Here is a 92,331-nt window from a genome sequence, read left to right as displayed (position 1 = left end):
TTGATTGGGGGGAAAGGTGTAAACCATATTCAGGATTCAGGATTCAGGATTCAGGATTCAGGACGGGACAAAAATCACAAATAAGACAGCGGGATGCGGTTTTATTTTTTATGATGGCTTTTTATTTTTTTATAGGCGCAAGCAGGAGGCGACTCGGCATAATGAGCCCCCACAGCCTTGCAACGTTGCGGGCTGCTCGCGTCATACTCACTCTATTTAGCCCTGTTCCCAACATCGGAGTTCTCATGCGTCGATTCAATTTCATGCTCAATGGCAGCAGATTGATGATGTTCCCCTTCTACATTGGCATTCTCATCTGCGTGGTATTGCTGATGGTGAAGTTTGCCATGCAGCTCTATCAGCTTTCTGTAAACATTTTCGAGATCCCCTATCTGGATCTCATTACCGGCGTGCTGACCCTGGTGGACTTTATACTGGTGGCCCAGATGCTCATCCTGGTCGCTATCTGTGGCTATGTGCAATTTATCCAGACGGAAGAGCAGCGCGCCTCCCTTAGCAGCAACTGGCTTAGCAAGATCAACTTTGCCTCCCTCAAGCTCATCGTCATCAACTCGCTGGTGACCATCGCCGGAGTGGAGGTCCTCAAAGCCTTCCTCGAAGATGGCATCATCAATGAAGTCGATATGAAGTGGTCCGTGGTGGTGTTTCTCGCCTTCTCGCTGGCCGCGCTCATCTATGCGGTGACCGAGCGGATGGCAGAGCATAAATAGTCGAGTTTGATCACTGTGCTTGTTCAGCCTTGATTCACCAGCAATACAATTGATAACACTTTTCATTACTCTTACTGCGTTATAAACTTGCTCCCCCCGGGCTGCCCCGCCCGGGTGCTGGAGCCTTTATGACAAGCCTTTCTCTCTCACCCCGACAATTCTGGCAGTGGCTGGCCTATCACCATCAGGCCGCCGAGGGCACCCTCTATCTGATGTTCTTCTCCGGCCTGCTGCTGTGGGAGCCGCTGACCCCGCTCTGGTCGCTGGCACGCTGGAATCTGTTCTTGCATGTGATGCTCTCGCTCACCCTGTTTCCGCTGCTGTTTGGCGCCTTCTGGCTCTCCCATCGCAGCTTGTTGCACCGCAGCAACAAACCCTTTTTGCGCACCACGGGGCGGATTATCGAAGCCCTGCTGCTGCTCTGTCTGGCCAGCGGCCTGCTGCTGGTGCTGCACGGCACTCCGGGCGATGCCATGGGCAACCTCGCCAGCTGGGCCCACTGGTTGAGCGCGTTGGCGTTAACTCCTCTGGTGCTGCGCCATGCCTGGCGCTGGACCATCTTGAAATGGCGCACCTGATCCCATGTTGAAGTCATCGTTCTCTGCATATTTGTCACCCCTGCTGGCCCTCCTCCTGCTGCTGGCCAGCCCCTTTGCGTTGGCCCAGCAGATGGGCGCCGGGATGATCGCCTATGAGGAGGGAAGCGCCCCGCGCCTCGTCACCGCCAACCTGAGCGCAGGTTCCGTCACCCTGCTTGAGCGCGATAGCGGAAAACGCCTCAAAGAGGTGCCGCTGGGGGGCGATCTGCGCCAGCTGGCCCGCGCCGATGACGGCACCCTGCTGGTCACCGACTACAGCGGCGATCGCCTGCTGCTGCTGGATGATGATCTCGATCTGGAAAAGGCGATCCCCACCGGCCATAGACCCTATGGGGTCATCTTCGATGCCAAGCGGCAGTGGTTCTGGGTCACACTGTTCGAATCCGCTCGCCTGCAGGCCTACGACACCGCGGGCAACCTCCAGCTGGATGCAGAAACCGCCGAGACTCCCCGTGGACTGGCCCTGACCGACGATGATCGCCTGCTGCTCACCTACGCCATGACCGGCCAGCTCGCCATCTATGATCTCGCCAAACTCGGCAATAGCGCCAAGGGATCTTCGCTTCCCAAGCCCAAGCTCATTACCCTGGCCGAGACCCATAGCGACACGCCGAGCGACTCCCAGGGCTTGCCGCGCCTGCTCGATGGCATCGCCCTCTCCCCCGATGGCAGCGAAGCCTGGCTGCCCCATGTGCTGTGGAGTTTCGACCATCCCTTCCAGTTTCAGAGCACCGTCTTTCCGGCGGTCTCCATCATCAATCTGGATGAGGAGAAAGAGCGGGTCGATGAAAGAAAACAGCTCTTTTTGCAGATCAATCTGCCAAGCGTCGGCAACCGCAGCCAGATCGTCTCCAACCCGTTCGCAGCGCGCTTTGCCGCCGACGGCAAGCGGGTCTATCTGACCCTGGCTGGCTCGGAAGATCTGCTGGTGTTTGACCTGTCGCGCAGCGGCAAATCCAACAACAACCGCCACCGCCGCAAGAAGTTTCAGGGGGGCGCCAAGGCGACCCAGCTATTGCGTCACCTGCCGGGCCAGAATCCGCGGGATCTGCTGCTCGACGGCGACCATATTTTGGTGCACAACGCCATGGGGCAGGATCTCACCCGTCTCAATAGCGGCGGCAGCGGCCCGTTTGCCCGGGTCACCGTCGATGCGCCCCACTTCGCCAAGCTGGTGGAAACGGATCCCCGCCCCAAGTCGCTTCAGCGCGGCGAGCGGCTGTTTAACCTCGGTAACACTGCGTCCAACCCACGCTTCCCCATGGCGGGGGACAACTGGATGAGCTGCAACTCCTGCCATCTGGACGGATTCAATTTCACCAACCGCTATCTGATGGCGGCCCATCGCCAAAAGAGCGGCGACAACGCCATCAATGGACACGCCAACCTCACCAACATGGTGGCGGGGGATTTTGTCGGCGAATACCTGCGCATGACCCAGCAGACCCAGGGCGGCATGGGCCATGACACCCGCGATGGGGCCGAGGCGGTTGACCCCGCCAGGCCCCAACCGGAGGTGAAGGCGATGATGGAAGATCTGCACGCCTTCGTCACCGCCGATGGCAACCTCCCCTATCTCGCCAACTGGCTGCGACTCGATGCCCCGCGCACGGATCCCGCCAAGGCGCCGACTACCCACCCGAAGGCGTGGCTCAACTCCGCCTCCTGCCAGAACTGCCACCAACAGGCCTTCAAAGATTGGAGCGAGAGCAACCACCGGCTGATGGGCAACTCCCACCCCTACTACAAGGTGGTGCAGGCGCTGGCCCGCGAAACCGAAGGGGAAGCGTTCGGCCAGTGGTGTCAGGGCTGCCATATGCCCCAGCAGGTGATGACAGGCCAGCTGGATCTGCCCAAGGGCTCCCACATGTTCGAGCAGGGCGGCACCTCGCTGATCGCTGCACACCAGAAAGGCGAGCCCGTGGTGGAAGAAGGCACCAGCTGCGTGCTCTGCCATCGCATCACCAAGGTAGAAGACGCGGGCGGCAACAGCGCCTTTACCGTGAATTTGAAAGACCGCGAGAGCTATGTGTTCGAGGATGCCCCGGGTGGCAGCCTTAAGCACTGGCTGGCTGAGCGGCAGATCAACGCCCGCCCGGCAGCCCACAAAGCCTCCTATCAGAAAGATTTTTACCGCGACGCGGCTCTGTGCAAGTCGTGCCACAACGAGTTTGCCCCCGGCACCGGCGCCAATATCGTCAACACCTGGGACGAGTGGGAAAAGTCCAGTTTCGCCAAGGCCGAGGATCCCGCCAAACGGCGCACCTGCATCGACTGCCATATGAACCCGGAGCCGGGCAATGGCGGCGCGCCGGTGACGGGCCAGTCCACCGAAAACGGCACCATGAAGGCGCGGCTCTATCGCCACAACTTTACCGGCGCCCAGCACCAGCTGGTGGGGCTGCGAAATCCCGACCTTGAGCAGGAGAGTCTGGCGCTGCTGCGCTCCAGCGCGACCCTCTCCGCCCGTATCGAACAGGCTGCCGATAGTCAGCAGTTGGTGGTGCGGGTCGCCAATACCGGCGCGGGCCATGCCCTGCCCACCGGAGTGGCCGATTTTCGTGAATTCTGGCTGGAGCTGACCATAACGGACGCCACCGGCAAGCTGGTGCTCAAAAGCGGCCAGCCGGTGGATGGCGCCGTCCCTGAAGATGCGCGGCTGTTCAGAAAAGTGTTCGGTGATGCCGAGGGCAAGCCGGTGGGGCTCAAGTTCTGGCGTTACGCCAAGCTCTTGGAAGATACCCGCATTCCGGCCGATGGCTGGCGCGATGAAGCCTGGCCGCTGCCCGCAGATGCCAAGGGGCCCTTCAAGGCCGATATCAAACTCAATTTCCGCACCTACCCCAAGTGGGTCAATGATGCGGTGCGCGCCGCCGAGCCCAGCTTGCCGGAGCCACCCATAGTGCAGCTAAATCGGTTGCAACTTACCTTGCAGCCTCTCCCCGTCACGCCCGCTACGGAGCCTCAATCCTGATGTTTGCAAGTTTTCTCATTACCCTGCGCGAGGGGCTGGAAGCCTTCCTGCTGGTCGGCATCTGCCTCTCCTACCTCGCCAAGCTGGGGGCGAGCCGCTACAACAAGTTCATCTATCTGGGGGTGGGGCTCGGCCTTATCGCTTCCCTTGTCGTCGCCTTCCTGTTCCAGGTGGTGGTGAGCCAGTTCGAGAGCGAGCGCTACAACCACCTCTTGATGGCGGGGATCCTCATCTTCGCCACCTTGGTGCTCACATATATGGCGATCTGGATGCAAAAACAGGCCAAATCCCAGGTGGGGGCCATGACGGCGCGCATCGATGCAGCCATCGATGGCGGCAACCTGTTTGGTCTGGTGCTGCTCGCCTTCCTGGCGGTGATGCGCGAAGGGTTTGAAACCGTGCTCTTCTTCTCCGCCCTGCTCTACTCTGGGCAAGGGGTCGATCTGCAATCGGGCCTGATGGGCGCGCTGGCTGGGCTGCTGGTCTCCATCGCGCTGGTGTGGGGGCTGCTGCGCTCCACCCGCAAGGTGGCGCTGGCCCCCTTCTTCCGCTGGACCGGCCTGCTTATCATCATCATCGCCGCAGGTCTTCTATCGTCTGCCGTCAACATGTTGCAGGCGGCAGATATCATCACCTTCTGGACCACGCCGGTATTCGACATCAGCCACATTCTCGACGATCAGGGGGTATTTGGTACCTTCCTGCGCGCTCTGTTTGGCTACAATGCCTCACCCGCTGGCTTGCAGCTGCTGACCTGGGCCCTCTATCTGGCGATCTTCGTTACCCTCTGGCAGCACAGCTATCGCCCGCAGGTGAGCGCCGCATCCAGCAAGGGCTGAGCCCGCACGCCCTGTGGCAACAAGGCCACGGGGTAACAACACCATTCGGGAGCCGCGCCTTGGCGCGGTTCCCTTATCTATCAAGCAGTTTCGGAATAGGTCATGAGCGATAACAACAAGAAAAGCATTGCAGTGCTGGGCGCTGGCCCCGCCGGTTTGATGGCGGCCTGGCGCCTGCGCCGCGCCGGTTTTGCCGTCACCCTGTTCGAGCAGGAGCCGGTGGTCGGCGGCATGTGCGCCACCCAGACCTTCAAGGGGCGCGATGGGGAGTATCGCTTCGACTACGGCGGTCACCGCTTTATCACCAAAAACCCCGAGCTGCTCGCCTTTATCGACGAGCTGATGGGGGATGACCTGCTCCACGCCGAACGCAAGAGCGTGATCCGCTTTGGCGGGCGCACCTATGACTACCCCTTGAACCTGCCCAACCTGCTCAAGACGGCGCCGCTCGCCCTGATGGCCGGTGCGGTGAAAGACTTGCTGCTGTTGCCCTTTAGCAAGAAGCCGGATGATTTTGCCAAGGCGAGCTTTGCCGAGTGGATCCAGAGCCACTTCGGTCGCACCCTCTACCGTCAGTTTTTCGAGGGCTACACCGGCAAGCTGTGGGGCATCAACCCGGACAAGCTCTCCGCCGACTGGGCCGGTCAACGCATCAGCCTCATCGATCTCAAAGACGTGGCGCGCCGCCTGTTGCCAAGACGCAACGGCAGCATCTCGGTGCGCACCTATGCCCGCAAATACCGCTACCCCAAATATGGCTTCGGCCAGATCTTCACCACCCTGGGGGAGCGGCTGGTGGCAGAGGGCGTTGAGCTGAAAACCGGCGCCACCATCACCCGCCTTGAACAGGCTGATGGCCGCATCGAACGGGTTTATTGGAAACAAGATGACGTTGAGCAGAGCGAGCGCTTTGATCAGGTGATCTCCACCCTGCCGCTGCCGCTCACCTGCCAGCATCTTGGCTTGCCGTGCGATCTGCACTACCGATCCTTGCGCTTCGTCAATATGCCGCTCAAGCAGGAGAACCTGTCGGACAACACCTGGCAGTACCTCTCCGACCCCCATATTCTGGCGACCCGCCTGCAGGAGCCGCGCCGCCGCAGCCCCTTTATGGCGCCCCAGGGCCAGACCTCGGTGATGCTGGAGATCCCCTGCAATCCGGGGGATGACACCTGGCAGGCGCCGCTGGCCGATCTGCGCGGTCGGGTTACCGCCGATCTCGCCAGCCTTGGCGTCGATACCGCCAAGCTTGGCGATGAAACCTTCGAGGCCCGCAGCGAGTACGCCTATCCGCTGATGGATCTCGGCTATCAGGCACGCCGCAACGAAGCGATCAAGGCGCTGATGCCCATCACCAACCTCATCATGACCGGCCGTCAGGGGACATTCCGCTACATCTTCACCGACACCGCCATGGAGATGGGGATGATGGCGGCCGACATGGTGATCGACGGGGTGGACAGACGTCACGCCATCTTTAACCATCGCAACGAAAACACCGTGATCGAAACCCAGAGTGTGGCCTGATGGCCGCGCCATTGGCATAAGTAAGGAGAACAGGATGACCATCCGCCCGGGTTTACTCGCCCTCACCCTGCTGCTGACCCTGAGCGGGCAGGCGCAGGCTTACTCCTACGCCGCCGCCGGCAAGGAGCCACTGATCGACGCCCGCGAGGCACTGCTGGGCGCCGCCACTGGAGGCAAGGATGCCAGCGCCACCTTGAGCGAGATTGCCGACGAACTGACCTATCTGGAGCAGCACCACAAGGTGGAACTGCAAGGGCCGCTGGCCGCCGCCATCAAGGCCCAAGATGCAGCCGCCACCGCCGCCCTGCTCAATCGCGCCTACAAGGCGGAGATCGAGCGCCGCCTCGAAGGGGCCAGCCAGAATCTTGGCGACTACCAGACCGCCAAGGTGCTGGTGGTCAAGAGCAAGCGCTTCCTCGATCTGATCCTCCCCTCCCTTAGCGAGGGGGATCGCAAGGCGGCCGAACAGGCGCTCGCCAAGGTGCTGGATGCCATCGGTAACCCGGGGGTATTCGGGGTGGGCGCCAAGCCCGCCGATGCCGCCGCCTTTAGCGATGCAGAAAAAGCGCTGATGGCCGTGCTGGCGCCGCTTTGATGGCCTCTCATCGATGATGACAGCCCCCCTCATCCCCAACCCTTCTCCCGCAAGGGGAGAAGGGGGGCGTCTTCACGGCCGATTACGCTTCGCTAATCGACCCTACTTACTGCTCCTGTTACTGCTCCTGCTGCAACTGGCCTGGCTCGGCTGGCTGCTGGCCTTCCCGGTGTCCCTCGATTCCGACGATGCCCTCAATTTCGCCCACGGGGTGACGCGCTTTAGCGTGCTGGAGTTCTCCCCCCACTTTCCGGGCTACCCCGCCTTTATCTGGCTGGCGCAGCTGATCAATCTGGCGGTAGACGATCCGGCCCAGGCGGTGCAGTGGGCAAGCCTCTTGGGTAGCAGTTTGCTGGCGCCGCTCGCTGCCTTGCTGGCGGTAAAACTGTGGCAACGGCCAAGCCTGCTTGCCCCCGTCTGGCTGCTGGTATTGGCCCTGCCGCTCACCCCGACGCTCGCCCTCTCCGGCCTTTCGGATGGACCAGCGCTCGCCGCCTGGCTCGGGGCTCTCTTGGCCTTGCAGCAGCGCAGAATCGCGCTGGCAGGCCTCATGCTTGGCTTGCTGCTGGCGCTACGCCCCTCCTATTTTGTGCTGGCGTTGCTGCCACTTTGGCTGGGAATGGCGCAGCAGGGAACGCGCTTCCGGTTTGTACTCCCCATCATGCTGGTGGGGCTTATCAGCCTGATCTTTGTCTGGCAGGCCGATGGCTGGGCCTATTTCAGCGAGGGGCAGCGCTTTACCGACGGCCACTTTACCCTGTGGGGCAACACGGCGGCGGCCCATGGCGATCGGCTGCTCAGCTGGGCGAGCACCTTCAACTCTCAGCTGACCTCGCTCTGGCCCCTGTTGATGGGAGCCTTGCTGATACAGCCACTCTGGCAACGGTCAAAAGATCACAATGCGACCCCCTCCGTGCTCTGGACGATCTACTGGCTCGCCCTGCTGCTCTGGACCCTGTTTGGCCAGAATCCCGACAATCCCCGCCATATGGCCCCCATCACCCTGCTCGGTATCGTGCTGCTGGCAGGTTGGCTGCCGCGCCGTGGCGAGGGGCTGGTTACGGTGGCCGGATTGCTGCTGCTCGGCGCGACCTTCACCCTGCCCCGTCCGCCCGCCATGGTGCAGGCGGCAAAACTGGCAGAAAAAGCGTGCCCGACGCTGGTGACCCAGTGGGGGGTAAGATTGCTGCGGGAGACCACGGCACTGCCGGTGACCGATGGCTGGTACAAGGGAGATGCGGCGCTGGCGCTCTCTCAAGGAGCCTGCCGCCTCAGTCGCCGCCCCATCGCCGCGAGCGAAATGCCCACTGCGGTGCGCCAGCACTGGTTTGCCCCACGCTTTGCCGCCGAGCCCGGCCTCTGGCTCGCCATTCCCTCGCTGCAGACACCCCATAGGGAAAGTGACAAGAAGCACAGAAAAAGCACAAAAATCAGCCATGACAACTAAAAAAGAGGGGAACAACTCGGGTACACTCACTGCGCATCCATAACAGACGAGTCTCCTTATGCGTGTAACCAGAGAGTGGCTGTGGGTTTTGTCGGTGCTGACCGGGGCCTGTGCCCTCCTGTTGCTGCCATTCTGGCTGCGCGGCGGCAGTCAGGGCCATGATCTGTTTCACCACCTGCTCTCCGGTCACTTCTTTGCCGTGCAACTGTGGCAAGGTGAGCTCTATCCGCGCTGGCTGATGGAGATGAACGGCGCCTTCGGCAGCCCGGTCTTTTTCTTCTATCCCCCCCTTGCCCTACTATGTGAGCGCCCTGTTCGCCGGCCCCACCCCACTGGCCCACGAAGCGATGACGCCGCTGCTCTGGAGCAGCAGCGTGGCACTCTGGCTCTCCGGCCTGTTTGCCTATCTCTGGTTGCGTCCCTTTGCCGGCAACGGACGGGCGCTGGCAGCCAGTCTGCTCTATATGGCGCTGCCCTATCATCTGGCCATAGATATCTACGCTCGCTTTGCCCTGGCGGAGAGCTGGGCCTTCGTCTGGGCACCGCTGGCACTGCTGGCGCAGGATCGCCTCTGCCGCCGTGCCCCCTTTGCACTACTGCTGCTCGCACTGGCCGTCTCCATGCTGACGCTTTCCCATCTACCAAGCACCCTGCTCATTCTGGGCTTGCTCACCCTGCGCAGCCTGCTGCTGGTCTGGCACTACAAGAGGAGCACAACGCTTGTCAGTGTCCCTGTCACCGCCTCCCCGCTCATTGGCACCCTGCTGGGCCAGCTCTGGGGGTTGGCGATGGCCAGCCTGTTGCTGCTGCCCGCTCTGCTGGATCAGGGGGGGATCTCCATGGAGCAGATGCGCACCGGCATGTTCGAATTTCAGCGCAACTTTCTCGATCGTTTGCCCCAAAGCCGTGATGACTGGCGCTTTCGCGGCCATCTCGCCTGGCTGACGCTGCTCACCCTGGCTCTGCTGCTGGTAGCTTGGGCTGCCGCCCGCGAGCCGCGCCATCCCGAGTTACTGCTCTGGGGGGTCATTGGCACCCTGAGCTTTCTGATGATGCTGCCACCAAGCGAGCCCCTGTGGCGCCTGCTCACTCCGTTGCAACTGGTGCAATTTCCCTGGCGCCTCAATCTGCTGCTGGTCATCGCTACCGTCGCCGTGGTGGCGCTGGGTACCCCCACCTATCGCCCGTGGCAGTGGGTCTGGTGGTTACTACTTGCCCTCACCCTGCTCTCGCAGGGACTCTATGTACGCGAGGCGCCGCTCACCCAGGCTCCCGTAAAGAGTCAGCTCGACGGAGAGTTCGATAGCAAGCGCAGCGCCCGCGAATACCGACCAAAGCAGGTGCCACGCGGCATGTTTGCCCCCACCCTGCTGGCCTGGAAAGAGGAATTCCAGCCCGCCATCACCAGCGACCATCAGGGGGTGAACTGGCAGATCCAGCGCTGGCAGCCTCGTCATATCGAATTGACGGTGGATGCCCCGGTGCCCGCCAAACTGATCCTGCACCAGTTTGATTACCCGGGCTGGCAGGCAAGGCTCGACCAGCGCCTGCCGCTTAGCGTCAGCAGCACCCGCAACGGGCTGGTGCAAGTCTGGGTGCCCGCCGGACAACACAGCCTCACCTTTACCCTCACCGCCCGCTGGCCGGAGCGGCTCGGGTACGCCATCTCGTCGCTGGCCTGGCTGCTCTGGCTGGGGGGAGTGATCCGCGCAGCGCGCCCCCATGACCGCAAGTGAGCTCCCCAAGGTGCCTGAGCCGCCGGGCACCTCCCCCTTTTGAGGGGGCAGGAACGTCATGCCGAGCGGGGGCAAACCTGATAGACTCGTCCTTCTCTCTTTTTCAACCAAGGTTCACCAGCGGATACCCTATGCCCCAATCGCCAACAGCTCAGGCTGCCGCCCTCTCCCCCCGTTTTCTCTTTATCCTGCTGGGTGCGCTGGCGGGCCTGACCCCGCTCGCGGTAGATATGTATCTGCCGGCTATTCCGGCCATTGCCCGGGATCTGGCCACCAGCATCGACGGTGCCCAGCTCACCATCAGCGCCTTTCTGGGCGGCTTTGCCATCGGCCAGCTCTTTTACGGCCCGCTCGCCGACAGCTATGGCCGCAAGCCGGTGATCCTGGCGGGGCTGGTGATGTTTGCCATCGCCTCGGTCGGTTGTGCCATGGCGGACTCCCTGCCCGAATTGCTGGCCTATCGGATGCTGCAGGCGGCGGGCGGCGCCGCGGGGTCGGTCGTGGTCAATGCCCTGCTGCGCGACCTGTTTGAGAAGGATGCCTTTTCCCGCGCCATGTCATTCGTCATTCTGGTGATGACGCTGGCACCGCTGGTGGCACCCGTGGTGGGGGGTTACATCAGTGCCCATGCCAGCTGGCGGGTCATCTTCTGGCTGCTGGTGGGGATCAGCCTGCTGATCTGTCTGGTGATGCAGTGGAAAATCGAGGAGACCCTGAAACCCGAGCACCGTCAGCCGCTCAAGATCGGCCAGATCCTCAAGAACTACTGGGGTGTGCTCTCCCATCGCGGTGCCATGGGCTATGTGCTGTGCGGCTCCCTCTCAAGCTCCGGCATGTTCGCTTTCTTAAGCGGCTCCCCTTACGTCTATATCGAGTACTTCAAGGTGCCGACCGAGCACTACGGCTGGCTGTTTGGCCTCAATATTCTGCTGATGATGGTGGTCACCTTCGTCAACAGCAGACTGGTGAAAGGGGTGGGCGCCGAGCGGATGCTGCAATACGGTCTGCTGGTGCTGCCCTGCGCGGGCGCCCTGCTGGTCTACAACGCCTGGAGCCAGACCGGCGGTCTGTGGGGCATCGTCATTCCGGTGGTACTGTTTGTCGGCCATATCAGTCTGGTGGGCGCCAACGCCATGACCGGCCTGATGGGCCACTTCCCGCAATCTGCGGGCACCGCCTCGGCACTGGCGGGCACCCTGCGCTTTGGTATCGGTGCCCTGGTCGGCATTCTGGTCAACCTCAATCCGCCCCACTCGCCACTGCCCATGGCCATCGCCATCGCCTGCTGCGGCGTGGGTTCCACCCTGAGTTACTGGCTGCTGACCGACAAGCGAGGCGATTGATCCCCCTCCCCCCTGTCAGGAAAACGAAAGAGGCTTCCGTCAACGGAAGCCTCTTTTCGTAGTGGCGCCCAGAGGTTCAGAACTGGGCACTGTTGAGCCAGAGGTGCGCCCCTATGCTCACCAGATAACCGAGCAAGATGGCAGGTAGCCACTTCAGGTGGCCAAAAAAGGTATACATGCCGTGGGCCTGTCCCATCAGGGCCACCCCGGCCGCAGAGCCGATGGAGAGCAGGCTGCCGCCTACTCCGGCGGTCAGGGTCACCAGCAGCCACTGCCCCAGCGCCATATCCGGGTTCATCGACAGCACGGCAAACATCACGGGAATGTTGTCGATGACGGAGGACAAGACCCCGATGAAGATATTGGCCATGGTGGGATCCCCAGCGTCATACAGCCAGTGTGATACCAGCTCCAGATAGCCCATAAAGCCCAGCCCCCCTACACACATCACCACGCCGTAGAAGAAGAGCAGGGTATCCCACTCCGCCTTGGCCACCTTGTTGAACACGTCAAATGGCACCACAGAACCCAGACTGCGCAACCGCACCTCATCGCCATTGCGTTCATAGAGCGCACGCTTGCGGGCAAGGGATCGCGGCAGCGACTTGCGCAAATAGAAGCCGAAAAACTGCAGATAACCGAGCCCCAGCATCATGCCGAGCACAGGCGGCAGATGGAGGAAACTGTGGCATAGCACCGCCGTGATGATTGTCAGCAAGAACAGCGCGACGATGCGACGGGCCCCCCGCTTGAGATCGACCACCTCGTTATCAGCCTCCGGCACATGACGCGGCACCATCAGGCTCATCAGGATGGCAGGCACCAGAAAATTGAGCAGAGAGGGGATCAGCAGGGTGAAGAACTGACCAAATTGCACCTTGCCCGCCTGCCACACCATCAGGGTGGTGATATCGCCAAAGGGACTGAACGCCCCTCCGGCGTTGGCGGCGATCACTATGTTGATGCAGGCAAGATTGACAAAACGCCGATCACCGTTGGCCACCTTCAACACCACGGCGCACATCAAGAGCGCAGTGGTCAGGTTGTCTGCCACCGGCGAAATACAAAAAGCAAGCCCGCCGGTCAACCAGAACAGGGTGCGCAAGTGAAAGCCGGATCGCACCAGCCAGGCGCGCAGGGCATCGAACAGCCGCCGGTCCTCCATGGCGTTGATATAGGTCATCGCCACCAGCAGGAACAGCATCAGCTCGGCATATTCCAGCAGGGTATGGCGAAATGCCTGCTCGGCGACAGGGCTCATCCCCTGCTGTGCATAGGCGATACCGATCAGGATCCAGATCACCCCGGCGGCCACCAGCACGGGTTTGGACTTGCGCAGTTGCAGATACTCTTCGGCCATCACCAGGGCGTAGGCCAACACAAATAATCCGACACAAAAAAGTCCGACTGAGGAGGATGTCAACAGAACTGGGCCACTACTGGCATGGGCGGGAGGGATAAACAGGGACAGCAGCAAAATAACAGGGGTGAGCGCAGACATGGTCTCTTCCTTTTAGAACCGTCTGGCAATCATGCTAGCACCTGGATGAAAAGAAAAATTCATCCAGGTCAATTAACGCTTAATTGGTTTGCTGTCGAAACGCGGGATTATTTCTTGCCGAAACCCGACTGCTTGAGGGTATAGCCTGCGCTGTTTTGCCAGGCATCCAGACCGCTGCGGTTATTACCCGCCACCAGACTGGCGGCCAGACTCGGGCTGTTGAACAGCTGATCGGCGGTAAAGACAAAACCACCCTGACTGCGGGGCACTATAACCCCCTTCTCCAGCAGTTCGTGACGCAGCTCGATCACCGCTTCACGCAAAGAGGCGGCATCCTCGCCATTGGCGGTGGAACCGGCCAGCACCATAAAGCCCGGATTTTGCCGCTTGCCCACCGGATAACCGTGAGCTTCGGCCCCTTTGCCGTTGAAGTGGTAGAGCTCGCGTTCCCCGGGACGATTGTCGGAGAGCGCCTTTTGCAGGGTCATCAGCTCGTTGTAGATCTCGATGGGGACGACGGCCGCCTGCTTGTTCCCCTTGCTATCGATGATAAAACTGACTTGCTTGTGTAACATCCTTGCTCATCCTGTGACCCATGGAAGCCCCTATTCTAACCACCACAGGCGAGCCGGATCCAGCGAGGATCCACTGCTCTTTTGCCGCCTTGATCACTAACTGGCACTCTTGATCCGTTGTAAGTCGTGTTGATCATTGTCGGCCGTGCTAGCGTACCAAGCATGATGAAAGCCATTGACCATCAAACGGTTACCCCATGCTGACCCTGCGCAACCTCTGCAAGAGCTTCGATAACGGCAGTGAACGACTGCCGCTGTTCCACCATCTCGATCTTGCCCTCCCCGCTGGCGAGATCACCCTGCTGCTGGGCCAAAGCGGTTGCGGCAAGTCCACCCTGCTCAATCTGATCGCCGGGTTGATTGCACCGAACGAAGGGGAGATCTGGCTGGGGGAGACCCGGATCGACACCCTCTCCCCCGACCAGCGGGCACGCCTGCGGGGCCGCCATTTCGGTATCGTCTATCAGGATTTCAACCTGCTGCCGACCCTGACGGTGGCAGAGAATCTGGCACTGCCGCTGGCCATCAACGCGCTGCCACCGGATGAGGCCAGGATTGACCAGTTGCTGCATCGGCTCGATATGAGCCACAAGCGCCATGCCTGGCCGGAGCAGCTCTCCGGCGGTCAGCGTCAGCGAGTAGCGCTGGCCCGCGGCCTCATCCATCAGCCCAGGTGGCTGCTCGCCGACGAGCCCACCGGCAGCCTCGATGAGCACAATGCCGAACAGGTGATGGCGTTGATGGTGGCGGCGGTGCGGGACACAGGTGCAGGCTTGCTGCTGGTGAGCCACAACCCCTCATATGCCGAGCTGGCCGACAGAGTGCTGCGCCTCGAAGGGGGCCAACTTATCGAACTCAAGGGGCCCCGCCATGACTAAACAGCGACTGCATCTGCCGGGAGCACGCTGATGCTGCCACTCAAAGCGCTGCTGCGCCTCTATCGTAGCCACCCCTGGTTGCTGCTGATGAGTCTGGCCGGACTGGTATTGGGGGGCTCGCTGGTGGTGGCTATCGAACTGCTCAATCACAGTGCCCGCACCAACTTTGTCGCCGCCCGCAGCCAGCTGGCAGGGGAAGCCAACTACCGGCTGGCCCCCGCTGGCGGGCTGGATGAACAGCTTTACGTGCAGTTGGTGACCAGCCAGCCCGCCCTCGATGCCATGCCCCAGCTCCATGGCTGGCTCAAGGATGAAGAGGGGCGCAGCTTTCAACTGCTGGGAATGGATCTCTTCAACCCCGGCCCCCTGCGCCAGCTGTTTGGCGCCCAGCCCGCGAGCGAACCCGCCTTCACCTTAAACCAAGCCGACAGCATCTGGCTGGCGGCCCCTGAAGCGGAGCGCCTTGGCTGGCAAGCTGGCCAGAGCCGCCGCTTTGTATTGGGCGGCAGCGATGGCGCCAGCGCCAAACCCCTGACCCTGACGCTGGCGGGCACGTTTGAACCGGGCGCCGTGCCCATGGAGCGGCTGCTGATAACTGATATTGGCCTCGCCCAGCCGCTGCTAGATAAAGCGGGTCGGCTCGATCGCATCGTCTTCAAGCTAAGCGACGCCGAGGCTCGCACCCTGCAGGCCACCTTGCAAACCGATTACCCGAACCGGCCCTTGTGGCTTGAGCCCATCAGCCCGGCGCTCGATGCCAGCCAGCTTGGCGATGCGCTGGCCCTTAACCTGACGGCGCTGTCACTGCTCGCCATGGCGGTGGGATTGTTTCTGGTGTTCAACGCCCAGCGATTTGTCCAGAGCGTGCGCCGCTCCCAGCTGGCCCAGTTGATCATTCTGGGAATGGGGCCGAGTCGGGTGCTCCGCTGGCTCATCCTGGAGCTACTTATTCTCGCCACAGTCGGCACCCTGCTCGGAGTGGTGCTCGGCAGCCTGTTGGCACTGGCGCTGATGGGACAACTGACCCAGGCGCTGGCCGATCTCTATGGGCCCAACCCCATCGATCTGCTTCGCCTCTCCCCGGTGAGCCTGCTCAAGGCACTGTTGATCGGGCTGCTCGGCACACTGGCCGCCAACCTGCCCGGCTGGTGGCAACTGCTGCGCCAATCCCCCCTCGAACTGCGAGCCGGGAGCAGCCGTCCCCCCGCTCACCCGTGGCGACGACGCGTGCTGGCCATCGCCATCTTGCTGCTGTGCGCTCTGTGCCTGTGGCTGCCGCAAACGGGTCTGACCGGTGCCCTCTTTATCGCCGGCGGCTGGCTGCTGGCCATGGCGCTCTGGCTGCCCGATGCCCTGCGCGGCCTGCTTGGCTGGTTGCGACGGCGCGCGGGCGGCCCGCTCACCGCCCGGCTCGGGGTGGCCGAGACCCTCTATCATCTCGATCGCACCGCCATCGCGGTGATGGCGTTGCAGCTGGCCATCGCGGCGGCCATCGGCATCGGGGTCATGGTGTCGAGTTTTCGCTCCAGCGTCGAGATCTGGCTCGGCCAGCGTCTGGCCGCCGATCTCTACGTCACCGCCCCCAAGGGGGTGGCGGGCAACAAGGGCACCTTGAGCGACGCCACCCTTAAGACCCTGCTCGCCAATCCGCTGGTGAGCGCCGCCTCGCGCCGCTCGGTGCACCCTGCCCGCTGGCGGGGGCAGCCCATCGAGTGGGCGCAGATGGACTTTATCCCCCAGCTTAAAGCGGCCTATCCGCTGCTGGCCGGACGCTGGCCGACCCGCCCCGACGAGGTGCTGGCGAGCGAACCGTTGACGGTGCGCCTCGGGGTCAAGGTAGGCCAGAGGTTGGCGATCAGTGGCGAGCAGGGGCCACGGCAGTTCACCGTCACCGGCGTCTATCAGGATTACGGCAGCGACAAGGGGCAGCTCCTGCATGCCTTTGAGGCCGGGGCGGTGCAATCCCTCGCCCTCTTTAGCAACGACCCCGAGCTGCTGGCCGACCGCCTGCGCGAGCGCTTTGGCGAGCAGCTCAATCTGCTCTCCGCCCCCGCCATTCACAGCGCGGCCCTCAAGGTGTTTGACCAGACCTTTGTGGTGACCGAGCTATTGAAACTGCTGATCCTCGGCATCGCCTTTGTCGGCATTGGCTCGGCCTTTATGGTGCTGGGGCTGGCGCGCCGTGGCGAGTTGCAGACCTTGCAGAGTCTGGGCTTGAGCCCCCGCCACTGCCGCCATCTGCTGGTGTGGCAAGGGGCGGGATTGGGGCTGCTTACCGCCCTGCTGGCCCTGCCGGTGGGCTATGGCCTTGCCTGGGTGCTGATCGAGGTGGTTAACCCCCGCGCCTTCGGCTGGCGCCTCGCCTTCGAGGCCGCCCCCCTTCATGCGGTCACCGCCCTCTTGCTGGCGCCGGTGTGCGGGGCACTGGCCTCCTGGTATGCAGCAAGGAGAGTGGTATGAAACAGATCAAAGGGTGGCCGCTGGCGCTGGGTATGCTCTGGACGCTCTATAGCGGGGCTATCGCTGCCAGCGATCTGGGCGCCCTGCTCGGCGGCGGCAACGACAACTTTAAAAAGGTGCTGCCGGGGCAAACCATCCAATTGCCGGAGGATCACGCCGCCCACCCCGATTACCGCACCGAGTGGTGGTATCTCACCGGCAACCTCAAGGATGAACAGGGGCGTGAATATGGCATGCAGTGGACCCTGTTTCGGCAGGGTATCGAACAAGAGATCCGCTCCAGCAACCCCTGGCTAACCCCCCAGCTCTGGCTGGCCCAATTTGCCATCACGGATCTCGACCGTGGCAGCCACCAGCAAGATGAACGGGCCAGTCGGCAGGGACCGGGACTGGCGGGAGCCAGCGGCGGTCAATATTGGCTCAGGGAGTGGCGACTTGCCTCGCAAGGGGCCGCGCTGTTCCCCGCCACCCTCAAGGTGCAGAGCAAGATTGGTGAACTGAACCTCACCGTCACTGCCGCCAAGCCGCTGGTGCTGCAAGGCAAGGCCGGTTATAGCGAGAAGAGCCCGGGCAACGCCTCCTTTTACTACTCCTACCCGCGCCTCACTCTTCGTGGCTCCCTGACTCGCGATGGCGAGACCCGCATCGTCAGCGGCCAAGGGTGGTTTGATCACGAGTGGAGCAGCTCGGTATTGGCCGAGTGGCAATCGGGCTGGGACTGGTTTTCGCTGCAACTGGCTGATGGCCGCGAGCTGATGCTGTTTCGCCTGCGCACCAAGGCGGGCCGCGCTAATCCCGAAAACCAGCCAGAAAACCGTTACGGTATTTTGATTGAGCGGGATGGCAGCAGCCGGGTGCTCGCCCCCGACGCGATTCGCCTTACCCCGGGCAACACCTGGCGCGGCCCCAAGGGTCAGGATTACCCCGTCGAGTGGCAGCTAAACGCCGCCGGTATGAGCCTCACCATCAAAGCCCGTCAGCCCAATCAGGCCATGACAGGTCGCTTTGACTACTGGGAGGGCGCTGTCTCTGTTTCGGGGGATGCAAAGGGGGTCGGCTATCTGGAGATGACCGGCTACTGAACACCTTGGGCAAACGTGGCCGGTCTGCTCGATGACCCGAAACCAATAGCCCTTATAACAGGGCATAACCGTGATATTGCCCAGCCACTGCTGTCACTTGGCGCCAGTAGCCAAGGATGCCTTATCTGTTTATTTATTGAACTCCCCTTACCCACTCAACCCGGAGCCAACTTGGCTCAAGCCTGATCCTCATCAAAAAACCTTTCAAAATCCGAGCGATAACTAACTTTTTGCTCACTTAAATTGGTCGCCGTTTGATATCTTTCCATACGGCACTCAAGGTTCCGAAAGCAGCTAGGGAGAGAGTTTGGATTGGCCCGCCTTAATTGGGTTAAAAACAGCATGCCAAAGGCTGAAAATTCATGCAGAAGTAATCTTTTGGCTGATAGGAAAATATCATCACAATGTTTAACGCTATCATCTGAAATTTAAATAAACATATTCATTCATAGAATGATACTAAAAAGAGGAATCCATGGAGCAATATAAACTTCAACTATCTTCTGTCAGGCATACAGCTCCTGATGGTATTGAAATGGGAGTTATGAATGATGGAACCCCTTACCTTGGCGCAAGAGGTTTGGCTACACTTTGTGGTGTAGCTCCGAGTGTTATTATTACTCTAGTAAAAGACTGGCAAATTGACTTGCGCACTAAGCCTCGTGGCCAAGCTATAGAGAGACTAATTCTAGAGCAAGGAGGTGATCCAAATAATCTTTATGTGCCAATTACTGTTGATGGAAAAACTTACCATGCTATTAATGATACAAATTGCATGGCAATCCTTGAGTATTATGCTTTCGACTCACAAATACCTCAAGAACAAGCAAAACGTAACTACCGTAGCCTTGCGAAATTAACACTTCGCACATTTATATATGAACGCACAGGTTATAACCCTGAAGATGCAATACCACATTACTGGAAAGTATTTCATGAGAGGATAACTCTCAATGAGTTGCCATCTGGTTATTTTAGTGTGTTCTCTGAAATTGCTAACCTAATAATTTCCAGCATTAGAAACGGTATGCCGTTTGACAGCAAAACAATGCCTGACATTAGCGTTGGTATCGCATGGGGAAAGCACTGGAGTGATCATGCGCTAAACCATAAATATGGTGATAGAATAAAACACCGTCATAACTTCCCTATTGATTTCCCTCAAAAAGATCAGATGGCATGGATTTACCCTGTAGATGCTCTTGGAGAATTCCGTCGCTGGATGGACAACATTTATGTAACGCAAAAATTCGGGCCATATCTACATAAAAAGCTAAAGGATGGAAAGCTAAATAATATTGATGTTCCAGCTCTAATTGCGGCAGTGCAACCAGTCCGCCTAAATTAACTATAGCTTGTTATTAAAAACTTAAAAAACATTAAATTAATAACAAGCCAACCTAGAACCGATAATAAATTAAAGGATAAAAACATGACTGAATGGATACATGTAAATTCAACTGCAATTCGTCGCGTAGGCTACAATGCAGAGTCTATGAAAATGTTTATTGATTTCGAAGATAGCAATCCTGTATATACGTTTTATAGCGTTCCAGAACATATTTTTAGGTCTTTTGTAACTGCGCGTTCAGTTGGTCAATACTACCATCAGCATATAAAAGATAAATATAGAAATTAATTTATTTAAAGACCGTATTTTGTGAGTGCATCTGCTTAGGTTGATTATGGGCAGCACATTTATAACACTTGCCTTGATATAAACATGATTTCATAATTAAACTCAGGAGTTATTATGCCTTTCACATATAAAGTTGATACATTTATTCCTACTGTATCAGGTTGTGGTGCGAAAGATAATGGATGGGATGCTAAACGCTGTGAACAATTTCAAGCTTTCCTTAATCAATATGCCGAAAGTGGATGGCGTTTACACTCTAGTGATTTTAGAGAGGTTACCGTCGCTGGCTGTGGGGGTGGAAAAGGAGCTTGGTTAGTCTGTGTTTTCGAGAAAGAGCTATGAAGATTATTGCAATATCGGCGGTTCGATTTTATCAAAAGCATTTACGCCATCTTCATAATAGACGGTGCATTTATACTCCATCATGTTCTAACTATACCATTGCAGCTATTGAAAAATATGGTGTTATACAAGGTTGCCGATACGGTTATTTACGAATAAAACGTTGTAATGGCGCCTTGTATAAAGGTGGTGAGGACTTACCTTAAAAGTTAGTTATCTAAACGTCAAAGAATCGTGCATTCAATTGACTTCAGCATTATGAATGCCCCGGTAAAATTGTTACTCCGGGGCTTCTTTCAATTACCAAATTAAGATTATTTACTCGGCGAGTAAACACACCACATCCTAATCGATAAAAATACACCACAGAAAAAACTTTTATTAGAATATCACCGGCTCTGAGTAACGATTTGAGATAACTGATTATTTTCCCCCACCACCCAGCGATTGAATAAATGCCAGCGTACGGCGATTAAACTGCTCCGGCTGCTCCACATTGCAGACATGGCCGCACTGCTCAATGACCGCCAGCGAGGAGCTGGCATCGCGGGCCACCTGTTCGCGCACCGGAGCCAGAAACATATGATCCTCCTCCCCCATCACATAGAGGGTGGGAATGGGCAGGGAGCGTTCGCGGAAGTAACGCATCAGCGGGTTAACCTCGGTGGCAAGGCGGAACCAGCGTTTGAACTCTTTCTGGCAGAGCTTGCGGGCTTCGCGCACAAAGAGGTTGCGCGACTCCTGATGGTGCTGGCGCGGCATGATGATGAAGGCAAACAGCCGGTAGAGCCACATATAGGGCAGGAAGTGCTGGCCGAGTCGGCCCAGTTGCACCAGTACCCGCGAGCGGATATCGAGCCGCAAAATGGCGCCCCCCAGTACCATGCTCTTGACCCGCTCCGGGCAGAGCTCGGCCAGATGGCGAATAAGGATGGTGCCAAGGGAGATGCCGACAAAGTGGGCGCGGCGGATATCGAGATGATCGAGCAGCCGAACGATATCTTCGGTCACTTCCCGAAAGCTGTAGTGGCCCTTGACCACCTGTTGCAGTTGGTGGGACTGGCCGTGGCCGCGCAAGTCCAGCAACAGCACGTTGAAGTGCTCGCGATAGGCGCGCAGCTGCTTGAACCAGATGGAGGAGCTGCCACCGGCGCCGTGGACAAACACCACCCAATCCCGCTCGGGACCCAGTTCGAAAGTCTTGTGATACAACATCCAATAGGCTCCCTTGGTGATGGGGGGTATACTCGGCTGCGCGCATATTAACAGAACAGGCCCGCCGATAGATATGCGCCTGACATGACCCGGATCACCCCTTGCGCGAGAACTTTCCATGGATTTGACCCGTTTGCGCCACTTTCTGCTGACCCTGCCGGGCGCCACCGAAGATACCCCGTTTGGCCCGGAGATCCTGGTCTACCGCATCGCGGGCAAGATGTTCGCGCTGGTGGATTGGCAGGCCGAGCCGCTCACCATCAACCTCAAGTGCGAGCCCGAGCTGGCGTTGCTGCTGCGCGAGATCCACCCCGAGGTCAAACCGGGTTGGCATATGAACAAGCAACACTGGAACACAGTGACCCTGAACAGCACCTTGCCAGATGAGCTGTGGCAGGGCTGGGTGCACCACTCCTATGAGCGGGTTGTCGCGGGTCTGCCCAAAGCCAAACGGCCACAGGCGCCGCGCCCCCTCTCCCCCACTGACGACCCAACCTTATGACGCCAGCACTTAGTCCAGCACTTTGCATTGTCCCCCTTGGTGAGGCACATATCCCCTCCCTCGTGAGCCTGTTTGAGCAGGCGGTGCGACGCAGCGGCCCCGAGCACTACAGCGCCGAACAGGTGGAGCAGTGGGCCCTCGGTTCACAACATCCGGGCTTTGTCAGCCAGCTGCGCGAGCACCACGGCTGGGTAGCGGAACAGGCAAATGTGCCCCTCGGATTTGTCACCCTGAGCCCCGATGGCCACCTCAGTCTGCTCTATGTGAGCGCCGACCATCAGCGCCAGGGACTGGGCAATCTGCTCCTCACCACGGCGCTCGCGGGGGCCAGAGGACTCGGTATGACACTCATCACCACCGAGGCCAGCGCCTTCAGTTATGAGCTATTTTTACGACATGGCTTTACGTTGACCGGGCTGGAGTGCGTGGAGCGGGGCGGAGTCAGTTTTACTCGCCATCGCCTGCACTGCTGCTTGCCAAGCTAGGGCAAGCCACTAAAATACGCTTAATTTTCGTATTGTTACTGTATTGAGGCAGCAACCATGGTGGTAGAAAGTGAAGGCTATATCTCGCTGATCGAGTATCTGGTGGAGAGTTTGGGATTGTTTGAATCCCAACAGCAGAACGATGGTGAAGAGACCATCGAAGATCTGGTCAGTGGCCGTGTTGCCAGCAACCTGATGGCCATTTGCGAGCAAAACCCCCAGCTCGATCCCAAGGTGCGTTTCGCCATCATGCAAGAGGCCGACGCCGTGGTCGCCGACCTGGAAGAGGTGCTATCTGCCGTCTGGCTGCGCGCTCCGACCCCGGAACAGAAAACCTTCCTCATCGAGTTTATCGATCTCATCAAGAACCTGTTCGACAGCGCCATCGGCTGATCTGCCGTCCGGCTCTCCCGCCCAACGCAAGATTTAAAAGCAGCAGATAAGGAAAAGGGCCGCCTTGGTGGGCAGCCCTGCTTGCTATCATTTTCAACCCGCCAGTGCGTTCATTCATCAGGCGGTTATCAAGGCAAGAAATGTGTCTGGACTTTGCATCCGATCCCTGGACGCTACCTAGTTAGTCCCGACTGGTCGCAATAAGTTCCCTCCTCCGACCATTTATTTTCACTTTTATTAAGAAATCGACTACAAACCTGTTCAGCGGTTCAGGCTGGGCGGCAAACAGACTCCAATGCCACCCAATCCGCAGTAGCCATCCGGATTTTTCTCCAGATATTGCTGATGGTAATCCTCGGCGTAGTAGAAGGGCGCCAGCGGCAGAATGCGGGTGGTAATGGCACGACTGTCGCCGCTTGCCGCCATCGCCTGCTGGTAGGCCGCCATGCTCTGCTGGGCAATGATCTGCTGGCTCTCGTCGCCATAAAAGATCACCGAGCGATACTGGGTGCCGATGTCCCCGCCCTGACGCATCCCCTGCGCCGGATCGTGCTGCTCCCAGAACAGTCTGAGCAGATCTCCGTAGCTGATCACAGCCGGATCAAACACCACCTGCACCGTCTCGGCATGGCCGGTCAGGCCGCTGCACACCTCTTTGTAGGTGGGATTCTGGGTCACGCCGCCCTGATAACCTGCCGCGGTGGAGTAGACGCCCGGCTGCTGCCAGAACAGGCGCTCCACACCCCAGAAACAGCCCATACCAAACCAGGCCAGCGCCATCCCTTCCGGCCAGGGGCCCTGAGTCGGGTTGCCGTTCACCGCATGCTGCTGACCAATCACCATCGCTTCGCGTCGTCCCGGCAGGGCATCTGCCGGTGAAATAATCTGTTCCATGAATTCTGTCCTTGTATAAAACCCTGTGAAATCACACAGCTGACGAAAAGGAGCATCGAAGATAGCAGTTTATCGCGCCGGATCAACCGGCGGGCCCCTCCCCGCTCGCCCCGGCGGCAGTCTGCACCGTCCGTCACCCTTTCCCAATCCGCACGGCCAACCCGCCCCTCGTAGACCAGAAACGGCCAAAATCAATATTTAGTCTTGATTTGTGAATTAATTTTCATATATTGAGCCAATCGCTGTTTTTTTATGGAAGAAATATCAAGTGCGTGAACGCGAACCCAGTCTGGTCAATGCCTTCCGGCAATCCACCCCCTATGTCAATGTGCATCGGGGTGCCACCTTTGTGCTGATGATGGGGGGAGAAGCCATCTGCCACCCCAACTTCGCCAATATCGTCAGCGATATCGCCCTGCTGCAGACACTGGGCATACGCCTGGTGCTGGTGTTTGGTTCACGTCCGCAAAACGATGAGGCGCTGGCCCGCGCCGGTATCGAGGCCCAGTACCACAAGCGGATCCGGGTCACCGATGACGAGAGTTTCACCATCATCAAACAGGTGTGTGGCGGCCTGCAATACGACATCACCGCCCAGCTCTCCATGGGGCTCGCCAACACCCCGATGCAGGGGGCGCGGATCAGCGTGGTGAGCGGCAACTTCGTCACCGCCCAGCCGCTGGGGGTGGATGATGGCATCGACTTTTGCCATAGCGGCCGGGTGCGCCGCATCGACGTGGAGGGGATCACCCGCCAGCTCGACCAGAAAAGTCTGGTGCTCATCTCCCCCATCGGCTGCTCAGTCACCGGCGAGAGCTTTAACCTGAGCTCCGAAGAGGTGGCCCGCCGGGTGGCGGTCGATCTCAAGGCGGACAAGCTTATCTGCTTTAGCAGCACCCAGGGGGTGATGGACAGGCGCGGCGAAGCCATCTCCGAGCTCTTCCCCGAGCAGGCCGAAGAGCTGCTGGTGGAGCTGGAACAAGCGGGCGAAGAGATGTCCGGCACCGCCCGCTACTTGCGCGCAGCCATTGCCTCCTGCCGTGGCGGCGTGCCCCGTTCCCATCTGGTGAGCTATCAGGATGATGGCGCCATGTTGCAGGAGCTGTTCAGCCGTGACGGCCTCGGCACCCAGATCGTGCGGGAAAGTGCCGAGCAGGCCCGCGCCGCCACCATCGAGGATATCGGCGGCATTCTGGATCTCATTCGCCCGCTGGAGGAGGAAGGGATTCTGGTGCGCCGCTCCCGCGAGCAGCTGGAGATGGAGATCGACAAGTTCACCATCATCGAGCGCGATGGTCTCATCATCGGCTGCGCGGCACTCTACTGCTTTATGGAAGAGGCGATGGCGGAGATGGCCTGCGTCGCCATCCACCCCGATTATCGCAACTCCAACCGGGGGGATCAGCTGGTGGCCAAGGTGGCCGAGCGGGCCAAGCGGCTTGGCATTCGCCGCCTGTTCGTGCTCACCACCCGTTCCATCCACTGGTTCCGGGAGCGGGGCTTCGATCCGCTGGAAGTGGAAGATCTGCCGGTGGCGCGCCAGCGTCTCTACAACTGGCAGCGCCGTTCCAAGGTTTTGTCAAAGACCATTGCCTAAGTCATTGATCCTGCGTTGAGTTAGCCGACAATTTGAACTTTTTCACAAACTCGATTGACAGTGCAATCCAACGCAGGGTATTTCTAAATGCACTCCACCGCCCTGGTGGAGCCAGAAGAGGAGCGCTGCCCAGGCAGCCCAAGGGAGGACGCCAGCGTCCGGTGAACTTGGGTCAGGGGGAGCAGCGCCGAGACGAGTGAGGAGACTGGTAACCTCAACGTCGGCTGCGGGGGCTGAATCCCCCGGGTTGTCATCGGTAGTGATCATCCCCCACCGCGCCCTGTCAGGGGCGGTACGGGATGGGCTCTGCAGGTGGAGTGCTTCTGGCCGGGATAGCTTCGTTCATTCCTGCCATTTTCAGCCTCCTCCTCTCTTTTTTGCCCGATGGAACCGGAATCTTAAAATAAGACAGGAGTAAGCAATGAGCCCGATCAATGTCGCCAAGTTTGGCGGAACCAGTGTCGCCAACTTCCCGGCCATGAATCACTGCGCCGACATCGTGCTGGCCAATCCCGCCACCCGGGTGGTGGTGCTGAGCGCCAGCGCCGGTGTTACCAACCTGCTGGTCGCCCTGGCACAAGGGGAGCTGGACGAAGCGGGCCGCGACGAGCAGCTGGCCAAACTGGCCGGGATCCAGCAGGCCATTCTGGCCGATCTCGGCAACCCCGTTGATGTGAGCGCCCTCATTCATGGCCAGCTGGACGAAATTCGCCTCATGGCCCAGCAAGCTCACCAGCATACCGATGCGGAGCTGGCCGATCGCCTCATCGCCTGCGGCGAGCTGATGTCTACCCGCCTCTTTACCGAGCTGCTGCGCCAGCGCGGCATCAAGGCCCACTGGCAGGATGTGCGCCAGCTGATGCGCACCGACAGCCGCTTTGGCAAAGCCACCGTCGATCTGGCCACCACCCGCACTCTCTGCCAGCAGACGCTGGGCCCGCAGCTGGGCGATAGCCTTATCATCACCCAGGGCTTTATCGGCGCCGATGGCGATGGCCGCACCACCACGCTGGGGCGCGGCGGCTCTGACTACAGCGCAGCCCTGCTCGCCGAAGCACTCGATGCCGCCAGTATCGAGATCTGGACCGATGTGCCCGGCATCTACACCACGGATCCGCGCCTCGTCACCCGCGCCCGCCCCATTCCCGAAATCAGCTTTGTCGAAGCAGCCGAGATGGCCACTTTCGGCGCCAAGGTGCTGCACCCCGCCACCCTGCAACCGGCGGTGCGCCAGAATATTCCGGTGTTTGTCGGCTCCGCCAAGGACCCCGCCGCCGGTGGTACCTGGATCCGCGCCAGCACAGATTCAAGCCCGCTGTTTCGCGCCGTCGCCCTGCGCCGCCAGCAGGTGCTGGTGACCCTGCACAGCCTCAACATGTTCCACGCCTACGGTTTTCTGGCCGAAGTGTTCGGCATTCTGGCCCGTCACCGCATCTCGGTCGACCTCATCACTACCTCGGAAGTGAGCGTGTCATTGACGCTGGATCACACCGGCAGCCAGAGCAACGGCGAACCGATCCTGAGCGACAAGGTACTGGCCGAGCTGGGCCAGCTTTGCAAAGTGGAGGTGGAAACCGGTCTGGCACTGGTGGCGCTCATCGGCAACCGGATGAGCGAAGTGAACGGGGTGGGCAGTCAGGTCTTTGACGCCCTGCGCGAGCACAACATCCGGATGATCTGTTACGGCGCCAGCGCCCACAACCTCTGCTTCCTGGTCAAGGAGAGCGAGGCGGGCAATATCGTCAACCGCCTCCATCAGGAGTTGCTGGACTGACCCTCACCGCTAGGCAATTTCGAACACGCAACAGGGCGCCAGCAAGGCGCCCTGTTCATTTGTACTCCGCCAAGGTATTGGCTCAGGCAAGGCTGGTGGCAGGCAACTGACAGGCGACGGCTTCGCGGCGCAACTGCTGCAAGCGGGCCAGCAGCCCGGTCTGGCCCAGCTCCGTCTCCTGAGGCGAGAGATTGTCCACCAGCAGCGGATAGTGATCCGTTACCGCCTGCATCAGCCAATCGAGGCGACGCAGGGTGAGCGGGCCGCAACTCTGGCCGCTCAGATCATCGGCCACATCGAGCCGGTGGCTGCGATACATGTCCCGCCACCAGTTGGCGACCAGCGCCTCGTCGCTCGCCAGCGCGGCGCTCCACTCCCCTTGCAGGGCGTGCAGGCGGGCCAGCACGGGCGCGCTGGCCCCTTCGCGGATCAGGTGGTGGATCTCCCGTTTCACCCATTTCAGACAAAGCTCGCGCCAGTAGCGAAATTGCGGCAGAGGATCGGCCTCATCGAGCCAGAGTCCGGAGAGGGTACGGGTCTCCAACCGCTCCGGTACATGGAACTGCGGGTCGACCAGACCGTTGGAGTTGTATTCAAAGCGGGGATCGAAGGTCCACATATAGCCAAAGTCGAACACGCAGATCTGCTCGCCGTCATCGAGCAGGTTGCCCGGGCTCGGGTCCCAGTCAAACCAGCCCCAGCGGGCCAGCTCCCCCTGCACCTCCAGCATCTGGGCCAGATTGCGCTCGTTGAGCTGGTGGACCGGCACACCCCGCAACCAGGGGGAGACCAGCACACCGGCCCGCGCCGAGCCAAAGCTGGTGCAGACCACGTGGGAGAGGACAGTAGGATGCAACTCGCGCAGCGCCTCGATTTCGCGCCGCCGCTCCAGCTCGGTCAGAAAGGCAGTCTTGCCATCGAGGTTGGCCACCAGTGAATCCTGACGGCGCCGCTTGAGGCACCAGTGATGCCCCTCCACCTTGAGGTGAAACACCTCGGCGGTGAGACCGTGGCGATAGACCTTGACCACAGCCGGATGGCTATCCTTCAGCTTGACCAGTTGGGCCAGCGGCAACGGGCAGTCGCGCTCACGTCCGATCCGGATCTCTTCCTTGCTCTCCAGCATGCGCAGCAATCTGGCCTGACGTGCCATCACTTTGGGATTCATACATGTACCTCCAGTCGCTATCGAGAGACTAAACAGCAGATCCCTCCCAAGCCAGCGGCAAAACCCCATGATGACGCTTTCATCACATATTCCGAACAACCCCTCGATCGGGATCACAATTTGCAAGGTTGAGCTGTAACCAAATATTCATTAAGTGGTCATTAAATTGACAAGCTGAAACAAGGCCCGCACCATCGGGTCAAACTCTATGCGGATGAACGATCTCTCCCTCACTCGCTCAAAGGATGAGCTTATATGAATCGCCCCTCCTCAGGCCGCCCCCGCGTCCTGAGTCTGCCCTCTCTGCTGCTTGCCCTGCTGGGCGGATTGCTGCTGCTGACCCTGTTGTTGCCGCTGATCAATCCCGGCAGCTGGCTGGGCCGTGCCCAGCCGCTGGTGCTGGGCCCCGCCGACAATCCACTGGCCACCCTCACCCGCCACGCCCTGCTCTATAAAAGCGACAGCCGCGGCCTCTATCTGGTGGTACGGAGCCAGTGGCAGTTGCGGGGACCATTGCAAGCGGGGGACAAGGTGCGGGTGGAGCTACTCAACGACAAGGGGGAGCGGATCGACCAGCTCAGTCAAGCGGTGGATAAGCGTCAGGTGTGCCGCAATAACCGCTGCTCGCTGGATCTCAACAGCACCCTGCGCGCCCCGGACGATGCACTGGCCAGCCGTTATCAGCTGCGCATCGGGCTGCTGCTCAAAGATCGCCCCGAGAGCGGCGACTTCAGCCAGATCCTGCAAACCCTGCCGGAGCAGGGCTTCAACCTCACCTATCTGGTAGTGAGCCTGACGCTGGTGCTGGCCCTGAGCGCCGCCGTGCTCAAGACGGTGCTGCCAAAGCTGCGTCGCAGCCTGCGCTGGCGGATCATCGGCAGCCTGCTGCTCGGCAACCTCACCTTTGTGCTGCTGCACGGCTTCGTGGTGTTCAAGCTGGGGGAGTTTCTGCTCTGGTCAGGCTTTCGGCCGGAGCACTACTATCTCGCCTGGGGCAGCATGGTGCTGGGTTGGAGCCTCTGCGCGCTGGCGGGCTTCAACCTCTATATGGGGCTGGTCTTTACCGCGCTGTCAGGCATAGGTCTGCTGGCCAACTTTATGAAGATCGCCATCTACGGCGTGCCGCTCGGCGGGGACGATTTTGGCAACCTGCTGGCGCTGCTGCGGATCCTGCTCGACCAGCACCCCATCCTGCCCATCTTCACCGTGTTGCTGGCACTGTTTCTCTGCTGGCGCTTTGCCCTGTCGCGCTGGGTGTTGCGCACAGCCGCTGCCACCGTCGCCTTCTTTGCCCTCTGCGTCTTTGCCACCCAGACCGGCAACAAGCTGCTGGGGGCCAACATTCGCTACGTGGATCGCGCGGTCAACTACCACAGGGACATCATCCGCTCCGGCCCCGGCCTCTATCTGTTCAATCTGGTGGACGAGATGCTGCAAAGCGGCAGCGTGTTTCGCTACCCCTTGCAGATCAACGAGCTGGCCCCGCAGCTGAGCTATCCGCCCCAGGGCATAGCGCCGCGCTGGGATCTGGTGATCGTGCTGCAATATGAGTCGCTCTGGCTCGACTGGAAGGGGCGGATCTGCGCCCCGGCTCCCACCCTCTCCCTACCCGCCAGCGTGCAGCAGTGGCAAAAAACCATCCACTCCCCCACCACCGGCGGCATGACGGTACTGGCGGAGTTCGAGATGAACACCGGCCTGCCGGTGGGCTTGCTCAAGCAGGGTGTGGTGCCCTACTACTACCTCTCGCAGCAGGTGCCGGGGCTGGCCCAGAGCGCCAGACAGAGCGGCTACCAGACCCTGTTCGCCCACCCCTATGTGGAAAAATTCTGGGGCCGCGCCAAGGCGATCCCGGCGCTCGGCTATGAGGAGCGCTGGTTCGACACCCGCTTCACCACCCTTGAGCACAAGGGGCTCTATATCTCCGATGATGCCCTCATCGACCACCTGCTCAAGCGCAGCGAGCAGGATGACAAACCGCTGTTTGCCTATGCGGTCACCATGCAGGGGCACGGCCCCTTTGATGGCCCCCGCTATCAGGGGCAGGAGCGCAGCGGCGCCTGCCCGAACCAGAGCGAGAGTGACACCCAGCTGCTCAACACCTATTACACAGGGGTGGTGGATGCCATGGCCTCGCTGGAGCGGCTGCTCAAGACCCTCGACCAGTCGGGCAAGCGCTATCTGGTGGTGGCCTTTGGCGATCACCAGCCGTTTTTGATGTCTGCCGGCAAGGGCATTCACGGTGACAAGCCGGCACGCGATGCCACCTACCAGATCCCCATGATGGCCTTCACCCGCGCCGATGACCCCCTCAATCTGGCGACCCAGTTTGCGCCGGTACGCCAGCTCTACCAGATGGGTCAGGCCACCCGCCAGCTGCTGGCGGGGGATATCACCCCCATCGAAGAGAAACCCCTGCTCCATCCGGTGCTAGGCGAGGAGAAAGGATTCGACCCATCAAGCCTGGTGCCGCAGATCCGCGCCAGCTTCCGGCCCGATGCCCTGCCCTGATCCATCCCCACAAAAACAGACAAGGCCGCATCCGCGGCCTTGTTGTTGGACATTCATTTAGCCCTCATTCTGCTCGCCACCATGGTTCCAGTAGCGTGAGCTGCTGTTGGTCGAGATCGAGCGCTACCTCGATACCCAGCGGCAGCGTCAGCATGGGGTGGGTATGGGCGCAGTCAAACTCCGCCAGAATGGGGAAGTTTGGCTCCCCCACCACCTCCAGCAGGATATCGAGGGGGCGCTTGCCGCTCCCCTGATCGTTGAACAGCTCGTGCTTGCCGAGGATAAGGGCGCCGATCCGATCAAACACCCCGCACAGCTTGAGATGGGCAAAAGATCGCTCCAGCGTCTCGGCAGATTTCAGGCTGTCCTCCAGCAGCAGAATGTCGCCGTGCTCGATGGGCGGCATATAGGGGGAGCCCCAGATCCCCGCCATGGTGTTGAGGTTGCCGCCCATCAGCCGTCCCTCAACCCGGCCTGAGCCGACCGAGATCAGCCGATTGGGCTGGTAGCACTTGGCCCTGGTCTGGTTCTCCCAATCGAGCCGTTCATCGCTCCACTTTGCCGGGGTAGGCAGCGTGCAGGGGACGCCAGCTTCATCGGCCAATGCAATCTGTAAAAAACTGGCCAGCGTCTCATCCACCAGCGGCGGCAACTCGCCAAAGGAGGCCACCAGCGCCGGGCCATAAAAGGTAACCAGGCCAGTTTGGGCATGGATGCCGAGCAGCAGCGCCGTCACGTCTGAGTAGCCAACGATAATCTTGGGATTGCGCCTCAGCGCCTCAAAATCGAGGTAGGGCAGCAGGGAGTTGGAGTTGCTGCCGCCAATCACCGACATGATGCAGCGCACTTCTGGGTCGCGAATAAGGGCGTTGAGCTCCTCGGCCCGCGCGGCAATGGAGCCTGATCGCCAGTGATCCTGCTGGCCGGTGAGGCTGCCCGCCTTGAGCCTAAAGCCCTGCCCCTCAAGAAAGGCTTTTGCGCGGGCAAAACGGTTGGGTGCCCAGGCGGTCGCCGCGCTGGAGGGGGAGAAAAAAGCGATGGTATCGCCACGTCGGAGCAGTGGGGGAACCAATAACGTCATGACACACTCATCCTTGCCAATATCCAGCCATCACAGAGTCGTTGAGACTCCTACACAACCCCTTTGATCACAACGGGTTTATTACGGTCGTTTAGAAATACAAAACACTTGATTCATTATTAACAGATATTCTAAACACCATCCCCTTCCTAGAATGACCTCATTGCGATGGCCAACCCCGGTTGGTTGTCAGAACGGTCGGCCTGACAGCCCGGACGTTCTCTTTCCCACTTTTTCTCTCTGACTTATCAATGAGGTGCCTGTCATGAACAAAAACGCATCCCCCAGCGCATTGGTTGTAGAAGGCGGTGCCATGCGCGGCATATTTGCCAGCGGCGTGCTGGATGCGTTTATCGAGCATGACTATCGCCCCTTTGACTTCGCCATCGGCGTCTCGGCGGGGGCCACCAACTTGCTGGCTTATCTCGCCAGCCAGCATGGCCGCAGCCACGAGATCCTGACCAAACTGGCGTGCAGCCAGCAGTTTATGGATCCCCTGCGCTTTGCCAAGGGGGGCAATCTGGTGGATATCCACTGGCTGTGGAACACCAGCTGTCGCAAGTATCCCCTCGACATTCACGCCTACCGGGAGACCGGCATCCCCTTCTATGCGGTGGTGACCAATACCCTGACCGGCAAGGCGGAGTACATCCGGGTCAAGCCGGAGAACATGAACGAGGTGCTGCCCGCCAGCTGCGCCATTCCCCTCGCCTCCCACGAATACCCGGAGGTACACGGGGTACCGATGACAGATGGCGGGGTGGCCGACTCCATCCCGGTGATCGAGGCCTACCGCCGCGGTGCCCGTCACCTGACGGTGATCCTCTCCGAGCCCCTTGGCTATCGGCTCAAGCCGATGCCTTTCCCCTGGATGATCCGTACCCTGCTCAAGACCCGCCCCGCGCTGGCACAGGCGCTGGAGCAGAGGGATCGCAGCTACAACGAGGCGCTCGATTTTATCGCCAATCCGCCGGAGGACTGCCAAGTCGAGGTGATCGCCCCGGCAGACTACTTCCCCGTTTCCCGTTTTACCCGCGATATCAACAAGCTGGAGATGGGATACGTGATGGGCAAGTGCGAAGGCTATCAAGCCGCCCTGCTCAATTGACAAGGGTTTTACAGGCATGACCCGACCTGCCGCGACGCACGCGCCGCAAACACAATAACAATCGGGTCAGTTGAGCAACATGAGTCATAAAAACAGACCGTGGCGAGGCAAGCGCGGCCAGAACCGATGCCAGACATCCTGACCGGCCCGCTCCTCATCCCTATGCCAGGGCATCTCACCCTCATACAAGGTGTTTATTTATGTCGTTTCTTCTCACCCATCCCGCGCTGGCGCAGCTGTTCGAGCGGCTGCTGCCCGATTACCGCATCATGGCACCCGCGGCCGAATATCGGGGCGGCCGCTTCTCCGACACCGACAACGTCACCTATCACAGCATCCGTCATCCGGCCGATCTGGTGTGGCAGGAGAAGTCCCACTTCTCCCCGAAAGAGGTGGTGCTCCCCATCACCCAGACCCTGTTCCACTTCGACAATCTGGAGCTGCGCGAATCCAAGGTGGAGGCCAAGCCCACCCTGTTGTTCTTGCGCAGCTGCGATATCCACGCCCTGCGCAGGCTGGATCAGGTCTACCTGAAAAACGGCCAGAACAGCGACGTCTACTACGCCCGGCTGCGCAGCAAGCTCAAGCTGGTACTGCTGGAGTGCCGCGAGAGCTTCGAGAACTGCTTCTGCGTCTCCATGGGCAGCAACGAGACCCGGGACTACGCCGCCGCCATTCGTCTGAGCGATGAGGGTGCCCGTATCGAGGTGAAGGATCCCGAGCTGCTCGGCTACTTTGCCGAACTGGGTGAATCCGATGACTTCACCCCGGAATTTGTCCAGAGCAACCCGGTCAAGGTACGCACCCCGGACAGCATCTGTGACGACCCCCAGCGGATCCGCCAGATCCTCACCGCCCATCCGGTCTGGGCCGAGTACGACAGCCGCTGCATCGGCTGCGGCCGCTGTACCACCTCCTGCCCGACCTGCAGCTGCTACAGCGTGCACGACCTCACCTATGCGGAGAACCCCAAGCAGGGCGAACGCCGTCGCCAGTGGGCCAGCTGCATGGTGGATGGCTTCAGCGACATGGCCGGTGGCCACGGTTTTCGCGCCAAGCATGGCGAGCGCCTGCGTTATCGCGCCCTGCACAAGGTCAACGACTACAAGGCCCGTCAGGGAGAGGAGCACATGTGCGTCGGCTGCGGCCGCTGCGACGATCGCTGCCCTCACTACATCTCCTTTAGCAACATCATCAACAAGATGACCGATGTGGTCGAACAGACCATCGCAGCCGACAACGCGCAGGGGGCGAACTGATATGTGCCAGTGCCAGCAAACCGCAACAGCAGAACAACAGCAGGAAGCAGTCGAAAACCGCCTGCTGCCCAAGGCCTACACCATTCTGGCCATCGAGCGCCACACCGGGCTGGAGTGGAACTTTCGGGTCTCCCGCGACTTTGATGTCCACTACGGCCAGTTTGTGGAGATCTCCCTGCCCACCGTGGGCGAAGCGCCCATCTCGGTCTCCGACTATGGCGATGGCTATGTGGATCTGTTGATCCGCAAGGTCGGCAAGGTGACCGATGCGCTGTTTGCCCTCGATGTGGGCGACAAGGTGTGGATGCGCGGCGTCCACGGCAACGGCTACCCGCTGGAAACCTACCGCAACCAGCACCTCATCGTGGTGGCGGGCGGCACCGGCGTCGCGCCGGTCAAGGGGCTGCTGCGCCGCTTCAGCAAACATCCGGAAGAGGTGAAATCCCTCGACATGATCCTCGGCTTCAAGAACGAGCAGGCGGTGCTCTATCGCCACGAGATGCCGCTGTGGGCCGAGCAGCAGAACCTTATCGTCACCCTGGACGAGGGCAAGGAGAGCGAGCAGTTTCGCATCGGCCGGGTCACCGACTACATCGATCAGCTGGATCTCGCTGACAAGGAGGATATCCAGGTGATCGTGGTCGGCCCCCCCATCATGATCCGCTTCGTGGTGCTCGCCTTCCTCGAACGGGGCATCCCCAAGGATCGCATCTGGGTCGACTACGAACGCCGCATGGCCTGCGCCGTGGGCAAGTGTGGCCACTGCCGGATGGGCGACACCTATATCTGCGTGGATGGACCGGTCTTTCGTTTTGACCAGGCCCAGCATCTGATCGACTGAGGGAGAACACCATGAGTCTCGATATCGACATCATCAAGGCCCGCGCCAAGAACGAATACCGCCTCTCCAAGGTGCGCGGCGAAGCGATGATCAGCGTACGCATTCCCGGCGGGATCATGCCCGCCCACCTGCTGGCGGTGGCCCAGCAGATCGCCGAACAGTACGGCAACGGCCTGATCCACCTCACCACCCGCCAGAAGCTGGCGATGCCCGGCATCAAGTATCAGGACATGGACAAGGTCAACGCCGCCCTCGAGCCCTTTATCAAGGAGATCGAGGTGGAGACCTGCGGCATCGAGGTAGAAGACACCCAAGCCGGTTACCAGAGCATCGGCGGGCGCAACATCGTCGCCTGTCAGGGCAACACCATCTGCCAGAAGGGCAATATCGACTGCACCGGGCTGGCCCAGCGGATGGAGAAACACCTCTACCCCAACCCCTATCACCTCAAGATGGTGATAGCCGGCTGCCCCAACGACTGCGCCAAGGCCAACATGGCCGACTTCGGCATCCTCGGCATCGCCAAGATCCACTTCAATGCCGAGCGCTGCATCGGCTGCGGCGCCTGCGTCAAGGCGTGCAGCCACCACGCGGTGGATTGCCTCGCCATCAAACATGGCAAGGCGGTCAAGGAGGAGAGCAAGTGCATCGGCTGTGGCGAGTGCGTGCTGGCCTGCCCGACCCTGGCCTGGCAGCGGGATCCCAAGCAGCTCTACATGGTCAAGCTGGGGGGGCGCACCAGCAAGAAGACTCCCCGTACCGGCAAGCTTTTCCTCAACTGGGTCACCGAAGAGGTGCTGCACGCGGTGATCAAGAACCTGTTCGAGTTCGAGGCCGAGATGCTTGATGGCAAACCCATCTATCTGCACATGGGTCACCTTATCGACCGGGCCGGTTATCACAAGTTCAAGGAGCGGGTGCTGCGCGGCGTCACCCTCAACCCGGAAGCCATGGTCGCTGACCGCATCTTCTGGGCCGAAGATCAGTACGTCGCCAACATGCACGTCAAAGCGGTGCAATAGGAAAAACCTCGTTTGGGGAAGCGTGATCAAGTGGCCGACACCGGTGGGGATCTGTCGTTGGCCCGGGCGTAGATCACCCTTCCCCTTTTTTTATTCCCGTCGGGGGATCTTTCCCCCGACCATCCGGGGTGCGTCACGGCGCGCCCTGCTATCTCGCCCGGCGCGGCATTGCGAGCGGGCCAGCATCCGGAGCCTGTTATGGACTTTCTCCCTCTCTTCTGTCAGTTGCAAAACAAGCCGGTCCTGATCGTCGGCGGCGGTGAGGTGGCGGTGCGCAAGGCGCGCCTGCTGCTCGATGCCAAGGCGAAGATCACCATCAATGCCCCGCACCTGGAACCCCAGCTGATGAGCTGGGCCGAGCAGGGTCGCCTGACCGTCTGCGCCGCCGGCTTTCATCCCGAACTGCTCGATGGTAAGTGGCTGGTGATCGCCGCCACCAACCAGCAAGAGGTCAACCAGCAGGTCTTTCATGAGGCGAACCTGCGCCAGATCTTCTGCAATGTGGTGGACTCTCCGGCCCACTGCAGCGCCATCATGCCCGCGATCATTGACCGCTCGCCGCTGATGGTGGCCATCTCCAGCGCAGGCGCGGCGCCGGTTCTAAGCCGCCAGCTGCGGGAAAAATTCGAAGCCATGCTACCGCAACACCTCGGCCAGCTCGCGGCGCTGGCGGGCAAGCTGCGCGAGCGGGTCAAACTCATTCCGGACAAGCTGGCCCGCCGCCGCTTCTGGGAGCGGCTCTTTAGCCACGAGCGCCTCGCCCGCCAACTGGCCCGCGGCCAGCAGCAAGCTGCCGAGCAGAGCGTCTCCGAGCTGCTCGAGGAGCAACCGCAGAGCAAGGGAAGCGTCACCCTGGTGGGAGCAGGGCCCGGCGATGCGGGACTGCTTACCCTAAGCGGTCTGCAGCAGTTGCAGCAGGCGGATGTGGTGGTCTATGACCGACTGGTGTCGCAGGAAGTATTGGCGCTTGTTCGCCGGGATGCCGAGCGGATCTTTGTTGGCAAGGAGGCGGGCCGCCACTGTGTGCCCCAGCAGGCGATCAACCAGCTGTTGCTGGAACAAGCGCAGCTGGGCAAACAGGTGGTGCGGCTCAAGGGGGGCGATCCCTTTATCTTTGGCCGGGGTGGCGAGGAGCTGGAAACCCTGGCCGAGGCGGGCATCCCCTTCTCGGTGGTACCGGGCATCACGGCTGCATCGGGTTGCGCCGCCTACAGCGGCATTCCCCTCACCCACCGCGATCACGCCCAGCGGGTGCAGTTCATCACCGGCCACGACAAGGAGGGCAATATCGCCCAGGAGTGGTCGACGCTGGCGGCCCCACGCCAGACTCTGGTGTTCTACATGGGGCTGGCCCACGCCGCCCGCATTCAGGATGCGCTGCAAACCCACGGCATGCCCGGTCACACCCCTGTGGCGCTGGTGGAGCAAGGCACCCAGCTCAGTCAGCGGGTGGTGCGCGGAGAGCTGCAGCAGTTGGCCGAACTGGCCCGTCAGGTGAAGAGCCCGAGTCTCATCATTATCGGCACCGTGGTCACCCTGGCCGACAAGCTGGACTGGTATGGGGAAGCCAACGCCATCCACGGCATCTAACCCCGCACGGCTATCACCCAATAGAGACAACAAAACAGAGAGCGGCCATGCCGCTCTCTGTTTTTTGCATCAATGACCAAGCCGTGGCACGGCGCGTCTGTTACTCCAGTGTGATGGGGCCGGTATTCTGAACATCGCTGTCATTCCAGTCGCTCTCATCACGAATACGCGGATCCCCCTGCAAGGTGTAGAGGATGGTGCCCTGACGAAACTGCAGCGCGCCATCGGCCCGTTTCGCCTTCACCTTGACTCCGTTGACCCACACCTGCTCCTTGCCATCCACCTGAATATTGGCCACCGTGGCGCCTGTCTCGCGGTTCTTGGCGATCCACTTGCCCTGATAGGGGGAATCCCCTTTGGCCATCGGCAGTGCGGCGGCCTTGCCCGCCGACCAAGCGTGCACGGTGCAAAAGCCGTGAGCCCGGCGATCATGCTTGATGACGTAATCCAGGGTGGGTTCGCTGGCGGGCAGATCGAAGGTGATCCCGATGACCACCTTGCCGCTCGTGGCCGAATAGGCGGCGGGCGCCAGCGTTTTCAGGGTAGCTTTCTTGCCATTGATAAAGACGTTGCCCCCTTGCGACTTGACCCGGATATCGGTGGGACAAGTGGCGCTGAAGTTGGGCAGCGCCGCGAGGGCACTGCTGGCATGGGCGGTCATGGCCAACATGACAAGGGTCAGCAGAGCAGGTTTTTGATTCATAGTGATACGCCTTCAAAAGAAGAGAACCTCGTCCGTGAGCGGTGTCGTTCCTGATGGCGGCACTCTAGCTTGACCCTCTCGGGCTACCCAGTGAAAAAAAATAAAACCGGCCAGTGGAATTATTAATAAATATAAATATTTAAAATCAATGTGTTGAGTGATAACCCTGCCAGCCGCCACGCATCAGACAGGCAATAAAAAAGCCGATAACCCGGTTATCGGCTCATTGCCCATGCAGAAGCTGGTGCCCGATCAGACCACCACGGCGGTGCCACTGATGCTGACCATCAGCATGCTGCCATTTTGCCCCACCACCTCGTAGTCGATATCGATGCCGACCACTGCGTTGGCACCAAGGGCCGCGGCGCGCTCTTTTAGCTCATCGAAGGCGATCTCGCGGGCACGGGCCAGCTCTTTTTCATAGGCGCCGGAGCGGCCGCCGATGATGTCGCGGATCCCGGCAAAGAGATCCTTGAAAATATTGGCGCCGAGAATGGCTTCGCCAACCACGATGCCGCGGTATTCACGAATGGTTTTGCCTTCCAGCGTGGGGGTCGTCGAGAGGATCATCTTGAACTCCTGTGAGTAGCAGAAGGGCTCAGACTACCCCAACTGCCCGAAAATCCCAACCGGGGGGTGGCCTGTACGACGTCGACCTTAAAAATCACGGCAGCCAGATAAAAAAACACCGCGCACGGAGCGCGGTGTTTGTTTCAAAGGGCCATTGCCAACTGCAAGCCGTCACGGATTGTAAGAGACCACCGAGCCACTGAGGCCGGTCATCTGGGAGATCCGCCCCTGCATGCCCTGCAGTTTGGCCTTGGAGACATCCGGTCCGATAAAGACCCGGTTGAGCTGACCCTGCACCGGTGTGCGCGGCGAGGTGTGGGCAGAGTAGCCCGCCGCCCGCAGCTTGCTCACCAGCGCGTTGACGCTGTCGACGTTCTTGAAGGCGCCAAGCTGGAGGATCCAGCTACCCTGCGCCGGTGCCGCAGCAGGCGCGAGCGCGAGAGTGGTCGGCTGGGTCATCTTGCTTTCAATCAGATCGTCGAGGGACTTGATCTGACCCGCCTGCGGCTTGGCCGGCGCGGGCGCCTTGGCCACTTCAACCGGTTTGGCTGGCGTCGGCTTGGGTGCTGGCTTGGGCGGTTCGACCGGTTTTTTGGCCACCACTTCCGGCTTGGGCTGTGGCTTGGGTTGAGCATTCTGTTGCGGCTGAACCGGTGCCGGTGCGGCAGGGGTTGTCGCCGGCTGCGCACCGTTGCCCTGACTGGCGAGGGTCATGGGGTCAGCCACCTCTTCCACTTGCCACTGCTGTGCCGCAGAGGCCTGTTGCTGGCTGGCCAGATGATCGGCTGGCAGGCTGCTGGCTGCCGAGACCTGCAGCGCAGGCTTGGCAGGCTCCAGCTCAGGGCGCAGCGGGATCTTGGCAAAGGCCTCCTCCTTTTGTGCCAGCTTGTGACCATCCATCAAGTCCGGCAGGAAAATAACAACCAGGGCCACCAGGATGACGGTGCCCACCAGACGGTTTTGAAACTTCGAGGCCAAGTTGAATCCTACCTTTACGTAACTCAATATGCGATTTGGCTCCCCACCCGAGGGCCGGGGAGCCGGGGTGTGGCCTAGACGGCGACACCCGCCAGAATGTCGGCGACAGTGTAAAACGAACCAAACACAATGACCATATCGTCCGGACTCGATGCGGCCAACGCTGCCTGATAAGCGGCGCTGACATCATCAAACTCCCTGGCAGGGCCCTTTCCCTCCCCCAGCGCCGCAGCCAGTTGCGCAGCAGTGGCGGCGCGCGGGCCGGTGAGACTGGCCAGATACCACTCGCCGATCAGACCATCAAGTTCGGCAAGGGATCCCGCCATGTCCTTGTCTTTGAGCATGCCGACCACGGCGCGGCGCACACCCGAGCAGGGCATCTTGCGCAATTGCGCGGCCAGATAGGCTGCCGAATGGGGGTTATGGGCCACATCGACGATCACCAGCGGCGCACTTTGCAGCTGCTGCATCCGGCCAGCTAGGCGGGCATTGGCCAGCCCGTCACGAATGGCGGACTCCGGCAGCGGCAAGCCGAGGGATTCCAGCGCCGCCAGCACGGTCACCGCGTTCATCAGCGGCAGCGCCGGTTTTGGCAGATCCCGCCACTGGTTGAGGCCGTGATAATCCCAACCGCTCTCGTGCTCATCGCCACGAAAATCGATACCGACCTGACGCAGGTTGGCGCCAAGACGCGCCGCTTCGCTCGCGATAGTCGCAGGCGGATTAGGCTCACCGCTGATGGCGGGTTTACCGGCGCGATAGACCCCGGCCTTCTCCACCGCCACAGCTTCGCGGGTATCACCCAGCCAGTCGCAGTGATCGAGGGCAATGGAGGTGATCATGGCGACATCGGACTCCACCACGTTGGTGGCGTCGAGCCGACCACCCAGCCCCACTTCCAGCAGCAGCACATCGGGGGCGGCGCGGCAGAAGAGCCACAAACCGGCCAGGGTGGCGAACTCGAAGAAGGTAAGGGCAATCTCGCCGCGAGCAGCTTCCACCTCGGCAAAGGCGTCGCAGTGATCGTTGTCGGCCAGCTCTTGCCCGTTGACCCGCACCCGCTCGGTAAAGCGCAGCAGATGGGGCGAGGAGTAGACGCCGACCTTGTAGCCTGCGGCCATCAGAATGCTGGCCGCCATGGCACAGCTGGAGCCCTTGCCGTTGGTGCCCGCCACCGTGATCACCTTGAACGGCAACTGGGTGAGACCCATGCGCCGGGCAACGGCACCGACCCGATCCAGCCCCATGTCGATATTGACCGGATGGATCTGCTCCAAATAAGAAAGCCAGTCGACAAGCGACCGGCTTTGGGATTGTTGCATGTTTGAACTCATCTTCACTCTTCGATGACGTGAGTATTCAGCATTTTGGCGAGCAGGCTGGCCAGACGGTTACGCATTTCGCGGCGATCGATGATGATATCGATGGCACCCTTTTCCAGCAGGAACTCGGAGCGCTGGAAGCCTTCCGGCAGTTTCTCGCGCACGGTCTGCTCGATAACGCGCGGGCCGGCAAAGCCGATCAGCGCCTTGGGCTCGCCCACGTTGATGTCACCCAGCATCGCCAGACTGGCAGAGACGCCCCCCATGGTGGGGTCGGTCAGCACGGAGATATAGGGCAGGCCGGCTTTGGACAGACGGTCCAGCGCCGCACTGGTCTTGGCCATCTGCATCAGGGAGAACAGCGCTTCCTGCATGCGAGCACCACCAGAGGCGGAGAAGCAGACCAGACCGCGGCCTTCCTTGATGCACTCCTCGACGGCGCGCACAAAGCGGGCACCGACCACGGAGGCCATGGAGCCACCCATGAAGGAGAATTCGAATGAACAGGCGACAACCGGTACCCCTTTGAGGGTCCCTTTCATCACCACCAGCGCATCTTTCTCCGCCGTCTCTTTCTGCGCGGCAGACAAACGATCCTTGTAGCGCTTGGAATCCTTGAATTTCAGTACATCCTGCGGCTCCAGCTCGGCACCGATCTCGGTACGACCCTGCTCATCGAGGAAGCTCTCGAGACGGGCGCGGGCGCTGATGCGCATATGATGATCACACTTGGGGCACACTTCGAGGTTGCGCTCCAACTCTGCCCGGTAGAGCACCTGTTCACAAGCACTGCACTTGGTCCACACCCCTTCCGGAATGTTGTGACGACGGGGCGCAGTGATCTTGCTCTTGGGAAGAATCTTCTCAAGCCAGCTCATGGAATTCCTTAATGCTTTTGTGCCTGACAAAACGCATCGAGCCTAGATTGTTCAATGACTTAATAGCTCGATGGCAACAAATGACGGGTCATTAAACCACAATTTTTCGGGCGCAGTTACTAAAAACTGGTCGTACCCGGTGCCGAGTCCGGCAGCCACAGCGGGCCGAGCGGCAACTGCGGCAGAGCAAACTCGGCCGGGTAATCCACGTCGACCAGATAGAGGCCACCGGCCTTGGCGGTCGGTCCGGCCAGATTGCGATCCTTGGCAGCCAGCACCTCGGCAATCCACTCCACCGGTTTGAGCCCCTGCCCCACCAGCAGCAGGGAGCCGGTGATGTTGCGCACCATATGGTGCAGGAAGGCGTTGGCCTTGATGTCGAGCACGATGTAGGGGCCGGAGCGGCTGACACACAGATGGGTCACATTGCGCCACGGGGTGTTGGATTGGCAGGCGACGGCACGGAAGGTGCTGAAGTCGTGCTCCCCCAGCAGGCTCTGGCCCGCCTGGTGCATCAACTCGGCATCGATGGTCTCGTGGTAGTGGCTGACGCCACTGCCGAGGATCGCCGGCCGGTAGTTGTGGTTGTAGATGACATAGCGGTAGCGACGGGCGGTGGCGCTGAAGCGGGCGTGGAAGCTCTCGTCCACCTGCTTGACCCAGCGCACGGCGATATCCGGCGGCAGGTTGGAATTGAGCCCCAGGGTCCAGGCCCCTTCGACACGGTTCGCCTCGGTATCGAAGTGGATCACCTGACCGGTCGCATGGACACCGGCATCGGTGCGTCCGGCACACTGGATGGAGACAGGGTGGTTGGCAATCCGGCTCAGCGCCGTCTCCAGTTCAGCCTGCACGCTGATCACTTCACGCTGACGTTGCCAGCCGAAATACCGGCTGCCGTCATATTCAATACCTAGGGCAATTCGCATGGATAAACTTGTCTTGTTGTGAAAACGCAGTGAAAGAAACGGGGCGGATTATACGCGCTCAGCCTGAAAAGTCCCACCACACGCGCAATTGGCCTGGATGGTCAGCCTGCGCGGCCATGATCCTCCCATCGCAAATCGCCAAAAGAAGAGGGCAGCCTGCTGGCTGCCCCCGTTTTGCTGATCCCGTGATAGGAAATCCTTTACCCCAACCGCTTGAGTAACTTCTCGGCTTCGGCACGCTGGTGATCGCTGCCCTGCTCCGCCGCCTCTTGCAGCAGCTCGCGGGCGCTATCCTTGTCGTCAATCTCGAGGTAGGCACGGGCCAGATCCAGCTTGGCACCCACACCGCCGTCGTCGGCATCCACGTCAAACCCTGTGGATTCCGGCAGCACCTCGGGGAAGCCATCGAGCCCCACATCCAGCGAGAAGCCCTGATACGGCTCCTGCTCCGGCGCGGTGGCATCCGCTTCAGCCAGCAGCTTGTCGATCTCGACGTAGCCGCTCTCCTGTGCCTGCTCACGGGGCTGGAGATCTGCCGGATGAGATTCCACCTCGGCGAACGCATCTTCAAAATCGGAGAGCGCCAGCTCGTTGGGATCCCACTCCAGATCCAGCTCAGCTTCCTTCGCCTTGACAGGCTCAAGACCCAGCTCGGCCAGCATGGCATCCGCACTCTCGTCAGTGTCCTCTGCGGCACTGAGATCAATGGCGTTATCATCTTTGCCAGCAGCAGGCTCGTCGAGGGCACTGTCGAAATCGCCGAGATCGAAGCTCGCCAGATCGTCGTCAGCGGCGCCGACTTCGTCGATGGAGCTCAAATCGGGCTCGAGGTCGGCGGAGAGATCCGCATCCAGCTCGGCAAACAGAGCTGCCTGCAGCTCCTCTTCGCTCATGATCTCGTCAGCGGCCTTGGGCTTGGGGTTGAACTCGCTGGCCAGATCCATGGCGGGCTCGTTGGCCAGCGCAATGGGCTCATCCAGCGAGAGATCGAGATCCGGCACCAGATCCGGGTCACGACTGGCTGGCTGGGCCGCCATCCGCTCGGGCTCGAAGCCCTGCAGCTCCATCTCGCCCTCGTCGCTGAACACCAGATCGACATCCGGCTTGGCGGCCGGCTCGTCAAGCTCCATCGGCATAAAGCCATCGGGGGTGTTGAGATCCGGCACCGGGCGCACCGGCTCGTTGTCGGTCACATCGACGCTCAGCAGATCATCAAACTCGCTCTGCTCCTGATCCATCATCATGGCGGTGGATTCGGAGAGGCTCTTCTCCTGCTCTTCCAGTTCGCGGCGGGCACGGGCACGCAGCCACAGGGTCACCAGTGCCAATACCAGCAGCACCGGCAGCAGGATGATCATGGCGAGGTTGAGCGGTGAGGAGAGCAGATCCATCAACCAGTTTTTCTCAGGCTCAGGCTCGGCTGCCACCGGCGGGACCGGTTGCGCCTTGAGCTCGGCAATCTCTTTTTGCAGCGCGGTCTGATCCTGCAGCTGGGCCTTGAGGGTCTCCACCTCTTCGGTCAGGGATTGCAGACGCAGCTTGAGCCTATGGTTCATCTCGGTCACCTGGCCGAGCTGGGCATTGGCATCTTCCAGTGCCAGCGCCATCTCGGTAGCCGGTTTACCCACCGGTTTATCCAGATCGGAAGGCAGAGGCGCCGGGGTGGTGCCTTCTGCTGCGCTAGGAGCAGGTGCTACCGCCTCTTTCGGCGCAGGCTCGCTCAGCTTGGCCACTTCTTTGGTTTCAGCAGCCGGTTGCGGTGCCACCACCGGGGCGGGAATGGGGGCGGCTTTCGCCACTGGCAGCGGCGCAGGCGCAGCCTTCACCGGCTCGATCTTGGCGGCTTCAACCTTCGCGGGTTTGGCGGCAGCCGGCTTGGCGGTATGGGCCTGCTTGTCAGCCAGATATTTGGGGCTTAACCCCTTCCAGCTGGCGTTGTCGCTGCGGAACTTGGCACGGGCCTGAGCATCAGTGATGACGCTCGCCTCGGCCACGGTCGGCAGCAGAATGCGGGATCCCACCAGAATGTGGTTGATATTGCCATCGGCAAAACTGCGGGGGTTTTTCTCGTAAATCGCCACCATGGTCTGGTAGACGCTGACCCGATTGGAGGGGCGATATTTGCTCGCCAGGCTCCAGAGGGTATCGGTCGGACGAACAGGGCCATAGCTACCGGCATTGGCAGTGACCTGACGCACCACCGGCTGGGCGGTTGTACGCACCGGTTGCGCGACGGGTCTGGCGACCGGCTGCGCCAGCGGCTGGGAATTGACGGCGGGAGGTGCGGGTTCGTCAGGGCCTTTTAGCTCGACAAAAAAAGGCTCCCGCGCCGAGTCTTCAGCCTGGACGGTGCCCAGCAGACCCAATGCGAGTAGCGTTGCCAATGTTATGCGGGAATGTCCCATATTCGTTCCTTCGTATGACGGCCCTATCACATTGAAAAATCTGGATAGTTACCCCAAAACAGTCGGTTCAATATAAATCAGGCTCGCCTGGCAAGCCAGCAGTCCGACACATTTAGCACCCAACTTGACCCTGAGTGTAGGAAAAAACTTAATCAGTTGATATCGCAACAGAATCTTGAAGTGACGGAGTGCGGCATGGGTCACACCCCGGTTTGATCACAGGCCGGAAGCGCAGCACTCCCTGCTGCGCATCTGTGGCATCTGACCAGCCTTACAGATAGTCGCGAACCAGCAGCTCGGCAATCTGTACACTGTTGGTTGCCGCGCCCTTACGAACGTTATCGGCCACGATCCACATATTGATACCACTCGGGTGAGAAATATCCTGGCGTACCCGGCCCACCAGCACCTCATCCTTGCCGGTTGCGTCACGCACCGGGGTCGGATAATCCCCTTCGTCATCAAACAGGGTCACACCCGGCGCACTGCGCAGCAGATCCTTGACCTGTTCGGCATCGAGCGGCTGGTGCAGTTCGACGTGTACCGCCTCGGCATGGCCGTAGAAGACCGGCACGCGCACGCAGGTGGGGTTCACGGCAATGCTGGCATCGCCGAGGATCTTCTGGGTTTCCCATACCATCTTCATCTCTTCACGGGTGTAGCCGTTGTCAGTGAAGCTGTCGATCTGCGGGATCAGGTTAAAGGCGATCTGTTGCGGATAGAGGGTCGGTTCCACCGGACGACCGTTGAGCAGATGAGCGGTCTGACCTGCCAGCTCGCTGACCCCCTCTTTGCCGGAGCCTGATACGGATTGATAGGTGGCCACGTTGATGCGGGCAATGCCCACTTCGTCGTGCAGCGGCTTCAAAGCCACCAGCATCTGGATGGTGGAACAATTGGGGTTGGCGATGATGTTGCGATTGCGAAAATCGGCCAGCGCATCCGGGTTCACTTCCGGGATCACCAGCGGGATATCTTCGTCGTAACGGAAGCAGGAGGTGTTGTCGATGACGATGCAGCCGTGTTCGGCAGCAATCGGCGCCCACTTGGCAGAGACCTCGGCACCGGCGGAGAAGAGTGCGATCTGTACCTGGCTCCAGTCAAACGCCTCCACATCGAGGATCTCGAGGTTCTTGCCGCCAAAGCGCACGGTATCACCGGCGCTGCGGCTGGAAGCCAGCGGATAGAGGGTCGCTACCGGAAATTCGCGCTCTTCCAGGATCTCGATCATCGCCTGACCCACGGCGCCGCTGGCACCCAATACTGCTACGTTAAACTGCTGGCTCATTCTGTTCTCCTCTGATAATGCTGCAATGGCGCCGGGTGGCGCCATGGTCGGCAGGCTCCCGCACGGCGAGATGACGCAGCCTGATATGGCTGAGCCGGCGCAGTAGCATCTGCGCCAGCTCAGTAAAAAAATGGGAGCGAGGTAGGCAGTACGGCTCACCCCTTCCGGTTATCTTCCAACTCCTAGTCCCCGATTCAGGGGCGTGACAGCGCAAATCCCAGCTCGCCCAGCGCTTGGTCGGCAAACGCCCCCTCAACCTGCAGGGAGGAGAGCTCGCGGCGCTCGGGGTAGTGTTTGCGCTGCTCGTCAAAGCTGCCGGGCAAGCCGAGTCGGGCCCGGAAACGGGCATCATCGCGGCGCACATCATAAACCAGATGCACCAGCTGCTTGATCAACGCCTGATCCGGTGCGCGGCCCGGCACCACCGCCTGCACATCGGGGGCAGGCAACAGCCCACTCAAATCCTGACGAGGCTGGCGTCCCAGCTGCAGGCAGAGCGCCTGATAGAGCATCCAGGTACCACGGGCCTTCCCCTCCAGGCTGTAACCGGCGATATGGGGGGTGGCAATCTCGGTATGGGGCACCAGCGCTGCCAGTGGCTCGGGCTCGTTCTCCCACACATCCATTACCAGTCGCAACGGCTTATCGCTCAGCTGGCGTGCCAGCAGGGCCCGGTTATCCCACACCTCGCCACGGGATGCGTTGATCAGGATCTGCCCGGCAGGACGGGCGGCAATCTGTTCGGCATCGAGCAGATGGTAGGTGGCATCCGGCCCTTCACGGGTAATGGGCACGTGGAAACTGACGATATCGGCACCAAGGGCGGTCTGGTAATCGACAAAGCCCGCATCAGGATTATCCTGCGCCTTGGGCGGATCGCAGCGCAGCACTCGCATGCCGAGTGCTTGGGCCTTGGCCGCCACACACTCGCCGGTATTGCCCGCGCCAATCACCGCCAACGTCATGGCCGAGAGGTCGAGTTCGTAACGCTCCGCCAGCACCAGCAGGGCGGAGAGCACATAATCCCCCACCGAATACTTGTTGCAACCGGGGGCGCTGAAGAAGGGAATATTGCGGCTTGCCAGCAGGGCCTTGTCCACATGGTCTGTGCCTATGGTGGCGGTGCCGACAAACCCGAGTTTGGGGCTGGCCGCCAGCAAAGCGCCGTTGACGCGGGTGACCGAACGCACCAGCAGCACATCGGCATCGAGCAGATCGCAGGCCTGCATCTGCCGTCCGGGCAAGGGGATCACCTCGCCAAATTCGGCAAACAGCTCCACGGCATGGGGCATATTCTCATCAACGACTATCTTCATCGGGCTCTCTTTGGTCACAACCGCCACGGGGGCGCCATTCTAGCGCAAAGCCGCCCGAGATTTCAGCCTGTGATGCAATCCGGCGCGAAACGGGACCAGATTGCGCGGCAGCCGCTCCATGCGCCCGCTCAAACAGAGGATGTCGCCACAAATGTGTAAGCAGAGGTAACAAACCGACTGCTCGGCTTTGTCCGAGCATATCTCGGTGGCACAATGCCCCTCTTTTTCGCGATCGCCCATACCCACCATGCCGCCACACGCTCCGCCGCTCCCAGCGTCAACCGCCTCACTCACCCGCAGTCAGGTGCTTGGCTTCACAGCCCTGTTAATCCTGCCCCTGTTACTGCTCGCCACCCTGCCCTGGCAGCCTTTTCTGACCGGCTCCCTGCAATCAGGCTTGCTATGGTGGTCATACGCCCTCACCCGCATGGTCGATATTCCCGGGATCGGGGTCAGTGGCGCCCTCTTGCTGCTGCTGACCCGCTACAAACTCAAACTGGAGTGGGCCCCCTTCATTGCGCTGGGGTGTGCACTGGCGGCCCTGCTTGCCAGCGACTGGGTGATCAAGAGCCTGATCAAACACCTGACCGAAGAGCCCAGACCCTATCTGCTCTGGCTTGAGAGTCAGGCGCTGATCCCGGCCATCAAGCACTTCTACGCCAGTAGCGTCGATGTGCGCAGCGAACAGGTTCACGCCGCCAGCCAGCTGCTGGCCCTGCCAGAGTGGCTCGGGCACCACTGGCAGGCCGAGGTGAACTACGCCTTCCCCTCCGGCCACAGCATCGCAGCCATCAGCCTGGCCCAGTTCTTTGGCCTTATCTGGCTGGCCCGAGCCCCCACGGGCGTCTGGCTGCTGCCACTGTGGGCACTGGGAATTGGTCTGTCGCGCATGGTAATGGGGATGCACTGGCCGGTGGATGTGCTGGCCAGCGCCCTGCTGGGGTCGCTCACGGCGCTGATTGCCGCCCACTGGTGGCTGCACAGATATTGAATCCGGCGCCACCTTGCCGCAGCCGACTGCGTGGGATGGGGGGACAAGCCTGTGCTTTTTTGCCATAATGCCGCCTCATTTTATCCCGACCGAGATCCCATGACCGACGCAGTTCATACCCTCAAGGGCCGTTTCCGTGGTTTTTACCCCGTCGTCATCGATGTTGAAACAGCCGGGTTCAACGCCAAGACCGATGCCCTGCTCGAAATCGCAGCTTACACCCTGAAAATGGATGAGCAGGGCTGGCTCGTTCCCGATCAGGTATTCCACTTTCATGTCGAACCCTTCGAAGGGGCCAACCTGGAAAAGGCTGCGCTGGAGTTCACCGGCATCGACCCCTACAACCCGTTGCGTGGTGCTGTCTCGGAAAAAGAGGCGCTGACCGAGATCTTCAAGGGGATCCGCAAGGGGATGAAGGAGCAGGATTGCGGCCGCGCCATCATAGTGGCCCACAACGCCACCTTTGATCACGGCTTCGTGATGGCTGCCGCCGAGCGCGCTGGCCTCAAGCGCAATCCGTTCCACCCGTTTGCCACCTTCGACACCGCAGCTCTCTCCGGATTGGCGCTGGGGCAGACCGTGCTGGCCAAAGCGTGCCAGAGCGCCCGCATCCCGTTTGACAATAAAGAGGCGCACTCTGCCCTCTATGACACCGAACGCACCACAGAGCTGTTCTGTCATATCGTTAACCGCTGGAAGAGCATGGGGGGTTGGCCGCCAGCGCATCCGGATGATGACACAACCGATGCTCCTGCCGACGATGAGGGGCAAGAATAAACGGATGAAGGCTGCCACTGGCAGCCTTCGCTTTTTGGGAAGTGATTGATTGCACAGCGCACCGGAAATCGCTATCAAGGTCACTATCCACCGCTGCGCACGGGATGCACGGAGACAAACAGGTCATAACCCCTCATGTTGAGCAACCTTGTGCCACATGCTGCTGCGATATGAGGGGTTTGACTGATTTTTTACTCGACATTTGTCACATTTTTCGCAAACTAACTCCCCTTCACATGACAGACAGCAATAACAAACTATAAGGAAATCAAATGAATCCAGTTGTTATCGCAGTCGGGCTGATGCTGGTGCTCAGTCTGCTGCGGATCAATGTGGTGGTCTCGCTGGCGCTGGGGGCCATTGCTGGCGGCCTGGTCGGTGGGCTGTCGTTGACCGATACCCTCACCACCTTCAGCGGTGGCCTGGGCGGTGGCGCCGAGATTGCTCTCTCCTACGCCATGCTGGGCGCCTTTGCGGTTGCCATCTCCCGCTCCGGGATCACCGACCTGCTGGCCCGCAAGGTGATCAACCAGTTGGGCAAGGATGCCAGCTCGACCCGCATCATGTGGGTCAAAACCCTGCTGCTCTCTTCCGTGCTGGCCGTGGCGATCTCCTCCCAGAACCTGATCCCGGTTCACATCGCCTTTATTCCCATCCTGATCCCGCCGCTGCTGCATGTGATGGCGCAGATGCAGATCGACCGTCGTCAGGTGGCCTGTGTCATCACCTTTGGTCTGACCGCCACCTACATGGTGCTGCCGGTCGGCTTTGGTGGCATCTTCCTGAACAACATTCTGGCCAAGAACCTGATCGATAACGGCGTGCCCATCACCACCAGCCAGATCCCGCTGGCGATGGCCATTCCGGTCGCCGGTATGGTACTGGGCCTGCTGATTGCGGTATTCATCAGCTATCGCAAACCGCGCCAGTACGATCTGGCCAAGATCCTGGATGCCGAGCCCGAAGCGGTCGAGCTCAACCTCACCCACATCTGGGTGGCCCTGCTGGCCATTGGCGTGGCGCTGGGGCTACAACTGATGACCAACAGCATCGTACTGGGTGCGCTGGCCGGTTTTGTCATCTTCACCTGCGGCGGCGTCATCAAGTTTCGCGAAAGCCAGGATGCCTTCACTCAGGGGGTACGGATGATGTCGCTGATCGGCTTCATCATGATCTCCGCCGCCGGTTTTGCCGCCGTGATGAAGGCAACCCACGGGGTCGACTCTCTGGTCCAGGTGGTCGCCTCCGGCATCGGTCAGCACAAAGGCATCGCCGCCTTCCTGATGCTGCTGGTGGGTCTGCTCATCACCATGGGGATCGGTTCTTCCTTCTCCACCGTGCCCATCATCGCCACCATCTATGTGCCGCTCTGTCTGCAGCTTGGCTTCTCACCAATGGCGATCATCGCACTGGTCGGTACCGCAGGCGCGCTGGGGGATGCGGGTTCACCGGCCTCCGACTCGACGCTGGGCCCCACCTCAGGCCTCAACGCCGATGGTCAGCACGACCATATCTGGGACAGCGTGGTGCCCACCTTTATTCACTACAACATCCCGCTGGTGATCTTCGGCTGGATTGCCGCCATGGTGCTCTGATATGTAAAGTCAGCATCTAACTGAACTATTCATAAAAAACCGGCCAAGTGGCCGGTTTCTGTTTTTATGCGCTGGCGCTGTCTCTATTAACCCAGACGAACCCGGGCGTTGCGGAACATCCGCATCCAGGCGCCGTCCTCGCCCCAGTTGTCGGGGTGCCAGGAGTTGGCCACGGTGCGGAACACCCGCTCCGGGTGCGGCATCATGATGGTGGCGCGGCCGTCGGTGGTGGTCACGGCGGTGATACCATCCGGCGAGCCATTCGGGTTGGCCGGGTACTGCTCGGTCACGCTGCCGCGGTTGTCGACAAAGCGCAGCCCTACCAGACCGCTCTGCTGCAGTGCGCTCAGGTGAGCGGCATCGCGCACCTCGACACGCCCTTCCCCGTGGGAAACGGCAATGGGCATCACCGAGCCTGCCATGCCGGCGAAGAAGGCCGACGGGGACTCCTGTACCTGCACCAGACTGAAGCGAGCTTCGAAGCGCTCGGAGCGGTTGCGTACAAAGCGCGGCCAGAGATCGGCACCCGGGATGAGATCCCGCAGGTTGGACATCATCTGGCAACCGTTGCAGACACCCAGAGAGAGGGTATCGCCACGCTCGAAGAAGCGCTGGAACTGCTCGCGGGCGTTGTCATTGAACAGGATGGACTTGGCCCAGCCTTCACCGGCACCCAGCACGTCACCGTAGGAGAAGCCGCCACAGGCCACCAGGGTCTGGAACTCCTCCAGCTTGATGCGACCGGAGAGAATGTCGCTCATATGGACATCGACCGCCGCGAAACCGGCACGATCGAACGCCGCCGCCATCTCCACATGGGAGTTGACCCCCTGCTCGCGCAGCACCGCCAGACGGGGGGAGACCCCGCGGGCAATGTAAGGTGCAGCCACATCCTCGGACGGGTTGTAAGTCAGCTTGGCATGCAGACCCGGATCGGTGGCGTCCTGACGGGCCGCGTGCTCACTGTCGGCGCACTCGGGGTTGTCGCGCAGGCGCTGCATCTGCCAGCTGGTCTCGCCCCAAATGGTGCGAAGGGCTGTGCGGCTGGCACGATAGACCTCCTGACCGCCCCGCTGCAGGGTGATGAGATCCCCTTCGCGCACGGTGCCGAGCACATGGGAGCAGGCCGCCAGACCGTGACCGGCCAGCAGGGTCATCACCGCCTCTTTATCTTCACGACGCACCTGAATGACGGCGCCCAGCTCTTCGTTGAACAGCGCCGGCAGCAGCTCGCCGCCGATGCGATCGAGCTGGATGTCGAGGCCACAGTGACCGGCAAACGCCATCTCGGTCAGGGTGACGAACAGGCCACCGTCGGAGCGGTCGTGGTAGGCGATCAGCTTGCGATCGGCCACCAACGCCTGAATGGCGTTGAAGAAGCCTTTGAGCTGGACCGGATTGTCGAGATCCGGCGCCTTGTCACCCAGCTGGCGATAGACCTGCGCCAGCGCCGAGGCGCCGAGGCGCTGCTTGCCATTGCCAAGGTCGATGAGGATAAGGTCGGTTTCACCGAGATCGGTACGCAGCTGCGGAGTAACCGTGTTGCGCACATCCTCGACCCGGGCAAAGGCGGAGATGAGCAGGGAGAGCGGCGAGGTGACGCTGTGCTCCTTGCCATCCTGCTGCCAGCGGGTCTTCATGGACATGGAGTCCTTGCCCACCGGAATGGTGATGCCAAGGGCCGGGCAGAGCTCCTCACCTACCGCTTTGACCGCCTCATAGAGACCGGCATCTTCACCCGGATGACCGGCAGCGGCCATCCAGTTGGCGGAGAGCTTGACCCGCTTCAGCGACCCGATATGGGCCGGCGCCAGGTTGGTGAGCGCTTCCGCCACCGCCATGCGAGCGGAGGCGGCGTGGGAGAGCAGCGCCACCGGGGTACGCTCGCCCATGGACATGGCTTCGCCGTGATAGCTGTCGTAGGTGGCCGCGGTGACGGCGCAATCGGCCACCGGGATCTGCCAGGGGCCAACCATCTGGTCGCGATTGACCAAGCCAGTCACGCTGCGATCGCCGATGGTGATAAGGAAGGACTTCTCCGCCACGGTCGGCAGACGCAGAACCCGCTCGGCCGCGTCACTCAAAGTGATGCCATCGAGCTGGAGCGCTTTGCCCTGTGCTGGCAGGGTCACCACGTCACGGTGCATCTTGGGCGCCTTGCCCAGCAGCACGTCCAGCGGCAGATCGATGGGCTGATTGTCAAAGTGGCTGTCAGAGAGGGTCAGATGCTTCTCTTCGGTCGCGGTACCGATGACGGCATAGGGGGCGCGCTCACGCTCGCACAGGGCCTTGAACAGCGGCAGCTTGTCCTGCGCTACCGCCAGCACGTAACGCTCCTGGGATTCGTTGCACCAGATCTCCAGCGGGCTCATGCCCGGCTCATCGCTCTGGATGGCGCGCAGATCGAAACGACCACCGCGCTCACCGTCGTTGACCAGCTCCGGCATGGCGTTGGAGAGACCGCCCGCCCCCACATCGTGGATAAAGACGATAGGGTTGTCGTCACCCAGCTGCCAGCAGCGATCGATCACCTCCTGGCAACGGCGCTCCATCTCGGGGTTATCACGCTGCACCGAGGCAAAGTCGAGATCTTCGGCTGACTGGCCGGAGGCCATGGAGGATGCGGCACCACCACCCAGACCGATGTTCATCGCCGGGCCGCCCAGCACGATCAGCGCCGCACCGACCGGGATATCCCCTTTCTGGACATGTTCGGTGCGGATGTTGCCGATGCCGCCTGCCAACATGATGGGTTTGTGGTAGCCACGCACCTCGACGCCGTTGTGGCTCGGCACCTCCTCTTCGAAGGTACGGAAGTAGCCGAGAATGGCCGGACGGCCGAACTCGTTGTTAAACGCGGCGCCGCCGAGCGGCCCCTCTTGCATGATGTCAAAGGCGCTGACAATGCGGCTCGGCTTGCCGAAATCCTGCTCCCAGGGCTGCTCGAAGCCGGGAATGCGCAGGTTGGAGACGGAGAAACCAACCAGACCCGCCTTGGGCTTGGCACCGCGACCGGTGGCTCCCTCGTCGCGGATTTCGCCGCCGGAGCCGGTGGCTGCCCCCGGGAACGGGGAGATGGCGGTCGGGTGGTTGTGGGTCTCCACCTTCATCAGGATGTCGACCTGTTCCTGGTGATACTGGTATTCGCCGTTGGCCGGGCTCGGGAAGAAGCGGCCACCCTGGCTCCCTTCCATCACGGCGGCGTTGTCTTTATAGGCAGAGAGGACATGATCCGGCGTCTGCTCGAAGGTGTTCTTGATCATCTTGAACAGCGACTTGGGCTGCTGCTCACCATCGATGGTCCAGTCGGCATTGAAGATCTTGTGACGGCAGTGCTCGGAGTTTGCCTGGGCAAACATATAGAGCTCGATATCGTTGGGGTTACGACCCAGCTTGGTGAAGTTCTCTACCAGATAGTCGATTTCGTCGTCGGCCAGCGCCAGACCGAGCGCCACGTTGGCTTCGGCCAGCGCGCCGCGGCCACCGCCCAGCACATCCACCTGGGTAAAGGGGCGCGGCTCGTGGTGAGCAAACAGGGCGGCAGCTTCGCTCATCTCGGCAAACACCACTTCCATCATCCGATCATGGAGCACGGCGGCAATGGCGCTGCGCTGGGCGGCACTCAGCTCACCCTGCCCCTTGATGGTCAGGTAATAGGCAATACCACGCTCCAGCCGCTTGACCTGTTTCAGGCCGCAGTTGTGGGCGATGTCGGTTGCTTTGGAAGACCAGGGGGAGATAGTGCCGGGGCGGGGGGTAACAAGAAACAGCTGACCGCTGGGGGTGTGTTCGGGGATGGTCGGGCCGTAGCGCAAGAGCTGGCCCAAGGTCGCTCGCTCGGGGGGAGACAGGGGGCTTGTCAGCTCGGCAAAGTGCACATACTCGGCATAGACATCCTCTATCTCTACTCCGCTCTCTACTCCACTCTCGTTTCTCATCTGTGCGAAGCGTTGCAGCAGTTTTTGGACACGAAAATCAGACAGTGCTGGGGCACCACGCAAGATATCCATATGACCTTTCTCACCAAGTTTTAAAGTGGGGGGGAATTGAGACGCGCGTATTATAGGGATCTGGCTCACAGCGGACAAACGTTTTTCTCACTTCGTGCAGTGTGACTCTGCGCACACTCTCTGGTATAAAGGTGCCTCTTTTTTGACAAATGCCGATTTTTTCAACAAAGGTACTCACCTACTTGCGCTGCATTTTTCGACTGTTTATCGGGCTGTTGTTGACGCTGACACTGGTTGGCTGCGACTTCTATAGCCCCTCCAGCCAGCTGGAGCAGATCCGCCAGCGAGGCGAGATCCGGGTTGGCACCATCTATGGTCCCACCTCCTATTACCAGCGTGACGACCTCGCCCAGGGGTTCGATTACGAGCTGGCGCAAAATTATGCCGACTGGTTGGGGGTGAAACTCACCATCATCCCAGTCGACACCACTGACCAACTGGTCACCCTGCTGAAAAAGGGCAAACTCGATCTGGCGGCTGCCGCCATCATGGTCACCCCAGAGCGGCGCGAGCTGTTTCGCTTCGGCCCAGGCTTCTACCAGGTCTCTCCCAAACTGGTCTACCGCAACGGCAAACCCAAGCCTGCCTCGTTAAACGATATCAAGGGCAAGCTGGTGGTGGCCGCCGGCTCCACCGGGGAAGATCTGCTCAAAGAGATGAGCAAAGAAAATCCGAAACTAGCCTGGAGCACCAGCGACAACGCCGATGTGGAGGAGCTGCTCAAGCAGGTGGTGGATGGCAAGATTGACTACACGGTGGTGCAGGATACCGTGCTGGCCCGTACCCAGCGCTACTACCCGGAGCTCACCGAGGGGCTGACCCTGGCCCAGAAGCAGACCGTTGCCTGGGCCATGAGCAAGCTGCCCGATGACAGCCTCTATGCCAGCGTGATCGACTTCTTCGGTCAGCGCTTTATGGATGGTGCCATCGCCAAGCTGGACGAGAAGTACTTCGGCCACGTGCAGAACTTCGACTTTGTCGATACCCGCACCTTCCTCAAGCGCGCCAAGAGCCTGCTGCCCAAGTACCAGCCGCTGTTCCAGACTCACGCCAAGAATATCGACTGGCGTCTGCTCGCCGCCATCAGCTATCAGGAGTCCCACTGGGACCCGCAGGCCCGCTCCTACACCGGCGTGCGCGGCATGATGATGCTGACCGAGCCCACTGCCAAGGCGATGGGAGTCAACGACCGGCTTCATCCGGAAGAGAGCATCAAAGGTGGCTCCCTCTATCTGCAACAGATGATGGAGAAGGTGCCGGATTCGGTGCCCGATGACGAGAAGGTGTGGTTTGCCCTCACCGCCTACAACATCGGTTACGGCCACATGATGGACGCCCGCCGCCTGACCAAAGAGCTCGGCAAGAATCCTGACGCCTGGAGCGACGTGAAAGAGGTGCTGCCGCTGCTACAGCAAGCGCGCTGGCACCGCAAGGTGCGTTATGGCTATGCCCGTGGCAGCGAGGCGCGCAACTATGTTAACAACGTGCGCCAGTATTACCAGAGTCTGCTCTGGCTCGACAACGAGCAGCAGAAGGCACATCAGCGGGAGAGTCTCGACAACGACAGCGAGCCCGAGCTGGCCGAGCGCCCCACCGCCATCGCCGAAGTGGTCAATCAGATCACCATGCGCTAACCAGCCATTATTCGGCTGTTTTCACACAAACTTCTCTGTTACCATCGATTCACATCGGAGCCTATCCGAAATCGCATTGTTTTCATTATGTTGCGAGATTAAATAACAGCAATTTCGGATGGGCTCCATCAATGACCCAAGGCCGGGATGGCCACCTGAGTTGGGAGGAGACCAAGATGCAAAAACGTAGAAAAATCAGTCTGGTCAGAAAAGCGAAGTGCAGCTGGAGCCCCAGACGCAAACTCAAGCTTAATGACATCAAGCGCAACCTGTGGCGCAGAAATCGATCCTATACCCTGCTTATTGCAGAGCACACAGCATAAACCCGGCATTCGCCGGGTTTTTTTATCTTCTTTCTCACCTGATTATCGTCTTACACCAGCGCCGCCTTGAACTGTACCGTCCGCTTGGAGATCAGCGAGTTGCAGTGGTTGCAGAAGTAATCCACTGCGCCGCACGCCTTGAGACGCTCCAGCTCCTGTTGGCAGGTGGGGCAGATGGCCGTGACGCGAACAGGGGCCTGGCACTGGCCACAGGTTTGCTCCTTGCTGCGGGTATCCAGTTCAGCCTGGCATGATGGACAAAGCAGGGCTTCCATAATCAACTCCTCGAAAGTGGATCTGCCATGGTCTTGTTCCATGGCAGATCCCCCTCCCCTTATTCCTCACCTTAACGTGGCGAGGATAACAAAGCGGCTGCCGGTGAGGGCAGCCGCAAGGACTTATTTCTTCTTCATTTTCAGCAGGCGTTTGCGCTGACGTTCCTGACTCAGGGTCATGGTGTTCTTCTTGCCTTCAAACGGGTTGACCGACTCCTGGAACTCGACCCGGATCGGCGAGCCCATGATCTTGAGGGACTTGCGGAAGTAGTTGATCAGATACCGCTTGTAGGAGTCCGGCAAGTCGTTCAGCTGGTTGCCGTGGATCACGATGCGCGGCGGGTTGTAGCCACCGGCGTGGGCATACTTGAGCTTGACGCGGCGACCATTGACCATCGGCGGCTGGTGATCTTCCTGCGCCATCTGCATGATGCGGGTCAGCATGGCCGTGCTGGTACGACGGGTGGCGGACTGGTAAGCCTCCTGAATGGATTCAAACAGATGGCCGACACCGCTGCCGTGCAGGGCGGAGATGAAGTGAACGCGGGCGAAGTCGATGAAGCCCAAGCGACGATCCAGCTCGTTCTTCACATCCTCTTTCACCTTCTGATCCAGACCATCCCACTTGTTCACCACCAGCACCACGGAGCGACCGGCGTGGAGCACATAGCCAAGGATGCTCAAGTCCTGATCGGTGATGGTCTCCTGGGCGTCGATCACCAGCAGGCAGACGTTGGCGTCTTCGATGGCTTTCAGGGTCTTGATAACGGAGAACTTCTCAACCGTCTCGTGCACCTTGCCACGACGACGCACACCGGCGGTATCGATGACCACATACTTCTGCTCGTCACGCTCCATAGGAATGTAAACGGAGTCACGAGTGGTGCCGGGCATGTCATAGACGATGACCCGATCTTCACCCAGCATGCGGTTGGTCAGGGTCGATTTACCGACGTTGGGACGACCAACGATGGCGAACTTGATAGGCAGGTCGGCGAACGGGGTCTCCTTGGTGTCCTCTTTGGTATCGAGTTCACCGGCAGCCACCATGCGCAGCAGGGCTTCTTCGTCGAAGTCCTCCTCTTCCTCATCCTGCGCATCTTCATCGGTAGCGGAGTCGACCAGGGTCTCCAGATGGGGAGCCAGGGCCAGTTCCAGCAGGCTCAGCACGCCACGACCGTGGGCGGCCGCGATCTGGTAAACCTCGCCCAGCGCCAGACCGTAGAACTCGGAGACCGCGGAATCACCGTCGATACCGTCGGTCTTGTTGGCCACCAGAAATACCTTCTTGTGGGCCTTGCGCAGGTGCTCGGCAATAGCTTGATCCGCCGCGGTCAGACCGGCACGGGCATCCACCATGAACAGCACGACGTCCGCTTCTTCGATGGCCAGCAGGGATTGCTCGGCCATCTTCAGCTCGATCCCCTCTTCGGTGCCATCGATACCGCCGGTATCGACCACGATAAATTCCAGCTCGCCCAACTTCGCCTGACCGTATTTACGGTCCCGGGTCAGACCGGGAAAATCGGCAACCAAGGCATCCCGAGTACGGGTCAAGCGGTTAAACAGGGTGGATTTCCCCACGTTGGGGCGGCCCACCAGGGCTACTACAGGAGTCATAAAAGCCTCATTCTCAAGACGACAAAGGCTCCGGGTCCGAAGACCAGGAGCCGGATATTCACATTATCGGACGATCAAGGACGCTTGAGGGCGTACAACTTGCCGTCACGGCTCTGCACATACAGGGTCTCGCCATCCACCAGCGGGGCGGCGTAGAGACCACTGCTATCGAGCTGCTGCATCGCCTTGATGGTACCGTCGGTACGATCAAGCCAATACAGGTATCCTTCCACATCACCCACCACCACATAGTCACCGAAGATGACAGGTGCAGTGACGGTACGATTTTCCAGCTGGGTGTTGGACCACAGCTCCAGACCGTTGCGACGGTCGATGGCAAACAGGTGGCTGCGACTATCGGTCAGCACGATGGCATTTCCGGTCATCGCCAGATCGCGATAGCCGGAATACTTGCGCTTCCACACTTCATCGCCGGTCATCAGTTTACGCGCCATCAACTGACCGTTGTAGGCGATGGCGTAGAGCTCATCACCGGCGATCAGCGGGCTGGCATCGACGTCAACCATGCGGTCCAGCTCGGTAGCACCGCGCGGATCAGCCACCTTGGACTGGCGCACAGGCTGGCCATTGCTCAGCAGGGCGATGCCCACCTTGCCATCGGCACGACCGTAAATCACGGCGCCGTTGGTGATCACCGGTGCACCGGCACTGCGCAGGGTCAGCGGCGGCTGCTCTTCGGAGAGCGACCACTGCATCTTGCCTTCATCAGTGTCGAGGGCGATCAGGCGACCGGAGGTGGTCAACACCACCACACGGCCATCTTCCACCGCAGGGCTTGCCACCACTTCGCCGGGCACATTGGTCTGCCAGAGCACTTCACCGTTCTCTTCGTTCAGGGCGTAGACCACCCCGTTCTCGGAGCCGAGGAACAGCTTGCCGTAACGGGAGACCAGACCACCGGAGAGGCGGGCGCTGCGCTTGTCGGCGTTGACCGGCAGGTCGGCCAGATCGACAGTCCAGAGGCGATCGCCACTGGCACGGTCAAAGGCGCTGACATCGCCGTCGCGGGCCGCCGCATAGATACGATCCTCTTCAACCACCGGCTTGAGCTGGGAGTAGAAGTCACCGATGCCATCACCCACAGTAGATGACCATGCGGTGTCGGCAGTGAAGGCAGATTCAACCTTGGGCAGCGGCGCCATCGGGTTGAGATCCTCTTCGGAACTGAACAGGGAGCAACCCTGCAGAGCGAAGGAGACCGCAGCCCCCAGCGCCACCATCTTGAATAGATTACGCATCCGGTGCCTCACCAGTCGCAACGGCCGGCAGGGCCAGATCGTCCATTTTCAGCTTGAGCTCGGCGCTACCCTGCAGGCCGCCGGCATCCGCCGCCGCCTGATAGGCATCACGAGCCTCTTCGGTCTTGCCCTGCTTTTGCAGCACATCACCACGGGCTTCGGCTACCTGCGCCTTGAAGGCCTCATTCTGGATGGTTGCCAGCTTGGCCAGCGCTTCATCTGCCTTGCCCTGATCATTCAGCACACGGGCCAGACGCAGCGCCGCGATGGGACGAATGCTCTCGTCACCCGTGGTCGCCACCAGCTCCAGCTGCTCGGCAGCCAGATCCAGCTTGCCCGCCTTGACGGCAGCGGCAGCCAGTTGCAACGCGGCCAGTTCACCGTAGGAGTCACCCTTGTTGGCGGTGACAAACTGCTGTGCCTGCTCGAAAGCGGCGGCATCGCCCTTGGCCAGCTGCTCAATCACCTGGTTGTAAGAGTGGGAGGAGGCCTCCATGGTCTCTTGCTGGTGCTGGTTGTAATAGCGCCAGCCGAACAGACCGACCAGACCGATCACGGTCCCGGCAATCACCGAGGTTCCGTTCTCTTTCCACCACTCCTTGATAACCTCAACCTGTTGTTCTTCGGTGGTATAGACTTCCACAGCTTACTCTCCTTTGGCTGCCAGCAGGGCAATGGCGGCGTCAACCTTGACGGTCTGTTGCTCGGCCTGACCACGCAGATATTTGATAGTGATCTCCCCGTTTTGCACCTCGGTCTCACCAAGGATCAGGGCGATTGCCGCACCGCTCTTGTCGGCACGTTTGAGTTGTTTCTTGAAGTTGCCACCACCGCAGTGGCTCATGAGGCGCAGGTCCGGCAGGGCATCGCGCAGACGCTCGGCCAGCTGGAAGCCAGCCTGCTCGGTCCCCTCGCCCACCATCGCCAGATAGACATCCACCGCCGGGCGGATATCGGCGTTGAGCTCGAGAGTTTCCAGCATCAGCACCAGACGCTCCATGCCCATGGCAAAGCCCACGGCCGGGGTCGGTTGACCGCCCAACTGCTCTACCAGACCATCGTAGCGGCCACCGGCACAGACGGTGCCCTGGGCACCCAGACTGCTGGTGACCCACTCGAACACGGTCAGGTTGTAGTAGTCAAGACCACGCACCAGACGCTCGTTCACTTCGTATTTGATACCGGCAGACTCGAGCAGGCGCTTGAGCCCCTCGAAGTGGGCCAGGCTCTCTTCGCCCAGATGGTCGAACAGACGCGGGGCACCCGCCAAAATGGCCTGCACCTTTTCATCCTTGGAGTCGAGCACCCGCAGCGGGTTGCTGTACATGCGGCGCTGGCTCTCTTCGTCCAGCTGCTCCTTGTACTGCTCCAGATAGGCCACCAGCGCATCGCGGTAAGCGGCACGCTCGGCGCTCTGACCCAGGGTGTTGAGCTGCAGGGTGACATGCTCGCTGATGCCAAACAGACGCCACAGACGGTGGGTCAGCATGATCAGCTCAGCGTCAATGTCCGGCCCGTTGATGCCAAACAGCTCGACACCGAACTGGTGGAACTGGCGATAACGGCCCTTCTGGGGACGCTCGTGACGGAACATGGGGCCCATGTACCACATCCGGCGTTCCTGGTTGTAGAGCAGACCGTGTTCGATACCGGCACGGACGCAGCTGGCGGTCCCTTCCGGACGCAGGCTCAGGCTGTCGCCGTTACGGTCTTCAAAGGTGTACATCTCTTTTTCGACCACGTCGGTCACTTCACCGATGGCGCGCTTGAACAGATGAGTCTGCTCGACAATCGGCATGCGCACTTCGCTGTAGCCATAGCTGGCAACGACCTGGCGCAGGATCTGTTCAACCTTCTGCCATACCGGGCTCTGCTCCGGCAGGCAATCATTCATACCGCGAATAGCTTGGATCTGTTTTGCCACGTTGATACTCGAGAAAAAGAGGTAAAATTTGGCCGCATTATAGGGATTTTCCCCCCCAAGGTAAAATCAGGGAATCCGGATGCGGGATTTAAAATCAGTCACCTGGAAAAAGGGCCACCCAATGTGGCCCCGTTTCGCTCACTCCTTGTCCATCGGGATCCGGTTGGCGGGATCCAGCATGGCGGCGCGGGCGCGAATGCGGCGCTCCAGAGTTGGAATGAGATCCTTGTTGTCGAGCCGATCGACCCGCTGGCCCCCTTCATAGAAGGCACTCTTGTTGGCGGCACCTGCCAGACCAAGGTCGGAGACCAGCGCTTCGCCCGGCCCATTCACCACACAGCCGATGATGGAAACATCCATCGGGGTGATGATGTCTTCGAGCCGCTCTTCCAGCGCGTTGACGGTAGCGATCACATCGAACTCCTGCCGTGAGCAGGATGGGCAAGCGATAAAGTTGATGCCACGGGAGCGAATACGCAGGGATTTGAGGATATCGAAACCTACCTTTACCTCCTCCACCGGATCCGCCGCCAGCGAGATACGCAGGGTATCGCCGATGCCGTCGGTAAGCAGCATACCCAGACCGATGGCAGACTTCACCGCGCCGGCACGGAAACCGCCCGCTTCGGTGATGCCAAGGTGCAGCGGCTGTTCAATCTGCTTGGCCAGCAGGCGATAGGCACCGACTGCCAGAAACACATCGGAGGCCTTGACGCTCACCTTGAAGTCCTGGAAATCGAGACGATCGAGATAGTCCACGTGACGCATGGCGGACTCTACCAGCGCCTCTGGGGTCGGCTCGCCGTACTTCTCCTGGATATCTTTCTCCAGCGACCCGCCATTGACCCCGATACGGATCGGAATATTGAGGTCGCGCGCGCAATCGACCACCGAGCGCACCCGCTGCTCGTTACCGATGTTGCCCGGGTTGATACGCAGGCAATCGGCACCGTACTCGGCCACTTTCAGGGCGATGCGATAGTCGAAGTGGATATCGGCAACGATGGGGATGCGGGTCTGCTGTTTGATGAGCCGGAAGGCTTCCGCCGCTTCCATGGTGGGCACGGAGACACGGACGATATCGGCACCGACCCGCTCGATCCGCTGGATCTGCTCGATGGTGGCGGCGACATCTGTGGTCTTGGTATTGGTCATGGTCTGCACGGTAATGGGGGCATCGCCCCCAACCGGTACATTACCAACCATGATCTGTCTGGATTTACGACGAATGATGGGTGATTCGTGAGAAGACATGGGAAACAGATTACTCCTGCGGCAGTGAGAAGCGGGCTGTACGACCGTTGTTGTAACGGCTCATATCAAACGACTGACCCTTGTAGTCAAGCTTGACGGCCATGGGCGCGCCAATGATGAACTTCAGGGGCTCGGCGCCTTCCAGCACCAGCTCGTCGTTGGCCTTCTTCAGACCACTGAACAGGGTCTTGCCGTTGGCATCCTTCACATCCAGCCAGCAATCGGCGGTGAAGCTCATCTTCAGTTGCGGCGCAGTCGCCGGATCAACGACAGCCTCTTCAGATTCAGTGCCATTGGCGCCGGATACCGCAGCATCGGTCGCAGTGCCGACAGCCGCGCTGACATCGTTCGGGGCAATAGCCGCTGAAGCAGGCGCCAGGGTAGCCGTCGCATCGGAGACCACCGCAGGGGCAATCACGTCCGTGGCTGCCGGTGCGTTGGCTGCGCCTTCCACCGGGGCGGTGTTGATCGCATCGGGCGGCGTGATGGCAGGTTCAGCCGGAGTCGAACCGGTTGCACTCATCTCGGTGGCTGCCAGCGCTTCATCACCGGCGGAGCGGCGTGAAGTACTCTGCCACCACCAGGCGACCGAGAGCGCAATCAACACCAGGATCACCAGCCAGGTCACCACCTTGAGCCGACTGTCGTTGGCTTGCTGGCGGGAGCGACGGGAGAAGCTCTGCATGTCTATATTGTCGGGAGGAGTCAGACCCAGCTTGTCGTAAGCAGCCAGAATGGTCTCGTCGGGGATCCCGACCAGCTTGGCATAGGTACGCAGATAGCCCCGAATAAAGGTATGGGAGGTGTGCTTGTCGTAGGTATCCGATTCGATAGCGGCGATCAGGGTCAGACGAAGGTGAATGCGGGACGCAACCTGTTCTCGTGTCCAGCCAAGCTGTTCACGGGCGTTGCGCAGCAATTGGCCTGGGCCTACTGCCTGGGAGTCGTCTTGGAAATCGTGTTGCTGTTCAATAGTCATTGGCTAAATAACGCTTGGCTTGTTGCGAAGTGGGATATTGCCTTACCAGCTCAGTCCCGAATTGGTGAAGTAATGCCGGCTTGTCCATCGCCTGTGCCAGCCGAAGTCTCAACCAGAGACTCTCCTCGTTCTCGTCTGACACATCGGCAAAACGGGCGAGGTAGGACTGCACATCAGGCAGCTTGCCATCTTTCATGGAAAGCTCGGCCAAGTCCAGCAATAACCCTGGATTGCGGGGATTATACCCCAAGGCCAGGCGATAGTACTCGCCTGCTTTATCATTTCTGCGATTTTGCAGCGCACAAAGTGCCGCATTTTCATAGGTATCGGCAATTTTTACATAGCCTGGCTGAATAACAGCCTGGTTGAACGCCTGATCTGCCTCGGCATACCTGCCGCGATCACAGAGGAAGGCACCATAGTTGTTCATTGCGTCAGCATTGGACGGATCCATGGCAAGGGCGTTCTTGTAATGGGTCTCGGCTGCCTTGAAATCTCCTACCTTCTGGTAAAAGTAGGCAAAACCGATCTGGATCTGGGGGTTGGAGGGGTCATACTGGAGGGCGCGGTCAAGATTGAACTTGGCCTGCTCGGCATTGCCCTGACGCAGGTACTGGATACCCAGGTCGAGGCGGGTTTGGGCAGCCGCCTTGAGGTCAGGACCCACTTCACGCTGGGTCGAATTCTGGCCAGCGTAAGTGGTCTCGGTCACACAGCCTGGCAGCGCGCAGAGCGCTGCCACTACGATCAATGTACGTGTATCCATTCCCTGTCTATACAATGGCTTAGCATTTAAACCATTTTGACGGAAATCCCATCCTGTTGCATCCGATTTTTGATAGTTCGCTTGGTACGGTCAATCACGTCACCCACCAGCTGACCACAGGCGGCATCGATGTCATCACCACGGGTCTTGCGGACAATCACGGTGAAACCGTACTCCATCAGCACCTTGGAGAAGCGATCGATACGGCTGTTGCTCGGCTTGCCGTAAGGGTTGCCCGGGAAGGGGTTGAACGGGATCAGGTTGATCTTGCTCGGAGTGTCCTTGAGCACCTTGGCCAGCTCGTGAGCATGCTGCATATCGTCATTGATATGATCGAGCAGCACATACTCGACGGTCACCCGACCACCGTTGGCATTGGATTTGGCCAGGTAACGACGGACACCTGCGAGGAACTCCTCGATGTTGTACTTGTCGTTGATCGGCATGATCTCTGAACGCAACTTGTCGTTCGGGGCGTGCAGGGAGATAGCCAGCGCCACGTCGATCTGGTCACCCAGCTTGTCCAGCGCAGGTACCACGCCAGAGGTGGAGATGGTCACCCGGCGCTTGGAGATGCCAAAGCCGTAGTCATCCATCATCAGACGCATGGCGGGCACCACATTGGCGAGGTTGAGCAGCGGCTCGCCCATCCCCATCATCACCACATTGGTGATGGGACGCTTGCCACCGACCACGCGGGCCGCACGCCACACCTGACCGATGATCTCGGAGACTTTCAGATTGCGGTTGAAGCCTTGTTGAGCCGTGGAGCAGAACTTGCACTCCAGCGCACAGCCAACTTGAGAGGAGACGCAGAGGGTCGCGCGGTCATCTTCCGGGATGTAGACGGTCTCTACCTCCTGATCGCCCACCTGCAGAGCCCACTTGATGGTGCCATCGGCAGAGCGCTGCTCGCGGCTGATCTCGGGCGCCTTGATCTCGGCGATCGCCTTGAGGCGCTCTTTGAGCACCTTGTTGACGTTGGTCATCTGATCGAAATCATCACACCCAAAGTGATAGATCCACTTCATGACCTGATCTGCCCGGAATGGCTTCTCGCCCAGTTCGACGAAAAAGGCACGCATGGCATCCCGATCAAGATCCAGCAGGTTGATTTTTGTTTCGCTCATCAATGGCCTCAGTTCAAACACTTCATCAATTATTGGCTGACGACGTCAGGGGGCGGCATTGTACAAATAATGGGTCTGGCTTTCCACCTGGAGAATAGAGGGATATTGCGTAAACGGCGAAAACAACAAAGGGAGCCGAGGCTCCCTTGGGTCATCATCCACAAAAATCAGCCGCGCGGGCAGATCTCGTTGTCAGAGAAGAAGTAGGCAATTTCGCGGGCAGCGGATGCCGGTGCATCGGAGCCATGCACTGCGTTGCGATCGATGCTCTCGGCATAACAGGCACGCAAGGTACCAGCCAGCGCCTCTTTCGGGTTGGTAGCCCCCATGATCTCGCGATTGCGACGGATGGCGTCTTCCCCTTCCAGCACCTGCACCATGACAGGGCCAGAGGTCATGAAGCTGACCAGATTGTCATAAAAAGGCTTGCCCTGATGCTCGGCATAGAAACCGGCAGCCTGTTCACTGCTCATGTGCAGCATTTTGGATGCCACCACTTTCAAGCCTGCGCTTTCGAAACGGCTATAGATGGCACCGATCAGGTTCTTGCTGACAGCATCCGGTTTAACGATAGAGAAGGTACGTTCGATGGCCATTGATATCTTTCCTTAACTACAGAGTTTTATTGTTAGAATCCATGTTCGCTGGCGATTATACGTAAACAAAAACCGGAAAAACACACAAACAAGCAACTTTTTATTAAACATCACTCCCTTACAATCAACATCCACACTCATCTTGACCGAGCAGAGCCGGAAAATATGTGCGCTTGCGCACGATAGTTACCTTAAGCCGCCAAAACCCCATCTTTTGTTCACAATTCGAACAGCATGAAAAAGGCACCCGAAGGTGCCTTGTCTCGCCTATTTGGCTTCCGCCAGCAAGGCCCGCGCTATGGTGCGCATCCCCAGGGTATTGCCTCCCGGCGCCCAGAGAGCATCGCCGTTGTCACTGAAGCAGGCGGCCAGATCGATATGCAGCCAGCCCATCCCTTCGTTGGCAACGAAACGGGAGAGGAAACCCGCCGCGTTGGAGGCGCCACCCGGCCCGCCCCCCTTCACCGGACGGCTGTTGGCCGTGTCGGCGTAATGGGAGGGGCACTGCTGGCGGTGCCAGGGCTCCAGCGGCAGCGGCCAGGAAGGCTCATGCTCGGCATCGGCATAGGTCATGGCCCGGCTTACCAGCCCTTTATCGAGACCGAACAGAGCATTGTAGCGCCCACCCAGCGCCATCACAGCAGCGCCGGTCAGGGTCGCGGCATCGATGATCAGCGGTGCGCCGGACTCACTCGCCAGTTGCAGGCCGTCGGCCAGCACCAGCCGCCCCTCGGCGTCGGTATTCACAATCTCGACCGTGGTGCCGTTCTTGTAGGTGAGGATGTCGCCCAGCTTGTAGGCGTGGCCGGAGACCAGGTTCTCGGCGCAGCAGAGGATCAGCTTCACCCGCTTGTCGAGCCCGCGCAGCATAGCCAGCGCCAGCGCACCGGTGACAATCGCCGCGCCACCCATGTCGCACTTCATGGTGAGCATCCCCTCGGAGCTCTTCATGGAGTAGCCGCCGGAGTCAAAGGTGATCCCCTTGCCCACCAGCGCTGCCGCTACCGGCGCCTTGGGGTCACGCCCCGGGTTGAAGTCGAGCTCCAGCAATACCGGTTCGCGCGCACTGCCGCGGCCCACCTGATAGAGGCCGACCCAGCCCGCCTGTTGCAGCGCTTCGCCTTTCAAAATGCGATGACTCACCTTGTCCGGGGCCAGCTCGGTAATAAAGGAGGCCGCTTCCACCGCCAGCTCCAGCGGGCCCAACTGCTCCGGGGTGGCATTGGTCATCTCGCGCACCCAGCGGCCGCAGAGCCAACGCGCTTCCAGCTCCTCTCTGTCCTCTTCCGAGGACATGGCCCACTGCAGTTGCACCTCCGCCTTGGGGGTTTGTAGCCCTTGGGCAAAAGCCCACTGCTGTTCACGCTCCCAGTGACCAGTCAGGGTCACTTTCTGGATCCCCTGCTGGCAGAGGCGACGGGCCGCCTGCTGGATATCGAGCAGCGGATTGGCCGTCACCAGATGGATCACCATGCCGTCGGCACGGTGAGAGAGCAGCGCCCCCTCCCCCCACTCGGCCGGTGCAAATTCACGACTTAACCAGACATTCATGCGGTCACCTCCTGCAGCCAGCGGGCGATGGTACGCAGACCGTGCCCCTTGGCGCCGGTCGCCCAGAGATCATTGCCCGATTTCTGATAAGAGGCTGCCAGATCCAGGTGCACCCAACCCTTGCCCTCATCACGTACGAAACGGGAAAGGAACGCAGCAGCCGTGGTGGCACCGGCCGTGCCTTCTGCCGAGGCGACGTTGCCCAGATCGGCAAAGGCCGAGGTGAGCTGGCTGGCATGCCAGGGCTCCAGCGGCAGCGCCCACGCCTGTTCGTTTTCCACCTTGGCAGCGGCCAGCGCACGCAGCTGTTCGGTCTCATCGAGGGCAAACACCGCATTATAATCGCGCCCCAGCGCCATCTTGGCGGCGCCGGTCAGGGTGGCTGCGTCAAGGATATAAGCCGCACCGCTGTCGGAGGCCGCCATCAGGCCATCGGCCAGCACCAGACGACCTTCCGCATCGGTATTCTGGATCTCGACCGAGATGCCGTTCTTGTAGGTGAGGATGTCGCCCAGCTTGAAGGCGTGGCCGGAGACCAGGTTCTCGGCGCAGCAGAGAATGAGCTTCACCCGCTGGTTCAGACCGCGGCTGATAGCCAGCGCCAGCGCACCGGTCACCATGGCCGCGCCGCCCATGTCGGACTTCATCGGCAGCATGTTGTCAGAGGACTTCATGGAGTAGCCACCGGAATCAAAAGTGATCCCCTTGCCCACCAGCGCCGCCACCACGGGGGCATTGCGATCACCGGTCGGGTTGTAGTCAAGCTCCAGCAGCACAGGCTCGCGCTCGCTGCCACGGCCAACCGACCAGATCCCGATATGGCCAGACTCGCGCAGCGCTTCACCGGCGGTGATGCGAGCGGTCACCTTGTCGCCAGCCAGACCGCGGATAAGCAGCAGCGCCGACTCCGCCAGACTCATGGGGTAGATCTCCTCCGGGGTGCCATTGGTGATCTCGCGCACCCAGCGGGTCGCCTTGAGCAAGCCATCCAGCTCGCGGGCATCCGCGTCGCTCTGCTGGCCAAAATCCAGTTCACGCGCTCCCTTGGCGGCGTAGAACCCCTGGGCGAACGCGTAGCGACGCTCCAGATCCCAGCCTTCACCGACCAGCGTCACCCGCTTGATCCCGCTCGATTCGAGGCGACGGGCGGCGCGCTGAACGTTGCGCAGAACATCCTTCTCCTGACCGGCGGCACCAAGATGGATCAGTGCCTCGTCGCCATTGAAACTGAGCTGGGCGCCCTCGCCCCAATAAGCGGCCGCAGCCTGGGTGGATAACGCTACCTTCATCATGTCAGCCATCGTGTTTGCTTCCTTTTTACTGGCACTATGTATAAGCACTCTTTATGGGAAAGAGCTTATTGGCAAAGAGAGAATAACGAATACAAAAAAGGCCGTGCCCCCGAGGGTCACGGCCTTCCACCATATCACTGAAGCACCACAGGATGCTGCACGTGCAATTCACTCATGTGTAATTAATGGCGTTCAGAGGCAAGGTTCAGGGTGTACTTGGGCAGTTCCACCACCAGATCCTCGTCCGCCAGTTTTGCCTGGCAGCTGAGACGGGATTCCGGCTCCAGCCCCCACGCCTTGTCCAGCATGTCGTCTTCCAGCTCGTCACTTGGCTCGAGCGAGTCAAAGCCCTCGCGCACCACGCAGTGGCAGGTAGTGCAGGCACAGGATTTCTCGCAGGCGTGCTCGATTTCGATACCATTGCGCAGCGCAACATCCAGAATGGTCTCGCCGCTTTGCCCCTCGAGGGCGGCGCCATCCGGACAGAGTACGGGATGAGGAAGAATGATCAGTTTTGGCATATTACACCTTGTTGACGTTTTGTCCGGTCAGCACCTTGCGGATGGAGGCGTCCATCCTGCGGGCTGCAAACTCGCCACTGACAGCATCGGCTGCCTCAATGGCTTCTTTGATTTGATGGGTTGCGCCGCTGTTGCGCATGGTCAGCAGATGGGCGATGGCGGCATCAATCTCGGCACGTTCGGCAGCATTGAGCAGGGCATCGCCATCGGCGGCCAGCGCCGCATTGAGACTCTCGACCACCCGGTCGGCTTCAACCTGCTGCTCGGCCAGCATGCGGGCATCCATATCCTGCTGGGCGTTCTCGATGGAGGCGCTCAGCATGTTGAGGATATCCTGCTCCGCCAGCCCGTAAGAGGGCTTGACCTGGATCTCGGCCTGCACGCCGGAGGATTTCTCCATGGCGCTGACCGAGAGCAGACCATCCGCATCCACCTGGAAGGTGACGCGAATATGGGCGGCGCCGGCTGCCATCGGCGGAATACCGGTCAGGGTAAAGCGGGCCAGGGAGCGGCAATCGGCCACCAACTCGCGCTCGCCCTGCACCACGTGAATGGCCATGGCGGTCTGACCATCCTTGAAGGTGGTGAACTCCTGAGCACGAGCCACCGGAATGGTGGTATTGCGCGGGATCACCTTCTCGGCGAGGCCCCCCATGGTCTCCAGACCCAGCGACAAGGGGATAACGTCCAGCAGCAGCATCTCGGCATCGGGCTTGTTGCCCACCAGAATATCGGCCTGGATGGCGGCGCCGATGGCGACAACCTTGTCCGGATCGATGCTGGTCAGCGGCGTACGCTGGAAGAACTCGCCCACCAGTTCACGCACCAGCGGCACCCGGGTGGAGCCACCGACCATCACCACTTCCAGCACTTCCACCTGCTCGAGACCGGCATCGCGCAGGGCGCGGCGACAAGCCAGCAAGGTCCGTTTCACCAGCGGGGTGATGAGTTCATCAAACTGGCTACGGCTCACTGAACCCTGCCAGCCAGCAAAGGTGCACGCCACCTGCTCGGCATCGGTCAGACCATGCTTGACGGCCGCGGCCACATCCAGCAGCTCGCGCTGCAGATGGGCATCCAGCTCGCCGGAGAGGCCCGCTTGCGCCTTGATCCAGTCCGCCAGCAGGTGATCAAAATCATCACCGCCGAGGGCGGAATCGCCGCCGGTCGCCATTACTTCAAACACACCGCGGTGCAGACGCAGGATGGAGATATCGAAGGTGCCGCCCCCCAGATCGTAAACCGCGATCACCCCTTCCTGACCGGAGTCAAGGCCATAGGCAATCGCGGCTGCGGTCGGCTCGTTGAGCAGACGCAGTACGTGCAGACCGGCCAGACGGGCCGCATCCTTGGTCCCCTGACGCTGGGCATCATCGAAATAGGCGGGCACGGTAATGACCACGCCATCGAGATCGCCCCCGAGAGTCTGGGCGCCACGCTCGGCCAGCTTTTTGAGGATTTCGGCCGAGACCTGTACCGGATTGACCAGCCCCTGACGGGTTTGCAGTTGCGGCATGCCATTGTCGGCAGCAACAAACTGGTAAGGCTGTTGGCGGGTATCGATATCGGCCAGCGCCTTGCCCATCATCCGTTTGACCGAGACGATGGTGTTGTGAGGATCGAGTGCCGCTTCACGCTTGGCATCAATTCCGACCCGAATGGTGTCGCTTTGATAGTGCACCACTGACGGGAGCAGGTCGCGCCCTTGCTCATCGCAAAGGGTATCGGCGTGACCGCTGCGAACCGCAGCGACGAGAGAGTTGGTGGTGCCGAGATCGATGCCGACGGCACGTTTGTGCTGATGAGGAACAGCGCTCTGGCCGGGTTCGGCGATTTGCAGTAATGCCATGGGTAATGAAACTTCCAGCGTTAAAGGATCAAGACTCGAGAAGCGAGTCTTCGAATCGTTCCAGCTCTTCGAGGAGCTTGTCGACAAACTTGAGTTTGCGAACGCAATCAGCGGCAACGAGATCTTTGCCAGCGGCAAGAGACTCGGTCAGCTGCTGCATCAACATCTGGTGATCATGCCTGATCTCGCTGCGAAAATCCTTGATGGCGCGCTCAGGGTCTGCGTCATCTTTCAGATCGGCCAGACGCTCGCGCCACTCCAGCTGCTGCATCAGAAACGCGGTATCTTGCAGAGTCTGCTGTTCACCACGGATATCAGTGCCACGCAGGGAGAGCAGATATTCTGCACGGCGCAGCGGCGCCTTGAGGGTGATGAATGCTTCGTTGATCTGAGCGGCACGTTGCACCGCAGCCAGCTGCTCCCGTTCGGGGGCGGTGGCAAAACGATCAGGATGGAATTGGGTTTGCAGCTGGCGGTAGGTATCAGCCAACTGACGGGTATCGAGCTCGAAGCCTTCAACCAGCCCAAACAGCTCGAAATGATTCATGCAAACCTCTTGGAAACGTTCGCCACAACCTCACTCGCCCCTGGCAAATGAGATGTGGTTGAACGGGTCATGGAGACCCGTTCAACCACAGACGAAGGATCATTGACGTCAAACATCTCAGACACTGAAGCTTTCGCCGCAACCACACTCGCCTTTGGCGTTGGGATTGTTGAACTGGAAGCCCTCGTTGAGGCCCTCCTTGACGAAATCCAGCTCGGTGCCATCCAGATGGATCAGGCTCTTGGCATCGACAATAATCTTGACGCCCTGCTGCTCGAACACCTGATCCTCATCGGTCAGTTCATCAACGAACTCAAGCACGTAGGCCAGACCGGAGCAGCCGGTGGTTTTGACGCCGAGGCGCAGGCCAATGCCCTTGCCCCGGTTAGCCAGAAAAGAGGAAACCCGTGCCGCGGCGGCATCTGTCATGGTAATAGCCATACTGCTCTCCGGCGCTTAGAGACCTTTCTTCTGCTTGTAATCGGCGATAGCGGCCTTGATGGCGTCCTCAGCCAGAATGGAGCAGTGGATCTTCACCGGTGGCAGGGCCAACTCTTCAGCGATATCTGTGTTCTTGATGCCAGCCGCTTCGTCCAGGGTCTTGCCCTTGACCCATTCGGTCACCAGGGAGCTGGAGGCGATGGCGGAACCGCAGCCGTAGGTCTTGAACTTGGCATCTTCGATGATGCCTTCATCGCTGATCTTCAATTGCAGCTTCATCACGTCGCCACAGGCGGGCGCACCGACCATGCCGGTTGCAACGCTGGGATCATTCTTGTCGAAACCACCGACGTTGCGAGGATTCTCGTAGTGGTCGATTACTTTTTCACTGTAAGCCATATCTCACTCCTGCTAATTCTGTTGCTCACTGACCAGATAGATCAGTGATGAGCCCATTCGACCGTGTTCAGATCGACGCCGTCTTTGTACATCTCCCACAGGGGGGACATCTCGCGCAGACGACCGATGGAGTCACGAATAAGCTTGACCGCGTAGTCAATCTCTTCCTCGGTGGTGAAGCGACCCATGCTGAAACGGATGGAGCTGTGTGCCAACTCGTCGTTCAGACCCAGTGCGCGCAGCACATAGGAGGGCTCCAGGCTGGCGGAGGTACAGGCCGAACCGGAAGAGACCGCCAAATCTTTCAGCGCCATGATGAGGGATTCCCCTTCCACATAGGCAAAGCTGACGTTGAGGTTGCCCGGAACACGTTGCTCCAGATCGCCATTGATGTAGACGGCTTCAATATCCTTGATGCCATTCCACAGACGCTGGCGCAGAGCCAAGATGCGCTCGCCTTCACTCACCATCTCTTCTTTGGCGATGCGGAAAGCTTCGCCCATCCCGACGATCTGGTGGGTCGGCAGAGTACCGGAACGCATGCCGCGCTCGTGGCCGCCACCGTGCATCTGGGCTTCCAGACGAACGCGGGGTTTGCGGCGAACAAACAGTGCACCGATCCCTTTCGGACCATATACCTTGTGCGCAGAGACGGAGAGCAGATCCACTTTCAGTGCTTCCACATCTACCGGGATCTTGCCCACACTCTGAACGGCATCCACGTGCAGCAGGATCTTGCGGGAACGGCACAACTCGCCGATGGCGGCAATGTTCTGAACCACGCCGATTTCGTTGTTCACATGCATGATGCTGACCAGGATGGTGTCATCACGCATGGCATTCTCGATCATCTCGATAGTGAACAGGCCGTTGGGCATCGGCTCAAGATAGGTCACCTCGAACCCTTCACGCTCCAACTGGCGACAGGTATCGAGCACCGCCTTGTGTTCGGTCTTGGAGGTGATGATGTGCTTGCCCTTGCTGGCATAGAAGTGGGCAACACCCTTGATGGCCAGGTTATTGGATTCGGTCGCACCGGAAGTGAAGACAATCTCGCGGGGATCGGCACCGATCAGATCTGCCACTTGATTACGGGCCAGATCCACCGCCTCTTCGGCTTGCCAGCCAAAGCGGTGAGAACGGGAAGCCGGATTGCCGAACAGGCCATCCATGGTGAGACACTGCATCATTTTTTCTGCGACACGCGGGTCCACCGGACAGGTTGCCGAATAATCAAGGTAAATAGGCAGTTTCATGTTTTTCTCCGTCACAGTCCGGGTCATACAGAGTCCCGCTGTGGAAAGCACGTTTATAGTTGGACTTTCAAGCTCACATCGCCGTGTTCTGCCCGATCAACCAGGGACAACACGGTCTTCATTTGTTCATCTTGCTTGCCGGCAATGCGGCGCACATCGGCCTGGCGTACCAGCTCGGCCAGCGTGATATCCCCGAGGAAACTGGAGATCCGCTCGCTCAAATCACGCCACAGGGAGTGAGTCAGGCACTGGGTACCGCCGTGGCAACCGCCCTTGCCGAGACACTTGGTGGCATCGACCGACTCATCGACTGCGGTGATCACCTGACCAACCGAAATCTCGCCTGGGGCCAACCCGAGGCGATAACCACCACCCGGGCCACGCACGCTGCTCACCAGACCATGTTTGCGCAGGCGGGCAAAGAGCTGCTCGAGATAGGACAACGAGATGCCCTGGCGCTCGGAAATATCGGCAAGGGGGACGGGCCCCTGCTCTGCATGCAGCGCCACGTCGAGCATGGCGGTTACAGCGTAACGTCCTTTTGAAGTCAGTCTCATGTGCCTTACCGTCTTGCGAAGCAATTTAATGGGGCACATGGTCACATACCCGACCAAATCAGTCAAGTATATGGTTGAGTAAATCAGTCGGATTAATCCGGTACGTGCGCTTTCTGCACCGAGGTCAGAATACCGCGCAGAATGTTGAGCTCAGCTGCTTCCGGCCGAGCCCGATTGAACAGGCGACGCAGCTTGCTCATCACATGACCCGGATGGTCATCGGCAATAAAACCGGTCTTCATCAGGGTTTGTTCCAGGTGCTGATAAAACCCTTCCAGCTGGGCGGCACTCGGATAGGCCATCTCCTCTTCAGGCTCGGCGGCCTGCCCCTGCAGCCAGCGCATCCGCACTTCGTAACAGAGGGTCTGCACCGCCATGGCCAGATTGAGAGAGCTGTAGTCAGGATTGGCCGGAATGGCCACGTGGTAGTGGCACTTTTGCAATTCGTCGTTGGTGAGACCGGTGCGCTCACGACCAAACACCAACGCAACCGGGTGCTGCATCCCCTCAACCACCGACTTTTCGCCGGCCTCACGGGGATCGAGCATGGGCCAGCTCAGGGTTCGCGAGCGGGCGCTGGTGCCAATCACCAGACCACAATCGGCGATCGCGTCGTCCAGTGTCGGGACGATACGGGCATTGGCAAGCACATCGCTGGCACCAGCCGCCAGGGCGAAGGCATTGTCATCCGGCAAGGCTTGCGGATCAACCAATACCAGCTGGGTCAACCCCATGGTCTTCATGGCGCGTGCCGCAGACCCCATGTTGCCGGTATGAGAGGTGTTTACCAAAACGATACGAATCTGATCCAACATGCCCAGTCAATCTTCAGTCAAAAATGGCGCGCAATTGTAACATAAGAGAACGCCATGTTGGCACCGTAAAAGCCGAGCCATTTCAGAACAAAACTACCCGTTTGTATAACAAACCAGCATGAGGGAAGTGAGAGGGGGGGGCTAAACTTGATGGATATCCGATAAACGGCACAGGAGACACCACGCCATGCTTCCTCCCTTTATCTATGAGAGATTGCCCAGCCTCTACCTGCTGGCAGCCATTGCCATTATTACGTTGAGTGAACAGCCCCTGCTCTGGTTTGCAGGCACCTTGCTGTTTATCGCCGGAGCGGTGACCTGGATGATGCGCTCCAGCTACCGACGTACCGATCTGATTATCTTTCCGAGCAAACGCTGGCTACAGCCGGAGTGGCTGTATGAAGCGCAACCCTTTATCTGGCTGGCTGCGGGGCTGGCCATGTCACAGCTGCCCGCCCCTGCGGCGCTCATCGCCTTGGTGCCCTGTCTGTGGGCCTGTCGCTGCCTCTGGGCACGGCACCATTATCGTCGCCATGTCCATGGGGTGATTGTCCACTTAAGACGGGATCCCGCCCGGCGCCGTCTGCACCGGAGCCTGCGCTGACTCGGTACGGGCGCGTTCGATAAACGTCGCCAGATCCATCAGGGGATACTTCATCAGGCTTGGCAAGCCATCGAGATCCAGACTGTCCATCAGGTTTTTCACCTCAAGGCCCAGTTCGGTATCCCCTTCTATCTTCAGCTTGCGCTGGAAAAAGAGCGAGTCCGGATCCTCTTTGCGACCAGCGATGAGGATCAGGTCGTTGGCCGTACCGCTGAAGCAGACATCGGCCTTGTCACACTCGCGAGCTACCACCAGCTGGCCATTCTGCTCACTGATAAACCAGCACAGCTCCAGATCAGAGACTTCGACTTTCAGCCACTTGTCTGCCAGAAACTCGAAATCGCCATCTTCGATAGCCTCTTTGAATACCCGGGCCAGCAAACTCTCCATCAGCTGCTTTTGCAGATTGAAGGGAACAAGCTTGAGGGGATGGCGCAAGAAGCGCGGAGCCTGTTCGACCAGGCGACGTTGCAGTTGTTGAAACACGATAGACTCCCTTTTTTGCGCATTCAAACACAGGGAGAGTGGCAAGATCCTGTTGGAAATCAAACTTGTGCAGGGTTACCTCAAGAAGGGTAAAGCCACACAAAGCTGCCTCAGGTCAAAAAGCGGGAGTGCATGGCTGCATACAATCAGGGCTCGTTTGCCCTTCATATGCACTCTCGGAGCGTACCAATGGAATTACTCTGTCCGGCAGGCAGTTTGCCGGCACTGAAAACCGCCGTGGATAACGGGGCCGATGCCGTTTATATCGGTTTCAAGGATGACACCAATGCCCGCCACTTTGCCGGTCTCAACTTTACCGACAGCAAACTGGAGAAGGCGGTAGATTATGTGCATCAACATGGTCGCAAGCTGCATATTGCCATCAATACCTTTGCCCATCCCGGGGCCGATACTCGATGGAAACAGGCGGTTGATCGCGGGGTGGCCCTCGGCGCCGATGCGTTAATCATCGCCGATCTCGCCGTGCTGGAATATGCCAGCCGCCACTACCCCGAGATGGAACTCCATGTCTCGGTGCAGGCCAGCGCCACCAATGCCGCCGCCATTCGCTTCTATCAGCAGCAATTCAATGTCACACGGGTGGTGCTGCCCCGGGTGCTCTCCATGCATCAGGTCAAGCAGCTGGCCCGCGAGACCGATGTTGGCCTTGAGGTGTTCGCCTTTGGCAGCCTCTGCATCATGGCCGAGGGGCGCTGCTATCTCTCCTCCTACATGACTGGCGAGAGTCCCAACACCGTCGGCGCCTGCTCACCGGCCAAGTTCGTCCGTTGGGAAGAGACCCCGAATGGTCTCGAGTCGCGACTCAACGAGGTGCTGATCGACCGCTATGGCCCGAGCGAAAATGCCGGTTACCCGACCCTCTGCAAGGGGCGTTTCAACGTGGATGGCCAGACCTACCACGCGCTGGAAGAGCCCACCAGTCTCAATACCCTGGGTCTCCTGCCCGAGCTCTTCAAGACCGGGATCCAGTCGGTCAAGATTGAAGGGCGCCAGCGCAGCCCCGCTTATGTGGAGCAAGTGACCCGGGTCTGGCGTGCAGCCATCGATGCCTATCAGGCCAATCCCGAGGCCTATCAGGTTAAAGCTGAGTGGGATGCCCAGCTAGCCCGCGTCTCCGAAGGTAGCCAGACTACCCTCGGCGCCTACCATCGTCAGTGGCAATAAGGAGTCCACCCATGCAATTTTCTCTCGGGCCTCTACTCTTCTACTGGCCCAAAGCCGATACCGAAGCCTTTTACCATGCCGCTGCCGGCAGTCAGGCCGACATCATCTATCTGGGGGAGACCGTCTGCAGCAAGCGGCGCGAACTCAAAGTCGATGACTGGATTGCGCTGGCCCGTCAGGTGGCCAGCTCCGGCAAGCAGGCGGTGCTCTCGACCCTCGCCCTTATCTCCGCCCCTTCCGAGCTCAAGGAGGTGAAGCGGCTGGTCGACAATGGCGATCTTATGGTCGAAGCCAACGATCTCGGTACGGTGCAACTCGCCTGGGAGGCAGGGATCCCCTTCGTCTGTGGCCCCGCCATCAACGCCTATAACGCCGATGTGCTGCGCATGTTGCTCAAACAGGGGATGAAACGCTGGGTCATGCCGGTGGAGCTCTCCCGTGACTGGCTGATCCAGCTCAATCAGGATCTGGGCACCCTGCGCGACCAATTTGAGGTGGAGGTGTTTGCCTACGGCCATCTGCCGCTCGCCTACTCGGCGCGCTGCTTCACCGCCCGATCCCTCGACAAGCCCAAGGACAACTGCGAGCTCGCCTGCATCAACTACCCCACCGGACGACTGGCCAACAGCCGCGAAGGGCAACGGGTGTTCAATCTCAACGGGATCCAGACCCAGTCCGGTTACTGCTACAACCTGGGTAACGAGCTGGCTGGTATGGAAGGTCTGGTAGATGTGGTCAGGCTTTCGCCGCAAGGGATGGAGACGCTGGAGATGCTGGCCCGCTTCAAAGCCAACCGGCAGGGCCAGGCTCCCCTCTCCTTGCAGCAAGGAAGCGATTGCAACGGCTACTGGCGTCAGATCCCCGGCATGAGCCTGGTGGAGTAAACCCGCCATTCGCCCAACAAAAAGGCCTCATCGCGAGGCCTTTTTTACCACTATCTGGCAGTGGATCAGGAGGGCTGATCACCCTTGTTACGAGCGCTCTGGGCACCTGGCGGCAAGGGCTTGCGCGCCATCAACTCCAGCTCCAGCAGCGCATAGCGGTGCTCGATGAAGTCATAGACGTTGTTGGATAAGGCCAGCTTGAAGTAGCTGATGGCTTCCTTGCGGTTGCCTTTGCCCAGCTCGAACTTGCCCAGATAGAAGTAGGTTTCACACAGGCGCTCGGCAAGCTCCCGGTTATCCTTCACCCCTTTCACCACGTTGCCCATCAGCTGGGAAGCGTTGATCTCGCCGGTATAGAGGCGAACCAGATCCCAGTTCCAGGCATCGTCATCGTACTTGTTGAGACGCTCGCGCATCCGGCTCATTGCGGCCGACGGGTCGAGTTTCTGCTCAGCCAGATAGAGCCAGATCACCCGATAGGGGTCTTCCGGCTGCGCCTCGTAGAAACGCTTCATATCGGCCGCGGCCAGCTCGGGACGGTTACCGTAATAGAGGGCGATGCCACGGTTGAGATAGGCATAGTCATAGTCCGGCGCCAGTTCGAGGGCGGAATCGAACGCATCATAGGCTTCGTCGTAATTCTGCTGCTGTACCAGATAGACGCCGATGAAGTTGTAGGCTTCGGCGAAATCCGGCTTCTCCCGCAGGGCACGGTTGAAATCGAGCCGCGCGAGGGAACGCAGACCAACCCGATCAAACACCACGGCACGCTCATAGAACAACTCTGCCCGTTGCTCGGTGGTCAGTTCCATTTCACTGAGCATCTGCCCGAGTCGGGCGAGCGCCAGCTCACTCTGGTAGGAGACCTGCAGGGGGGTCGCCAACACCAGTGAAGCAGGCTGCGGCTTGGGAACCTTGGGGGTGTTAACCTGACTGCTACTGCTGCAACCCCACATGGGAAGCAACAACAGGATACCTAGGAGGTATCCAATCCCTTTCCTGACGTTCAATGAACACTCCGACGCTTACGCTTGACCCCGCATATGGTAAAGGTCAACTGCCGCTTTGTCATGTAGCTGTGCCCCTCTACCTCAAATAAATCAGGATTCGACAGGGTATCCGGCATCGCACCAACCGCGAAAGCCGCCGTCGACGCTGATCACCTTGCGATAACCCATCTGTTGCAGGTTGTCCGCCGCCAGAATGGAGCGAAAACCACCACCACAATAGAGGTAGAGCTCGGTCTCAAGATCCGGGAACTGGGTCTCGATATCCCGCTCAATCACGCCACGACCCAGATATCGGGCTCCGGGCAGATGGCCCCTGGCCCACTCGCTCTCTTCCCGCACGTCGATTAGGTGAAACGTACGCCCTTCATCCTGCCAGCGCTTGATCTGGTGAACATCGGTTTCGGTGATGCGGGAGCGGATCCCGTCAACCAGCGCCAAAAAACGGGGATTGTGATGCATGACAAACTCCTGTTGTTTAAATCATGTGCGTCAGCAAACGACACGCAGAGATAAGAAAAGAGCGCCATGAGGCGCTCTTCACTGTTACGGCAGGATTTCCTGTTGGTCCGCACCCTCTTTCTCTACCTGGGTGGGCAGCATGTGCTCGCGCTTGACGCCGAGGAACATGGCAAACGCACTCGCCACATAGATGGAGGAGTAGGTACCGAACGCCACACCGATCACCATGGCCACGGCAAAACCGTGGATCAGCGCACCGCCCTTGAGCAAAAGCGCCAGCACCACGATAAAGGTGAGGCCGGAGGTGATGATGGTACGACTCAGGGTCTCGGTCATGGAGAGATCCAGAATGTACTCGGTATCCCCTTTACGCACCTTGCGGAAGTTCTCCCGCAAGCGGTCGAACACCACGATAGTATCGTTCAGGGAGTAACCCACCAGGGTCATCAGTGCCGCCAGTACAGTCAGGTCGAACTCGTACTGGAAGTAGGCAAAGACACCCAGCGTGATCACCACGTCGTGCACCAGGGAGAGAATGCCCCCCAGCGCCAGACGCCATTCGAAACGCACTGCCACGTAGGCCAGGATACAGAGGATGGAGGCCAGCATGGCCAGCGCACCGTCTGTCGCCAGTTCATCACCCACGGAAGGGCCGACAAACTCGACGCGTTTGAGCACTGCGCCCTCGTCGAGCTGCTTGGCCGCCGCCAGCACTTCGTTACCCTGTTGTTCTACCTTGACCCCCTCTTTCGGGGTCAGGCGGAACAGCACGTCACGGCTGGAGCCAAAGTGTTGCAGGGTTGCCCCTTCAATCTTCTGCTCTTCCAGAGCGTCATGGATCTTGTCCAGGCTCACCGACTGCTGGAACCCCACCTCGATGGTGGTACCACCGGTAAAGTCCAGACCCCAGTTCAGCCCCCGATCAAACAGGAAGAACAGGGCTACCACCATCAGCACGGAAGAGAAAACCACACCCGGCTTGGCATAGCGCATAAACGGGATCGGTTTTTCAAAATGTAGAATCTGAAACATCTCTCTATCCTCAGATGGGCAGCTTGTCGATACGCCGTCCACCCCAAGCCAGGTTGATAATGGCACGGGAAACTGTGATGGCAGTAAACATGGAGGCGGTCAGACCAATGCCCAGCGTCAGGGCAAAGCCCTTGATGGCGCCAGTACCGATACCGAACAGGATCACACAGGTGATCAGCGAGGTCACGTTGGAGTCGGCGATGGTGGAGAATGCTCGATCAAAGCCCAGATGGATGGCTTGCTGAACACCACGACCGTTGCGGATCTCTTCACGAATACGCTCGTAGATCAGCACGTTGGCATCAACCGCCATACCGAGCGTCAAGACGATACCGGCGATACCCGGCAATGTCATCGTGGCCCCCGGGATCATCGACATGATGCCGACAATCAACACCAGGTTCATACAGAGCGCCAGGTTGGCAACCCAGCCGAACGCACGGTAGTAGATCCCCATGAACAGCACGATCACCAGCATGGCCCAGCCGATGGCTTCCATACCGCTATCGATGTTCTGTTGACCCAGGCTCGGGCCAATGGTGCGCTCTTCCACGATCTGGATCGGGGCGATCAGGGCACCGGCACGCAGCAGCAGCGCCAGGTTGTGGGCTTCGTTGGCGTTGTCGATACCTGTGATACGGAACTGGCTGCCAAGACGCGACTGGATGGTGGCGACGTTGATCACCTCTTCCTGCTTGCGGAACTTGCGCTTGCCATCCGGACCAGGTTGACCGACCGGCTTGTACTCGATGAAGACGGTCGCCATCCCTTTACCCACGTTGTCCTTGGTAAAGTTGGCCATCTTGTTGCCACCCTGGCCATCCAGCTTGATGTTGACCTGGGGACGGCTGTACTCGTCGAAACCGGACTGGGCACCCACGATGTGGTCACCGGTCAGGATCACCCGCTTTTGCAGCACCACGGGACGACCGTTGCGATCGTTGTAGACCTTGGAGCTGGGCGGGACACGGCCATCGGCCGCAGCCTGGATGTCGGCAGTCTCATCGACCATGTGGAATTCCAGGGTCGCGGTTGCCCCCAGGATCTCCTTGGCGCGGGCGGTATCCTGAATACCGGGCAGTTCAACGACAATGCGCTCGGCGCCTTGCTGTTGTACCAGCGGCTCGGCCACACCCAGTTCGTTGACCCGGTTACGGATGATGGTGATGTTCTGCTCGAGGGCGTACTTCTTCACTTCCTTGATCTTGGCTTCGCTCAGACCAGCCAGCAGGATGAACTCATCCCCTTTCTGCTCGGTAGTGAAGGTCAAATCAGGGTTCTGACGACGCAGATGAGAAACGGCGCGTTCCTGATCGGCTTCGTCACGGAAGATCACCTGCACCTGATCACCGACCCGGCGCACACCGGAGTAACGGATCTTCTGGGTGCGCAGCTCGGAGCGGAAATCCTGCACCATCTGCTCTTGCTGCTTGGTCAGTGCTTCGGCCATGTCCACTTCCATCAGGAAGTGCACACCACCGCGCAGATCAAGACCCAGCTTCAGAGGCGCCGCACCGATGGCTTCGAGCCAGGCGGGAGTGGAAGGTGCCAGGTTGAGTGCGGTAATGAAGTTGTCGCCCAGCTTGTTGGCAACGATATCGCGCGCCTTCAGCTGGTCTTCGGTGTTCTTGAAACGGATCAGGATAAAACCGTGCTCGAATGCAGCATGTTTGACCGGGATCTTGGCCGCTTCAAGGGTCTCTTTCACCAGATCAAGAGTATCTAGCTTGACTTCGGCACCACGGCTGGCAGAAACCTGCAAAGCCGGATCTTCGCCGTAAAGATTGGGGGCTGCATATAGAAAACCGATGGCGATCACCAGGATCACCATCAGGTATTTCCACAGCGGATAGCGATTCAACACGCTGTGCTCCTTGGGAGATTAAAGGGACTGGATAGAACCCTTGGGCAGAACGGCAGAGACGAAGTCCTTTTTGATGGTGACTTGAGTCTGGTCGTTCAGGGCGATCACCAGGTAATCGCTGTCTGCAGCCACTTTGGCAATTTTGCCAACCAAGCCACCAGAAGTGAGCACTTCATCACCCTTGGACAAGGAGCTCATCAGATTGCGGTGATCCTTGGCACGCTTGGCCTGGGGACGATAGATCATGAAGTAGAAGATCAGGCCGAATACGGCCAGCATGATGATCATTTCCATACCACCACCCTGTGCACCCGGTGCTGCGCCTTCTGCATACGCCTTGGAGATAATACTCATTTAACAACCTCTTATTGATGTAGATTTAAAAAAAACAAAATTATATGTTGTTGTTATTTAACGTCATTTTCAGCTAACGGAGGCACAGGCTTCCCTTGCCGACGGTAAAACTCTGTTACAAAGTCGTCTAATTTACCCTGCTCGATCGCGTCCCGCAAACCCTGCATCACACGCTGGTAGTAACGCAGGTTATGAATCGTATTCAGACGGGCACCGAGGATCTCGTTGCACTTGTCCAGATGGTGCAGGTAGCTGCGGCTGTAGTTCTTGCAGGTGTAGCAATCGCATTCGGCATCCAGGGTGCTGGTGTCGTTGCGGTGCTGGGCATTGCGGATCTTCACCACGCCATCGGTGGTGAACAGGTGGCCGTTGCGGGCGTTGCGAGTCGGCATGACGCAGTCGAACATGTCGATACCACGGCGCACCCCTTCCACCAGATCTTCCGGCTTGCCGACACCCATCAGGTAGCGCGGCTTGTCAGCCGGAATTTTCGGGCAGACGTGCTCGAGGATGCGGTGCATGTCCTCTTTGGGCTCACCCACGGCCAGACCGCCGACCGCATAACCGTCGAAACCGATCTCCAGCAGCCCCTTGAGGGAGACATCCCGCAGATCTTCGTAGACCGAGCCCTGAATGATGCCGAACAGGGCGTTCTTGTTGCCCAGCGCATCAAACTTGTCGCGGGAGCGCTTGCCCCAGCGCAGGGACATCTCCATGGACTTGCGCGCTTCTTCATAAGTGGCCGGGTACGGGGTGCACTCGTCGAAGATCATCACGATGTCGGAGCCCAGATCGTACTGGATCTCCATGGACTTCTCGGGGTCGAGGAAGATCTTCTCGCCATTGATGGGGTGACGGAAGTGGACGCCCGCTTCGGTGATCTTGCGAATATGGCCCAGGCTGAACACCTGGAAACCACCGGAGTCGGTCAGGATCGGGCCCTGCCAGTTCATGAAGTCATGCAGATCGCCGTGGGCACGCATCACTTCCTGACCCGGACGCAGCCAGAGGTGGAAGGTGTTACCCAGCAGGATCTGGGCGCCGGTTTCACGCACTTCTTCCGGGGTCATCCCCTTGACGGTGCCGTAAGTCCCGACCGGCATAAAGGCCGGCGTTTGTACCACACCACGTTCGAAGACCAGTTGACCGCGACGGGCACGGCCGTCGGTGGTTTTCAGTTCAAATTTCATTGCTACCTCGGCTGCGTCAGATAAACAGTCTGACAATAGGAGGGCCGCTCACGGCCCGGTAAATAAGCTGAAGCTTATGCTTCAACCTGGCGACGGGTGACGAACATGGCGTCCCCGTAGCTGAAGAAACGGTACTGCCCGGCCACGGCTGCCTGATAGGCCGCCATCACGTTGTCATAACCGGCGAAGGCGCTGACCAGCATGATCAGGGTCGACTCCGGCAGATGGAAGTTGGTGACCATGGCATCGACAATCTGGAACTGGTAGCCCGGGAAGATGAAGATATCGGTGTCACTAAAGAAGGGCGCCAGCGGTTTGCCCTGTGCCAGGGTGACCTTGGCCGCGCTCTCCAGCGAACGCACCGACGTGGTCCCCACCGCGATCACCCGGCCACCACGGGCACGGGTGGCCGCGATGGCATCTACCACCTCTTGCGGCACTTCCGCATACTCGGAGTGCATATGGTGATCTTCAATCTTCTCAACCCGCACCGGCTGGAAGGTCCCCGCCCCTACATGCAGGGTGACGAAGGCCGTTTCAACCCCTTTGGCCCGAATTTTCTCAAGCAGCGGCTCATCAAAGTGCAGGCCGGCGGTCGGCGCGGCGACGGCGCCCGGCTTTTGATTGTAAACGGTCTGGTAGCGCTCCTTGTCGGCATCCTCGTCGGGACGGTCGATATAGGGGGGCAGCGGCATGTGGCCGATGGCCTCCAAAATCTCCAGCACCGGACGCGGGTCGAGGAAGTGGATCTCGAACAGAGCGTCGTGGCGGGCGCGCATCTCTGCTTCAACACCACCATCCATGATCATCCGGGTGCCGGGCTTGGGCGCCTTGGAGGCACGGACATGGGCCAGCACGCTGTGCTCGTCCAGAATGCGCTCGACCAGTACCTCCAGCTTGCCGCCGCTGGCCTTCTGGCCAAACATACGCGCCGGAATGACACGGGTGTTATTGAATACCAGCAGGTCACCCGGATTGAGCTGATCCAGCACATCCACAAATTGACCGTGGCGCAGGGCGCCAGTTTGACCATCGAGCTGCAACAGGCGGCTGGCGGTACGCTCTGCCATCGGATAGCGGGCAATCAGCTCGTCTGGCAGATCAAAATGAAAATCGGATACTTGCATCTTTCACCTCGGGGGGAATCGGCGGCTAGTCTAGTTATCCCCATCTTCCAAGGCAACCCAAAAGACCAAAAACCCAAGAGAGACAAGGGGTAGCGAGCAATATTGAGACACACCTCCGGTTAATGATTCTTTAATGTTCTGTATTGACCCTGATCATGTTTTGCCAGTTGGGGCTGGGCTAGGGTGAAAGCAGATACACAAGGAGGCCCACCATGATGACCCTATCCGAAATCATGACCGAACATCCCTTCACTCTGGGTCCGTCAAACAGTGTCAAACAGGCGATGGACCTGATGCAGCAGGAGCGGATCCGCCACATTCCCATCGTCGACGAGCAGCACCACCTGCTGGGGCTGGTGACCCTCACCGATATCCTGGCCACCCGGGAATCCAAGCTGCTGCTCATCAGCCCGGAGCGGGAAGCAGAATTTACCGACAGCGTGCAACTCGACGAGATCATGACACGGCAAGTGGCGAGCGTAGATCCTCACGCCGGCATCAAGGAGGCGGCACTCTACCTGCAGCGGCACAGATATGGCTGCCTGCCGGTACTCAAAGGACGCAAGCTGATCGGCATTGTCACCGAGTCGGACTTTATTGCCGTGGCCATCAACCTGCTGGAATTGATGGAAGAGCAGGAACCACCTACCGACTTTTGACAGCTCTGACTGTAATTAAATTACAATAAAAGCGTTTTCAGCCGTCAAAATAAACTTAAATGATGAAACACTTTCATTTTGATTGAAAAATTACACCAAATGCTTGCCTTGTGATCTGCGTCACACTATCATCCCTCTCATGCAATAGTTGCCGAGGGGGAGACGAGGGATTGTGCACCCATTATCTTCCTCTCATATGTCTGCAAATTTGCACACCCCGTAGTTAGTCTTTGCTGTAAAGCATTTGTTTATATAGCCATTCCTTGTTTGATGACCCGGCCCTGTCGTTGCGATAGCGCCGGGATTTTTTTATCTGCGCCTTTCTGCCTCCACTTGCCAACACATCCCAATCGCTGCAAGCAGCGGCCTCAACCTCCTGCGCCACCTGTTTGCACCACCGTTTATCTCATCGCGTCATCGTGGCTCTGCACACCCTTTCTTATGCCTTGAAAAGGCGATGTAGCGCACAGATATTGAACCACGACAAGGAGTTATCTCAGCAGGCCAGAGATATTCATGTTAGGTACAGCCATAGTGAGTTATCTAATAAGTAGATTTAAGCGATTCAAAATTGCGGCTTTTATCGATTAGCGGAAGCCCCTATGATGAATCCATCGAAAGTTAAGCGCCTCGTCTGGCAAGACTCTTCAACACCAGACCGGCATATGTACATCACCAAGGAGCAATTACATGTCTACCTACATCAACACTGAAATCAAGCCGTTCAATGCTACCGCCTACCACAATGGCAAATTCGTTCAGGTGTCTGACGCTGACCTGAAAGGCAAGTGGTCCGTGGTCTTCTTCTACCCGGCTGACTTCACCTTCGTTTGCCCGACCGAGCTGGGCGACCTGGCTGACAACTACGCTGAATTCCAGAAACTGGGCGTCGAGATCTACTCTGTCTCTACCGATACCCACTTCACTCACAAAGCATGGCACGACACTTCTGACACCATTCAGAAGATCCAGTACCCGATGATTGGTGACCCGACTGGTACCATCACCCGCAACTTCGGCGTGATGATCGAAGAAGCTGGTCTGGCTGACCGCGGTACCTTCGTAATTGACCCGCAGGGCATCATCCAGATCGTCGAGATCAATGCTGGCGGCATCGGCCGTGACGCACTGGAACTGCTGCGCAAAGTCAAAGCAGCCCAGTACGTTGCCTCCCACCCGGGTGAAGTGTGCCCGGCTAAATGGAAAGAAGGCGAAGCCACTCTGGCCCCGTCCCTGGACCTGGTAGGCAAGATCTAAGCCTCCCGCTTCCAAGACCGGCCCGTATAAGGGCCGGTTTTGTTTCCGGCCCCAAGCAAAGGCGCCGGTCTGCTTTCCGGCTTACATCTCACGCCGACCCGCAATCACAAGAAGGAATTCGAAGATGTTGGATACCAACCTCAAACAACAGCTGAACACCTATCTGCAGTACATCGTCAATCCCATCGAGATCAGCGTGTCCGGCAACGACAGCGACAAATCTGCAGAGCTGCTGGCACTGGCCAGCGAGATCGCCGAGATGTCCCCCAAGATCACCCAGACCTCTGGCACTGCCGCTCGCAAGCCTTCCATGAGTGTCGCGCCGCAGGGCCAAGCCCCGCGCATTCACTTTGCCGGCATCCCCATGGGTCATGAATTTACCTCTCTGGTGCTCGCCCTGCTGCAAAGCGGCGGCCACCCCTCCAAGGCCGATGCGGCCGTGCAGGAGCAGATCCGCAATCTCAAAGGTGAGTTCCACTTCGAGACCTATATCTCCCTCTCCTGCCACAACTGCCCGGACGTAGTACAGGCCCTCAACCTGATGGCGACCCTGAACCCCGGCATCACTCACACCATGATCGACGGCGCCCTGTTCCAGGAAGAAGTTGCCGAGCGTCAAATCATGGCGGTACCGAATGTCTACCTGAACGGCCAACCGTTCAGCCAGGGCCGCATCTCGCTCGAAGAGATTGTCGCCAAACTCGACACCGGCGCCGCAGAGCGCAAAGCTGCCGAGCTGAATGAGAAAGCTCCCTACGACGTACTTGTCGTGGGCGGTGGCCCGGCCGGCGCCGCAGCGGCCATCTATGCCGCTCGTAAAGGCATTCGCACCGCCATCGTTGCCGAACGTTTCGGTGGTCAGGTGATGGACACCGTCGGCATCGAGAACTTTATCTCAGTGCCCTACACTGAAGGCCCCAAGCTGGCAGCCAGCCTGGAGCAGCACGTCAAAGAGTACGGCGTTGAAGTGATCACCGAGCAGCGCGCCGCCGCCATCAGCAAAGATGGATATGTGAACGTGGATCTCGCCTCTGGCGCCACCTTGAAGAGCCGCGCCGTGATCCTGGCTACCGGTGCCCGCTGGCGTGATCTGAACGTACCGGGCGAGCTCGAGTACCGCACCAAAGGCGTGGCCTACTGCCCGCACTGCGATGGCCCCTTCTTCAAGGGAAAGCGAGTGGCGGTGATCGGAGGCGGTAACTCCGGCATCGAGGCAGCGATCGACTTGGCTGGCATCGTCGAGCATGTGACTGTGGTGGAGTTCGCCGACACCCTGCGAGCCGATGAAGTGCTGCAGAAGAAGGCTCGCTCCATGGGCAATATCGACATCATCATGAGCGCTCGCACCACCGAAGTGATCGGTGATGGCAGTAAGGTGGTCGGTATGGACTACGAAGATCGCACCACCGGTGAGATCAAACACCTGGCGGTGGCGGGGATCTTCGTCCAGATCGGCCTGGTACCGAACACCGAGTTCCTGAAAGGGAGCGAGATTGCCCTGACCCGCTTTGGCGAGATCGAGATCGATACCAAAGGGGCGACCTCCCTGCCCGGCGTCTACGCCGCAGGGGATGCCACCACGGTACCGTTCAAGCAGATCATCATCTCCATGGGTGCTGGTGCCACCGCCGCACTGGGTGCGTTTGATTACCTCATCCGCAACCCGGCGCCGGAAGCGACCAAAGCTGATGCTGTGACCGCCTGATAAACCCAGCGCAACAAAAAGCCGACGCCCGATGAAGTAAACACGAGCGTCGGCTTTTTTATATCTGCATCGATGCGCAATAAAAACCCCGCAGCAAATGGCGGGGTTGTTCATGACTGGACTTCAACGACGGATATCACTCCAGCAAGAAAACAGCCTCGATATTATCGCTTACCGTGATCTGCTGTTGTTGATAACTGTTGTCCGCCATATCCGCCGCGGGAGCAGCCATCGCCATGGCCTGCACCACCTTCAGGTTGCGGCTGTAGGCGGTAATGGGCGAAGCATTGCGGTACTCCACACTGTAGACCTTGCCAAGCTTCATCCCGAACGCCTTGGCCAGAGATTCAGCCTTGGTTTTGGCATCCTCAACTGCATTCAGACGGGCCTGCTCCTTGATGACCTGCGGCGATTTCAACCCGTACTCAATCTGGGATACGGACTCCAGCCCGGCTTTGAGTGCGGTATCCATCAGGGGGCTCAACTTGTCGAGTTGATAGAGCTTCACCGCCAATTGTCGCTGAGCACGATACCCCAACAATACCGGCTTCTTGTTCTCGCCATACTGATATTCCGGAGAGACCATCAGGTTGCCAGCCTCAACATCGCTGCGCTTGATCCCCAACCCTTCCAGTTGGCTGAAAAAGGCTGCGACCTTGGTATCGACCTGCTGCTTGGCCTTGAGGCCCTGCTTATCCAGTGCACTCACCGCCACATTGAGGGTGAGCATATCGGGTTCGGTCTTCTGCTCAGCATAACCGCTCACCACCAGATGGGGCGCTTGCGGCACTTCAATCGCCAGCAGCGGAGCACTGACAACCAGAGCGGAAAGAGTAAGAAGGGGACGCCACATAGAAAAAAACCTCAATCGGAAAGATTGAGGCCATTATGCCCGTGCAGCTACGGGATTCATATATCGTGCAAGGGGGGAAGCTGATCCAGTATCTGATTGGTCAGATCGAGACTAATGGTGACCATGCTGCCGGGATCCTGGCTCTGGTTTGCCATATCCAGCGCAGGAGCCGCGCCACAGACCAACACCTCATCATCGAAATGGAACGAGTCCCACGACAGAACGTGTCCTTGCACCGCCTGTCCAATATTGGTGCCACCACTATCCTCCTCCATCGCAGACCAAGGGATGGTATCAGATGGTCCTAGCAAATCTTGCAACAACGGAGAGTGAAAACTGGCCAGCGGATACTCCTGCTGCCCCTGATGATGGCCAACCAGAATCATGTTATGGGCAGACTCGGTATCCATGACCGGCACATAAGTGATAGAGGCCGTAGCGAAGTCAACATAGAGCGAGCCCGCTACATCACCGGCCTCATTCTCAATCTCCATCCCATCCAGCCGATCCCCCGCGATCGAGGCCTGATAGCCAAACTGGCCTGCGCAGGTAATGTTCCCCTGCCCATCCCAGCTATAACGGATGCCATCAATGTCGACCCAGTTGAATGACTGCATGATTACCCCTCTCCTCTACTGCCGCTATCTTATCCATCCCCTTGAGGAAAAAACAGGGGCCAGGCAAGCCCGGCCCCGAAAGAAAGTTACGGATCCACCTTTAGGTTGCCATCATCCAGCAGTTGCTTGATGATGTCGTAGTTGGATGTGGTCGGACCATTGACATCCAAATCGAGACTACCTTAGAACCGAATGGTCAGTTCTGTCTCTCCACCTGCCTCGGCGGAATCGATAGTCAACGTCTTGGTAGTCGTGAGCTACAAGTAATTCTCCAACACCACCGCCAAATCTTCGTTTTCCTCCCATGCTGGTACGCCAACCAGCAAATCAGACAGATCAAGTACATCTCCGCCGCTGGCAGGTGTCCCCAAGGTGAAATCCGTGACAGTGTAGGTACTGCCATCCATATTGCCAGCTATCCACTTCCTGGCATTGCAGTCAGCTCCACCGATCATAGTGTCGCTCCCTAGAATAAGGATATCCTCACCAAGACTACCAATCAGGGTATCACTCCCTTTTTGCCCAAAGATGATGTCATTACCACTATCTCCCTCAAGGGTATCATTGCCACCGCTACGCTGCCATTG

General features: G+C 59.6%; 85 protein-coding genes and 1 riboswitch. Of the genes, 38 read left to right on the top strand and 47 right to left on the bottom strand.

Features of this window, described 5'->3' with window-relative positions; translation table 11 throughout:
- Nucleotides 1–245: 245 nt before the first annotated feature.
- From AACT07_RS11630 to AACT07_RS11590, 9 genes are all read left to right on the top strand, one after another.
- Nucleotides 246–731 carry a YqhA family protein gene (locus AACT07_RS11630; RefSeq protein ID WP_005333692.1) on the top strand — a complete coding sequence of 162 codons (486 nt, stop codon included), beginning with the start codon at nucleotides 246–248 and terminating at the stop codon, nucleotides 729–731.
- A 128-nt stretch (nucleotides 732–859) separates the two neighbouring features.
- The gene (locus AACT07_RS11625; protein WP_069527853.1) at nucleotides 860–1,309 is read left to right on the top strand and encodes a hypothetical protein; all 450 of its coding nucleotides are present in this window, start codon (nucleotides 860–862) and stop codon (nucleotides 1,307–1,309) included.
- A 4-nt stretch (nucleotides 1,310–1,313) separates the two neighbouring features.
- Entirely contained in the window at nucleotides 1,314–4,304 is a 2,991-nt protein-coding gene (locus AACT07_RS11620; protein ID WP_069527852.1) for a YncE family protein, read from the top strand.
- Nucleotides 4,304–5,143: an FTR1 family iron permease gene (locus tag AACT07_RS11615; protein WP_069527850.1), complete on the top strand. Its 840-nt coding sequence runs from the start codon at nucleotides 4,304–4,306 to the stop codon at nucleotides 5,141–5,143. The genes AACT07_RS11620 and AACT07_RS11615 overlap by 1 nt, the downstream gene beginning before the upstream one ends.
- Before the next feature lie 102 nt (nucleotides 5,144–5,245).
- Entirely contained in the window at nucleotides 5,246–6,670 is a 1,425-nt protein-coding gene (locus AACT07_RS11610; protein ID WP_069527849.1) for an NAD(P)/FAD-dependent oxidoreductase, read from the top strand.
- A 34-nt stretch (nucleotides 6,671–6,704) separates the two neighbouring features.
- Nucleotides 6,705–7,265, top strand: coding sequence for a hypothetical protein (locus tag AACT07_RS11605; protein WP_069527847.1), 561 nt, complete (start codon nucleotides 6,705–6,707; stop codon nucleotides 7,263–7,265).
- Nucleotides 7,266–7,278: 13 nt separating this feature from the next.
- Nucleotides 7,279–8,712: a hypothetical protein gene (locus AACT07_RS11600; protein ID WP_069527846.1), complete on the top strand. Its 1,434-nt coding sequence runs from the start codon at nucleotides 7,279–7,281 to the stop codon at nucleotides 8,710–8,712.
- 302 nt (nucleotides 8,713–9,014) lie between these two features.
- Nucleotides 9,015–10,448, top strand: coding sequence for a hypothetical protein (locus tag AACT07_RS11595; protein WP_253182257.1), 1,434 nt, complete (start codon nucleotides 9,015–9,017; stop codon nucleotides 10,446–10,448).
- A gap of 131 nt (nucleotides 10,449–10,579) precedes the next feature.
- Nucleotides 10,580–11,791: a Bcr/CflA family multidrug efflux MFS transporter gene (locus tag AACT07_RS11590; protein WP_069527844.1), complete on the top strand. Its 1,212-nt coding sequence runs from the start codon at nucleotides 10,580–10,582 to the stop codon at nucleotides 11,789–11,791.
- A gap of 76 nt (nucleotides 11,792–11,867) precedes the next feature.
- Here the strand turns inward: AACT07_RS11590 and nhaD are convergent, their stop codons facing one another.
- Both nhaD and AACT07_RS11580 read right to left on the bottom strand, forming a co-directional pair.
- Nucleotides 11,868–13,292 carry a sodium:proton antiporter NhaD gene (gene nhaD / locus AACT07_RS11585; RefSeq protein ID WP_069527842.1) on the bottom strand — a complete coding sequence of 475 codons (1,425 nt, stop codon included), beginning with the start codon at nucleotides 13,290–13,292 and terminating at the stop codon, nucleotides 11,868–11,870.
- Between the two features lie 107 nt (nucleotides 13,293–13,399).
- Nucleotides 13,400–13,867 (bottom strand): DUF4357 domain-containing protein, encoded by a 468-nt coding sequence (locus tag AACT07_RS11580; RefSeq protein WP_005333716.1) that lies wholly within the window; start codon nucleotides 13,865–13,867, stop codon nucleotides 13,400–13,402.
- A gap of 197 nt (nucleotides 13,868–14,064) precedes the next feature.
- Between AACT07_RS11580 and AACT07_RS11575 the strand changes: the two genes are divergently transcribed.
- The 7 genes from AACT07_RS11575 to yidD all read left to right on the top strand — a co-directional run bounded on the left by AACT07_RS11575 (nucleotide 14,065) and on the right by yidD (nucleotide 20,474).
- Nucleotides 14,065–14,745 carry an ABC transporter ATP-binding protein gene (locus tag AACT07_RS11575; RefSeq protein ID WP_069527840.1) on the top strand — a complete coding sequence of 227 codons (681 nt, stop codon included), beginning with the start codon at nucleotides 14,065–14,067 and terminating at the stop codon, nucleotides 14,743–14,745.
- A 30-nt stretch (nucleotides 14,746–14,775) separates the two neighbouring features.
- A complete protein-coding gene (locus AACT07_RS11570) occupies nucleotides 14,776–17,205 on the top strand; it encodes an ABC transporter permease (protein WP_069527837.1) in 2,430 nt (809 codons plus the stop codon).
- Nucleotides 17,202–18,287: a lipocalin-like domain-containing protein gene (locus AACT07_RS11565; RefSeq protein ID WP_069527836.1), complete on the top strand. Its 1,086-nt coding sequence runs from the start codon at nucleotides 17,202–17,204 to the stop codon at nucleotides 18,285–18,287. The genes AACT07_RS11570 and AACT07_RS11565 overlap by 4 nt, the downstream gene beginning before the upstream one ends.
- 475 nt (nucleotides 18,288–18,762) lie before the next feature.
- A complete protein-coding gene (locus AACT07_RS11560; RefSeq protein WP_139123817.1) occupies nucleotides 18,763–19,635 on the top strand; it encodes a hypothetical protein in 873 nt (290 codons plus the stop codon).
- Nucleotides 19,636–19,719: 84 nt separating this feature from the next.
- Nucleotides 19,720–19,926, top strand: a complete 207-nt coding sequence (locus AACT07_RS11555; protein WP_083249969.1) for a KTSC domain-containing protein — start codon at nucleotides 19,720–19,722, stop codon at nucleotides 19,924–19,926.
- A gap of 114 nt (nucleotides 19,927–20,040) precedes the next feature.
- On the top strand, nucleotides 20,041–20,268 hold the full coding sequence (locus AACT07_RS11550; protein ID WP_083249968.1) for a DUF4177 domain-containing protein: 228 nt from the start codon (nucleotides 20,041–20,043) through the stop codon (nucleotides 20,266–20,268).
- Complete coding sequence (gene yidD / locus AACT07_RS22385; protein WP_083249967.1) at nucleotides 20,265–20,474, top strand: membrane protein insertion efficiency factor YidD; 210 nt, start codon at nucleotides 20,265–20,267, stop codon at nucleotides 20,472–20,474. The genes AACT07_RS11550 and yidD overlap by 4 nt, the downstream gene beginning before the upstream one ends.
- 217 nt (nucleotides 20,475–20,691) lie before the next feature.
- Here the strand turns inward: yidD and AACT07_RS11545 are convergent, their stop codons facing one another.
- The gene (locus tag AACT07_RS11545) at nucleotides 20,692–21,483 is read right to left on the bottom strand and encodes an alpha/beta fold hydrolase (protein ID WP_069527832.1); all 792 of its coding nucleotides are present in this window, start codon (nucleotides 21,481–21,483) and stop codon (nucleotides 20,692–20,694) included.
- A gap of 118 nt (nucleotides 21,484–21,601) precedes the next feature.
- On the opposite strand from AACT07_RS11545, the gene AACT07_RS11540 reads away from it, so the two are divergent.
- From AACT07_RS11540 to AACT07_RS11530, 3 genes are read left to right on the top strand one after another with little or no spacing between them, the layout of a single operon-like run.
- Nucleotides 21,602–21,985, top strand: coding sequence for an MmcQ/YjbR family DNA-binding protein (locus AACT07_RS11540; protein ID WP_069527830.1), 384 nt, complete (start codon nucleotides 21,602–21,604; stop codon nucleotides 21,983–21,985).
- On the top strand, nucleotides 21,982–22,470 hold the full coding sequence (locus AACT07_RS11535; protein WP_069527829.1) for a GNAT family N-acetyltransferase: 489 nt from the start codon (nucleotides 21,982–21,984) through the stop codon (nucleotides 22,468–22,470). The genes AACT07_RS11540 and AACT07_RS11535 overlap by 4 nt, the downstream gene beginning before the upstream one ends.
- A 57-nt stretch (nucleotides 22,471–22,527) precedes the next feature.
- A complete protein-coding gene (locus AACT07_RS11530) occupies nucleotides 22,528–22,863 on the top strand; it encodes a DUF3802 family protein (protein WP_005333735.1) in 336 nt (111 codons plus the stop codon).
- A 261-nt stretch (nucleotides 22,864–23,124) separates the two neighbouring features.
- Here AACT07_RS11530 and msrA read toward each other — a convergent pair whose 3' ends face one another.
- Complete coding sequence (msrA, locus tag AACT07_RS11525; protein WP_069527827.1) at nucleotides 23,125–23,757, bottom strand: peptide-methionine (S)-S-oxide reductase MsrA; 633 nt, start codon at nucleotides 23,755–23,757, stop codon at nucleotides 23,125–23,127.
- A gap of 268 nt (nucleotides 23,758–24,025) precedes the next feature.
- Between msrA and argA the strand changes: the two genes are divergently transcribed.
- Complete coding sequence (gene argA, locus AACT07_RS11520) at nucleotides 24,026–25,354, top strand: amino-acid N-acetyltransferase (RefSeq protein ID WP_005345063.1); 1,329 nt, start codon at nucleotides 24,026–24,028, stop codon at nucleotides 25,352–25,354.
- A 107-nt stretch (nucleotides 25,355–25,461) separates the two neighbouring features.
- Nucleotides 25,462–25,685: riboswitch (Lysine riboswitch) on the top strand.
- 90 nt (nucleotides 25,686–25,775) lie between these two features.
- Nucleotides 25,776–27,128 (top strand): lysine-sensitive aspartokinase 3, encoded by a 1,353-nt coding sequence (gene lysC / locus AACT07_RS11515; protein WP_069527826.1) that lies wholly within the window; start codon nucleotides 25,776–25,778, stop codon nucleotides 27,126–27,128.
- A gap of 82 nt (nucleotides 27,129–27,210) precedes the next feature.
- Here lysC and AACT07_RS11510 read toward each other — a convergent pair whose 3' ends face one another.
- Nucleotides 27,211–28,296, bottom strand: coding sequence for a hypothetical protein (locus tag AACT07_RS11510; RefSeq protein ID WP_005333743.1), 1,086 nt, complete (start codon nucleotides 28,294–28,296; stop codon nucleotides 27,211–27,213).
- A 255-nt stretch (nucleotides 28,297–28,551) separates the two neighbouring features.
- Here AACT07_RS11510 and AACT07_RS11505 point away from each other — a divergent pair, with 255 nt between their 5' ends.
- Entirely contained in the window at nucleotides 28,552–30,807 is a 2,256-nt protein-coding gene (locus tag AACT07_RS11505; protein ID WP_069527824.1) for an LTA synthase family protein, read from the top strand.
- 64 nt (nucleotides 30,808–30,871) lie between these two features.
- Here the strand turns inward: AACT07_RS11505 and AACT07_RS11500 are convergent, their stop codons facing one another.
- Nucleotides 30,872–31,888 (bottom strand): S66 family peptidase, encoded by a 1,017-nt coding sequence (locus AACT07_RS11500; RefSeq protein WP_069527822.1) that lies wholly within the window; start codon nucleotides 31,886–31,888, stop codon nucleotides 30,872–30,874.
- Nucleotides 31,889–32,153: 265 nt separating this feature from the next.
- Between AACT07_RS11500 and AACT07_RS11495 the strand changes: the two genes are divergently transcribed.
- The 5 genes from AACT07_RS11495 to cysG all read left to right on the top strand — a co-directional run bounded on the left by AACT07_RS11495 (nucleotide 32,154) and on the right by cysG (nucleotide 37,708).
- Entirely contained in the window at nucleotides 32,154–32,996 is an 843-nt protein-coding gene (locus AACT07_RS11495) for a patatin-like phospholipase family protein (protein ID WP_069527821.1), read from the top strand.
- 200 nt (nucleotides 32,997–33,196) lie between these two features.
- Nucleotides 33,197–34,255, top strand: a complete 1,059-nt coding sequence (gene asrA / locus AACT07_RS11490) for an anaerobic sulfite reductase subunit AsrA (RefSeq protein ID WP_069527818.1) — start codon at nucleotides 33,197–33,199, stop codon at nucleotides 34,253–34,255.
- 1 nt (nucleotide 34,256) lies between these two features.
- Nucleotides 34,257–35,096: an anaerobic sulfite reductase subunit AsrB gene (gene asrB / locus AACT07_RS11485; RefSeq protein ID WP_069527816.1), complete on the top strand. Its 840-nt coding sequence runs from the start codon at nucleotides 34,257–34,259 to the stop codon at nucleotides 35,094–35,096.
- Between the two features lie 11 nt (nucleotides 35,097–35,107).
- Nucleotides 35,108–36,118, top strand: a complete 1,011-nt coding sequence (gene asrC / locus AACT07_RS11480) for a sulfite reductase subunit C (RefSeq protein ID WP_005344960.1) — start codon at nucleotides 35,108–35,110, stop codon at nucleotides 36,116–36,118.
- Nucleotides 36,119–36,316: 198 nt separating this feature from the next.
- Complete coding sequence (cysG, locus tag AACT07_RS11475; protein ID WP_069527815.1) at nucleotides 36,317–37,708, top strand: siroheme synthase CysG; 1,392 nt, start codon at nucleotides 36,317–36,319, stop codon at nucleotides 37,706–37,708.
- A gap of 100 nt (nucleotides 37,709–37,808) precedes the next feature.
- Here the strand turns inward: cysG and AACT07_RS11470 are convergent, their stop codons facing one another.
- The 9 genes from AACT07_RS11470 to AACT07_RS11430 all read right to left on the bottom strand — a co-directional run bounded on the left by AACT07_RS11470 (nucleotide 37,809) and on the right by AACT07_RS11430 (nucleotide 48,097).
- Entirely contained in the window at nucleotides 37,809–38,411 is a 603-nt protein-coding gene (locus tag AACT07_RS11470; protein WP_069527813.1) for a hypothetical protein, read from the bottom strand.
- A gap of 252 nt (nucleotides 38,412–38,663) precedes the next feature.
- A complete protein-coding gene (locus tag AACT07_RS11465; RefSeq protein WP_005333757.1) occupies nucleotides 38,664–38,981 on the bottom strand; it encodes a heavy metal-binding domain-containing protein in 318 nt (105 codons plus the stop codon).
- A 171-nt stretch (nucleotides 38,982–39,152) separates the two neighbouring features.
- Nucleotides 39,153–39,959: a cell division protein DedD gene (gene dedD / locus AACT07_RS11460; protein WP_069527811.1), complete on the bottom strand. Its 807-nt coding sequence runs from the start codon at nucleotides 39,957–39,959 to the stop codon at nucleotides 39,153–39,155.
- Between the two features lie 74 nt (nucleotides 39,960–40,033).
- Nucleotides 40,034–41,293 carry a bifunctional tetrahydrofolate synthase/dihydrofolate synthase gene (gene folC / locus AACT07_RS11455; protein ID WP_069527809.1) on the bottom strand — a complete coding sequence of 420 codons (1,260 nt, stop codon included), beginning with the start codon at nucleotides 41,291–41,293 and terminating at the stop codon, nucleotides 40,034–40,036.
- 2 nt (nucleotides 41,294–41,295) lie between these two features.
- A complete protein-coding gene (gene accD, locus AACT07_RS11450) occupies nucleotides 41,296–42,159 on the bottom strand; it encodes an acetyl-CoA carboxylase, carboxyltransferase subunit beta (RefSeq protein WP_042053089.1) in 864 nt (287 codons plus the stop codon).
- Nucleotides 42,160–42,278: 119 nt separating this feature from the next.
- Nucleotides 42,279–43,088, bottom strand: coding sequence for a tRNA pseudouridine(38-40) synthase TruA (gene truA / locus AACT07_RS11445; protein WP_069527808.1), 810 nt, complete (start codon nucleotides 43,086–43,088; stop codon nucleotides 42,279–42,281).
- A 200-nt stretch (nucleotides 43,089–43,288) separates the two neighbouring features.
- On the bottom strand, nucleotides 43,289–45,493 hold the full coding sequence (locus AACT07_RS11440) for a FimV/HubP family polar landmark protein (RefSeq protein WP_069527806.1): 2,205 nt from the start codon (nucleotides 45,491–45,493) through the stop codon (nucleotides 43,289–43,291).
- A 271-nt stretch (nucleotides 45,494–45,764) separates the two neighbouring features.
- A complete protein-coding gene (locus AACT07_RS11435) occupies nucleotides 45,765–46,781 on the bottom strand; it encodes an aspartate-semialdehyde dehydrogenase (protein WP_069527804.1) in 1,017 nt (338 codons plus the stop codon).
- A gap of 194 nt (nucleotides 46,782–46,975) precedes the next feature.
- On the bottom strand, nucleotides 46,976–48,097 hold the full coding sequence (locus AACT07_RS11430; protein WP_069527802.1) for a 4-phosphoerythronate dehydrogenase: 1,122 nt from the start codon (nucleotides 48,095–48,097) through the stop codon (nucleotides 46,976–46,978).
- Between the two features lie 247 nt (nucleotides 48,098–48,344).
- Between AACT07_RS11430 and AACT07_RS11425 the strand changes: the two genes are divergently transcribed.
- The 3 genes from AACT07_RS11425 to AACT07_RS11415 all read left to right on the top strand — a co-directional run bounded on the left by AACT07_RS11425 (nucleotide 48,345) and on the right by AACT07_RS11415 (nucleotide 51,460).
- Entirely contained in the window at nucleotides 48,345–49,088 is a 744-nt protein-coding gene (locus AACT07_RS11425) for a phosphatase PAP2 family protein (RefSeq protein ID WP_069527801.1), read from the top strand.
- Between the two features lie 99 nt (nucleotides 49,089–49,187).
- Nucleotides 49,188–49,865, top strand: a complete 678-nt coding sequence (gene rnt / locus AACT07_RS11420) for a ribonuclease T (RefSeq protein ID WP_005333780.1) — start codon at nucleotides 49,188–49,190, stop codon at nucleotides 49,863–49,865.
- Between the two features lie 272 nt (nucleotides 49,866–50,137).
- On the top strand, nucleotides 50,138–51,460 hold the full coding sequence (locus tag AACT07_RS11415; RefSeq protein ID WP_005361308.1) for a Na+/H+ antiporter family protein: 1,323 nt from the start codon (nucleotides 50,138–50,140) through the stop codon (nucleotides 51,458–51,460).
- 86 nt (nucleotides 51,461–51,546) lie between these two features.
- Here the strand turns inward: AACT07_RS11415 and purL are convergent, their stop codons facing one another.
- Nucleotides 51,547–55,470: a phosphoribosylformylglycinamidine synthase gene (gene purL / locus AACT07_RS11410; protein ID WP_069527799.1), complete on the bottom strand. Its 3,924-nt coding sequence runs from the start codon at nucleotides 55,468–55,470 to the stop codon at nucleotides 51,547–51,549.
- Nucleotides 55,471–55,619: 149 nt separating this feature from the next.
- Between purL and mltF the strand changes: the two genes are divergently transcribed.
- Together mltF and AACT07_RS11400 are read left to right on the top strand one after the other, a co-directional pair.
- The gene (gene mltF, locus AACT07_RS11405) at nucleotides 55,620–57,104 is read left to right on the top strand and encodes a membrane-bound lytic murein transglycosylase MltF (RefSeq protein ID WP_005344877.1); all 1,485 of its coding nucleotides are present in this window, start codon (nucleotides 55,620–55,622) and stop codon (nucleotides 57,102–57,104) included.
- 176 nt (nucleotides 57,105–57,280) lie between these two features.
- Complete coding sequence (locus tag AACT07_RS11400; RefSeq protein WP_227273859.1) at nucleotides 57,281–57,427, top strand: hypothetical protein; 147 nt, start codon at nucleotides 57,281–57,283, stop codon at nucleotides 57,425–57,427.
- Between the two features lie 50 nt (nucleotides 57,428–57,477).
- On the opposite strand, the gene AACT07_RS11395 is transcribed toward AACT07_RS11400, so the two are convergent.
- The 20 genes from AACT07_RS11395 to trmJ form a co-directional block, all read right to left on the bottom strand.
- Complete coding sequence (locus AACT07_RS11395) at nucleotides 57,478–57,702, bottom strand: zinc ribbon domain-containing protein (protein WP_005344872.1); 225 nt, start codon at nucleotides 57,700–57,702, stop codon at nucleotides 57,478–57,480.
- 123 nt (nucleotides 57,703–57,825) lie between these two features.
- A complete protein-coding gene (gene der, locus AACT07_RS11390; RefSeq protein WP_005333794.1) occupies nucleotides 57,826–59,322 on the bottom strand; it encodes a ribosome biogenesis GTPase Der in 1,497 nt (498 codons plus the stop codon).
- Nucleotides 59,323–59,396: 74 nt separating this feature from the next.
- A complete protein-coding gene (gene bamB / locus AACT07_RS11385) occupies nucleotides 59,397–60,581 on the bottom strand; it encodes an outer membrane protein assembly factor BamB (protein WP_005333796.1) in 1,185 nt (394 codons plus the stop codon).
- Nucleotides 60,574–61,224 carry a YfgM family protein gene (locus tag AACT07_RS11380; RefSeq protein WP_069527797.1) on the bottom strand — a complete coding sequence of 217 codons (651 nt, stop codon included), beginning with the start codon at nucleotides 61,222–61,224 and terminating at the stop codon, nucleotides 60,574–60,576. Before AACT07_RS11380 ends, bamB begins: the two co-directional genes overlap by 8 nt.
- A gap of 3 nt (nucleotides 61,225–61,227) precedes the next feature.
- Nucleotides 61,228–62,505, bottom strand: coding sequence for a histidine--tRNA ligase (hisS, locus tag AACT07_RS11375; protein WP_005351051.1), 1,278 nt, complete (start codon nucleotides 62,503–62,505; stop codon nucleotides 61,228–61,230).
- A gap of 138 nt (nucleotides 62,506–62,643) precedes the next feature.
- Nucleotides 62,644–63,759, bottom strand: a complete 1,116-nt coding sequence (ispG, locus tag AACT07_RS11370; RefSeq protein WP_005333801.1) for a flavodoxin-dependent (E)-4-hydroxy-3-methylbut-2-enyl-diphosphate synthase — start codon at nucleotides 63,757–63,759, stop codon at nucleotides 62,644–62,646.
- A 10-nt stretch (nucleotides 63,760–63,769) separates the two neighbouring features.
- Entirely contained in the window at nucleotides 63,770–64,738 is a 969-nt protein-coding gene (gene rodZ / locus AACT07_RS11365; protein ID WP_069527795.1) for a cytoskeleton protein RodZ, read from the bottom strand.
- Complete coding sequence (tapF, locus tag AACT07_RS11360; protein WP_085943024.1) at nucleotides 64,728–65,519, bottom strand: PilW family type IVa pilus biogenesis/stability lipoprotein TapF; 792 nt, start codon at nucleotides 65,517–65,519, stop codon at nucleotides 64,728–64,730. Before tapF ends, rodZ begins: the two co-directional genes overlap by 11 nt.
- Before the next feature lie 11 nt (nucleotides 65,520–65,530).
- Nucleotides 65,531–66,634: a bifunctional tRNA (adenosine(37)-C2)-methyltransferase TrmG/ribosomal RNA large subunit methyltransferase RlmN gene (locus tag AACT07_RS11355; RefSeq protein WP_005344856.1), complete on the bottom strand. Its 1,104-nt coding sequence runs from the start codon at nucleotides 66,632–66,634 to the stop codon at nucleotides 65,531–65,533.
- Nucleotides 66,635–66,801: 167 nt separating this feature from the next.
- Complete coding sequence (ndk, locus tag AACT07_RS11350; RefSeq protein ID WP_005333805.1) at nucleotides 66,802–67,230, bottom strand: nucleoside-diphosphate kinase; 429 nt, start codon at nucleotides 67,228–67,230, stop codon at nucleotides 66,802–66,804.
- A 267-nt stretch (nucleotides 67,231–67,497) separates the two neighbouring features.
- The gene (gene pepB / locus AACT07_RS11345; RefSeq protein ID WP_069527794.1) at nucleotides 67,498–68,781 is read right to left on the bottom strand and encodes an aminopeptidase PepB; all 1,284 of its coding nucleotides are present in this window, start codon (nucleotides 68,779–68,781) and stop codon (nucleotides 67,498–67,500) included.
- Complete coding sequence (gene pepB, locus AACT07_RS11340) at nucleotides 68,778–70,082, bottom strand: aminopeptidase PepB (protein WP_069527792.1); 1,305 nt, start codon at nucleotides 70,080–70,082, stop codon at nucleotides 68,778–68,780. Before pepB (AACT07_RS11340) ends, pepB (AACT07_RS11345) begins: the two co-directional genes overlap by 4 nt.
- Before the next feature lie 173 nt (nucleotides 70,083–70,255).
- Nucleotides 70,256–70,594, bottom strand: a complete 339-nt coding sequence (fdx, locus tag AACT07_RS11335) for an ISC system 2Fe-2S type ferredoxin (RefSeq protein WP_005333808.1) — start codon at nucleotides 70,592–70,594, stop codon at nucleotides 70,256–70,258.
- A 1-nt stretch (nucleotide 70,595) separates the two neighbouring features.
- Nucleotides 70,596–72,443 carry a Fe-S protein assembly chaperone HscA gene (gene hscA, locus AACT07_RS11330; RefSeq protein WP_069527790.1) on the bottom strand — a complete coding sequence of 616 codons (1,848 nt, stop codon included), beginning with the start codon at nucleotides 72,441–72,443 and terminating at the stop codon, nucleotides 70,596–70,598.
- A 28-nt stretch (nucleotides 72,444–72,471) separates the two neighbouring features.
- Entirely contained in the window at nucleotides 72,472–72,990 is a 519-nt protein-coding gene (gene hscB / locus AACT07_RS11325; protein WP_069527788.1) for a co-chaperone HscB, read from the bottom strand.
- A gap of 117 nt (nucleotides 72,991–73,107) precedes the next feature.
- Nucleotides 73,108–73,431 carry an iron-sulfur cluster assembly protein IscA gene (gene iscA, locus AACT07_RS11320; protein WP_005333812.1) on the bottom strand — a complete coding sequence of 108 codons (324 nt, stop codon included), beginning with the start codon at nucleotides 73,429–73,431 and terminating at the stop codon, nucleotides 73,108–73,110.
- Nucleotides 73,432–73,446: 15 nt separating this feature from the next.
- Nucleotides 73,447–73,830 (bottom strand): Fe-S cluster assembly scaffold IscU, encoded by a 384-nt coding sequence (gene iscU / locus AACT07_RS11315; protein WP_005333813.1) that lies wholly within the window; start codon nucleotides 73,828–73,830, stop codon nucleotides 73,447–73,449.
- Between the two features lie 41 nt (nucleotides 73,831–73,871).
- Entirely contained in the window at nucleotides 73,872–75,086 is a 1,215-nt protein-coding gene (locus AACT07_RS11310; protein WP_013723838.1) for an IscS subfamily cysteine desulfurase, read from the bottom strand.
- 53 nt (nucleotides 75,087–75,139) lie between these two features.
- On the bottom strand, nucleotides 75,140–75,643 hold the full coding sequence (iscR, locus tag AACT07_RS11305; protein WP_026035025.1) for a Fe-S cluster assembly transcriptional regulator IscR: 504 nt from the start codon (nucleotides 75,641–75,643) through the stop codon (nucleotides 75,140–75,142).
- Between the two features lie 92 nt (nucleotides 75,644–75,735).
- The gene (gene trmJ, locus AACT07_RS11300) at nucleotides 75,736–76,458 is read right to left on the bottom strand and encodes a tRNA (cytosine(32)/uridine(32)-2'-O)-methyltransferase TrmJ (RefSeq protein ID WP_069527786.1); all 723 of its coding nucleotides are present in this window, start codon (nucleotides 76,456–76,458) and stop codon (nucleotides 75,736–75,738) included.
- A 187-nt stretch (nucleotides 76,459–76,645) separates the two neighbouring features.
- Between trmJ and AACT07_RS11295 the strand changes: the two genes are divergently transcribed.
- Entirely contained in the window at nucleotides 76,646–77,062 is a 417-nt protein-coding gene (locus tag AACT07_RS11295; RefSeq protein ID WP_069527784.1) for a hypothetical protein, read from the top strand.
- Here AACT07_RS11295 and ubiT read toward each other — a convergent pair.
- Nucleotides 77,015–77,548 (bottom strand): ubiquinone anaerobic biosynthesis accessory factor UbiT, encoded by a 534-nt coding sequence (gene ubiT, locus AACT07_RS11290; protein WP_005344837.1) that lies wholly within the window; start codon nucleotides 77,546–77,548, stop codon nucleotides 77,015–77,017. The genes AACT07_RS11295 and ubiT overlap by 48 nt on opposite strands.
- Before the next feature lie 189 nt (nucleotides 77,549–77,737).
- Between ubiT and ubiU the strand changes: the two genes are divergently transcribed.
- On the top strand, nucleotides 77,738–78,733 hold the full coding sequence (ubiU, locus tag AACT07_RS11285) for a ubiquinone anaerobic biosynthesis protein UbiU (protein WP_069527783.1): 996 nt from the start codon (nucleotides 77,738–77,740) through the stop codon (nucleotides 78,731–78,733).
- An 11-nt stretch (nucleotides 78,734–78,744) separates the two neighbouring features.
- Entirely contained in the window at nucleotides 78,745–79,617 is an 873-nt protein-coding gene (locus tag AACT07_RS11280; protein WP_069527781.1) for a U32 family peptidase, read from the top strand.
- 65 nt (nucleotides 79,618–79,682) lie between these two features.
- On the opposite strand, the gene nlpI is transcribed toward AACT07_RS11280, so the two are convergent.
- From nlpI to queA, 7 genes are all read right to left on the bottom strand, one after another.
- Nucleotides 79,683–80,627, bottom strand: coding sequence for a lipoprotein NlpI (gene nlpI / locus AACT07_RS11275; protein WP_005351017.1), 945 nt, complete (start codon nucleotides 80,625–80,627; stop codon nucleotides 79,683–79,685).
- 90 nt (nucleotides 80,628–80,717) lie between these two features.
- Nucleotides 80,718–81,086 (bottom strand): rhodanese-like domain-containing protein, encoded by a 369-nt coding sequence (locus AACT07_RS11270; protein WP_005351016.1) that lies wholly within the window; start codon nucleotides 81,084–81,086, stop codon nucleotides 80,718–80,720.
- 84 nt (nucleotides 81,087–81,170) lie between these two features.
- Nucleotides 81,171–82,118, bottom strand: a complete 948-nt coding sequence (secF, locus tag AACT07_RS11265; RefSeq protein WP_005337322.1) for a protein translocase subunit SecF — start codon at nucleotides 82,116–82,118, stop codon at nucleotides 81,171–81,173.
- Between the two features lie 10 nt (nucleotides 82,119–82,128).
- Nucleotides 82,129–83,982, bottom strand: a complete 1,854-nt coding sequence (gene secD, locus AACT07_RS11260) for a protein translocase subunit SecD (RefSeq protein WP_005337324.1) — start codon at nucleotides 83,980–83,982, stop codon at nucleotides 82,129–82,131.
- Nucleotides 83,983–84,000: 18 nt separating this feature from the next.
- Nucleotides 84,001–84,336, bottom strand: coding sequence for a preprotein translocase subunit YajC (yajC, locus tag AACT07_RS11255; RefSeq protein WP_005337327.1), 336 nt, complete (start codon nucleotides 84,334–84,336; stop codon nucleotides 84,001–84,003).
- 53 nt (nucleotides 84,337–84,389) lie between these two features.
- Nucleotides 84,390–85,526 carry a tRNA guanosine(34) transglycosylase Tgt gene (gene tgt, locus AACT07_RS11250; RefSeq protein ID WP_005337329.1) on the bottom strand — a complete coding sequence of 379 codons (1,137 nt, stop codon included), beginning with the start codon at nucleotides 85,524–85,526 and terminating at the stop codon, nucleotides 84,390–84,392.
- A gap of 74 nt (nucleotides 85,527–85,600) precedes the next feature.
- Nucleotides 85,601–86,653 carry a tRNA preQ1(34) S-adenosylmethionine ribosyltransferase-isomerase QueA gene (gene queA / locus AACT07_RS11245; RefSeq protein ID WP_005344678.1) on the bottom strand — a complete coding sequence of 351 codons (1,053 nt, stop codon included), beginning with the start codon at nucleotides 86,651–86,653 and terminating at the stop codon, nucleotides 85,601–85,603.
- Between the two features lie 212 nt (nucleotides 86,654–86,865).
- Here queA and AACT07_RS11240 point away from each other — a divergent pair, with 212 nt between their 5' ends.
- The 3 genes from AACT07_RS11240 (at nucleotide 86,866) to ahpF (ending at nucleotide 90,274) form a co-directional block, all read left to right on the top strand.
- Nucleotides 86,866–87,312, top strand: a complete 447-nt coding sequence (locus AACT07_RS11240; RefSeq protein WP_013723842.1) for a CBS domain-containing protein — start codon at nucleotides 86,866–86,868, stop codon at nucleotides 87,310–87,312.
- 690 nt (nucleotides 87,313–88,002) lie between these two features.
- Complete coding sequence (gene ahpC, locus AACT07_RS11235; RefSeq protein WP_005337335.1) at nucleotides 88,003–88,569, top strand: alkyl hydroperoxide reductase subunit C; 567 nt, start codon at nucleotides 88,003–88,005, stop codon at nucleotides 88,567–88,569.
- A 124-nt stretch (nucleotides 88,570–88,693) separates the two neighbouring features.
- Entirely contained in the window at nucleotides 88,694–90,274 is a 1,581-nt protein-coding gene (gene ahpF, locus AACT07_RS11230) for an alkyl hydroperoxide reductase subunit F (protein WP_069527779.1), read from the top strand.
- Between the two features lie 136 nt (nucleotides 90,275–90,410).
- On the opposite strand, the gene AACT07_RS11225 is transcribed toward ahpF, so the two are convergent.
- The 3 genes from AACT07_RS11225 to AACT07_RS11215 form a co-directional block, all read right to left on the bottom strand.
- Entirely contained in the window at nucleotides 90,411–91,127 is a 717-nt protein-coding gene (locus AACT07_RS11225; RefSeq protein ID WP_005337338.1) for an SIMPL domain-containing protein, read from the bottom strand.
- Between the two features lie 56 nt (nucleotides 91,128–91,183).
- Entirely contained in the window at nucleotides 91,184–91,744 is a 561-nt protein-coding gene (locus AACT07_RS11220; protein ID WP_005337339.1) for a hypothetical protein, read from the bottom strand.
- Between the two features lie 257 nt (nucleotides 91,745–92,001).
- A partial coding sequence (locus tag AACT07_RS11215) for a type I secretion C-terminal target domain-containing protein (protein WP_253182256.1) occupies nucleotides 92,002–92,331 on the bottom strand: 330 nt, incomplete at its 5' end.

The sequence above is a fragment of the Aeromonas sp. ANP5 genome, from assembly GCF_963870295.1.
Taxonomy (GTDB): domain Bacteria; phylum Pseudomonadota; class Gammaproteobacteria; order Enterobacterales; family Aeromonadaceae; genus Aeromonas; species Aeromonas veronii.
Note: the sequence above shows the minus strand (reverse complement) of the source record. Positions and strands in the feature narration are given on the sequence as shown.

Coding starts and splice junctions, on each gene's coding strand:
- AACT07_RS11630 (WP_005333692.1), top strand. CDS start 246: ATGCGTCGATTCAATTTCATGCTCAATGGCAGCAGATTGATGATGTTC.
- AACT07_RS11625 (WP_069527853.1), top strand. CDS start 860: ATGACAAGCCTTTCTCTCTCACCCCGACAATTCTGGCAGTGGCTGGCC.
- AACT07_RS11620 (WP_069527852.1), top strand. CDS start 1,314: ATGTTGAAGTCATCGTTCTCTGCATATTTGTCACCCCTGCTGGCCCTC.
- AACT07_RS11615 (WP_069527850.1), top strand. CDS start 4,304: ATGTTTGCAAGTTTTCTCATTACCCTGCGCGAGGGGCTGGAAGCCTTC.
- AACT07_RS11610 (WP_069527849.1), top strand. CDS start 5,246: ATGAGCGATAACAACAAGAAAAGCATTGCAGTGCTGGGCGCTGGCCCC.
- AACT07_RS11605 (WP_069527847.1), top strand. CDS start 6,705: ATGACCATCCGCCCGGGTTTACTCGCCCTCACCCTGCTGCTGACCCTG.
- AACT07_RS11600 (WP_069527846.1), top strand. CDS start 7,279: ATGATGACAGCCCCCCTCATCCCCAACCCTTCTCCCGCAAGGGGAGAA.
- AACT07_RS11590 (WP_069527844.1), top strand. CDS start 10,580: ATGCCCCAATCGCCAACAGCTCAGGCTGCCGCCCTCTCCCCCCGTTTT.
- nhaD (WP_069527842.1), bottom strand. CDS start 13,292: ATGTCTGCGCTCACCCCTGTTATTTTGCTGCTGTCCCTGTTTATCCCT.
- AACT07_RS11580 (WP_005333716.1), bottom strand. CDS start 13,867: ATGTTACACAAGCAAGTCAGTTTTATCATCGATAGCAAGGGGAACAAG.
- AACT07_RS11575 (WP_069527840.1), top strand. CDS start 14,065: ATGCTGACCCTGCGCAACCTCTGCAAGAGCTTCGATAACGGCAGTGAA.
- AACT07_RS11570 (WP_069527837.1), top strand. CDS start 14,776: ATGCTGCCACTCAAAGCGCTGCTGCGCCTCTATCGTAGCCACCCCTGG.
- AACT07_RS11565 (WP_069527836.1), top strand. CDS start 17,202: ATGAAACAGATCAAAGGGTGGCCGCTGGCGCTGGGTATGCTCTGGACG.
- AACT07_RS11560 (WP_139123817.1), top strand. CDS start 18,763: ATGGAGCAATATAAACTTCAACTATCTTCTGTCAGGCATACAGCTCCT.
- AACT07_RS11555 (WP_083249969.1), top strand. CDS start 19,720: ATGACTGAATGGATACATGTAAATTCAACTGCAATTCGTCGCGTAGGC.
- AACT07_RS11550 (WP_083249968.1), top strand. CDS start 20,041: ATGCCTTTCACATATAAAGTTGATACATTTATTCCTACTGTATCAGGT.
- yidD (WP_083249967.1), top strand. CDS start 20,265: ATGAAGATTATTGCAATATCGGCGGTTCGATTTTATCAAAAGCATTTA.
- AACT07_RS11545 (WP_069527832.1), bottom strand. CDS start 21,483: ATGTTGTATCACAAGACTTTCGAACTGGGTCCCGAGCGGGATTGGGTG.
- AACT07_RS11540 (WP_069527830.1), top strand. CDS start 21,602: ATGGATTTGACCCGTTTGCGCCACTTTCTGCTGACCCTGCCGGGCGCC.
- AACT07_RS11535 (WP_069527829.1), top strand. CDS start 21,982: ATGACGCCAGCACTTAGTCCAGCACTTTGCATTGTCCCCCTTGGTGAG.
- AACT07_RS11530 (WP_005333735.1), top strand. CDS start 22,528: ATGGTGGTAGAAAGTGAAGGCTATATCTCGCTGATCGAGTATCTGGTG.
- msrA (WP_069527827.1), bottom strand. CDS start 23,757: ATGGAACAGATTATTTCACCGGCAGATGCCCTGCCGGGACGACGCGAA.
- lysC (WP_069527826.1), top strand. CDS start 25,776: ATGAGCCCGATCAATGTCGCCAAGTTTGGCGGAACCAGTGTCGCCAAC.
- AACT07_RS11510 (WP_005333743.1), bottom strand. CDS start 28,296: ATGAATCCCAAAGTGATGGCACGTCAGGCCAGATTGCTGCGCATGCTG.
- AACT07_RS11505 (WP_069527824.1), top strand. CDS start 28,552: ATGAATCGCCCCTCCTCAGGCCGCCCCCGCGTCCTGAGTCTGCCCTCT.
- AACT07_RS11500 (WP_069527822.1), bottom strand. CDS start 31,888: ATGACGTTATTGGTTCCCCCACTGCTCCGACGTGGCGATACCATCGCT.
- AACT07_RS11495 (WP_069527821.1), top strand. CDS start 32,154: ATGAACAAAAACGCATCCCCCAGCGCATTGGTTGTAGAAGGCGGTGCC.
- asrA (WP_069527818.1), top strand. CDS start 33,197: ATGTCGTTTCTTCTCACCCATCCCGCGCTGGCGCAGCTGTTCGAGCGG.
- asrB (WP_069527816.1), top strand. CDS start 34,257: ATGTGCCAGTGCCAGCAAACCGCAACAGCAGAACAACAGCAGGAAGCA.
- asrC (WP_005344960.1), top strand. CDS start 35,108: ATGAGTCTCGATATCGACATCATCAAGGCCCGCGCCAAGAACGAATAC.
- cysG (WP_069527815.1), top strand. CDS start 36,317: ATGGACTTTCTCCCTCTCTTCTGTCAGTTGCAAAACAAGCCGGTCCTG.
- AACT07_RS11470 (WP_069527813.1), bottom strand. CDS start 38,411: ATGAATCAAAAACCTGCTCTGCTGACCCTTGTCATGTTGGCCATGACC.
- AACT07_RS11465 (WP_005333757.1), bottom strand. CDS start 38,981: ATGATCCTCTCGACGACCCCCACGCTGGAAGGCAAAACCATTCGTGAA.
- folC (WP_069527809.1), bottom strand. CDS start 41,293: ATGAGTTCAAACATGCAACAATCCCAAAGCCGGTCGCTTGTCGACTGG.
- accD (WP_042053089.1), bottom strand. CDS start 42,159: ATGAGCTGGCTTGAGAAGATTCTTCCCAAGAGCAAGATCACTGCGCCC.
- truA (WP_069527808.1), bottom strand. CDS start 43,088: ATGCGAATTGCCCTAGGTATTGAATATGACGGCAGCCGGTATTTCGGC.
- AACT07_RS11440 (WP_069527806.1), bottom strand. CDS start 45,493: ATGGGACATTCCCGCATAACATTGGCAACGCTACTCGCATTGGGTCTG.
- AACT07_RS11435 (WP_069527804.1), bottom strand. CDS start 46,781: ATGAGCCAGCAGTTTAACGTAGCAGTATTGGGTGCCAGCGGCGCCGTG.
- AACT07_RS11430 (WP_069527802.1), bottom strand. CDS start 48,097: ATGAAGATAGTCGTTGATGAGAATATGCCCCATGCCGTGGAGCTGTTT.
- AACT07_RS11425 (WP_069527801.1), top strand. CDS start 48,345: ATGCCGCCACACGCTCCGCCGCTCCCAGCGTCAACCGCCTCACTCACC.
- rnt (WP_005333780.1), top strand. CDS start 49,188: ATGACCGACGCAGTTCATACCCTCAAGGGCCGTTTCCGTGGTTTTTAC.
- AACT07_RS11415 (WP_005361308.1), top strand. CDS start 50,138: ATGAATCCAGTTGTTATCGCAGTCGGGCTGATGCTGGTGCTCAGTCTG.
- purL (WP_069527799.1), bottom strand. CDS start 55,470: ATGGATATCTTGCGTGGTGCCCCAGCACTGTCTGATTTTCGTGTCCAA.
- mltF (WP_005344877.1), top strand. CDS start 55,620: ATGCCGATTTTTTCAACAAAGGTACTCACCTACTTGCGCTGCATTTTT.
- AACT07_RS11400 (WP_227273859.1), top strand. CDS start 57,281: ATGCAAAAACGTAGAAAAATCAGTCTGGTCAGAAAAGCGAAGTGCAGC.
- AACT07_RS11395 (WP_005344872.1), bottom strand. CDS start 57,702: ATGGAAGCCCTGCTTTGTCCATCATGCCAGGCTGAACTGGATACCCGC.
- der (WP_005333794.1), bottom strand. CDS start 59,322: ATGACTCCTGTAGTAGCCCTGGTGGGCCGCCCCAACGTGGGGAAATCC.
- bamB (WP_005333796.1), bottom strand. CDS start 60,581: ATGCGTAATCTATTCAAGATGGTGGCGCTGGGGGCTGCGGTCTCCTTC.
- ispG (WP_005333801.1), bottom strand. CDS start 63,759: ATGTCTTCTCACGAATCACCCATCATTCGTCGTAAATCCAGACAGATC.
- rodZ (WP_069527795.1), bottom strand. CDS start 64,738: ATGACTATTGAACAGCAACACGATTTCCAAGACGACTCCCAGGCAGTA.
- AACT07_RS11355 (WP_005344856.1), bottom strand. CDS start 66,634: ATGAGCGAAACAAAAATCAACCTGCTGGATCTTGATCGGGATGCCATG.
- ndk (WP_005333805.1), bottom strand. CDS start 67,230: ATGGCCATCGAACGTACCTTCTCTATCGTTAAACCGGATGCTGTCAGC.
- pepB (WP_069527794.1), bottom strand. CDS start 68,781: ATGAATGTCTGGTTAAGTCGTGAATTTGCACCGGCCGAGTGGGGGGAG.
- pepB (WP_069527792.1), bottom strand. CDS start 70,082: ATGGCTGACATGATGAAGGTAGCGTTATCCACCCAGGCTGCGGCCGCT.
- fdx (WP_005333808.1), bottom strand. CDS start 70,594: ATGCCAAAACTGATCATTCTTCCTCATCCCGTACTCTGTCCGGATGGC.
- hscA (WP_069527790.1), bottom strand. CDS start 72,443: ATGGCATTACTGCAAATCGCCGAACCCGGCCAGAGCGCTGTTCCTCAT.
- hscB (WP_069527788.1), bottom strand. CDS start 72,990: ATGAATCATTTCGAGCTGTTTGGGCTGGTTGAAGGCTTCGAGCTCGAT.
- iscA (WP_005333812.1), bottom strand. CDS start 73,431: ATGGCTATTACCATGACAGATGCCGCCGCGGCACGGGTTTCCTCTTTT.
- iscU (WP_005333813.1), bottom strand. CDS start 73,830: ATGGCTTACAGTGAAAAAGTAATCGACCACTACGAGAATCCTCGCAAC.
- AACT07_RS11310 (WP_013723838.1), bottom strand. CDS start 75,086: ATGAAACTGCCTATTTACCTTGATTATTCGGCAACCTGTCCGGTGGAC.
- iscR (WP_026035025.1), bottom strand. CDS start 75,643: ATGAGACTGACTTCAAAAGGACGTTACGCTGTAACCGCCATGCTCGAC.
- trmJ (WP_069527786.1), bottom strand. CDS start 76,458: ATGTTGGATCAGATTCGTATCGTTTTGGTAAACACCTCTCATACCGGC.
- AACT07_RS11295 (WP_069527784.1), top strand. CDS start 76,646: ATGCTTCCTCCCTTTATCTATGAGAGATTGCCCAGCCTCTACCTGCTG.
- ubiU (WP_069527783.1), top strand. CDS start 77,738: ATGGAATTACTCTGTCCGGCAGGCAGTTTGCCGGCACTGAAAACCGCC.
- AACT07_RS11280 (WP_069527781.1), top strand. CDS start 78,745: ATGCAATTTTCTCTCGGGCCTCTACTCTTCTACTGGCCCAAAGCCGAT.
- AACT07_RS11270 (WP_005351016.1), bottom strand. CDS start 81,086: ATGCATCACAATCCCCGTTTTTTGGCGCTGGTTGACGGGATCCGCTCC.
- secF (WP_005337322.1), bottom strand. CDS start 82,118: ATGTTTCAGATTCTACATTTTGAAAAACCGATCCCGTTTATGCGCTAT.
- yajC (WP_005337327.1), bottom strand. CDS start 84,336: ATGAGTATTATCTCCAAGGCGTATGCAGAAGGCGCAGCACCGGGTGCA.
- tgt (WP_005337329.1), bottom strand. CDS start 85,526: ATGAAATTTGAACTGAAAACCACCGACGGCCGTGCCCGTCGCGGTCAA.
- queA (WP_005344678.1), bottom strand. CDS start 86,653: ATGCAAGTATCCGATTTTCATTTTGATCTGCCAGACGAGCTGATTGCC.
- AACT07_RS11240 (WP_013723842.1), top strand. CDS start 86,866: ATGATGACCCTATCCGAAATCATGACCGAACATCCCTTCACTCTGGGT.
- ahpC (WP_005337335.1), top strand. CDS start 88,003: ATGTCTACCTACATCAACACTGAAATCAAGCCGTTCAATGCTACCGCC.
- ahpF (WP_069527779.1), top strand. CDS start 88,694: ATGTTGGATACCAACCTCAAACAACAGCTGAACACCTATCTGCAGTAC.
- AACT07_RS11225 (WP_005337338.1), bottom strand. CDS start 91,127: ATGTGGCGTCCCCTTCTTACTCTTTCCGCTCTGGTTGTCAGTGCTCCG.
- AACT07_RS11220 (WP_005337339.1), bottom strand. CDS start 91,744: ATGCAGTCATTCAACTGGGTCGACATTGATGGCATCCGTTATAGCTGG.